Source organism: Ralstonia nicotianae, assembly GCF_018243235.1.
Lineage (GTDB): Bacteria > Pseudomonadota > Gammaproteobacteria > Burkholderiales > Burkholderiaceae > Ralstonia > Ralstonia nicotianae.
This window is the reverse complement of sequence record NZ_CP046674.1, coordinates 2,104,397-2,218,700: the sequence shown is the minus strand read 5'-3', so window position 1 is coordinate 2,218,700 and position 114,304 is coordinate 2,104,397. Positions and strand designations below refer to the sequence as shown.

The following is a 114,304-nucleotide window of genomic DNA, read 5'->3' as shown; positions in this document are numbered from 1 at the left end:
CCGCGCCGCAAGGGTCTGCGCCGCGGCCTGCGCAACCTAGTCGCCGCGCGGCGGCAGCAGCATGAGGGCCGCGCCGAAGGCGAGCCCGCGGGCGAGGGTGCGGCGAGCGCCGGCGAAGGCGCGCAAGCGCCGCGCAAGGCTCGCGCACCGCGCAGCCGCAAGCCGAAAGAGGCGAATGCCGCAGCGGGCGAGGTTGTGGCCATTCCGGAGGCGATGAGTTTGTCGGCGGAAGGGCGGCCGTCCGCGGCGGAGGCCTCGGCCGAGCGTCGGGGAGCGCGTGGCCGCTTCGGCAAGGGCCGCCGCCAGGCTGAGGGCCAGCCGGCCGGCGATCGCGCGGAAGGTCAGGGCGGCAATGCCGGCGGCGGCAACGGCGGCCGGGGTAAGAACGCCCGCCCGACCCGTGGCGCCAAGGGGCAAGGCAAGGCGGCCGGCCAGAGCCGGGGCAAGGGCGGCAAGGGTGCCGAGGACGTCTTCCAGTACGTGATTTCCGGCGCCTATGATGCTGACGCGGATGTGGGCGGCGCGCCGCAGTCGACCAAGGTGCGCGAACTCACTGCCGAGGACGACGCCCCGAAGCTGCACAAGATTCTCGCCGATGCGGGCCTGGGCTCGCGTCGCGACATGGAAGACCTGATCCTGCAGGGCCGCGTCTCCGTGAACGGCTTGCCGGCGCATATTGGCCAGCGCATCCTGCCGACCGATCAGGTGCGCGTCAACGGCAAGCTCATTCAGCGCAAGCTGCCGAGCAAGCCGCCGCGCGTGCTGCTGTATCACAAGCCGGCCGGCGAGATCGTCAGCCAGTCTGATCCCGAGGGCCGTCCGACCGTGTTCGATTCCCTGCCGCGCATGAAGACCGGCAAGTGGGTCGCCGTGGGCCGCCTGGACTTCAACACTGAAGGCTTGCTGATCTTCACCACGTCGGGCGATATCGCCAATCGGTTCATGCATCCGCGCTACGGCGTCGAACGTGAATATGCGGTGCGCACGCTGGGCGAGCTGCCGGAGTCCGACCGCCAGAAACTGTTGCAGGGCATCCGCCTGGATGACGGCGAAGCGAATTTCCTGCGCTGCGCGGATGGCGGTGGCGAGGGCGTCAATCACTGGTACCACGTCGCGCTGACCGAAGGTCGCAACCGCGAGGTCCGCCGCATGTTCGAGGCCGTCAACCTGACGGTGTCGCGCCTGATCCGCACGCGCTATGGCAGTTTCGTGCTGCCGCGCGGCCTCAAGCGCGGCCGCTGGCAGGAGGTGTCGGCCGAGGATGTCCGGGGGCTGATGGGGTTGCTGGGCTTGAAAGTGCCTTCGGCAAGTGCCAGCGGCGGCCAGGGTAGTCAGGGTGGCCGACAGGGTAACCGTCGCCGCGAGGCGCAGCCGGTGCTGATGGGGCCGATGTCGTCGGGCTTCACGGGCGAGGCGACGTTCCAGTCGCGCGGCCAGGGTATCGAAAACGGCAACCGTGCGATGCCGGCTCCGCGTCGCCAGTCCAACCCGCGTCAGCCGGACCCGATGCAGACCTCGATGGGCTACATCAACGTTGGCGGACCGACCACGCTGACCGCGCGGACCCGCATGGGCGGTGGCCGTGGCCTGCCGGGTGCCGGCAACAGCAATAGCGGTGGTAGCGGCAATGGCAACCGTGCGCCGGGCAACAAGCGTCCGGCCAAGGGTGGTGGCGGCTTGCCGAACGGCAACAAGGCGCGTGGCGGCAGCAAGCGCGGCAAGCGCTGACGGCGGCGGCGTTGCGTGCGTTATACGCCGCTGCGCCACAATCCGGCGGGCGTCTTGGGGCACATTTTGCGTTTTGCCCCGAGACGCATTACAATACGAGTCTAATCAAAAGTCATCCTGCAGAAGATGGGCGAATGATATGGGCATTGCGCCCATTTTTTTTTGCTTCGGCAGGTTGGCAGCACCGGGAAATTCTTCAGGAAAAACGTGCATCTGACTGATCTGATTGAAAAAACCCTCACCGCTATGGGTTATGAGCTGGTGGAAGTGGAACGTGCGCCGGCCGGGTTGCTGCGCGTGTACATCGATCAGGCGGAAACCGGCATCGTCATTGAGGATTGCGAAAAAGTGAGCCACCAGCTCACGCGCGTATTCGAAGTCGAAAACGTGAACTACGAGCGGCTGGAAGTCTCGTCGCCGGGGCTGGACCGGCCGTTGCGCACGCTGGTGGACTTTGCGCGGTTCGCGGGGCTGGAGGCCAAGGTGACGTTGCGCCTGCCGGTCAACGGCCAGAAGAATTTCACAGGCATTGTTCAGGCTCCCGCGGGGGAGCCCGGCCAGGAACGGATCGGCCTCGAATTCGAGGGCAAGGATGGCCCCGCACTGCTGGAATTCACGCTGTCGGAGCTCGATCGCGCCCGGCTGGTGCCTGTGCTGGACTTCAAAGGAAATCGAAACAAAGGGAACAAGCAATGAGCCGCGAAGTTCTGTTGCTCGTCGATGCGCTTGCGCGTGAAAAGAACGTCGACAAAGATGTAGTGTTCGGGGCGCTGGAGGCCGCGTTGGCTTCGGCGACCAAGAAGCGCTTTGAAGAGGACGTGGAGGTGCGCGTGGCGATCGACCGCGAGTCGGGCGAACACGAAACCTTCCGCCGCTGGCTGGTCGTTCCCGACGATGCCGGTCTGCAGGAGCCGGACAAGCAGATTCTCCTGTTCGAGGCCCGCGAGCAGAATCCCGGCATCAATCTCGACGAGTTCATCGAAGAGCAGATCGAGTCGGTCGAATTCGGCCGGATCGGTGCGCAGGCGGCCAAGCAGGTGATCCTGCAGCGCATCCGTGATGCCGAGCGCGAGCAGATCCTGAACGATTATCTCGAGCGCGGCGAAAAGATCATGACCGGCACGATCAAGCGTGCCGACAAGAAGGGCCTGATCGTCGAATCCGGCCGTGTCGAGGCACTGCTTGCGCGCGACCAGATGATTCCGAAGGAGAACCTGCGCACGGGCGACCGCGTGCGTGCGTACATCCTGAACGTCGACCGCACCGCACGTGGCCCGCAGATCGAGCTGTCGCGCACCTGCCCCGAGTTCCTGATCAAGCTCTTCGAGAACGAAGTGCCCGAAATGGAGCAGGGTCTGCTGGAGATCAAGGCAGCCGCGCGCGATCCGGGCGTGCGTGCGAAAATCGCGGTGGTGGCGCACGACAAGCGCATCGACCCGATCGGTACCTGCGTCGGCGTGCGTGGCACGCGCGTGACCGCGGTGCGCAACGAAGTCGGCGGCGAGGCGGTGGACATCGTGCTGTGGTCGGAAGACCCGGCGCAGTTCGTGATCGGCGCGCTGGCGCCGGCACAGGTGCAGTCCATCGTCGTGGATGAAGAAAAGCACAGCATGGATGTGGTGGTCGACGAGGAGAACCTCGCCGTCGCCATCGGTCGCAGCGGGCAGAACGTGCGCCTGGCGTCCGAGCTGACCAGCTGGCAGATCAACATCATGACGCCGGCCGAATCCGCGCAGAAGCAGGCGGAGGAAAGCTCCACGGTGCGCAAGCTGTTTATGGAAAAGCTGGACGTGGACGAGGAAGTCGCCGACATCCTGATCGAAGAGGGTTTCACCTCGCTCGAGGAAGTGGCCTACGTGCCGCTGCAGGAAATGCTGGAGATCGAGGCGTTCGACGAAGACACCGTCAACGAACTGCGCAACCGCGCCCGCGACGTGCTGTTGACGATGGAGCTGGCAAAGGAAGAGAAGGTCGAGAAGGTGTCGCAAGACCTGCGCGACCTCGAGGGGCTGACCCCGGAGCTGATCGGCAAGCTGGCCGAGGGGAACATCCAGACGCGTGACGACTTGGCCGAGCTGGCCGTGGACGAACTGGTCGACATGACCGGCGTCGACGAAGAACAGGCCAAGGCGCTGATCATGAAGGCGCGTGAACACTGGTTTTCGTGAGCCTGCCGAGCGTTGAACGTTCCGCAATCCTCACTGAAACCAAGCATCGAAAGGGTTTGAATGGCAAGCACAACAGTTGCCCAACTCGCTGGCGAACTGAACCGTAGCGCAGCCGCGCTGCTGGAGCAGTTGCAGGCCGCGGGCGTGCAAAAGGCGACGCCCGAAGACGTCATCACCGAATCGGACAAGACGCGTCTGCTCGACTATCTGAAGCGGGCTCACGGCAGCGCCGAGGATGGCGCGCGCAAGAAGATCACGCTCACCAAGCGCGAGACCAGCGAAATCCGCCAGGCGGACGCCACCGGCAAGACTCGCACCGTGCAGGTCGAGGTGCGCAAAAAGCGCGTGCTGATGAAGCGCGATGAGGCGGGTGCCGCGCCGGCCGAGGCGGAAGCCCCGGCGCCGGTCGCTGCTCCGGTGGTCGACGTCGAGGAAGTCGCGCGCCGCGAGGAAGAACAGCGTCGTCAGGCCGAACTGCTGGCGCGCCAGGAGGCCGAGCTGAAGGCCCGCCAGGAGGCGATGGAGCGCGAGGAAGCCGAGCGCCGCGCCCGCCAGGAGGCGGCCGAAGCCGAGCAGCGTCGCCAGGCCGAACTCGCCGCCAAGAAGGCGGAAGAGGAGGCCGCAGCTGCCCGCGCTGCAGCGGAAGCGTCGGACGAAGCCCCGCGCCGCAAGGCGGAAGAGGATGCCGCGCGTCTGGCCAGCGAGCGTGAAGCTGCGCAGAAGGCCGCCGAAGAGGCACGCGCCGCAGCCGACAAGATCAAGGCTGAGGAAGACGGTGCACGCAAGCGCCGCGAGGCGGCCGAGGCCGAGGCCCGCGCCATCCGCGAAATGATGAATGCGCCGGCGCGCGTGCTGAAGACGCCAGCCGAGCGCAAGGCCGAAGAGAAGAAGGCGGAGCAGTCGGGCACGCTGCACAAGCCGGTCAAGGCGGCCGGCGAAGCGCGTCCCGCGCCCGCAGCCAAGAAGGCGGCGGCTCCGGCTGCGGCCCCGGCGGCAACGCCGGCCGGCGACAAGAAGGGCGGCCGTGGCGGCAAGCCCGGCGGCTGGCAGGACGATGCGCGCGGCAACAAGCGCGGCGGCCTGAAGACTCGTGGCGACACGGGCGGCGGCGTCGACGGCTGGCGTGGCTCCAAGGGCGGCCGCAACCGCCATGGCGACGACAACCGCAACGCCTTCCAGGCGCCGACCGAGCCGGTCGTGCGTGAAGTGCACGTGCCGGAAACCATCTCCGTGGCCGAACTGGCGCACAAGATGGCGGTCAAGGCGGCCGAGGTCATCAAGCAGATGATGAAGCTCGGCCAGATGGTCACGATCAACCAGGTGCTGGACCAGGAGACCGCGATGATCGTGGTCGAGGAAATGGGCCACCAGGCGGTCGCGGCCAAGCTGGACGATCCGGAAGCGCTGCTGGTCGAAGGGGTGCAGGAGCAGCAGAACGTCGAGGCCGAGGCCCGCCCGCCGGTCGTGACCGTGATGGGCCACGTCGACCACGGCAAGACCTCGCTGCTGGACTACATCCGTCGCGCCAAGGTGGCGGCGGGCGAAGCCGGCGGCATCACGCAGCACATCGGCGCTTATCACGTCGAAACGCCGCGCGGTGTCATCACGTTCCTGGACACGCCGGGTCACGAGGCCTTCACGGCCATGCGTGCGCGCGGCGCCAAGGCGACCGACATCGTGATCCTGGTGGTGGCCGCCGACGACGGCGTCATGCCGCAGACGAAGGAAGCCATCGCCCATGCGAAGGCGGCCGGTGTGCCCATCGTGGTGGCGATCAACAAGATCGACAAGCCCGAGGCCAACCCGGATCGCGTCAAGCAGGAGCTGGTCAGCGAGAGCGTGATTCCGGAAGAGTACGGCGGCGATTCGCCGTTCGTGCCGGTGTCGGCCAAGACCGGCCAGGGCATCGAGAACCTGCTGGAAAACGTGCTGCTGCAGGCTGAAGTGCTGGAACTGAAGGCGCCCATCAACGCGGCGGCCAAGGGCCTGGTGGTGGAAGCCCAGCTGGACAAGGGCAAGGGTCCGATCGCCACGGTGCTGGTGCAGAGCGGTACGCTCAAGCGCGGCGACGTGGTGCTCGCGGGCACGGCCTATGGCCGCGTGCGCGCCATGCTGGACGAGAACGGCAAGCCGGCCAAGGAAGCCGGTCCGTCGATTCCGGTGGAAATCCAGGGCCTGTCGGAAGTGCCGGGCGCCGGCGAGGAAGTCATCGTGCTGCCGGACGAGCGCAAGGCGCGCGAAATCGCGCTGTTCCGCCAGGGCAAGTTCCGCGACGTCAAGCTGGCTCGCCAGCAGGCCGCCAAGCTCGAGACCATGCTGGAGCAGATGAGCGAAGGCGAGGTCAAGACGCTGCCGCTGATCATCAAGGCCGACGTGCAGGGCTCGCAGGAAGCGCTGGTGCATGCGCTCAACAAGCTGTCGACCGGCGAAGTGCGCGTGCAGGTCGTGCACGGTGCGGTGGGTGGCATCAGCGAATCCGACGTCAACCTGGCGACCGCGTCGAAGGCCGTCATCATCGGCTTCAACACGCGGGCCGATGCCGGGGCGCGCAAGCTGGCCGAGCATCAGGGCATCGACATCCGCTACTACAACATCATCTACGACGCCGTGGATGAGGTGAAGGCGGCGATGTCGGGCATGCTGTCGCCGGAGAGGAAGGAAGAGACCACCGGCCTCGTCGAGGTGCGCCAGGTCTTCCACGTGCCGAAGGTGGGCGCGGTGGCCGGCTGTATGGTGCTGGACGGTGTCGTCAAGCGTTCGTCGCTGGTCCGTGTGCTGCGCGAGAACGTGGTCATCTTCTCGGGCGAGCTGGAGTCGCTCAAGCGCTTCAAGGACGACGTGAAGGAAGTGAAGCAAGGCTTCGAGTGCGGCCTGTCGATCAAGAACTTCAACGACGTCAAGGAAGGCGACCAGCTGGAGATCTACGAGATCACCGAGGTGGCGCGTACGCTGTAACGCTGTGGCCGGACGCTTCGGCGTCCGGCGTGGTTTTGCGACGGTGGCCCGGGCGCGTCCCGCGCCACCGTTTTGTCTTTTGGGCGCAGGCTGCCGCCGGGCGTCCACCGTGTCGAGGAACACACTATGCCGAAGAAATCGGGATCGGCCTCGGGCCGCAACCTGCGCATCGCCGACCAGATCCAGCGCGATCTGGCCGAGCTGATCCAGCGCGAAATCAAGAACCCGGCGATGGGCCTGGTGACGCTGCAATCGGTGTCGCTCACGCCGGACTACGCGCACGCAAAGATCTATTTCACCGTGCTGGGCGCCGAACCGGATGCCGCCGCCGCCATCCTGAACGAGAAGGCCGGCTATCTGCACTCGCTGCTGTTCAAGCGCCTGCACATCCATACCGTGCCCACGCTGCATTTCCACTACGACGGTTCGGTCGAGCGCGGCATCGAGATGTCGCGGCTGATCGATCAGGCCAACGCCTCGCGCGCCAAAGACGACTGACGATGACCGAGCAACGCCCGCCCCAACAGGCGAAACAGCCGCGCCGCGACGTGCACGGCGTGCTGCTGCTGGACAAGCCGATCGGCTGGTCGAGCAACGATGCGCTGATCCGCGCCAAGCGCCTGCTGTGGGCCAAGAAGGCCGGGCATACCGGGACGCTCGATCCGCTGGCGACCGGCCTGCTGCCGTTGTGCTTCGGCGAGGCGACCAAGTTCTCGCAAGACCTGCTCGAGGCCGACAAGACGTACGAGGCCGTGGTGCGCCTGGGCATCCGGACCAGCACGGCGGATGCCGAGGGCGAGGTGCTGAGCGAGCGGCCCGTGGCGGTGACGCCCGAGCAGTTGCGCACCGCCATCGGCCGCTTCGTCGGCGAGATCGACCAGGTGCCGCCGATGCATTCGGCGCTGAAGAAGGACGGCAAGCCGCTGTACGAATATGCGCGCGCCGGCCAGACGGTCGAGCGCGCGGCGCGCCGGGTGACCATCCGCGCCATCGACGTATTGGCCACCGATCTCGATGCCGCCGCGCCGACGGTGACCTTGCGCGTGTGCTGCAGCAAGGGCACCTACATCCGCACGCTCGGCGAGGATCTCGGCGAGGGGCTGGGCTGTGGCGCCCACCTCGTCGCGTTGCGCCGCACGCAGGTCGGCAGCCTCACGCTGGACGGCGCAGTGACGCTGGAAGCGCTGGAGGCGGCGTCCGAGGACCAGCGTGCCGCGCTGCTGGCGCCGGTCGATGCGTTGCTGCAGACCTTGCCGCGCGTCGAGCTCGGCGCCGAGGACAGCCGCCGCTTCCTGCACGGGCAGCGCTTGCCGCTGCAGCTGTCGCTGCCCAGTGCGGAGCAGGTGCGGGTCTATGGCGCGCGTGGCGAGGCCGGTGCCTCGCTGCTGGGCGTGGCGGCGTGGCAGGGCGGCGTGCTGCGGCCTGAACGCCTCGTGCATCTCTGAGCAACGCGGTGCCGGAATCAAAAAAGCGCCACGCGGCAATGTGTGGCGCTTTTTTCTTGGGCCGGGATGCGCGGCCGTGTCAGTGCGCGCCCGCCGCCGCTTCCGCGCCGCCCGCCGACTTCGCGGGTCGCGTCAGCCAGATCAGGGCGATCAGCACGATGAACAGCACCGCCGAAATCCAGAAGATGTCATTGGCGCCCATCATTGCGGCCTGCTGCGAGATGATCCGCTCGATCGCGCCGTTGGCCTGCAGGCTGGGCATGCCCATCTGCGTGTAGTCGCCGAGCGACGAGGCGTAGGCCGGGTTGTACGGGTTGGCGCGCTCGACCAGTTGCGCGTGATGCAGGGCGGAGCGGTTGTCCCACACCGTGGTCGAGATCGACGCGCCGATGCCGCCGAACATGATCCGCACGAAGTTCGACAGGCCCGATGCGGCCGGAATCCGCTCGGGCCGCAGGCCCGACAGGATGATCGACGTGAGCGGGATGAAGAACATCGCCATGGCCGCGCCCTGGATCAGCGTCGGCACCATCAGCGTCCAGGTGTCGACCTGGATCGTGAAGCGCGAGCGCATCCAGAACACCAGCGCGAAGGTGATGAAGGCCGTGGTCGCGACCCAACGCGCGTCCATCTTCGGCAGGTTCTTGCCGATCACCGGCGAGAGCAGGATGGCGAAGATGCCCACCGGCGCCATCACCAGCCCGGCATCGGTGGCCGTGTAGCCGACGATGGTCTGCAGCCACAGCGGCAGGATGACGAGGTTGCCGAAGAACAGCCCGTACGCTACCGAGATGGCGACCACGCCGGCGCTGAAGTTGCGGCCCTTGAACAGCGTCAGGTCCACCACCGGGTGGTCTTCGGTCAGCTCCCACACGAGGAAGAAGGCGAAGCCCACCACGGCCACCACGGTCAGCGTGACGATCTCGGCCGAGTTGAACCAGTCGAGCTCCTTGCCGCGATCGAGCATCAGCTGCAGCGAGCCGACCCAGATCACCAGCAGCGCCAGGCCGATGCGGTCGATCGGCAGCGCGCGCGTGGGCGATTCGCGGTCCTTATAGATGACCCAGGTCGCATAGGCGGCCAGGATGCCGACCGGGATGTTGATATAGAAGATCCACGGCCAGGTCATGTTGTCCGAGATCCAGCCGCCGAAGATCGGCCCCATGATCGGCGCGACCAGCGTGGTCATGCCCCATAGCGCCAGCGCCATCGAGCTCTTGGCCGGCGGATACGTGGACAGCAGCAGCGATTGCGACAGCGGGATCATCGGGCCGGCCACCGCGCCCTGGAGGATCCGCGCGGCGATCAGCGTGCCCATGTTGGGCGCCAGCCCGCACGCCCACGACGACAGCACGAACAGGAGGATCGACGTGACAAACAGGCGCACCTGCCCGAAGCGCTGCGTCAGCCACCCGGTGAGCGGCACCGAGATGGCGTTGGCCACGGCGAACGAGGTGATGACCCACGTGCCCTGGTTCGGCGCGACGCCGAGGTCGCCCGAGATGGCCGGGATCGACACGTTGGCGATGGACGAATCCAGCACGTTCATGAAGGTGGCCAGCGACAGCGCCACCGTACCGATCGCCAGCTTGGCGCCGGTCAGGGGCTGGAGCGGCCGGGGCGTGGCGGTTGTCATGGGTCAGACCTTGGGGGCGGGTTGTGCCGCGCGCGACGACGAAGCGGGGGCGATCGCACCGGCGCCGGCCGGTGCGCTGGCGGCCCCGCGGCCGGCGTTGGTGGCGATGATGCTGGCGATGACCTGATCGGCTTCCTGGCCGGCCTGGTCGTACACCGAGGTTTGCAGCGGCGGGGTGGCCGGCGTCGAGGCCAGGCTCTGGCCGCCCTCATCGTGGATGTCGACGCGGGCTTCCATCGAGAGGCCCACGCGCAGCGGATGGTCCTTGAGTTCCTTCGGATCGAGCGAGACGCGCACCGGCAGGCGCTGCACCACCTTGATCCAGTTGCCGGTGGCGTTCTGCGCCGGCAGCAGCGAGAACGCCGAACCGGTGCCGGCCGAGAAGCCGACCACCTTGCCATGGTAGGTCACACTGCTGCCGTAGACGTCGGCCACCAGTTCGACCGGCTGGCCGACCCGCATGTGGCGCACCTGCACTTCCTTGAAGTTGGCGTCGACCCACAGCTGGTCGAGCGGCACGATCGCCATCAGCGGCGTGCCCGGGGCCACGCGCTGGCCGACCTGCACCGAACGCTTGGCGACATAGCCCGTGACCGAGGCGGGCAGGCTGGTCCGCGCATAGGCAAGGTAGGCCTCGCGTACCTTGGCGGCGGCCTGCAGGACGTTCGGGTGGCGCTCCAGCGTGGTCTGCTCGGTCAGCACGCGATTGGCCTGCAGTTGCTCCCGGGCGGTCTCGACGGCGGCCTCGGCGGCCTGCAGCGAGGTCTGCGCGTGGGCGATCTCTTCCTGCGATACCGCGCCCGTGCCGGCGATCTGCTTGCGGCGGGCCAGGTCTTCCTTGGCCTTGGCGAGGTCGGATTCGCGCATGGCGAGCGTCGAGGTGTAGGCGCCGGTGTTCGAATACAGCGTGCGCACCTGACGCACCGCCTGCGCCAGCGCGGCCTCGGCCTGTTCCAGGGCGACGCGGGCATCGGCGCGATCCAGCTCGATCAGCGGCTGGCCCGCGGTGACGAGCTGCGTGTCGTCGGCGCGGATGGCGACCACGGTGCCCGCGACCTGCGGCGTCACCTGCACCACGTTGCCCTGCACGTACGCATCGTCGGTCGACTCGAACCAGCGGCCATACAGGCCCCAGTACAGACCGTAGCCGATGCCGGCCACCACCAGGGCAGCGGCCAGGGTGGTCAGCATGCGCTTGCGCTTGCCGTTGCCGCTGCCGTTCGGGATGGCCGCGGGGGCTGCCGGCGCGGGGGCAGCGGAGGGGGCGGCTTGGGGCGTGTTGTCACTCATGATGTGGGCTCGAAAGAAGGCGTTGGAACGCTCGGTTCGGTTCAGCTGTGCGACGGCGCGATCTGGGCGGCGTCGCCGGTCGTGCGGGTGTCGGGCGTGGCGCCGGGCAGGGCTTCGGCGGTGTAGCCGCCGCCGAGCGCCTTGATCAGGGCCATCTGGGCATCCAGGCGGCGCGCCTGCAGCAGGGCGGCCAGCCTGCGCTGCTGCAGCACGGTGCTCTCGGCATTCAGGACTGTCAGCTGGGTGCCGAGGCCGGCGCCGTAACGTGTGCGGGCCAGGCTGTAGGCGCGCTCGGCTTCGGCCAGCGCGGTCCGCTGGATGTCGATCTGGGTGTCGATGCTGTGCAGCGAGGTGATCTGGTCGGCGGTGTCGTGCAGGGCTTCGGTCAGCGTCTGGTTGTAGCTGGCCACGGCGGCGTCGTAGCCGGCGTACTTGCCACGCAGGTTGGCGCGCAGCTTGCCGCCCTCGAAGATCGGCAGGCGCAGCGCCGGGCCGATGCCCAGCTGGCGCGCGTTGCCCAGCAGCAGGTTCTCGGGCGCGATGGAGGCCAGGCCCAGGAACGCGGTCAGGCTGATGTCGGGCAGGAACTGGGCCTTGGCCACGTTGATGTCCTTGGCGGTGGCCTCGACGCGCCAGCGCGCGGCCACCAGGTCCGGGCGGCGGCCGATCAGGTCGATGCTCAGGTGGTCCGGCAGCTTGGGCGTGGGCTGTGCCAGCAGGGTCGGCCGGGCGATGGCGAGGCCGCGGTCCGGACCCTTGCCCAGCAGCGCGGCGAGCTGGTTGCGGGCCAGGGCGATCTGCTCGTCCACCTGCTCCAGTTCGGTCTGCGCGGCGGCGATGTTGGCGCGCGCCTGCGTGGTCTCGACCTGCGTATCCAGCCCGGCGCGCAGGCGCTGGCCCGACAGCGACACCAGCTCGCGGCGCTGCGCGATGGTCCGCTCGGCCACGTCGCGCTGGGCGTAGAGCGCGGCCAGCTTGACATAGGTGCGTGCCACCGAGGTCGACAGCATCAGCCGGGAGGCCTGGCTCTCGGCCTCCATGGCCTTGTCGTCCGACAGCGCGGATTCCAGCGCGGCGCGGTTCTTGCCCCAGAAGTCGAGGTCGTAGCTCACGCCGAGCTGGATCTTCGACTCGGTGACCCAGTTGCCGCCCAGCGGCGTGCCTTCGAACAGGTCATACGAAGAGAAGCGCTGGCGCGTCATCTCCGCATCCAGTCCGACGCTCGGATACAGGTCGCCGCGCGCCGCGTCGGCCATGGCGCGGGAGGCCCGCACGCGGGCGAAGGCGACCTGCAGGTTCGGGCTGTCGTGGATGGCCTCGTCGACGAGCGCTCGCAGTTGCGGGTCGTTGAATTGGTCCACCCAGTTCTGCGACGGCCACTGGCCGCCCTGCGACGGCAGCGTCCTGTCGCTGGCCAGTTGCCCGGGCGCGGTGAGCGTCTGCGTGCTGTGCGCGTTGCCGAAGTCGGCGCAGCCGGCCAGCGCGGCCAGGGCGATGGCGCTCAGCGCCACGGCCAGGCGCGCCGGCCAGTGCGCGGCGCGTGCCCGCGGGGTGGATGTGGGGGCGTTCATGTTGGTATGCGGAGCCATGTCGGGTAGCGGAAAGTCGGGGGCAACGCGATGTCAGGCACCGGAGGGGCGCATCCGCGCGCCGTCGGTGCCGTTGTCGAGCGCGCGCCGCAGGAGGCCGCGCAGGGTCTTCACCTCGGCCTGCGTGAAGCCGGCAAAGAAGCGGTTGAGCACCTGCGTATAGATGGCCGGCATGCGCTCGGCCAGCGTGCGGCCGGCGTCGGTCAGCGCCAGGTGGACGACGCGCCGGTCGGATTCGCTGCGCATGCGCTCGATCAGGCCGCGCTTCTCCATGCGGCTCAGCATGCGGGTGAGCGAGCCGATGTCGGTGTTCAGTTCCCGGCCGAGGTCCGTGGCGGTCTGGCAGCGGCCGTTGGCGAGCAGCATCAGGCAACTGGCCTGGGAGTGCGTCACGTCCATCAGCGTGACTTCCTGTTCGATCGCCATGGACAGCGCCGTCTTGGCGCGCCCGAGGAGGTAGCCCACGCTTTCGCACATGCGGTAGTCCTCCACCCGGAACAGGGCGCCGGGAGCGGTTTCGGTGGCGGGTCTTGATTGTCCGGACATCTTATGTATGCGCAATCATTGTCCGGACAAATATACGAACCAGCGCACTAAAGGGCAAGGTACTGAATAGGTGATTGCGGATACAGAAATAATTGGCGATTCATGGATCACCATTTGAGAATCGTTCTCGGCTTTCGTGTTGACATGTCATCTGTTGCGCATTGCAGCATGCTAGAATATTGGGTTATTCCGCGAGCCGCCTTTTCGCCCCCCATTTTTGGCTCGTGTCACGTCGTTTCCGAGTTCATATCCATGCGCGCGCTTCGCAACATCGCCATCATTGCCCACGTTGACCACGGCAAGACCACGCTGGTCGACCAGCTCCTCCGCCAAGCCGGCACGTTCCGCGAGAACGAGCAGATCGCCGAGCGCGTGATGGACTCGAACGACATCGAAAAAGAGCGCGGCATCACGATCCTGGCCAAGAACTGCGCGGTCGAGTACAACGGCACGCACATCAACATCGTCGACACCCCGGGCCACGCCGACTTCGGCGGCGAAGTGGAGCGCGTGCTGTCGATGGTCGACGGCGTGCTGCTGCTGGTGGACGCGGTGGAAGGTCCGATGCCGCAGACGCGCTTCGTGACGCGCAAGGCACTGGCGCTGGGCCTGAAGCCCATCGTCGTGATCAACAAGGTGGACCGTCCGGGCGCCCGTCCGGAGTGGGTGATCAACCAGACCTTCGACCTGTTCGACAAGCTGGGCGCCAATGATGATCAGCTCGATTTCCCGGTGGTGTACGCCTCGGGCCTGAACGGCTATGCCGGCCTGACCGACGACGTGCGCAGCGGCGACATGAAGCCGCTGTTCGAGACCATCCTCGACAAGGTGCCGCAGCGTAACGACGACCCGAACGGCTCGTTCCAGCTGCAGATCATCTCGCTCGATTACTCGAGCTACGTCGGCAAGATCGGCGTGGGCCGCATCACGCGCGGCCGCGTGCGTCCGCTGCAAGACGTGGTGGTCAAGTTCGGCCCGGAAGGTGCCCCGATCAAGGGCCGCGTCAACCAGGTGCTGAAGTTCCGTGGCCTGGAGCGCGAGCTGGTGCAGGAAGCGGAAGCCGGCGACATCGTGCTGATCAACGGCATTGATGAGCTGGGCATCGGCTGCACCGTGTGCGCGCCGGACGCGCAAGACGCCCTGCCGATGCTGAAGGTGGACGAGCCGACGCTGACCATGAACTTCTGCGTCAACACCTCGCCGCTGGCGGGCCGCGAAGGCAAGTTCGTCACCAGCCGCCAGTTGCGCGACCGCCTGGACCGCGAGCTGAAGTCCAACGTGGCGCTGCGCGTGAAGGACACCGGCGACGACACGATCTTCGAAGTGTCGGGCCGTGGCGAACTGCACCTGACCATCCTGGTGGAAAACATGCGCCGCGAGGGCTACGAGCTGGCCGTGTCGCGTCCGCGCGTGGTGTTCAAGGAAATCGACGGCGTGAAGCACGAGCCGTTCGAGCGCCTGACCGTGGACGTGGAAGACGGCCACCAGGGCGGCGTGATGGAAGAGCTCGGCCGCCGCAAGGGCGAGCTGCTCGACATGGCGTCGGACGGCAAGGGCCGGACCCGCCTGGAATACCGCATTCCGGCGCGCGGCCTGATTGGCTTCCAGGGTGAGTTCCTGACGCTGACGCGCGGCACCGGCCTGATCAGCCACATCTTCGACGACTACTCGCCGGTCAAGGAAGGCGACCTGGGTGAGCGCCACAACGGTGTGCTGATCTCGCAGGACGACGGCGCTGCCGTGGCCTACGCGCTGTGGAAGCTGCAGGATCGCGGCCGCATGTTCGTGTCGCCCGGCGATGCGCTGTACGAAGGCATGATCATCGGCATCCACAGCCGTGACAATGACCTCGTCGTCAACCCGATCAAGGGCAAGCAGCTGACCAACGTGCGTGCTTCGGGCACCGATGAGGCCGTGCGCCTGGTGCCGCCGATCCAGATGTCGCTGGAATACGCGGTGGAATTCATCGCCGACGACGAACTGGTCGAGGTCACGCCCAAGAGCATCCGTCTGCGCAAGCGTCACCTGAAGGAACACGAGCGCAAGCGCGCCTCGCGTGAAGAAGCGGTCTGATCGCGCGCCGATCTGCCGATAAAAACGCCCCGATCCGTCGGGGCGTTTTTTTCTTGCCTGCTCTCAGGGTGGGGATTCGAACCCGGGCGCCACCGCAATCACCCAGTCCGGCGTGAAGCCGATCCATGCCAGCGGAAGCCAGAACAGCCACATCCCCGAGATGGGGTAGGTCAGGCTCTGGCGGAACTCGGTCGAGAAGTGCATCCCTTCCGACGCGTGATGCGTCACGTGCGACGCCCACATCCAGCGCACGCGATGGCGGCGCGATGGAAACCGCAATAGAGACCATCCTGCAGCAGCAGGAGCAGGGCGAACGACCACCCCGTCTAGGGCATCGCGCGCAGGCCGTGCGCATACACCCACGCATACGCGGTCTTGATCATCAGCCACAGGAAGAAGGCATCGGATGCCTGGTGCATCCGTGCGAGGCAGGCGTTTGAAACGGTGTCCTTGCGGCGGTAGACGGTGGGGTCGCGGTGCCGCCGCCAGTACCACGCTTCTGCGGCGATGGTCAGCAGGAACACCGGCGCGAAGGCCAGCAAGATCAGCCCCGGGTCGAAATGGGGCGCGCCGGCGGCGCCGTTGGCGGTGGGCATCGGGATGGTTGTGATGATGGCGCGTCTCCAGCCGGCAGCTATACGCCCAACGCGTGCGTCCGCAAAGAGGGCCGGCTAGAGCCCTTCCTCGCAAACCTGCCGGCTCGTGTACAGTGCGAGCCGTCATTCCCGTAACGACAGGCACAGACGCGAGACATGGAATCCACCGCATCGACCGCTTCCTCGACTGTTTCCGCCGCCACGCAGACCGACACCCAGGCCCACGTGATCGCCGAGGTGCACGGCGGCATCGGCTGGCTGACGCTGAACCGGCCGCAGGCGCTCAATGCGCTGTCGCTGGAGATGATTCGCGCGCTGTCGCATGCGCTGATGGCGTGGCAGCACGATCCGGCGGTGCGCGCCGTGATCCTGCGCGGCGAGGGCGGCAAGGCGCTGTGCGCCGGGGGCGACATCCGTTTTTTCCACCGCGCCGCCACCGCGCGCGATCCGCAACTGATCACCTTCTTCGCCGAGGAATACCGCCTCAACCACCTGATCTTCCGCTACGCCAAGCCCTATATCGCGCTGATGGACGGCGTGGTGATGGGCGGCGGCATGGGCATCTCGCAGGGCGCTTCGCTGCGCGTGGTGACCGGGCGCACGCGCATGGCCATGCCTGAGACCAACATCGGCCTGTTTCCCGATGTCGGGGGTGGCTGGTTCCTGGCGCGCCTGCCGGGGCACGTGGGCGAATACCTGGGGGTGACCGGGCAGGTGATCGACGCGGCGGACGCGTTGTCGGTCGGCCTGGCCGATTGCCATGTGCCGGCGGACACTCTGGCCGCCGTGGTCCGCCGCCTGCGCGACGGCACCTGGCAGCGCGCCGAGCAGATCGCCGCCTGCTTCGCCGAGGCCGCGACCGATCCCGACGCGACCCGGGCCGTGATCGCGCCGCACCGTGCCGCCATCGACGCGTGCTTTAGCCAGGCCACGGTGCCCGCCATCCTCGCCGACCTGGCCGGCAGCCCCGATGCCGGCTGGGCTGCGCAGACCGGGCAGCAGATGGCCCGGCGCTCACCGCTGATGATGGCGGTCACGCTCGAGCAGATCCGCCGCGGCCGCCACACCACGCTCGCCGACGAACTGCGCCGCGAACTGGACATGATGGCGCGCGTGTTCGACGCTGGCGACGGCATCGAAGGCATCCGCGCGCTGGCCGTCGACAAGGACCATGCGCCCCGGTGGCAGCACGCCAGCGTCGACGCCGTGCGCGAAGACGAGGTGGCCGCGTTCTTCGCATCGCCGTGGCGGCGCGAGCAGCATCCGCTGCTGGGGCTGTCGGACTAGAACCGGTAAACTTGCGCGCCTGAACCGAATTACCGAATTGCCGTGTCTGCTGAACGCTCTACGCCGAATCCGCGTCGCCTGTCCGTTGCCCCGATGATGGACTGGACCGATCGCCACTGTCGCTACTTCCATCGCCAGATCTCCCGCCACACCTGGCTCTACACGGAAATGGTGACCACCGGCGCGCTCCTGCACGGCGACGTGCCGCGCCATCTCGACTTCGACGAGGCGGAGCACCCGGTTGCGCTGCAGCTCGGCGGCAGCGAACCCGACGACCTGGCGCAGTCCGCCCGCTTGGGGGAGCGCTGGGGCTATCGCGAGATCAACCTGAACTGCGGCTGTCCGTCCGAGCGCGTGCAGCGCGGTGCGTTCGGCGCGTGCCTGATGGCCGAGCCGAAGCTGGTGGCCGATGGCGTCAAGGCGATGCGCGATGCGGTGTCGATCCCGGTCACGGTCAAGCACCGTATCGGCATCGACGCGATCGAGACCTACGACTTCGTGCGCGATTTCGTCGGCGCCATCGCCGAGGCCGGTTGCGAGACCTTCATCGTGCACGCCCGCAACGCCATCCTGAAGGGGTTGAGCCCGAAGGAGAACCGCGAGATCCCGCCTCTGCGCTACGAGGTGGTCTACCAGCTCAAGCGTGATTTCCCGCGGCTGGAGATCCTGCTGAACGGCGGCGTGCAGACGCTGGAGCAGATCGACACGCATCTTGCCCACGTCGACGGCGTGATGATCGGCCGCGAGGCCTATCACCACCCGCACCTGATGGCGGGCTTCGATGCGCGCTACTACGGTGCCGACGCGGTCGCGCCCACGCGCGCCGAGGTCGAAGACGCAATGATCGATTACATCGGCCGCTGGGTGGCGCGGGGCGGATATGCCGGCGCGGCGGTGCGCCACATGCTGGGGCTGTATCGCGGCGTGGCCGGCGCCCGGGGCTGGCGGCGCGTGCTGTCGGACGCCAAGGCGCTTGGCCGCGTCAAGACGCCGGACGACGCGCGAGCCCTGTTCGAGACGGCGCGCGCGCACCTGCGCCGCGGCGCGGAGGCGGATGAAGAGGCGGTCGCCCCATAAATATTGCGCAGCCCTCTAGTCACGTCAGAAGAATGTTTGTATAATTTTGTTTTTCGCCGAGCAGCGGTTCGCTGCTCGAACGACGGTGGCTGTAGCTCAGTTGGTAGAGTCCCAGATTGTGATTCTGGTCGTCGTGGGTTCGAGTCCCATCAGCCACCCCAAGGTTTCTTAAAAAAACAGCGCCTGCGACAGGCGCTGTTTTCGTTTCTGGGCCCCTCAACTATCCGGTCAACGGGGCCAACGCTACGTTCCTGGTTGGCCCTCCTGTATCATGGCCGCCTCGTAGGAGCAGCCATGGTCAACCCTTTCATCGTCTACATCCTTGCCTTCGGCGGTACGCTGCTGGCCTACGGCTTCGACTGGTCGACCCTCTATCCCCGGCTGTCCGGCGACGTGGTGTCGTTCTTCATCTGGACGTTCCTGGCCGCGCTTCCGCTGGCTGCGGTGGTGTGGCCGCGTCTTGCATGCGTGCGTCGCCGGAAATCCGCTCTTCCCGGTTGGATGACCAAAGCGATGGTGGTCGGCATGATTGCCGACATCGCATATGCAGGCGGCATTCCGCTTTTCATGGTCGCGGCCGGCAGTGACTTCGATTACAGCCAGTTCGGCATCCCGACCTTCCATGTGATTCTGGTGACGTTCTCGTCGGCCTATGCCGCCGTCAGGTTTTCCGATTTCCTGATCAGTCGGCGCACGCGGTACCTGGTTGATGCGTTGATTCCGCTGGCATTCTCGGTCCTCACCTTCACGCGCGGAACGGCCATGATGTCGCTGATCGCTTTCGGCTTCATCTGGCTGTCGCACCATGGCATGCCTCGTTTGCGCTCAATGATCGTGGGCGTCGTCTTGGGGATCGGCGCGCTGTATGCCTTTGGCGTGCTTGGGGATATCCGCTCGCCAGGCGCGATTGAGGAAGTGGGGCAGCCGTCCAGCGCGTTCAAAAAGTCGATTGTGCCAACGCCCTATTTGTGGACGTACATTTACGTCACGTCGCCGCTGGCAAACCTGCAGAACACGGTGGATGCCGGTGAGCGCCCCAATGGGAGCGCCGTGCAATTCGCGGCCGCCGAGCTGGTGCCCGACTTCATCGGCAAGCGGATCCTGGAAGCGATGGACGTTCCGCGCGAGGATGTGGCCCGGGTCGCGCCGACGCTGAATGCAGCCAGCATCTACGCGCGGGCGTTCTCGTACATGGGTTGGGTTGGGGCCGCCATCATGTTCTTCGCGCTGGCGGGCGTTGTCGGAGTGTTCACCTGGCTTCTGGGCGGTTCATCCTATGCCGTGCCGGCGATTGCCACGCTGAATACGCTGGTGCTGCTTTGCATCTTCGAAAACATGCTGAGTTTTACCGGCATGGTGATGCAGCTGTTCTGGCTGCTGGTATTCGCTCAGTTCTTTCCGCGCTCACGGGTAGGGGAAGCTGGACAGGATCGCCATGACGATGCCGGCGAGCAGGGCCACTCCGCTCGCCAGCAGCATGGCGCAGACCAGCAGGGTTCCGGCGTCACGGGCGATTTGCGCGGCTCGCTGTAGGTGGGGCTGTGCATCCATGCGGATCGGTCCGTTTGGGTCAGGGAATGGCGGATTTTCCATAGAGCCGCCTTCCCATGAGGTTTGGGGATGACACGTATATTCGACCAGAATATTTCCATCATCCACCCGCGGTACCTTCTAGAGAGGCGTGCCTGGCGGTTCAGATGGAGATTCCGGTCGTCGTGGGGTCGAGTCCCATCAGCCATCCCAGGATTCCGTCAACACAGTCCGCATCAGCGGGCTTTTTGCTTTTTCCGGTCGCATTTCGCTACACAGCTACCACCGTTCCCTGGTGGTAGACGATCTTCCAGCCTTCGGCGGTGCGCCGCCAGATCGTTGCGCGCCGCGTTGTCCGGGTCGATTGGACCAGCGTATAGGTCAGCAGATAGTTGTCGGGTGCGATGGCCTGGCAGCGCAGGTCGCTCGTTTGCCAGAATGCGTCGCCGATATGGCCGTGCCGGGCATCGAGCACGCCGAGCACGTAGCTGCGGCTGTAGCGTTGGCCCGATGCGCCGACTTCCCAGAAATCGTCTTCGGTCATCCGCTCGAAATCCTCGCGGCGGGTGCCGTGTTCCGGGCGGTGGAAGATGGGTTCCAGCCGCCGCAGTTCCTCGAGCACGTCGAGCAGGGCGGGATCGGTATCCAGGTGTGGTTCCATGCGGCGGCCTCCTGCGAAAGTCTCAAGCATAGCCTGCCGTCCCGCATTGCCGCTCCGAGGATGCGCGGGCTGGGCATCCCGCCTATGATGCTGCCTTCGCTCGCTTTCAGGGAACCGTTTCGATGCAACGTACCACCTGCTCCGGTCTGTGCGCCTTGGTGTTGGGGCTGTCGCTGGCCATGGCCGCCGGTGCCGCCACGCTCAAGAAGCCCGAGCTGGATGCGCTGGCCCTGTCAGAGCAGTCGAGCGCCGCATCGTCCGACCTGCCGGATTTTCTAGAGGCCGCTGCCAAGGCCGATCCCGTGGTCGCCGGCAGTGTTGCCGCCTACCGGCGGCAGTCGCCGCTCACCGGCGATGATCTGGTCAACATCGGCCGGCTGCTGGGCCTGTACAACCGCCTGCACAACCAGCAGGCGGCGATCGCCTCGATCGAGAAGATGGTCGCGCTGCCTACGGTGCGCGACGACAGGATTCCGCAGTACGAAAGCCCCGCCATCGTTGCATTCGGCAAGCTGGTTGAAGGCATGGCACGCGATTTCGGCCTGCGCTACCGCAATGTCGATCACCGGGTCTTCGAAATCACGCTGCCCGGCACCGGTCAGGACGAATTCGGCATTCTGACGCACGCCGATGTGGTGCCCGCGCGTGCCGAGGAGTGGGTGCTGGACGACGGTACGCGGCTCGATCCGTTCAAGGTGACGCGTGTTGGCAACCTGCTGTATGGGCGCGGCACCATCGACGACAAGGGGTCGGTTGCCGCCGCGCTGTATGCGATGAAGACCGTTAAGGACAGCGGTGTGCCGCTCGCGCGGACGATCCGGCTCATGATCGACACCACTGAGGAAACCGGTGGCGACGGCATGAAGTACTACCGCGAGCGCACCCGGCTGCCCGCGTACAACATCGTGCTCGACAGCAAGTATCCCGCCGTGGTGGCCGAGAAGGGCCCGGGTGCGCTGAAAGTGGCGTTCCCCGCGTTGCCGGTGGACATGAGCCGTCTCGCTATCGTGGCGATGACGGGCGCCGCTTCGGCCAACGCCGTGCCCCAGACCGCCACCGTAACGCTCAAGGGCGGTGACCTGGGCGCAGCGGCTGCCGCATTGGAGGCGAAGCGCGATGCCTTCGTCCGCGGCCTCGCCGCGCAAGGCGCGTTCTCCATTGATGTCACGCGCAGCGCAGACAGTGTCATCGTCAAGGTGACCGGTGCGTCCGCGCACGGCTCGCGGCCGGAGGAGGGCGTCAACCCGCTGCCGCGCCTGGCGCTGTTCCTGCGCGCGGCCGGCCTCGACCTGGCCGACAACGCTTATGCCCATGCCGTGCGCTACCTGACCGATCTGTACGGGACGGACTACCTTGGCAATCCGATGGGTGTCGCCTACAAGGACGATTTCATGGGGCCGCTGACGATGTCGCCCAATGCGATCGGCGACAGGAACGGCCGCGTCGAAGTGGCCGTCAACGTGCGCATGCCACGCGGCAAGACGCCCGATGCCCTGCGCGGTGAGATTGCCGGCAGGATCAACGCCTGGGCCGGCGCCAGCCGCATCGCTGTGGAGATCAGCCACGATCAGGGCAACTGGATGGCGCGCGACCCGAAGGGCGCATGGCTTGCAACGCTGCTGAACATCTATGGCGAGACCACCGGCCTGGATGCCAGGCCGGTGCCGACGGCTGGCAGCACCGCGGCCAAGCTGATGCCCAATGCCATCAACTTCGGGCCGGCCATGCCGGGTAAGAAGTACACGGCGCACAACGCCAAGGAGTACAAGGAAGTGCCGGATCTCAACCTGGACATGCAGATGTTCACCGAGATGCTGGTCCGTATCGGCAGCCTGCCGGCGATGCAATAAGTGTCGGCCCGGCGCCACGAGGTCATCTGTGCAAGTCGTTCACTGCTGAGCGCGCAGGCACCGGGCAAGCCACACCATAGGTACGTGGGTGGCAGGGGCGGCGCTATTGGTGCGGCTCGACATGACTGTCGGCATGCAGAACCGGGTGGCCGGCAAATGCGGGAGCGCGGCGATGGCGGCTGGCGACGTCTTCGGCTGCGAACGTGCGGCATGCCTGTGGCGCGGTGAGGCGCGCATCTTAGGGGGGCAAACGGCGCCCAGTGTGGTCGGGGCAAAAAAAAGCCCGCAATCCTGCGGGCTTCGAATTCAGCGATCTCAATTGCCCCTGAGGGACAGTGGCAATACTACTGTTCCCCGCGCCAAACAAAATCCGGGTAAACGTTCGGTTTACCGACGGATGATGTCGAATGTGGCTCTGCAACAACATGCGGCTACAAAAAACAGCCCGCACAAGCGGCGGGCCGAAAATCAGTTGAAGAAAGCCCTGTCCTCAGGGCAAGGCCAGTTTATGAAATCGATTGTGGCGACAGCATTGGGGTATGCCCTGATCGCCTGTGCCCGTGCTGGTCTTCAGCAGCCTTCTGCGCTCGCAGCCCGTGGCGCCGCCGGGATCGCATCATCCAGCATGCGGCAGATCGCAGCCATGCTGCCGACCATCGTGCGCCGCTGCTCCCCTTGATAGATGCGCACGCCTTGGGTTTGGCGGAAAGGCACCGGTTTCACCGGATGGCGGCGGGAGGGCATCGATCCGAGTCGCATGGCAGACCTCTTGGTTCGGTGGAGGCGCGGACGGCAACAGTCCGCCGCGGCGAGCCATAGGCTCACCTCCGGGTTGGGCAAAACTGCGAGGGAAGCGGCGCGCTGCGCCGAGTGGTTATGGAGCGGCTGGCCGGATCAGGCCGACCGCCAGTCCTTCCAACTGGAACTCGTCGCGGTCGAGATCGACGTGGATGGGTTCGAAATCAGGGTTCTCGGCAATCAGCTCGACCTGCCGGCCCTTGCGCTGAAAGCGCTTAACCGTGACATCATCGCCCAGCCGCGCAACGACGATCTTGCCGTTGGCGGCCTCGGCGGCGCGCTGTACCGCGAGCAGGTCGCCGTCGAGGATGCCGGCATCGCGCATGCTCATGCCGCGCACTTTCAACAGGAAATCCGGCCGACTGGAAAACAGGGAAGGGTCGACCTGGTATTGCCGGTCGATGTGCTCGGCTGCCAGGATCGGGCTACCCGCCGCAACGCGGCCCACCAGCGGCAGCGTCAGCTGCATCAGCCCCATCGACGGCAGCGAGAACTGGTGCGGCGATGCGCCGCCCTCCGCGCGCAGCCGGATACCGCGCGATGCGCCGGGCGTCAGCTCGATCACGCCCTTGCGGGCGAGTGCCCGCAGGTGCTCCTCGGCCGCATTCGGCGACGAGAAGCCGAACTCCGCGGCGATCTCGGCGCGCGTCGGCGGGAAGCCGGTGCGCTGGATCGTTTGGCGGATCAGGTCGTAGATCTGCTGCTGGCGAGTGGTGAGGGTAGCCATCGGTGCACTGTATATTTGAACAGGTGCTGTGATTTTATACAGTGAGAAGCAGAGCGCAAGTGATTTTATTGTGACTTGTTGTTGAGCGGACGCATCGACCATCCGCCGGCGCCTGACCTGCGTCAAAACCCATGCGGCTGGTTAGAAGCTTATGTGCAATCCATGCAGGCGCGGTAAGAGGGAATCGCATAAAATCAAGGCCTTGACCGCATTTTGCACTGCCGCAAGGCTGTACCCGAACGTCACCATGTCCGCTTTCAATCAAGAGACCGTTCTGAGCGTCCATCACTGGAACGAATCGCTGTTCAGCTTCCGTACCACGCGCGACAAAGCCTTGCGCTTCCATAACGGCCACTTTGTCATGCTGGGCCTGGAAGTCGAGGGCAAGCCGCTGATGCGTGCCTACAGCATCGCCAGCCCCAACTACGAAGAACACCTGGAGTTCTTCAGCATCAAGGTGCAGAACGGCCCGCTGACGTCGCGCCTGCAGCACCTGAAGGTCGGTGACACCGTGCTGGTCAGCCGCAAGCCGGTCGGCACGCTGGTGCTGGACGACCTGCTGCCCGGCAAGAACCTCTACCTGTTCGGCACCGGCACCGGCCTGGCGCCGTTCATGAGCATCATCCAGGATCCCGAAACCTACGAGCGCTTCGAGAAGGTTGTGCTGCTGCACGGCGTGCGCCAGGTCAGCGAACTGGCCTATGCCGATTTCATCACCAGCGAGCTGCCGAACAACGAATTCTTCGGCGACCAGGTTCGCGAGAAGCTGATCTACTACCCGACCGTCACTCGCGAGCCCTTCCGCAACATGGGCCGCCTGACGGATCTGGCCGATAGCGGCAAGCTGTTCGACGACATTGGCCTTGCGCCGCTGGACCCGGCGGTGGATCGCGCCATGATCTGCGGCAGCCCCGCCATGCTGGAAGACACCTGCAAGCTGCTGGATGCGCGCGGCTTCAAGATTTCGTCGCGCATGGGCGAGGCAGGCGACTATGTGATCGAGCGCGCCTTCGTCGAGAAGTAACGCGGGTTTGCTTGCCAACAGGACGCCGGCCCTTGCGCCGGCGTTTTTCATTTGGCGCGAAAGCGCGGCGGGCGGATACAATGCGCCGCGTCACAATTTCCTGCTTGTCGCGCCGATGTCCTCGTTGCCCACTATCGCCATTCTCGCCACCGGCGGCACCATTGCCGGCTCGGCGGACGATTCCGCTTCCGCGGCCCGCTATCGTGCCGGTGCCGTGCCCATCGACCAGTTGCTGGCAGCCAGCAAGCTGGGCCTGGAACGCATCGCCAACGTGCGCGCCGAGCAGGTCGCGCAGATCGACAGCAAGGACCTGACCTTCGACGTGTGGGAGCGTCTGGTGGCGCGGATCCGTCACTGGATCGATGTGGAGCGTGTGGACGGCGTGGTCATCACGCACGGCACCGACACGCTCGAGGAAACCGCGATGCTGCTGCACCTGGTGTTGCAGACTGACATGCCCATCGTCATGACCGCGGCGATGCGGCCGTCGACGTCGTTGTCGGCGGATGGTCCGCTGAACCTGCTCAATGCCGTGCGCGCAGCCGCCAGCCCTGCCTCGCGCGGGCGTGGCGTGCTGGTGGCCCTGAATCAGCGCGTCCATGCGGCGCGCGACGTGCAGAAGGGGCACACCTACGCTGTCGAGGCGTTTGTGTCGCCGGACGTCGGTCCGCTTGGCTTCGTGCTGGACGCCGCAGTGCAATACCAGCGCGCCGCCCAGCTGCCGGCCGCGGCTGACGGGCTGCCGATGCCGGCTGTCGGGCAATGGCCGTGGGTCGAGGTGCTGTCGAGCTACGCTCAGCCCGATGCGCGCCTGGTCGACGCGCTGGTGGCGGCCGGTGTGCGCGGGCTGGTCATTGCAGCGACAGGGGCGGGGTCCATCCACGCCAATCTGGAAGCTGCGCTGCAGCAGGCGGTCAAGCGGGGCGTGATTGTGCTGCGTTCGACCCGGACTGGGGCCGGCGTGGTGCCGGCGCATCCCGACGGGCAGGGCTGGGCATCGTCCGGGACGCTCAACCCGTACAAGGCGCGCGTGCTCCTGATGCTGCTGATTGCCGCCGGCCGTGCCCAGGCAGAAACGGCCTCCCTGCAGCAAGTCATTGATCGATATTGAAAAAATCGCCAAGGTCTGCGTATAATGGCAGGCTATCCAACCTTGCTGCACCGGAGTGTGACGCCCGGGCGGCTTTATCCAGAAGGAGCGTCAATGCGTCATTACGAAATCGTCTTCATCGTCCATCCGGACCAGAGTGAGCAAGTGCCTGCGATGATCGAGCGCTACAAGAGCACGGTCACGTCGCAAGGCGGCCAAGTGCATCGCGTCGAGGACTGGGGCCGTCGTCAACTGGCCTACATGATCCAGAAGCTGGCCAAGGCTCACTATGTGTGCGTGAACATCGAATGCGGCAAGGAAACCCTGGCCGAACTCGAGCACGCATTCAAGTTCAATGACGCCGTGCTGCGTCACCTCATCGTTCAGACCAAGAAGGCTGAAACGGCACCGTCGCCGATGATGAAGGAAGTGCAGCGCGAAGAAGCCAAGAAGGCTGCAGCGCAAAGCGAACAGGCCGCCTGATGTCGCGCGGTGCGGCGCGCAAGCCGGCCGGGCGGAGCCCAGCCGCGTAATTGTGTACCGCAGCCATGGACGGAACCCCGGGGCACAACGCCATCAACCGACTGCAGCTCGTTGCCACGCTGGCCGAGCGCGAGGTGATGCGTTACACGCCGGCCGGCGTGCCTATCGTGAATTGCCTGCTGAGCTACAGCGGGCAGGCGATGGAAGCGCAGGCAGCGCGACAGGTCGAGTTTTCGATCGAAGCGCTGGGCGCCGGCAAGATGGCCTCGGTTCTGGACCGCATCGCTCCTGGCACCGTCCTGGAGTGCGTCGGATTCCTGGCTCGCAAGCATCGCAGCAGTAAGGCACTGGTCTTTCACATCTCCGGATGTAACGTATTCGTAAAGGATTGAATCATGGCATTCATGAACAAGAAGCAGCGCGACGCAAAGAACAAGAAGCGCTTCCAGCAGCAAAACCCGTTGTTCAAGCGCAAGAAGTTCTGCCGCTTCACCGTGGCGGGCGTCGAGCAGATCGACTACAAGGATCTGGACACCCTCAAGGACTTCATCGGCGAGAACGGCAAGATCACTCCGGCCCGCCTGACGGGTACGCGTTCGCACTACCAGCGCCAGCTCGATACGGCCATCAAGCGTGCGCGCTTCCTCGCGCTGATGCCGTACACCGATCAGCACAAGCACTAATCGACGCGGATAAGGAGAACACACAATGCAAATTATTCTGCTCGAGAAGGTCGTCAACCTGGGCAACCTGGGCGACGTGGTGCGCGTCAAGGACGGTTATGCACGTAACTTCCTGATCCCGAACAAGCAAGCCCGCCGTGCTACGGCTTCGGCAATCCAGGAATTCGAAGCTCGCCGTGCCGAGCTGGAAAAGCTGGCCGCCGAAAGGCTGGCTGCCGCGCAAGCCGAAGGCGAAAAGCTGAACGGCCTGACGCTGCAACTGTCGCAAAAGGCTGGCGTGGACGGCCGCCTGTTCGGCTCGGTCACCAACCACGACATCGCTGCGGCGCTGACGGCTCAAGGCTTCAAGGTCGAGAAGGCGCAAGTGCGCATGCCGAACGGCCCGCTGAAGACCGTCGGCGACCATCCGGTCGCCGTGTCGCTGCACACCGATGTGTCGGTCGACGTGACCGTGTCGGTGCTGGGCGAGACCGTCTAAGCACGTACGCAGGACCCTCGCGTCGCCCGGGCGATCGGCCGGCGCGAGTCAAGAAGGCAGGGACGAAAGTCTCTGCCTTTTTTGTTGCCGTCTGTCTGTTGTTTGCCGCAGGGCCCCCGATTGATGAATGCGCCTCGCCGCTATAATCCCGCCATGAACGCGCCCACCGATCCCCAGCTCGAATCCCTCAAGGTTCCGCCGCATTCCATCGAGGCCGAACAGTCGGTGCTCGGCGGCCTGCTGTTGGACAACGCCGCGTGGGACCGCATCGCCGACTTCATCAACGAGCACGATTTCTATCGCTACGACCACCGGCTGATCTTCCACAACATCGGCAAGCTGATTTCGCAGGCCAAGCCGGCCGACGTGATCACGGTGTACGAGCAGCTGCAGGCAGCGGGCAAGGCGGAAGAGGTGGGTGGCCTGGCCTACCTGAACGCATTGGCGCAGAACACGCCGAGCGCGGCCAACATCCGCCGCTATGCCGAGATCGTCCGTGATCGTGGTGTGCTGCGCCAGTTGGTGACGATTGCCGACGAGATCTCTGCGGGCGCTTTCAACCCGCAGGGTCGAGACGTGCGCCAGTTGCTGGACGAAGCTGAATCCAAGGTGTTCGCGATTGCCGAAGAGGGCGCGCGCGGGCAGAAGGGCTTCCTGGAGATCCAGCCGCTGCTGACGCAGGTGGTCGAGCGCATCGACGAGCTGTACCACCGTGATAATCAGAGCGATATCACCGGTGTGCCGACGGGTTTCGTTGACCTGGACCGCATGACCAGCGGTATGCAGGGCGGTGACCTGATCATCGTGGCCGGTCGCCCGTCGATGGGTAAGACGGCTTTCTCGCTGAACATCGGTGAGCACGTGGCCGTGGAGCAGGGCTTGCCGGTGGCGGTGTTCTCGATGGAAATGGCGGGCACGCAGCTCGCCATGCGGATGCTCGGTTCGGTCGGCCGGCTGGACCAGCACCGCCTGCGCACGGGCCGCCTGCTCGACGAGGACTGGCCGCGCCTGACGCATGCCATCCAGAAGATGAACGACGCGCAGCTGTTCATCGACGAAACACCGGCGCTGAACCCGATGGAGCTGCGCGCGCGTTCGCGCCGGCTGGCCCGGCAGTGCGGGCAGCTTGGCCTGATCATCATCGATTATCTGCAGCTGATGTCGGGCTCGGGTGGCGGCGGCGAGAACCGCGCGACCGAGATCTCGGAAATCTCCCGTTCGCTCAAGGGGCTGGCCAAGGAGCTCAACTGTCCGGTGATCGCGCTGTCGCAGCTGAACCGGAGCCTGGAGCAGCGTCCGAACAAGCGTCCCGTGATGTCGGACTTGCGCGAATCCGGCGCCATCGAACAGGATGCCGACGTGATCCTGTTTATCTACCGCGACCAGGTCTACAATCCTGACTCCCCGGACAAGGGTACCGCCGAAATCATTATCGGCAAGCAGCGTAACGGTCCGATTGGTACCGTTCGGCTGACGTTCCTGGGTGAATACACGAAGTTCGACAACTTCACCGGCGGCAACGCCTTCTTCGATAACGACACCTGACGCAAGCCAAACACCATGTCAGGCCGCCACAACGTCGCGTCACTGGCACGGCGGCGGCTCCGGTAAAATATTGCGTCTTTATGACAACGCCGGCCGAATGTGCCGGCGTTGTTTTACCCCCATTTCAGCGTTCTCCCTTTTCCAAGGAACATCATGTTCGGTCGCTTCATGCCCACCGAAGGCAAGTTTTTCGAATACTTCAATCAGCACGCCGAGTGCGCCGTGACGGCGGCCCACGCATTGAAGGACCTCGTCAACGACTTGCCCAATGCCGAGATGCATGCACGCAACGTGCAGAACATCGAGAAGAAGGCCGACCGCATCACCCACGACACGGTGGAGCTGCTGCACAAGACGTTCATCACGCCGCTGGATCGCGATGAGATCCACAAGCTGATCACGACCATGGACGACATCATCGATCTGATGGAGGACGTGTCGCTGACCATCTCGCTGTACGACGTGACCAACGTGACGGACGAGGCCCGCCAGCTGGCCGCGTTCAGCGTGTCGTGCTGCGAGGAGGTGCGCAAGGCCGTAGCGCTGCTCGATGACATGAACAATGGCCGGCAGATCCTGACCATCGCGCAGGAAATCGATCGCCTCGAATCCGAAGCCGACCGCGTCATGCGTGCCGCCATGGCCAAGCTGTTCCGCACCGAGAGCGACATCAAGCTGCTGATCAAGCTCAAGGCGATCTACGAGCAACTGGAGAGCATCACCGATCGTTGCGAGGATGTCGCCAACATCATCGAAGGCATCGTGCTCGAGAACGCCTGACGAGACGACGCCTCATGCACACACTCCAGATCAGTCTTTGGGTGGTTGTCCTGCTGGTGGCGCTGGCCATCCTGTTCGATTTCATGAACGGCTTCCACGATGCGGCCAACTCCATTGCCACGGTGGTGTCGACCGGCGTGCTCAAGCCGCAGCAGGCGGTGGCGATGGCCGCGGCCTGCAACGTGATCGCCATTTTCATCTTTCACCTCAAGGTCGCGACGACGGTGGGGCGCGACACCATCGACCCGAGCATCGTCGATCACTACGTCATTTTCGGTGCCCTGGTGGGGGCGATCGCCTGGAACATCGTCACCTGGTATTACGGCATTCCGTCGAGCTCGTCGCATGCGTTGATCGGCGGGCTGGTGGGGGCGGCCGTGGCCAAGTCGGGCACGGGCTCGCTGGTGGCCAGCGGTCTGCTGAAGACGGTGGCGTTCATCCTGATTTCGCCGCTGCTGGGGTTCATCCTCGGCTCCTGCCTGATGATCGCGGTGTCCTGGCTGTTCTTCCGCACGCCGCCTTCCAAGGTGGACCGCTGGTTCCGGCGGCTGCAGTTGCTGTCGGCGTCGCTGTACAGCTTGGGCCACGGCGGCAACGATGCGCAGAAGACCATCGGCATCATCTGGATGCTGCTGATCGCCGGGGGGTATGCCTCGGCCACGGCAAGCACGCCGCCGATCTGGGTGATCGTGTGCTGCTACGTAGCGATCGGCATGGGCACGCTGCTGGGCGGCTGGCGCATCGTCCGGACCATGGGGCAGAAGATCACCAAGCTCAAGCCGGTGGGCGGTTTTTGCGCTGAAACCGGTGGCGCGCTGACGCTGTTCTTTGCTTCGGCGCTGGGCGTGCCGGTTTCGACCACGCATACCATCACCGGCGCCATTGTCGGCGTGGGCGCGGCACAGAAGGCTTCGGCCGTGCGCTGGGGCGTCGCGGGCAATATCGTCTGGGCGTGGGTCCTGACGATCCCGGCGTCGGCCTTCATGGCGGCGATCGCCTGGTGGATCGGACGGCAGTTGCTCTGAACCTGCCGCAGCCGTTCAAACAGAAACGCCCACCATCCGGTGGGCGTTTTGTTTGGTGCAGCAGGCGCTTATTGCGTGGCGAAGCGTGCGATCGGGTCGTCGTCCGCGGGCGGTACGACAACCGGCGCAGCGTTGCGCGTCGACATCAGGGGCGAGGATTCCGTGCCGCGGGCGCGCGCCAGTGTGCCAAGCGGGTCGTCGTCGTTCGCGTGGGCTGGCGCGGTGGCGGGCGCGGCCGCACCGGCGGCGATGCTCTGCGTGGCGGCAGCGGGGGACGCGGGCAAGTCGGGCAGGTTGCTGACCGCGACCACGCGGCGCGCGCCCATGTAACGGCTCGCCCAGTAGCGCTTGCTCATGTCTTCCAGCCGGACGGTGCCGCCGGTGGCCGGCGCATGCACGAAGCGGTTCTGGCCCACATAGATGCCGACGTGGGAATTCGGCCGGCCGGTCGTGTTGAAGAAGACCAGGTCGCCTGATGCGACGTCGCGGCGCTCGAGCGCGAAGCCGCGCGTGCCCATTTCCGCCGCCGTGCGCGGCAGGTTGACCGAGGCGGCGCGCTGCACGACGTAGCGCACCAGTCCGCTGCAGTCGAAGCCGCTGTCGGGCGTGTTGCCGCCGTAGCGGTATGGCGTGCCGACCAGCGCCATCGCTTCGATGGAGATTTCTTCCAGCCCGGCACTCGGATCGTTGATCGCCGCACCGTGCGTGCGCTGCACCGACGCGTCACGCGAGGTGAGGGAGCGGGTGGGCGTGGAGGAGCAGGCGGACAGCAGGCAGGCCAGCGCGATGATCGCGAGGCCCGCCCACTGCGTGCTGCTGCGCGGAGAACCGTGCCGGTTCGGCATGGGCGATCGATGAAGTCCGGATAGCTCGCATGCTATGCGCCCCGCGTGGGAAAGCCAAACCGCGTGTTGGCAGGGCGCAACGCCAGACGCGGTGCGGGTCCGTCCAGCCGGACCCAGTTACGGCGCGGCTTACCAGCGCAACTGGACGTTGCGCGTGCTGCCGGTCTGCACCGTGGCGCGCTTGGTCGCGCCCTCGTAGGTGGCGATGATGTTGTAGCTGGCCGGCGGTGCCTTGATCAGGCAGCGCGGTCCGTCAGCGCGGAAGCTGGCGACTTCCTTGCCGTGCCGCGTGAGCTGGACGTCGACATCGGCGAGGTATTCACCGCGCGGCCCTTGCGTGAAGAGCAGGGACAGGTTGTAGTTGCGCGCCTCGGCGTTCAGGGCCTCCTGTTCATCTTGCGCGACACCGCCGCAGACGTAGCTGATCTGGCCGGCGGTCTTTGGTACGAGGTTGTCGGCAAGCGCAACGGACGCGCCGGCGGACAACAACATCGCCAGTGCGACCGACGGCAGTGTCGAGCGCGTACGGAACTGCGGATTTCGCTGCACATGCATGGTCGGGCCTCCATTGAAACAAGGGAGTACCCAGTGAGCAGCAAAAAAAAGGCCGCGCAAACGCGCGGCCCCATGGCAGCAAGGTCGGCAGCCGGCCGGGCGGCTGCCTTGTGGTGGCTAGAGCACGTCCGACGCGTGATCCGCCAGGCGCGAGCGTTCGCCGCGCGCCAGCGTGATGTGGCCGCCATGGCTCCAGCCCTTGAAGCGGTCCACCACGTAGGTCAGGCCCGATGACCCTTCGGTGAGGTAGGGCGTATCGATCTGCGCGATGTTCCCCAGGCACACGATCTTGGTGCCCGGGCCCGCGCGCGTGACCAGGGTTTTCATCTGCTTGGGCGTCAGGTTCTGGGCTTCGTCGATGATCAGGAACTTGTTGACGAAGGTGCGGCCGCGCATGAAGTTCATGCTCTTGACCTTGATGCGCGAGCGGATCAGCTCCTGGGTCGCCGCGCGGCCCCATTCGCCGGCGTTGTCGTCGGATTTCTGCAGCACCTCGAGGTTGTCGTCGAAGGCGCCCATCCAGGGCTGCATCTTCTCTTCCTCCGTGCCCGGCAGGAAGCCGATGTCTTCGCCCACCGGCACCGTGGCCCGCGTGATGATGATCTCGTTGTAGAGCTTCTGGTCGAGCACCTGCTCGAGCCCGGCGGCGAGCGCGAGCAGCGTCTTGCCGGTGCCGGCCTGGCCCAGCAGCGAGACGAAATCGATCTCGGGATGCATCAGCAGGTTGAGCGCGAAGTTCTGCTCGCGGTTGCGCGCGGTCACGCCCCAGACGTTGTTCTTCTGGTGCGTATAGTCCTTCAGCGTCTGCAGCACGGCGGTCTTGCCGTTGAGCTCCTTGACCTGTGCGTACAGCGGCAGGCTGCCGTCGTTGGGCTCCAGGAAGACGAACTGGTTGACCAGGAACGAGGGCACCAGCGGGCCCGACAGCCGGTAGAACGTCGTGCCGACCTTCGGGTCTTGCCAGCTTTCGATGTTCTTGCCGTGCTTCTGCCAGAAATCGGCGGGCAGGGACATCACGCCGCTGTAGAGCAGGTCGGTGTCTTCCAGCACGCGGTCGTTGAAGTAGTCCTCCGCCGGCAGGCCGAGGGCGCGCGCCTTGATCCGCATGTTGATGTCTTTCGACACCAGCACGACATGGCGGTCGGGGCGCTGCTGCTGCAGCGCGGACACCACGCCCAGGATCTGGTTGTCCGCCTTGCCCTGCGGCAGGCCATCGGGCAGCTTGATGTCGTTCAGACGGGTCTGGAAGAACAGGTGGCCCTGCGCGTCGCGGTTGCCCAGCTTGGCCAGCGGCAGGCCGTCCTCCATCACGCCGTCGGTGCCGGCCACCAGTTGGTCGAGCGTGCGGCTGACCGCGCGGGCGTTGCGCGCGACTTCGCTCATGCCCTTCTTGTGGTTGTCCAGCTCCTCCAGCGTCATCATGGGCAGATAGACGTCGTGCTCCTCGAAGCGGAACAGCGAGGACGGATCGTGCATCAGCACGTTGGTGTCCAGCACGAAGAGCTTGGTCGGCCCATCGTCGCGGCGTGCCCGGCGGCGGGCGGCGGTTTCGGTCGATTTGTCCGTCGCGCCGACCTTGTCGACGGCCTTGGCGATGACGGCGGGGCGTTGGCGCGCGTCGTCCTTGGCCATGGGCGACGCCTCGCCGAGGCGGGCCTGGGCGGGGCTGCGTTTGGGTTGTGCGCGGCCGGTTTCGGACAGTGCTTCGCGCTCGAGGGCGGGCACCGGTTTTCGAGGCTCCTGACCCGCCTTGGGCCTTGCGGCTTTGCCGAAAGGCTTGAATTCAGCCGGGTCGAGCAGCTGGGCTGGCTGGGTGGGCATGGTCGGCAGCGGCATGCTTGGATTACCTCTCTGGAGGGAACGACAACGGAACACCGCACCCGTTGTCGGCGGGGCGGTGCAGATGGAAATGGGGAGAAGCGCCGTGGCGGTGGCGTCCGGATGGCGGCCACAAAAAAGCCGCCGTAGCCTGTGGGAGGCGGGGCGGCCTGTAGGAACGCCACAACAAGCTGCACGATCCGGACGTTCTACCCGGGCGATGTTCCGGGGAGGACGCGGAAGCGGTACCTGACCGACTTGGCCGCCGGTACCGTCGTGGGCAATCGGAATGGCATCCGGATTTCGTACTCATCGGTTCCGACTGTATCGGAAGCCTTTGTGATTTGCAATCGGCCGGATGTGACGGCCGATCTCGCGTTGCGGCCGCGCGAAACCGGTGGGAAAGCCAGCGCCGGCGAGGCTTGGCGGACGCTTCCGTGCGCGATCGGCTACAGCGCGCGGACCGCCCCCAGCACTTCGTCCACGTGGTTGGGCACCTTGACGCCGCGCCATTCCTGGCGCAGTACGCCCTTGCGGTCGATCAGGAAGGTGCTGCGCTCGACACCCCGGACGTCCTTGCCGTACATCTTTTTCATCTTGATGGTGTCGAAGAGCGCGCAGACCGCCTCGTCGGCATCGGAGAGCAGCTCGAAGGGCAGTTCCAGCTTGGCCTTGAAGTTCTCGTGCGACTTCAGGCTGTCGCGGGAGATGCCGAACACCACGGCATCGGCGGCCTCGAATGCGTCGTACTGGTCACGGAAGTTCATGGCCTCGGTGGTGCAGCCGGGCGTGTTGTCCTTCGGGTAGAAATACAGCACCACGACCTTGCCGCGCTGCCCGGCCAGCGAGAACGTGAGGCCGCTGGTGGCTGGCGCGGAGAAGTCGGGGAGAGGCTGGTCGAGCGTGACGGGCATGATGGTGTTCCGGAAGACCGCGGGTAAAGACGTGGTACGGCGAAGTTGAAACGGCAAGGACCTGGACCCTGGAGCCTCCCGGCAAGCCGTCCGTGACGGCGCGGAATTCAGGCCGGTTGCACGATCAGGCTGCCGCTGCGGCCCGGAATTTCGCCCCACGTGACGGGTTGCACGGGGAGCGTGCCGTGGTCCAGCGTCGCGTGGTAGTCGCCCATCGACGCCAGCCGATGGCCCTGGGCACGCCAGCCTCGCAGCAGTTCTTCGAAGATCGGGGCGAGTTTCTGCCCTTCAAGCTCCGCATGCAAGGTAAATACCTGGTCGCGGTCGGATGCCGTCATCTTGAGGAGGTGGCCGGCGACGGTGTCCGTCGTCAGGCCATCCACGCCGATGAGTTCGTCCAGCGTCGGCAGGGTGGTCGGCAACTGCACATGCTTGAGCGGCTGGCCGTCGATGCTCGGGATATACGGATGCGTGCCGCGGCCGTCGGAAGCGTATGCCATGCCCCAGGCGTCGATCTGGCGGAAGGCGTGGTCGTTCATCTGCCAGCCGGCGGCGCCGTGCGTGACCGGCGGCTTGCCGAAGACCTGCACGAAGCGCGCATGGGCGGCACCCATCTGGCGGGCCGTCCAGGCGGCGTCGCGCTGGCGGACGTTGTCCTGCCAGCGGACGTGATCCCAGGTGTGGATGCCGGTCTCGAAGCCTGCCTCGGCAACCGCGCGCATCTCGGCGGCGGCCTTGCGGCCGATGTCGGGGCCGGGCAGGAGCACGCCGTACATCAGCGTGCGCAGGCCGTAGTGCTCGACCACGGAGGTGCGCGAGACCTTCTTCAGGAAGCCGGGGCGGAAGGCCCGGCGCAGGGCCCAGCCGGTGTGGTCGGGTCCCAGGCTGAACAGGAAGGTCGCGCCCGCCTCGTGCGCGCGCAGCATGCGGACGAGGTTGGGCACGCCTTCGCGCGTGCCGCGCAGGGTGTCGACGTCGATCTTGAGGACGATGAGGGCCATGGACCTGCGCGGGGGCTTCGGCTCAGTCGACCAGGCTGCGCGCCTCGGCGGCGTGCTCGCGGTAGGCTTCGAAGATGTTCGCCAGGGTGTCTTCCATGGTGGTGGTCGGCTTCCAGCCGAGTTCTTCCATGGTGTTGGCGATCTTCGGCACGCGGTTCTGCACGTCCTGGTAGCCCTTGCCGTAGTAGGCGCCCGAGGTCGTTTCCACCAGCTTGACCTTCTGGGCGTTTTCCTTGTACTCGGCGATGGTGCCGGCCTTCTTCAGCATCATCTCGGCCAGTTCGCGCACCGAGTAGTTGTTCGACGGGTTGCCGATGTTGTAGATCTTGCCCGAGGCGACGCCGTCCTTGTTGGCGATGATGCGCACCAGCGCGTCGATGCCGTCATCGACATAGGTGAAGGCGCGCTTTTGCTGGCCGCCGTCGACCAGCTGGATGTTCTCGCCGCGCACGATGTGGCCGAGGAACTGCGTGACCACGCGCGACGAGCCTTCCTTCGGGGTGTGGATCGAGTCCAGGCCCGGGCCGATCCAGTTGAACGGGCGGAACAGCGTGAAGTTCAGGCCTTCCATGCCGTAGCCCCAGATCACGCGGTCCATCAGCTGCTTGGAGCAGGCGTAGATCCAGCGCGGCTTGTTGATCGGGCCGTAGACCAGCGGCGAGGCTTCCGGGTCGAATTCGTCGTCGCCGCACATGCCGTAGACCTCGGAGGTCGACGGGAACACCAGATGCTTGCCGTACTTGGCGGCGGAGCGGACGATCGGCAGGTTGGCCTCGAAGTCCAGCTCGAACACGCGCAGCGGCGCCTTGACGTAGGTCGACGGCGTGGCGATGGCCACCAGCGGCAGGATCACGTCGCACTTGCGCACGTGGTATTCCACCCACTCCTTGTTGATGGTGATGTCGCCTTCAAAGAAGTGCATGCGCGGATGGTTGACCAGATCGCCCAGGCGCTCGGTCTGCATGTCCATGCCATAGACCTCCCACTGGGAGATTTCCGGGTCCGTGCTCTCCAGGATGCGCTTGGACAGGTGGTGGCCGATAAAGCCGTTGACGCCGAGGATCAGTACTTTCTTCATGAAGGCAAACTCAAGAACAGGAGAGGGCGAGCCGGTTGGCGAGCTGTTGCGCAGTCACGACCGTGGTCGTGGACGGCGCCTGGGGCTCGACGCGCCAGAGCTCGTGGATGGCGATGGCTCCCCCATCGCCGCACACGCCAAACATCGCATTATCCACGACGTGCAACCCTGGGGGCAAATTCGAGAAGGACTGTCGCGCCAGGCGGGCCCGCGCGACGATGTAGCGTTCACCGCTGGCGTCCGTGAAGGCGCCCGGATAGGGTGGCGCCACGGCGCGCACGAGGTTGTAGACCTGCTGGGCGGGCCGGGACCAGTCGATGCGGCCGTCTTCGGGCTTGCGGCCGCCGAAGTAGCTGCCGTCTTCGAGCCGGTTGGGGCGCTGCGGAATCCGGCCGGCGATCATGTCCGGCAGCACGCGCCAGAGCGTCTGTTCGGCCGCCACGGTCGTCTTTTCGAAGACTTCATGGGCCGTGTCGTCCGGCAGGATCGGCACGATGGTCTGGTCGACGATATAGCCGGCATCCGGCTTTTCGACCATTTCGTGCAGGGTGGCGCCGCTTTCGGTCTCGCCATGCAGGACGGCCCAGTTGGTCGGCACGCGGCCGCGGTACTTCGGCAGCAGCGAGCCGTGCATGTTGAACGCGCCGTGCCTGGCCAGGCCGAGCAGGCGCACCGGGATCATGTGCCGGTAGTAGAACGAGAAAATGAAATCCGGCGCGATGGCGGCGATGCGGGCGAACAGGTCTTCGCCGCGCGCGTCTTCCGGCGTGACGAAGGGGATGCCGAGCTCCTGCGCGGTGGCGCGCACGCTGCCGAACCAGATGTTCTCGGTGGCGCTGTCCTCGTGCGTGACCACCAGCTCGATCTGGATGCCGCGCGCGGCCAGCACGCGCAGGCAGCGCACACCGACGTTGTGGTACGCAAAGACGACCGCGCGCCGCGTCATGCTGCGCCCCGCTGCGCCTTGGACACGTTCAGGTCGGCGGCGCCGGCCTCGTGCAGGTTGGGCGCGTCTTCCAGCACGCCCTGCACCAGGTAGCGCGGACGCTCGCGCACCTGCTGGTAGATCCGGCCGATGTACTCGCCCAGCAGCCCGATGCCGAACAGCAGCACCCCCATCAGGAAGAACGTGATGGCAAACAGCGTGAACACGCCCTGGACTTCCGCGCCAAGGACGAAGCGGCGCACGACCAGCAGGACGAACAGCACCGCCGAGGCGAGCGACAGCAGCATGCCGATCGCCGAGAACCACTGCAGCGGCACCACCGAGAAGCCCGTCACCAGGTCGAAGTTCAGGCGGATCAGCTTGTAGAGCGAGTACTTGGATTCGCCCGCGAAGCGCTCTTCGTGGTCGACTTCGATCTCGGTCGGGTTCTTGGCGAAGGTGTAGCCCAGCGCCGGGATGAAGGTGTTGACTTCGCGGCAGCGGTTGATGGTGTCGACGATGGGGCGGCTGTAGGCGCGCAGCATGCAGCCCTGGTCGGTCATCTTGATGTGCGTGATGCGCTCGCGCAGCGAGTTCATGGCGCGCGACGCGGTGCGGCGGAACCAGGTGTCCTGCCGGTTGCGGCGGATGGTGCCGACGTAGTCGTAGCCTTCGTCGAGCTTGGCGACCAGGCGGCCGATCTCTTCGGGCGGGTTCTGCAGGTCGGCGTCCAGCGTGATGACGCGCTCGCCGCGGGCGTGCTCGAAGCCGGCCAGGATGGCCATGTGCTGGCCGTAGTTGCCGTTGAACAGCACCACGCGGGTGGTGTCGGGCCGCGCGCGGAACTGCTCGGCGAGCATGGCGGCGGAGCGGTCCCGGCTGCCGTCGTTGATGAACACGACCTCGTACGAGATGCCGAGTGCATCGAGGGCGGGATACAGGCGCGCGAACAGGGCGGCGAGCCCCTCTTCCTCGTTGTAGACGGGAATGACGACCGAGAGAGCGGGTGTCTTCATTATTGGTGTTGGATGCAGAGTTGGCGGACCGCATTGACTACGCGGTCCACGTCGGAATCTTCCATGGCGGCGAACATCGGCAGCGTCACGATGGCGCGCCCGATGCGCTCGGCCACCGGGAACATGCCCGGGCCCCAGCCGAGCTCGCGGTACAGCTTGAACAGGTGGATGGGCGGATAGTGCACGCCGGTGCCGATGCCCATGGCCTTCAGCCCGGCCATGAAGCCGGCGCGATCGACCTTGAGGCGATCGAGCGGCAGCACGATCTGGAACATGTGCCAGTTGGTGTGCGCGAAATCTTCGACCGGCAGCTCGATGCCGAACGATTCGATGTCGGCCGCGCGCATGGCGGCGAAGTAGCGGCGGGCCAGCGCGGCGCGGCGCGCGGTGATGGCCTCCAGCTGGGCGAACTGGCCGAGGCCGATGGCGGCGTTGACGTCGGTCAGGTTGAACTTGCCGCCCACCACGTCGACTTCCATGCCGTCGAAGCCGGTGCGGACCACACCCTGCAGGCGGTATTTCTCGGCCAGCACGGCTTCTTCGGGCGTGTTCAGCACGAGCGCGCCGCCCTCGATGGTGGTGATGTTCTTGTTGGCCTGGAAGCTGAAGCTGACCAGGTCGCCGAGCTGGCCGATGCGCTGGTCGCCCCAGCGCGAGCCGATGGCCTGCGCGGCGTCTTCCACCACGCGCAGTTTGTGGCGGCGGGCGATGTCGTACAGGCGGTCCATGTCCACCGGCAGGCCCGACAGGTAGACCGGGATGATCGCGCGCGTGCGCGGCGTGATGGCGGCCTCGATCTTGTCCAGGTCGATGTTGCGGGTGACTGGGTCGATGTCGACGAAGACGGGCCTGGCGCCGACCGTCAGCACCACGTTGGAGGTGGCCACCCACGAGATGGGCGTGGTGATGACCTCGTCGCCGGGGCCGATGCCCGCGACGCGCAGCGCCACTTCCATCGTGGCGGTGCCGTTGGCGAAGGTGCGCACCGGGCGGCCGCCGAAGTATTCCGACAGCGCGGCTTCGAACGCGGCGACCTTGGGGCCCGAGGTGATCCAGCCCGAGCGCAGCACATCGGCCACGGCGGCGATGGTCGCCTCGTCGATGGTGGGGCGCACGAAGGGCAGGAACGGTTGTTCGGCGACGGCGTTGGTTTGGGTCATGGGATGTCGATCAGGAGAGTTGGGCAGGTCAGGAGCGCGCCAGCACGAACACGCCGATCAGGATGATGGTGATGCCGATCAGCCGCTGGAGCGACAGCACCTCTCCAAAGAGATACCACGCCAGGATCGCGTTGACCACGTAGCCCAGTGACAGCATCGGATACGCAATGGTCACATCCACGCGCGACAGACCGAGAATCCAGACCACCACGGAAATCACGTAGCAGGCCAGCCCGCCGATGATGGGCAGCTGGGTCGCAAGCTTGATGCCGATCGGCACGATGTTTTCCACCGAGAAGGCGAAGCGTCCGATGGCGTTGACGCCCGCCTTCAGCAGCAATTGGGCGCAGGCGTTGAGCATCACGCCCGTCAAGATCAGCCCGAAAGTGACGAGATTCATGTGTTGTGTTGTTGTGATTTTACCGACCGCAGCAGTGTTTCCCCCGGCGCCGCGGGCGGCATGTTACGACAAATCCGCTTGCGTGCCCCTTTCAGCACGCCCTCGCGGGACATTCATTGGCGCCGCACGATGACCCGGCGCGCGTCCTGGGCGATGGCCGTCATCGGCACGCCCTGCGCGGCGAGGCGCTGGTACGTGCCCGGGCTCATCATGGCCACGGCCTGGCCGCCGTCGCGCCAGCGGGCGACGAAGGCGTCGGTGGTCGGAATCCACTTGGCCGGCTCGTGCTCGACGCCGAAGGCCAGCTCGTCGGGCTCCTGCACCATGACAGCCGGTGTGTCGAGGTAGAACGGCATTGTATGGTCCAGACGCTCCACCGCATAGAACGGCACGCCCGGCTTCAGCCACGGCTTGACGGCCGGCACGAGATCGATACCCGACATCGAGCGCCCGAACGCTTCGTGGCCGAGCAGCGCGACGGTGAAAGTGAGGAACCAGCCGCACGCGAACGCCGCCAGGCTCTCGAAGCGCCGGGCCGAGCACCGCAGCGCCAGCCACGTCAGCGTTGCGCCGGCCACGAAGGCCACGGCCAGGAACGCCGCGAACCGCGCGAAGACTGCGTTCGGATACATCTCCGACGACATCGTGGCGAGATAGCCACAGGCGGCCAGGCCGACGAGGCTCACGCCCAGGAAGGCCTTGAGCTGCCAGCGCCACATGCGCTCGCTCGTCTGCTCGAGCGCGAGCGCCGCCAGGACCGCCAGCGCCGGCACGGTCGGGAAGATGTAGCCCGGCAGCTTGGAGTTGGACACGCTGAAGAACGCAAAGATCAGCACGGCCCACAGCCCCAGCAGCAGGGTCGGGCGGAAGCCGTTGGCGGCGGTCCGGTCGCGCGCCGTCGTCAGCCGCGCCGCGCCGGGCAGTTGTGCCAGCCACGGCAGGAAGCCGGCCACCAGCAGCGGCACGAAATACCACAGCGGCGCCTGGCGGTGATGCACGGTCGACGTGAAGCGCTGGAAATGCTCGTGTACGAAGAAGAACCAGGCGAACTCGGGGTTGCGCGCCGAGATCAGCACGAACCAGGGCGCGCCGACGGCGAAGAAGACCACCAGCCCGGTCACCAGGTGCAGGCGCTTCCACAGTGCCCAGTCGCGCGCGACGAGCGTGTAGACCACCAGCACGAAGCCCGGCAGCACCACGCCGATCAGGCCCTTGCTCAGCACCGCCAGGGCCATCGCGGCCCAGCAGGCCCACATCCAGTCGCGCCGCCGCGCCGGCGTGGCGTCCGGATGCTGCGCCAGCAGCAGTGCCGCCAGTGCCATCGTCATGCAGCCCGCCACGCCCATGTCGAGCGAATTGAAATGCGCGCCCACGTTCCACATCGGCGCGCTTGCCAGCACCAGCGCGCTGATCACGGCCACGCGCTTGCCCCACCAGCGCGCGGCGGCCAGCATCGTGAAGGCAATGCCGATGACGCCGGACAGCGCCGTGAACAGGCGCGCCTGCCAATCGCCGACGCCGAACAGCGTGTAGGCGAGGGCGGTGCCCCACATCTGCAGCGGCGGCTTTTCGAAGTATTTCAGGTCGTTGTAGCGGATCGTCACCCAGTCGCCCGAGGTGAACATCTCGCGGGCGATCTCGGCGTAGCGGCCTTCGTCGGTGGGGATCAGGTGGCGGTAGCCCAGCGTGCCGAGCCAGACGGCCAGCAGCGCGGCCGCCAGCAGCCACAGGGTGGAGGTGCGCCAGGGCAGGGCCGGCGCGGTGTCGGAGCGGTCGATCGGCATGCGGTCAGTCGCGCTCGATCAGCAGCGCGGCGGCCACTTTGCGGCCTTCGGCCATCAGGATGTTGTAGGTGCGGCAGGCGGCCTGGAGGTCCATGGTCTCCACGCCGATGCGGTGGGCGGCCAGCGCGGCGGTCAGGCGCGGGTGCGGAAAGCGCAGCCGGCTGCCGCTGCCGAACACCACCACTTCGGGCGTCAGTTCCAGCAGGCGGGCGAAATGCTCGGGCGTCAGGTCTTCGAAGCGCGCGACGTCCCATGGCACGACGGCGCCCTCGGGCATCACCAGCAGAGACTGCTCGTGGCGCACCTTGTTGATTTCGATGTAGCCGTCACCGTAGGCGGTGAAGGTGTTGAGCACGTTGGACGGATCGGAAGAGTGGAGCTTCAAGGCGGGAATCCCATCGGGCGCGCCGGCTGCGGCGCTGGGCGGCAGGGCGCGCGGGGTTTCGGGCACCGGCCGGTGCGCGGCGTTGTGTGGCGCTGTTGCGCGGCGGGCCGGTAGACCTCGCTGCGTTGCAAAAATGCGCGCCGAAGTCTGTCATAATGGGCTAAATTATATCTTTTTCTCTCTGTCGCCCGCCGCGACACAAGCTGCGCCGGAGCCGATGGAGCGTGCAGAGCCGCGCCCGCGGGTGCGCCATCGCTGCCGCACCACGATCGCGGCCCCCGCGTCACCCAGATTCCAGCCACGCCCAACACCAAGCCAGCCTCGACGCCGCCCGTGAAAACGATCCAGAAATCCGCCAAGCTCAACAACGTCTGCTATGACATCCGCGGCCCCGTGCTGGAGAAGGCCAAGCAGATGGAGGAAGAGGGCCACCAGATCATCAAGCTGAACATCGGCAACCTAGCCCCGTTCGGCTTCGATGCCCCGGAAGAGATCCAGCAGGACATGATCCGCAACCTGCCCAACTCGGCCGGCTACTCGGATTCCAAGGGCATCTTTGCGGCGCGCAAGGCGGTGATGCACTACACGCAGCAGCAGGGCATCAAGAACGTCACGCTGGACGACATCTACCTGGGCAACGGCGCCTCCGAGCTGATCGCGCTGGCCACCAACGCGCTGCTCGACGCCGGCGACGAACTGCTGCTGCCCGCACCCGATTACCCGCTGTGGACCGCCATGACCAGCCTGTCGGGCGGCACGCCGGTGCATTACCTGTGCGACGAGTCCAACGGCTGGATGCCCGACCTGGACGACATCCGCGCCAAGATCACGCCCAACACCAAGGGCATCGTCGTCATCAACCCGAACAATCCGACCGGCGCGCTGTATTCGGACGCGCTGCTGCACGACATCATCGCCATCGCACGCGAGCACGGGCTGGTGATCTTTGCCGACGAGGTGTACGACAAGGTGCTGTTCGACGACAACCGGCACACCGCCATGGCCTCGCTGTCGGAGGATGTGCTGACCGTCACGTTCAACAGCCTGTCCAAGAGCTACCGCTCGTGCGGCTACCGCGCGGGCTGGATGGTGGTGTCGGGCGACAAGCGTCCGGCCAAGGACTACATCGAAGGCCTGAACATGCTGTCGTCGATGCGCCTGTGCGCCAATGTGCCGGGGCAGTGGGCGATCCAGACGGCGCTGGGCGGCTATCAGAGCATCAACGACCTGGTGGCGCCGGGCGGCCGCATGCGCCGCCAGCGCGACCTGGCCTACGAACTGATCACCGCCATTCCCGGCGTGAGCTGCGTCAAGCCGAAGGCGGCGCTGTACATGTTCCCGCGCCTGGATCCGTCGGTGTACCCGATCGACGACGATCAGACCTTCATTCGCCAACTGCTGGAGGAAGAGCGCGTGCTGCTGGTGCAGGGCACGGGCTTCAACTGGCATTCGCCGGACCACTTCCGCATCGTCTTCCTGCCGCACGAGGACGACCTGCGCGAGGCCATCGGCCGAATTGCGCGCTTCCTGGAGCGGTACCGTCAGCGTCACGGTACTGGCATCCGGGCCGCCTGAACTCGGTCATCCGCCAGATCCGTCGTTGCGGGGCAGACCGAAGTGTCTGCCCTGTCCGTTTTTTGCCTTTCCGCTTTTACAACACGTCTCATGAAACCCATCAAGATCGGCCTGCTCGGGCTCGGTACCGTCGGTGGCGGTACGCTCAAGGTTCTGCAACGGAACCAGGAAGAAATCCGGCGCCGCGCCGGGCGCGGCATCGAGGTCGCCCTGATTGCGGTGCGCAACGTCGAGCGCGCCCGCGCCATCGTGCAGGAAACCGGCGCGAGCGTGCCGGTGGTGGACGACCCGGTTGCGGTGGTGGATTCGCCCGAGATCGACATCGTGGTGGAGCTGATCGGCGGCTATGACCTGACGCGCGAGCTGGTGCTGCGCGCCATCGCCAACGGCAAGCACGTGGTCACGGCCAACAAGGCGTTGCTGGCGGTGCACGGCAACGAGATCTTCAAGGCCGCCCAGGACAAGGGCGTGATGGTGGCGTTCGAGGCTGCGGTGGCCGGCGGCATCCCCATCATCAAGGCGCTGCGCGAGGGGCTGACGGGTAACCGCATCGAGTGGATCGCCGGCATCATCAACGGCACCACCAACTTCATCCTGTCGGAGATGCGCGACAAGGGCCTGGACTTCGGCACGGTGCTCGCGGAGGCCCAGCGCCTGGGCTATGCCGAGGCCGATCCGACCTTCGACATCGAGGGCTTCGATGCCGCCCACAAGCTCACGCTGATGAGCGCCATCGCCTTCGGCGTGCCGGTGCAGTTCGAGCGCGCCTATGTGGAGGGCATCACCAAGCTGGAGGCGGTCGATATCCGCTACGCGGAGGAGCTCGGCTACCGCATCAAGCTGCTCGGCCTGACGCGCCGCGCCGAGGCGGGCATCGAGCTGCGCGTGCACCCGACGCTGGTGCCGGCCACGCGCCTGATCGCCAACGTGGAAGGTGCGATGAACGCCGTGGTGGTGCAGGGCGATGCCGTCGGCCCGACGCTGTACTACGGCAAGGGTGCCGGCGCCGAGCCGACCGCTTCGGCCGTGGTGGCCGATCTGGTGGACGTGACGCGCCTGCACACCGCCGATCCGGAGCACCGCGTGCCGCACCTGGCGTTCCAGCCGGATGCGCTGTCCAACACGCCGCTGCTGCCGATCGAAGAAGTGCGCTCGGCCTACTACCTGCGCATGCGCGTGGCCGACGAGACCGGTGTGCTGGCCGACATCACCCGCATCCTGGCCGAGTCCGGCATCTCGATCGACGCGATGCTGCAGAAGGAATCGCGCGAGGGCGAGCCGCAGACCGACATCATCATGCTGTCGCACGTGGTGGTGGAGAAGCAGGTCAATGCCGCCATCGCCGCCATCGAGGCGCTGCCGACCGTGCTGTCCAAGGTCACGCGCCTGCGCATGGAAGAATTGAACTGACGCGCCCGACGTTTTCGAGATCGCCATGAGCATGCAATACCGTTCCACGCGCGGCCACGCCGAGCCGCAGAGCTTCTCCCGCATCCTGCTGGGCGGCCTGGCGCCGGACGGCGGCCTGTACCTGCCCGAGCAGTACCCGCAAGTCAGCGTCGAAGAGCTGACGCGTTGGCGCGACCTGCCGTATGCGGACCTCGCCTTCGAGATCCTGCGCAAGTTCGCCACCGACATCCCCGAGGATGACCTGCGCGCGCTGACCCGCCGCACCTACACGCCCGAGGTCTACTGCAACGCGCGCAACGGCGACAACACCGCCGACATCACGCCGCTGCACCGCCTGGGCGAGGAGGCCGGCACGTCGCTGTCGCTGCTGTGCCTGTCGAACGGCCCGACGCTGGCCTTCAAGGACATGGCGATGCAGCTGCTGGGCAACCTGTTCGAATACGCGCTCGACCGCGAGCACGCCGAGCTGAACATCCTGGGCGCGACCTCCGGCGACACCGGCAGCGCGGCCGAATACGCCATGCGCGGCAAGCGCGGCGTGCGCGTGTTCATGCTGAGCCCGCACCGCAAGATGAGCGCGTTCCAGACCGCGCAGATGTTCAGCCTGCAGGACAAGAACATCTTCAACATCGCCATCGAAGGCGTGTTCGATGACGCTCAGGACATCGTCAAGGCGGTGTCGAATGATCTGGAATACAAGGCCCGCCAGAAGATCGGCACGGTCAACTCGATCAACTGGGCGCGTGTCGTCGCCCAAGTCGTCTACTACTTCAAGGGCTACCTGCTGGCGGCTCCGAAGATCGGCGACAAGGTGTCGTTCTGCGTGCCGTCGGGCAACTTCGGCAACGTCTGCGCCGGTCACATTGCGCGCATGATGGGCCTGCCGATCGACAAGCTCGTCGTTGCCACCAACGAGAACGACGTGCTCGACGAGTTCTTCCGCACCGGTACTTACCGCGTGCGTTCGGCCGCGCAGACGTACCACACGTCCAGCCCGAGCATGGATATCAGCAAGGCCTCGAACTTCGAGCGCTTCGTGTTCGACCTGCTGGGCCGCGATCCGGCGCGCCTCGCGCAGCTGTTCCGCGACGTGGACGAGAAAGGCGGTTTCTCGATGACGGGCAAGCCGGAGTTCGACCGCATCGCCGAGTTCGGTTTCGTCTCGGGCCGCAGCACGCACGAAGATCGCGTCAACACGATCCGCGATGTGTTCGCCCGCTACGGCACGATGGTCGACACCCACACCGCCGACGGCGTGAAAGTGGCGCGCGAAAACCTGGTGCCCGGTGTGCCGATGGTGGTGCTGGAGACGGCGCTGCCGGCCAAGTTTGGTGACACCATCCGCGAAGCGCTGGACCGCGAGCCGGAGCGTCCGGCCGGTTACGCTGACATCGAATCGCTGCCGCAGCGCTTCGAAGTCATGCCTGCCGATGCCGATCGCATCAAGGGCTACATCGCCCAGCACACCGGTCTGTAAAAGTCATGGCAGTCGTGCCGGATGATGTGGCCGAGGCAGCGTTCGCAAGCTGCCTGCACGACATCCGCGCCTGCCGTCTGTGCGAAGGCGCGCTGCCGCACGAGCCGCGCCCGGTGGTCTTGGCGGACCGCCGCGCCCGCGTGCTGATCGTCGGGCAGGCGCCCGGGCGCATCGTCCACGAGACCGGCATTCCCTGGAACGACCGCTCGGGCGATCGCCTGCGCGAGTGGCTGCGGATCGGCTACGACGCGTTCTACGCCGACCGGCGCATCGCCGTGGTGCCGATGGGCTTCTGCTTTCCCGGTACGGGGCCCAACGGCGATCTGCCGCCGCGGCCGGCGTGCGCGCCGCAATGGCACCGGCCGCTGCTGACGGCGATGCCGGACCTGAAGCTGGCGCTGCTGGTCGGCGGCTACGCGCAGCGCTACTACCTCGACGTGCCGCGCGGCATGCCGCTGACCGAGGTGGTCCGCCGCGGCCCGGTGCGGGACGCCGAGGGGCGCGTGCTGTTTCCGCTGCCGCATCCGAGCCCGCGCAACCTGGCCTGGTTCAAGCACAACCCGTGGTTCGACGCGCAGATCGTGCCGCAGCTGCGCGCGGCGCTGGCTGCCGCATTCGCCTGATCGATCGGACGGCGCCGATGCCTGGCGCTGTAGCAGAACCGATACAATCAGAGTCTCTCTCCTGATTCTGTTTTTCCGCATGTCCGCCAACGATGCTCCCGCCGTCAAACCGTCCCTGCTGACGCTCGAGGCGGCGCTGTCGCAGCTGCTCGCCGCCGCGCGGGGCCTGACCGAGACCGAAACGGTGCCGACGCTGCACGCCAACGGCCGCGTGCTGGCCCAGGCCGTGCGCAGCGGCCTGAACGTGCCGCCGGCCGACAACACGCAGATGGATGGCTACGCCGTGCGCGCGGCCGATATCACCGCGCCGGGCGCGCGCCTGAAGGTGGCGCAGCGCATTCCCGCCGGCCAGGTCGGCCGGCCGCTCCAGGCCGGCGAGGCGGCGCGCATCTTCACCGGCGCGCTGATCCCGCCGGGCGCCGATGCGGTGGTCATGCAGGAGCAGTGCAAGGCCGATCCCGACACCGGCACCGTCGTCATCGACCACGTGCCGGAGGCGGGTGAATGGATTCGCCGCGCCGGCGAGGACATCACCGCTGGCGCCGAGATTCTCCCGCGCGGCACGCGCCTGGGGGCGCAGCAGCTCGGGCTGGCGGCGTCGGTCGGCTGCGCGGGCCTGCAGGTGGTGCGCCGTCCGCGCGTGGCGGTGTTCTTTACCGGCGATGAGCTTGCCATGCCGGGGGAGCCGCTCAAGCCGGGCGCCATCTACAACTCCAACCGCTTCACGCTGCGCGCGCTGCTGGAAAACCTCGGCTGCGAGATCACCGATTTCGGCATCGTGCCCGATACGCTGCAGGCCACGCGCGACACCCTGCGCGAGGCCGCCGAGGCGCACGACCTCATCATCACGTCGGGCGGCGTGTCGGTGGGCGAGGAAGACCACATCAAGCCGGCGGTGGAGGCCGAGGGGCGCCTGAACCTGTGGCAGATCGCCATCAAGCCGGGCAAGCCGCTGGCCTTCGGCGAGGTGCGCAGGCCACAGGGCATGGCGGGCGGGCCGGCGGCCTTCTTCATCGGCCTGCCGGGCAACCCGGTCTCGAGCTTCGTCACCTTCCTGCTGTTCGTGCGGCCGTTCATCCTGCGCTTGCTGGGTGTGGACGACGTGACGCCGAAGCGCATCCCGATGCGGGCCGATTTCGCGCTGCCCAAGGGCGATCGCCGCAACGAGTTCCTGCGCGCCCGCATCAATGCCGGCGGCGGGCTGGACCTGTTCCCGAACCAGAGCTCGGGCGTGCTGACTTCCACCGTCTGGGGCGACGGGCTGATCGACAATCCGCCCAACCAGCCGATCGCGGCGGGCGACACGGTGGCCTTCCTGCCGTTCGCGGGCCTGGTGTAATGAGATGAGTGAGATGGACATGCAGATCGAATTGCGTTTTTTCGCCAGCGTGCGCGAGCAACTGGGCACCTCGCACGAGGCGGCCGCCGTGCCGGACACGGTGCGCACCGTCGGCGAGCTGCGCCGCTGGCTGGCCGCGCGTGGGCCGGCGTGGGGCGAGACCCTGGCCGAGGGCCGCGCGCTGCGCATGGCGCTGGACCACGATGTGGTCACCGCCGATGCGCCGCTGCGCGAGGGCTGCGAGGTCGCGTTCTTTCCGCCGGTGACGGGCGGCTGAGGGGAGGCGCGCATGCCCACGATACGTGTACAGGAAGCGGATTTCGACCTGGGCGCCGAGATCGCCGCGCTGCGCGCGGGCCGGCCGCAGATCGGCGCGGTGGCGAGCTTCATCGGTACGGTGCGCGACATCAACGACGGCAGCGGCGTGTCCGAGATGGAGCTGGAGCACTATCCGGGCATGACGGAGAAGGCGCTGGCCAATATCGTCGACGCGGCGATGCAGCGCTGGGACCTGATCGATGCGCTGGTCATCCACCGGGTCGGCAAGCTCCGGCCCGAAGACCAGATCGTGCTGGTGGCGGTGGCGTCCGGCCATCGCGGCGAGGCCTTTGCCGCCTGCGAATTCATCATGGACTACCTCAAGAGCGAGGCCCCGTTCTGGAAGAAGGAGCAGACGGCGCAGGGTGCCCGCTGGGTCGACGCGCGCGTGACCGATGAACGGGCGCTGGCGCGCTGGGGCATCGTCACGGACAACGCCTCGGCTGCCACCGCCCAGGCAGCCTCCGCCAACGACCAGAACCAGAAGGACCGCGACGCATGAGCGGGATGGGGTTCGTGGCCGTGGGCGTGGGTGCCGCGCTGGGTGCATGGCTGCGCTGGGCATTCGCGGTGCTGTGGAATGCGATCAACCCCGCCTTGCCGTATGGGACGCTGGCGGCCAATCTGCTGGGCGGCTATCTGATCGGCGTGGCGGTCGGCTTCTTCGACACGCACGCGAGCCTGCCGCCGGAATGGCGCCTGCTGGCGGTCACGGGGTTCCTCGGTGGCCTGACCACGTTTTCGACGTTCTCCAGCGAGGTGATGGCCAACATCCTGGCCGGCGACTACGCCATCGGCATGCTGCACGTCGCGGCGCACCTGGGCGGTTCGCTGTTCCTGACCATGCTGGGGCTGTGGACGGTGCGCACGCTCGGCTGAGCGCGGACCGGTTGCGTGGGCGCGATGTGGAATTGCGCTTGAAGGCCAGGCGTTCGATTCACATACTGGTTGTACCTGCGGCGGCGTAGGCCGCTGCATTGCAGGCGGTTGCCGCGGGTAGTGTGTGCCGTTCCCCATCGAACGAGGAGGAGACGCAATGAACACCACCCGAGACGCGAACCGTTTGCGTCAGCGCGCATCGTTGAGCGGGCTGGCGCTGGCCGGCAGCCTTGGCCTCGCGGGCTGCGGCGTGCTGGGCCTGGCCGGCTGCGGCGGCGACAACAACAGCAGCACGTCCGGCAACGTGAAACCGTCGTTCGTCGGCACCGTCACGGTGACCCGCCATGACGGCGCCAACGACGATCTGCTGACCGCCGGGCTGGGCGCGGCCGGGCTGGCTTCCGCTTCGGCGCCGTCGGTCGCCACGCCGACCGCGCCCACCGCGGCCGAGCTGCGCCGCCTGGACATCTACGCCAGCTACCGGGCGCTGGTCGATACCGCGGCCAACGGCGGCTACGGCACGCTGTACGGCCCCAGCGTCGATGTGAACGGCAACGCCACCTCGGGCAGCGGCATGGTGCCGGGCGTGGAGTACATCGCGTATTCCGACGACGGCACCGGCCAGCAGAACGTGGTGTTGCTGGTGCAGATTCCCGACGCGTTCGACCCCGCGAATCCCTGCATCATCACGGCGACTTCGTCGGGCTCGCGCGGCATCTACGGCGCCATCTCCACCGGCGAGTGGGGGCTCAAGCACAAGTGCGCCGTCGCCTATACCGACAAGGGCACCGGGGCCGGCCCGCACGATCTCGCCACCGACACGGTGCCGCTGCAGGACGGCACGCGCACCACGCGCCTGGCCGCCGGCCGCACGGCGCAGTTTGCCGCGCCGCTCACCAACAGCCAGCTGGCCGCGTTCAATGCGGCCACGCCCAACCGGCTGGCATTCAAGCACGCGCATTCGCAGCGCAACCCCGAGAAGGACTGGGGCCTGTTCACGCTGCAGGCCGTGCAGTTCGCCTTCTGGGCCATCAACGACAAGCTGGGCGCTGCCGGCATGCCCGCCGGCAGCCCGTTGCCGGTGCGGCGCGACAACACCATCGTGATCGCGTCGAGCATCTCCAACGGCGGCGGCGCGGCCATCGCGGCGGCGGAGCAGGATACGGCGGGCTGGATCGACGGCGTGGCCGTGGGCGAGCCCGGGCTGAACCTGCCGCCGTCGGCCAACGTGCAGGTGGTGCGCGGCGGCGTGACGCTGCCGGTGAGCGGCAAGCCGCTGTTCGACTACGTGAGCTATGCCAATCTGTTCCGGCTTTGCGCCGCCTCGTCGTCGGGCGTGTCGGCTGCGCCCACGCAAGCGTTCTTTGCCGGCGCGGTCGGCTGGCCGGCCAGTGTCCAGGCCAACCGCTGCGCCGCGCTGCGCGCCAATGGCCTGCTGTCGTCGGCCACGGCAGCCGCGCAAGCCGACGAGGCGCTGCAGAAGCTGCACGCCTTTGGCTGGGAGCCGGAGTCGGATCTGGTGCATGCGTCCATGTCGTATTTCGAGATCGATCCGTCGGTGGCCGTCACCTTCGGCAATGCGCTGGCGCGCGCCAGCGTGCTCGACAACCTGTGCAACTTCAGCTTCGCCGCGGTGGACAGCGCGTTCCATCCGACCGCGGTGAATGCCACCTCGCTGGCGCAGATGGCGGCGCTCGGCAACGGCATTCCGCCGACGTCCGGCGTGCAGCTGATCAACAACCTGGCGCAGGGCGGCCCGACGCAGAGCAAGCAGTCGGTCGACGGGTCGGGCGCGCTGGCGGCCAATCTCGATGGCGCGCTGTGCCTGCGCAACCTGCTGACCGGCGGTGATGCCGCCTCGCTGGCCTTGCAGGCCGGCATCGCGCAGACGCTGCGCACGGGCAACCTGCACGGCAAGCCGGCGCTGATCGTGCAGGGCCGCAACGATGCGCTGCTGCCGGTCAATCACGGTGCGCGGCCCTATCTGGGGCTCAATGCCCAGACGGACGGCAGCAGCCGGCTGTCGTACATCGAAGTGATGAATGCGCAGCATTTCGATGGCTTTATTGATCTGGTGCCGGGCTACGACACGCTGTTCGTGCCGCTGGTGCTCTATGAGCAACGCGCGCTCGATGCGGTGTTCGCCAACCTGAAGAACGGCACGCCGCTGCCGCCGTCGCAGGTGGTGCGCACCACGCCGCGGGGCGGCACGGCGGGGGCCGCGCCGGCCATCACGGCGGCCAACGTGCCGAATTTCACGATGACGCCGGCGGCGGGCGATCGCATCGGTGTGAGCGTGTCGGGCGGCGTGGCGACGGTGTCGGTGCCGAACTGACCGGATCTGAGGCCGGGCCGGGGCGGCGGGTGGGCGCGGATGCCGCCTGCCGCTTGATCCGACACAAAACGCCATCAAAAGCGGCCCGCCCCGGCTTGAAATGCCACCGACGCTCCCTATCTTTCGGAACAGTGAACGATTTTCCGCAAGGGGTTTTTTCATGCGTTTGGACAAACTGACCACCCGCTTCCAGGAAGCGTTGGCCGACGCGCAAAGCCTGGCGTTGGGCAACGACAATCCGTATATCGAACCGCTCCATCTGCTGCTGGCGATGCTGCGCCAGCCCGACGGGGCCACCAAGAACCTGCTGGCGCGCGCGGGCGTCAACGCCAAGGGGCTCGAGATCGCGCTCGACAACGCGATCAAGCGCCTGCCGCAAGTGCAGGGCGGCGAACAGGTGCAGGTCGGCCGGGACCTGGGCAGCCTGCTGCAGGCCACGGAGAAAGAGGGCATCAAGCGCGGTGACCAGTTCATCGCGAGCGAGCTGTTCCTGCTGGCCGTGGCCGACGACAAGGGCGAGGCCGGCCGCGTCGCGCGCGAGCACGGGCTGGCGCGCCGTGCGCTGGAGGCGGCCATCGATGCCGTGCGCGGCGGCCAGACCGTCGGCAGCGCCGAGGCCGAGAGCCAGCGCGAGGCGCTCAAGAAGTACACCATCGACCTGACCGAGCAGGCGCGCATCGGCAAGCTCGACCCGGTCATCGGCCGCGACGACGAGATCCGCCGCGCAATCCAGATCCTGCAGCGCCGCACCAAGAACAACCCGGTGCTGATCGGCGAGCCGGGCGTGGGCAAGACCGCCATCGTCGAGGGCCTGGCGCAGCGCATCATCAACGGCGAGGTGCCCGAGAGCCTGAAGAACAAGCGCGTGCTGGTGCTCGACATGGCGGGCCTGCTGGCCGGCGCCAAGTACCGCGGCGAGTTCGAGGAGCGCCTGAAGGCCGTGCTCAACGATATCGCCAAGGAAGAGGGCCAGACCATCCTCTTCATCGACGAGATCCACACCATGGTGGGCGCGGGCAAGGCCGAGGGCGCGATCGATGCCGGCAACATGCTCAAGCCGGCGCTGGCGCGCGGCGAGCTGCACTGCATCGGCGCGACCACGCTGGATGAGTACCGCAAGTACATCGAAAAGGATGCCGCGCTGGAGCGCCGCTTCCAGAAGGTGCTGGTCGACGAGCCGAGCGTGGAGGCGACCATCGCCATCCTGCGCGGCCTGCAGGAGAAATACGAGCTGCACCACGGCGTGGAGATCACCGACCCGGCGATCGTGGCGGCGGCCGAGCTGAGCCATCGCTACATCACCGACCGCTTCCTGCCCGACAAGGCCATCGACCTGATCGACGAGGCGGCCGCGCGCATCAAGATGGAAATCGACTCGAAACCCGAGGCGATGGACAAGCTCGACCGCCGGCTGATCCAGCTGAAGATCGAGCGCGAGGCGGTGAAGAAGGAAACCGACGAGGCGTCGCAGAAGCGGCTGGAGTTGATCGAGCAGGAAATCGAGCGGCTGCAGAAGGAGTACGCCGACCTCGAAGAGATCTGGAAGGCCGAGAAGGGCGCGGCGCAGGGCGCGGCGGCGGTGAAGGAAGAGATCGACCGGGTCAAGCTGGAGATCGCCCGGCTGCAGCGCGAGGGCAAGCTCGACAAGGTGGCCGAGCTGCAGTACGGCAGGCTGCCCGAGCTGGAAGGCAAGCTGAAGGCCGCCACCGCGGCGGAAGCCAGCGGCCAGAGGCCGCCCAACAAGCTGCTGCGCACGCAGGTGGGCGCCGAAGAGATTGCCGAGGTGGTCAGCCGCGCCACGGGCATCCCCGTGTCGAAGATGATGCAGGGCGAGCGCGACAAGCTGCTGCGCATGGAAGACCGCCTGCACGAGCGCGTGGTCGGCCAGGACGAGGCGGTGCGGCTGGTGTCGGACGCCATCCGGCGCTCGCGCGCGGGCATCGCGGACGAGAACAAGCCTTACGGCTCGTTCCTGTTCCTGGGCCCGACGGGCGTGGGCAAGACCGAGCTGTGCAAAGCGCTGGCCGGCTTCCTGTTCGACTCGGAGGAGCACCTGATCCGCATCGACATGAGCGAGTTCATGGAGAAGCATTCGGTGAGCCGCCTGATCGGCGCGCCGCCGGGCTACGTCGGCTACGAGGAGGGCGGCTACCTGACCGAGGCCGTGCGCCGCAAGCCGTACAGCGTGGTGCTGCTGGACGAGGTCGAGAAGGCGCATCCGGATGTGTTCAACATCTTGCTGCAGGTGCTGGACGACGGCCGTCTGACCGACGGCCAGGGCCGCACGGTGGACTTCAAGAACACGGTGATCGTGATGACGTCCAACCTGGGCTCGCAGCTGATCCAGCAGATGGCGTCCGAGTCGCCCGATGTGATCAAGGGTGCGGTGTGGCAGGAGGTGAAGACGCATTTCCGGCCCGAGTTCCTGAACCGCATCGACGAGGTGGTGGTGTTCCACGCGCTCGACCAGGGCCACATCGAGTCGATCGCGCGCATCCAGCTGCAGCGGCTGGCGGCCCGCCTGGCGCACATGGACCTGACGCTGGAGATCAGCGACCCGGCGGTCGCCAAGCTGGCCTCGGCGGGGTACGACCCGGTGTTCGGCGCGCGGCCGCTCAAGCGCGCGATCCAGCAGCAGATCGAGAACCCGGTCGCGCGGATGATCCTGGAAGGCCGGTTCACGCCGAAGGACGTGGTGCCGGTGGATTACCACGACGGCCACTTCACCTTCGATCGTGTCGTGCACTGAGCCGCGACGCCTCCTTGAACAGCCCGGCAGCCGCCGGGCTTTTTCTTTGCGGCGATGAGCACTACAGCCGTCATGGTTCGTCTATGACATTGCGAACGCCTGGGAAGCTGTTCAAGCGTTCTGAGCCAAGACAGCGGGCGCGGGCTTGCCTGCGATGTCGCACCGCTCCTGTGTACCGTCGAGCCCATATTCGCGCGGAAACGTGCGCAGTGAACTTTCGACGACCGTGACGGCGCCATCGATCAGGGCACAGCGGCCGGAGCCCGGCAGGGTCTCGCACAGGCTCTTGAGCGCGGTGACGTCGCGGCGGCTGGCGGCGCCGGTGTCGATCCGGTGCAGCAGCCGTGCCATCTGGAACGTCCCGCATTTGCATGGCGGGCACTGGCCGCACGATTCGACGGCGAAGAATTCGACATAGCGTGCGACTTCGCGCACGATGCTCGTCCCCTCGCCGATCACGATCATCGCGCCGGTGCCCAGATTCGAGCCGCGCGCGCGGACCGAGGCGAAGTCGAGCGCCACGTCGAGGTCCGCCGCGGTCAGCAGCGTGTTGGACGGCCCTCCGGTGAACACGGCCTTGAATGCCTTGCCGCCCAGCATCCCGCCGCCATGCGCGAACACGAGCTCGCGCAGTGAAGTCCCCATCGGCAGTTCGTAGAGGCCGGGCCGCAGCACGTCGCCGGAGAGCGAGTAGAGCTTCGTCCCGCACGCCTCACCGATGCCGAGTGCACGGTACGCTGCGGGCCCTTCGCGCAGGATATGCGGGACGTGCGCGATGGTCTCGGCGTTGTTGATGAGCGTCGGCGCACCGCCGATGCCGGATTCGGTGGGGTGCGGCGGCTTGCGGTGCGGGAACGGGAAACGTCCTTCGAGCGATGACACGATCGCCGTTGCCTCGCCGCCGATGTAGCGGCCCGAACTGCGTGCGACCGCAAGTGCCACCGGGTGCCCGAGCGTTGCCGCCAGGCGTTCGACGAGCGGGCTCGCGCGCCATTGGCCGATGGCTTCCTCCAGTGCGGCAAGCCCATCCGCGATGCGGGGGTTCACGTAGAACACGACATGCGTCGCGCGGATCGCAAGTGCGGCGATCAGTGCGCCCTCGACCACCTGGTGCGGCGTGCGCGCGAGCAGCAGGCCGTCCTTGAAGGTGCCGGGCTCATCCTCGTTGCCGTTGACGACGACGTATTTCACGCCGGCGGTCTGGGCCGCCGCCGCACGCCATTTGCGGTGTGTCGGAAAGCCCGCGCCGCCCATGCCGGCGAGGCCGGCGGATTCGATCGTGTCGATGATCGACGCCGGATTCGCGAGTGCGATCTCAAGGCCCGCACCGCCGCCGGCGGCGATCCATCGGTCGTAGTCAGCGCCGACGTTGAAGGCGGGATGCAGAAGTCGCTGGTTCAGCCGTTCCATGATGGCATCCTGTGTGTGGTTGGGCGGCGCTCAGCCGGCGGCGCCCGGAGTGGCTGCGGCACGCATGTGCCGGCGCAGCTCGAAATTGCCGTACTCGGGGTAAAGTAGCGGCGCCCGCATCGACGGCGCTCTGTCGGCCCCGGCGAGCGCGCGGCGAAAGCGGCTCAGGTGGCCGAGCCCCGCGCTGCCCGCGCGCTCGCTGTGCCGCACCGCATGCGCGGCCGCGTGCCGGCCGGCGCGTCTGCCGAACGCGATGATGTCGAGGAGCGCGTTGCCCATCAGCCGGTTGCGGCCGTGAATGCCGCCGGTGACTTCGCCGGCAGCGTAGAGGCCCGGCACGCCGGTCAGGCCGTCCGGCGAGATGACGACGCCGCCGTTCTGGTAGTGGAGTGTCGGATAGACGAGGAGCGGCTCCCGTGCCGGATCGATTCCGCACGTCTTCGCGAGATGCGCGAGCGACAACAGATGGGTGCGCAGCAAGTCCGGCTGCCGCGCGAGCAGATCGGGCGTGTCCAGGAACACGCCGATCACGCCGTCGCGGCCAATGCCGCGGCCGTTTTCGCATTCGCGCAGGATCGCGGCCGCGACGACGTCGCGCGGTGCCAGTTCGTCGACGAAACGTTCGCCGAGCCCGTTGACCAGCCGCGCACCGAGCGAGCGGGCGGCTTCGGACACGAGCCCGCCCGCGAGGTGCCGCGGCCACGCGATACCGGTCGGGTGATACTGGAAGCTGTCGACGTCGGTGAGTCGCGCGCCTGCGCGATACGCGATGACAAGCCCGTCCGCCGTCGCGCCGTAGTGGTTCGACGTCGCGAAGCCTTCGAGGTGCAGCCGGCCCGCGCCGCCCGTCGCGAGCACGACGGCACGCGCGAGTACCGGCCGCAGCCGCCCCTGCTCGACCTCGTACAACACCGCCCCCGCGCAAGCGCCGTTGTCGTCGGTCAGCAACTCGACGGCGGGCGCGCGGTTGAGCACGGCAATCCGCCGATCCAGCTCGACCGTCTCGCGCAGCACACGCATGATTTCCAGCCCGGTGAAGTCGCGATGCGACAGGATGCGCGGCGTGCGTGTGCCGCCCGCGCGCTTGCGCGCCAGGCGCGTGCCGCTGTCGTCGAGATCGAACGCGGCGCCGAGCCCGATCAGCCAGCGGATCGCCTCGGGTCCGTCCGAGGTGAGCCGCGCGACGAGGTCGGGGCGGCCCGCGCCATGGCCGGCCCGCAGCGTGTCGTTGTAATGCTGCCCGATGCTGTCGTCGCTGCCGACCGCAGCCTGGATACCACCCTCGGCCATGACGGTGTTGCTGTCGCCGATGCGCAACTTGGCCGCGAGCATCACGTCCGCGCCGGCGGCCGCGGCTTCGATCGCAGCCGCTGCGCCGGCGCCGCCTCCCCCGATCACAAGCACGTCGGTGTGAGTGACCGGCAGGCCCGCGAGATCGACCTCGTCGATCAGCGCATCGGCTTCGAGCAGCCGCGCGAGCGCCGGATGGCAGGGCTCACCCGCGTTCGGGCCGACAGCAAGCGTGGTGCGTGCGCCGGCCCGATGGTCGGGGTGGCACGCGGCGAGCAGGGCTTGGGTATCCTCGCCGTGTTCGCGCAGGGCAACGTCGGCACCCGGGCGCAGCCGGCCGCATGCGGTGTCGTAATCGATCCGATGTTTCATCGTCCTTGCTCCTTCGATGGTGAACCGTCCGGGCTTTCGATTCCGGCAAGCCGCGCGATCAGGTCGACGGGCCGCAGGGAAAGCGCGGTATGGACACGGCGTGCCGCCAGGCCAAGGTGGTTCGGCCAGATGTGCTCGGGACAGGCGAGCGTGCAGAGGTTGCACATCACGCACGGGTCGAAGACGGCCGCCGCGCCGGGCAGGTCGCCCGCGACCGCAAGCGCGACGCCGCGCTGCACCTCGATGCCCTTCGGGCACGCGCGGTCGCAGCCGCCGCAGTGGCGGCAGGCGGCGGCCTGCGGGAACACTTGCATCAGCTCGCGATGCGCGCTCCAGCTGTCTGAGAACTGGCCGATGTCATAGCGGTGCGGCCGCTCCGGCGTGAAGTAGTCAATGAAGCTCACCTGCATCCCCGGCTCGACGCGTGTCTCGCATGCAAGCCGCGTGCGCACCTCGCGCTCGCCGTCGTGTCTCACCAGGCAGCGGCAGGCGCCGCAGACACCTTGCCCCATGCACCCCACGTTCGCGGTCAAGGCGTCGCAGCGCGCGGCGGCCTCGATAATCGAAAGCGTTGGCTCCACGTCGATGGTGCGGCCGTCGATCGTGACGGTGATGCGTTCCTCTTCTGTCATCGCGAATCCCTGTAGAAAAGCGCTTGCCCGAAGGCAGTCACGGGGAAATTGCAAGGGCCGTGCCATCGCACGCGCGCATCGCGCACGGTCGCCGGCCACCGGACGGAAAGCCTTGCCGGATGCGGCGAACACGCCTCCGGCCCCGATGGCCGCGCGATACCGCCGAGCCGTCTGCGTTCGGATTTCCGAATGCAGCCCTCGCCGCCGTGCAGGAAACCGAACACGGGCGCAGGCCTGGCCTGGTCCTTGAACGCACGCAAGAAATGTGGAGGAAAAGCATCGTGACGCGCGGCGTGCGGTTTGCTTGATCTCGAGCAAGTCGGTTGGGCAACCGATGGAGTAACGTCCGCAAGCCTGCTCTACGCGGGTGAAGAACGAGGCGAGATGGCGGCAATGAACGATGAAGACAGCGGCGACGCGCAAGTGGATGCGGGTGCCGTATGCCGCTACCGGGGGCGCTGTGCGGGGCCGTGCCAGCGCCTGGCAACCGACGTTGCCGATCCGGCCGAACTCGCCGATCTCGACTGCATCCGCTCGTTCCGGCAGCGCGACGTCATCGTCTATCTCGCGCTGACAGCCGTCGTCACCGTCCTGTGCTTCGTCGGGGCCTACCGCTATTTCTTCACGAAAGGCATGGGCGCCCTGGACGCAACGGCCGGCCGTGCGTTGTCGCTGTACTCACAGCGGCTCGAACGCGAGATCGACAAGTTCGGCATGCTGCCGCTGGCAATGTCGATGAACCGCGATGTGATCGACTATCTCGGCGGCGACCGCTCGCCCGCACGCGGCCAAGCGCTGACGCGCACGCTGCGCGCGCTCAACGACGGCACGGGTGCCCTGCAGACCTACGTGATCGACTCGACGAACCACGTGATCGCATCATCAAACGGCGGCGAACCTGGCACCTTCATCGGCCGCGATCTGTCGTACCGGCCGTACGTGCAGCAGGCAAAGGCCGGACGCGTCGAGGGCTATTACGCGGTCGGCACCACCGGCAACACGGCCGGCTATTACCTCGCGACCGCGGTCGAGAACAACGGGCGTCGGCTCGGCATCGTCGCGACCAAGATCGGACTCGACAGGCTTGAGCACTACTGGCTCGGCAGCATCGAGCGCCGGGTGGTCGTGCTCGACGAGAACGGCGTCGTCGTGCTGTCGTCGCGCCCCGAATGGAAAGGCCGCGTCACCCGCGCGTTGACCGATGCGCAACGGCAGCACCTGTACGACACGCAGCAGTACAACCGCGCGCCGCTGGCGACCCTCGTATGGCAAAGCATTGCGCCCGCGTTCGGCGAGAAGCGGTTCGTGCGGGTCGGGCTTGGCGACAGCACGCAAGACTACCTGGCGGTGTCGACTGTCGCGCCGGGCCTCGCGATGCAGCTCGTCGTGCTGGTCGATCCGACCGACGCGCGGCGTCTGGCGTTCGCGGAGGCGGGGCTGGTGGCGATCCTTGTCGCGCTCGTCGCGCTAGCGGCGCATATCGTCTACGAAAAACGGCTGACCGCGCAGGAACAACGGCTGTCGCGCGAAGCGCTGCACGTGGCGTACGAGCGGCTGAAGGAGCAGTTCGAGCGACGCAGCGAGCAGTTGCGCATCGCGAACGAATGGCTGCGGCGCGAGGTTGCCGAGCGGGTCGAATCCGAGGGCAAGCTGCGCAGCTATCAGGACGAGTTGATCCGCACCGAGAACCTTGCCGTGATCGGCCAGATGTCCGCGGGGCTCGCGCACGAGATCAACCAGCCGCTCGCGGCCATGGCGACGCTGTCGGAAAACGCCGCGCGCTTCCTGCAACGCGGCGACCACGACACCGCCGCGTTCAACCTTGGCCGCATCGGCGAGCTGGTCACGCGCATGAGTACCCTGACCGGGCGCTTGCGTTCGTTTGCGCGCCGCTCCGATGGCGAGATCGCCGTCGTGCCGCTCGCGGCGTCGATCGATAGCGCGCTCGCGCTGCTGCAGCACCGCTTGAAAAAGGAGGCGGTTGCGCTGCGCGTCGTTGCGCCGTCACGGCCGCTGCGAGCATTCTGCGAGACCGTGCGGCTTGAACAGGTGCTCGTGAACCTGCTGTCGAACGCGGTCGAAGCGACGGAGACGAGCGAGGTGCGCGAGATCGAGATCCGCTGGCGACGAGAGGGCGACAGCGCGGTCGTCGAGATTCTCGATACCGGCGTCGGCTTGTCCGACACCGTGCAGGCGAAGCTCTTCGAGCCGTTCTTCACGACGAAGAAGGCGAGCGGGCTCGGGCTCGGCCTTGCGATCTGCGCCGATATTGCCGTGGGCTTCGGTGGCAGCCTCACCGCGCAGAACCGGCCCGAGGGCGGCGCGCTGTTCCGCCTGACGCTCAGGGCCGAACAGGAAGAAAGAAGATGAACTGGAACGACGACGTCGAAGTGATGGTGATTGAGGACGAAGACGACGTCCGCCTCGGGTGCCTGCAGGCGCTGCAGCTCGAAGGGCTGCGCGCGGCCGGTTATGACAGCGTCGAGCGTGTGCCGCGCACGCTGCCGCGCGATGCACGCTATGTCGTCGTGTCCGACATTCGCTTGCCGGGCATGGATGGGATGGCATTCCTGCGCCAGTTGGTCGAACGCGACGCCGACCTGCCGGTGATCCTGATCACGGGCCATGGCGATGTGCAGACCGCCGTGCAGGCCATGCGCGGCGGTGCGTATGACTTCATCCAGAAGCCGTTTCAGTCGCATGAGCTCGTAGCGGTCGTCAAGCGTGCCCTTGAGAAGCGCACGCTTGCGCTCGAAGTGCGCCAGCTGCGCCACCAAGCCGTCGCGTGCGATGGGCTTGAGAGCCGCATCATCGGCCGGTCGCCGGCGGTCAGCGCGTTGCGCGAACTGGTCGAGGACCTCGCGCCGTTGCCGACCGACGCGCTGATCCACGGTGAGACCGGCACGGGCAAGGAGCTGATCGCGCGTTGCCTGCACGACCTGTCCGGGCGCAAGGGGCCGTTCGTCGCGCTGAACTGCGGCGGTTTGCCCGAGACGCTGTTCGACAGCGAAATCTTCGGTCACGAGGCCGGCTCCTTCTCCGGCGCGACGAAGCAGCGCATCGGCAAGATCGAGTATGCGCAGGGTGGCACGCTCTTTCTCGACGAGATCGAGAGCATGTCGATGCCGATGCAGGTCAAGCTGCTGCGCGTCCTGCAGGAGCGTGTGGTCGAGCGGCTCGGCTCGAACCGGCCGATTCCGGTCGACTTTCGTGTGATCGCCGCGACCAAGTCCGATCTGCTCGCGCTTGCCGACGAGGGCAAGTTCCGCGCGGACCTGCATTTCCGGTTGAACGTCGCGGTGCTCGAATTGCCCCCGTTGCGTGCACGGCAGGAGGATATCCCGCTGCTGTTCGATACATTCGTGAGACAGGCCGCGCAGCGGCTGGCGCGACCCGCGCCGCCCGTGCGCGAAGCGATGGTGCGCGAGCTGCTCGCGCACAAGTGGCCGGGCAACGTCCGCGAACTGCGCAACGAAGCCGAGCGCTATGTGCTCGGCCTGAAGCGCGGCGCGGACGCCGAGACCGGACCGATGCCGCTTGCCGACACGGTCGACGCGTTCGAGCGCTGCCTGATCCTCGAGGAGCTGCGCAGGCACCAGGGCAATCTGTCGCGCGCGGCCGAAGCGATGCTGATCCCGAAGACCACGCTGTTCGGCAAGATCCGTAAGCACGACATCCGCCATCAGGAATATTGAGGCACCCTTCGGCGCCTCGTACACCAGGGAAGACCGATATGAAGAGCGCATTGACCATCGCTGATCTGAAGGAGCAGGCGCGGCGCCGCGTGCCGAAGATGTTCTTCGACTACGCCGACAGCGGCTCATGGACCGAAGGGACGTATCGCGCGAACGAGGCCGATTTCAGCGCGATCAAGCTGCGTCAGCGCGTGCTGGTGGACATGAGCGGCCGCTCGCTCGATACGACGATGGCCGGGCAGGCGGTATCGATGCCGGTCGCGCTCGCGCCGACCGGCCTCACCGGCATGCAGCACGCGGACGGCGAGATTCTCGCCGCGCAGGCCGCCGAAGCGTTCGGTGTGCCGTTCTCGCTGTCGACGATGAGCATCTGCTCGATCGAGGACGTCGCGGCGCACACCACGCGGCCGTTCTGGTTCCAGCTCTATGTGATGCGGGATCGGAGCTTCATCGAGGCGCTGATCGAGCGTGCCAAGGCTGCGCGCTGCTCCGCGCTGATCGTCACGCTCGACCTGCAGATCATCGGCCAGCGCCACAAGGACGTGCGTAACCGACTGTCCGCGCCGCCGAAGATCACGCCGCTTCACCTGTGGCAGATGGCATGCCGCCCGCGCTGGTGCCTGAACATGGCGCGCACGAAGCGCCGCTCGTTCGGCAACATTGTCGGCCATGCCAAGAACGTGTCCGACCTGTCGTCGCTGTCGGTGTGGACGGCCGAGCAGTTCGATCCGCGGCTGTCGTGGAAAGACGTCGAGTGGATCAAGTCACGGTGGGGAGGCAAGCTGATCCTCAAGGGCATTCTCGACGAGGACGATGCGCGCGCGGCGGCGGCGAGCGGCGCCGACGCGCTCGTCGTGTCGAATCACGGCGGACGCCAGCTCGATGGCGCGCCGTCGTCGATCGAGGTCTTGCCGCGTATCGTCGATGCTGTCGGCGATCGTATCGAGCTGCATCTGGATAGCGGCATCCGCTCCGGGCAGGACGTCTTGAAGGCGGTCGCGCTCGGCGCTCGCGGCGTCTACATCGGTCGACCGTTTCTGTACGGGCTCGGCGCGGGCGGCCGGCGCGGCGTGACACGCGCGCTGGAGATCATCCGCAGCGAGCTCGACGTCACGATGGCGTTGACCGGCAAGCGGCTCATTACCGACGTCGATCGCTCGGTGCTCGTCGAGCGCGGCCCTGGCCGCTGACCCGATGTCGATGCGCGGCGCGCCGGGGCGCGCGCCGCGTTGCCGCCGCCGATTCACTGGTGTTCGGTACGGCGGTCTCCATTGACGATGTGCGTTGAGCCCTTGCGGCGACACATCATCCGCATGCCATTCGCGCCGCAGCCGCCACGCTGACTGCAACGCGCGCGTTCTCCACGGCTGCCATCTTCCGGGTTGATCGGACAACCCGAACCACGGTTCCCCCTTTTCAAGCCGCTCGCGCGACGCGTTGCCGCAGCCGCGCGCCGTGGCTCGCACGCGCCTGTGCCCCAGCCCGTTCGATACGCCGCACGGCATTCGGAGCCGATCTTCCGGAAACCGAACGAAGGCCGCGACGACATCCTTCGCATTCCGGGAATAGTGCTTTAAAAACAATGGCTTGGAGAGGCGCATGCAGATGGCATACCCCTTGCAATACAGGGTGCGGGAGCCCAGTGGGGCTTGTGTCGAACCCCTCGTCAAACATCAAGAGGATTTGCAAACATGGTTACCAGCCACGCTATCGAAAACAAGAAGCCTGCCGTTGCCCATCCCATCGCACCGCTGACCGGCGCAGCGCTGCTGCACGACCCGGCGCTCAACAAAGGGTCGGCCTTCACGCGCGAGGAGCGCTGCCGGCTCGGACTGGAAGGGCTGCTGCCGCATGCGGTCGAGCCGCTCGACCGCCAGGTCGAACGCGTGCTGTCGCATCTCGACGCGCTCAGCGACGATCTCGCGCGCTACGTCTACCTGATCGATCTCGAAGCGCGCAACGAGACGGTGTTCTACAGGACGATCATGTCGGACCCGCGGCGTTTCATCCCGATCCTCTACGATCCGACCGTGGCGGACGCATGCCTGGAGTTCGGCAACCTGTATCGCCGCGCGCGCGGGATGTACATTACCCGCGATATGAAAGGCCGGATCGCTGACGTGCTGCGCAACTGGCCGGAGCGCGATGTGCGCTTCATCTGCGTGTCGACCGGCGGCCGGATTCTCGGGCTCGGCGACATCGGCGCCAACGGGATGGGTATCCCGATCGGCAAGCTGCAGCTCTACACCGCATGCGCAGCCGTCCCGCCGTCGTGCCTGCTGCCGGTGCTCTTCGACATCGGTACCACGAACGAGCAGCTGCGCGCCGATCCGTTCTACATGGGCACGCGCGAGCAGCCGCTGCCGGAAGCCGAGCTCGACGCACTGACCGAAGAGTTCATCCAGGCCGTGCAGGAAGTCTTCCCGGACTGCTGCGTGCACTTCGAGGACTGGAAGGGCACCGACGCGATCCGCATGCTCGAGCGCTATCGCGACCGCATCCTCTGCTACAACGACGACATCCAGGGCACCGCGTCGGTCGTGCTCGCCGGGATCGCCGCCGCGATGAACCAGACGGGCGGCCGCCTCGCCGACCAGCGCATCCTGTTCCTCGGCGCGGGCTCGGCCGGCATCGGCATTGCGAAGCTGATCGGGGCGGAACTGCAGACCAAGGGCCTGTCGGCCGAACAGGCACGCGAGCGCATCCGGCTCTTCGACGTGAACGGTCTCATCGAGGCCTCGCGCGCCGACCTTACCGACGCGCAGAAGCCGTGGGCGCACACCGACAGGCCGACCAATCGCCTGCTCGACGTGATCGAGCACTTCAAGCCCACCATCCTGATCGGCGTGTCGACCAAGGGCGGCGCCTTCACACAGGACATCGTCGAGGCGATGGCCCGGCTCAACGAGCGGCCCGTCATCTTCGCGTTGTCGAACCCGACGACGAAGGCCGAATGCACGGCGGAACAGGCCTACACGTGGTCGCAGGGCCGCGCGCTGTTCGCCGCCGGTGTGCAGTTCCCCGAGTTCGAGATGGACGGCCACACGTACCGGCCCGGCCAGGCGAACAACTTCTACATCTACCCCGCGATCGGGCTGGCGACCTACGCATGCCGTCCGACACGGCTCAACGACGAGTGCTTCATCGTCGCCGCGCATGCGACGGCGGACCAGGTCGGCCCGTCGCTGCAGGCCAAGGGGATGCTGTTCCCGAGCCAGGAGCACATCCTGGAGACGGAGATCACGACGGCCAGCCGCATCGCCGAATACATGTTCGATGCCGGCCTTGCACAGGTGCCGCGCCCTCGTGAGATTCGCGCGTGGATCGAGAGCCTGCTCTATCGCCCGGCGTACTGAGTGAACGGTGGTGACGGGCCGCCGCCGCGTGCGCGGCCCCGTCACCCGCCTGCCCGAGGGCTGCCCGCGCATGCCTCGGACGGTCCACAAGAACGCGTCCGCGTCCGCCGTCGTCCGCACGTCGGCAAGGCGCCTGATGGAAGCGAGAACGACACGCCGGTTCAGGCGTGCCGATGTCCGCCATCCGGCATCGACCGCATCCCTTTCGCGCCTGGATGACGGGCTATGCAAGCGAAGCTAAACAAAAAGAGTCTTTCGCCATGGAATACTTTGTCCACACTCTCCGGAAGTATCCGGAGATCGCGCTGTTTCTCACGATCGGCGTTGGTTTCTGGATCGGAAATCTGAGGCTCGGGAAGTTCAATCTCGGCGTCGTCACCTCGACGCTGCTCGCCGGGCTTCTGATCGGCCAGATCGGCATCAAGCTGCCGGCCGCGCTGCAATCGACGTTCTTCGCGATGTTCCTGTTCTCCGTCGGCTATGCCGTCGGCCCGCAGTTCATCCGCGCCCTGCGCAGCGATGGGTTGCCGCAGGTGGTCTTCTCCATCCTCGTCTGCATCGTCGGCGTGGCCACCGCAATCGGGCTCGGCAAGCTGTTCGGCTACAACGCGGCGCTCACCTCCGGCCTGCTGTCGGGCGGTTACACGAACTCGACCGTGCTTGGCGTGGCGACCGACCTGATCCAGCAGTCCGGCCTGCCCGACGCCCAGTTGCAGAGCGCGCTCGCGCTGCTGCCGATCGCGTACGCGGTCACGTACCCGTTCGGCACGATCGGCTCAGCCTATCTGCTCGCGAACATCGCGCCCAAGGTGCTGCGCTTCGACCTCGCGAAGGAATGCGAACGATATGAGCGTGAGCACGGCGGTGGCACCGCGATCGGCCCGACCGCCTACCGCGAATACTCGGCACGCGCATTCCGGTTGTCCAATGTCGAACTGATCGGCAAAACCGTGCTCGAAGTCGAGACGCTCTTCAATCATGAGATCTTCGTCCGGCGCATGCGCGTGACCGAAGGCGAGGCGATCGTCGACTGCACGCGCGACACCGTGCTGACCGAAGGCGCCGTGCTCGCCGTTTCCGGCGGCCTGGCATCGCTGCTTGCGTACGAAGGCAAGTTCGGCCCCGAAGTGAAGGACGTCCCGCTGCTCGACTTCCCGACCGAATTGCTCGACCTGGTTGTGACGAACAAGCGCTACGCCGGCAAACCGCTGGGCGAGATCGTCGATTCGCTGTTCGGTGAACCCGGCCGCGGCGTCTTCCTGACGCAGGTCACGCGCTCCGACGTATCGTTGCCGATGCGGCGTGAGCTCAAGGTCCAGCGCGGCGACGTGCTGAAGATTCTCGGCGCGCGCCAGGACGTCGCGAAGATCGCGAAGGTGCTCGGTTACGCGGACCGCCCCGTCGAAGGTTCCGACATGGCGTTCATGGCGTTCGGCATCGTCGCCGGCAGCCTGGTCGGCGCGCTGACGATCCACCTCGGCGGCATCCCGTTGAGCCTGGGCACCGCCGTCGGCGCGATCGTCGCCGGGATCATCTGCGGCTACCTGCGCTCGACCATGCGCACCTTCGGCCATATCCCCGGGCCGGCGATCTGGGTGTTCAACAACGTCGGCCTGAACGGGTTCATTGCGTGCGTGGGGCTCAACGCTGCGCTCGGGTTCGTCGGCGGCATCCAGCACTACGGCCTGACACTCTTCCTCGCCGGCACGCTGGTGACAGCCGTACCGCTCATCTTCGGCATCGTGCTCGGCCGGTATGTGTTCCGGTTCCATCCCGGCATCCTGCTTGGCGTGTGCGCGGGAGCGCGCTCGACGACGGCCGCGCTCGGTTCGCTGCAGGAAGTGGCGAAATCCAACGTGCCCGTGATCGGGTATGCGACCGGCTATGCGGTGTCGCGGCTCGTGATGGCGCTGTTGACGATCGTCGTCGTCAAGGTGTTCTAGCGGCAACGTTGCAACCGTCGTCGTCCGGTTGACGACGAAGTCTGAGAAAGGCGGCGTGGCCTCGTGAGGCCCGTCGCCGTTCTTGCAAGCAGGATAGGCCACGTTTACGTAACAAGGGTTGCCGGGATCATGCCGTTCGGCGCCTTATGCAAAAACCAATGAACATTCACTGAAACCATTCGTTCCCCGTAGAAGGGGCGCTCGGTAGTCTTGCTGCTATCCGAACAACGTGGCATGGCCACGTACAACAGAGCAACGGGAGCCAGCAAGATGATTCGCAAGTTCGTATTCAACGCTATCGCGGCGGCCATCGTGGCGGGGGGCACCGTGGGCGCGCACGCCGCCACGACGCTGCTGAACGTGTCGTATGACCCGACGCGCGAGCTGTACAAGGAGATCAACGCCGAGTTCGCCAAGAAGTGGAAGGCCGAGACCGGTGAAGAGGTGACCCTGCGCGCCTCGCACGGCGGCTCGGGCAAGCAGGCCCGCTCGGTCATCGACGGCCTGGAGGCCGACGTGGTGACGCTGGCGCTTGGCTACGACGTCGACGCCATCGCCGAGAAGGGGCTGACGGGCAAGGACTGGCAGACGCGGCTGCCGCACAATGCTTCGCCGTACACCTCGACCATCGTGTTCCTGGTGCGCAAGGGCAACCCGAAGGGCATCAAGGACTGGAGCGACCTGGTCAAGCCGGGCATCGCCGTCATCACGCCCAATCCGAAGACCTCGGGCGGCGCCCGCTGGAACTACCTGGCCGCGTGGGCTTATGCGCTCAAGCAGCCGGGCGGCTCGGAAGCGACGGCCAAGGCGTTTGTGCAGAAGCTGTACAAGAACGTGCCGGTGCTGGATTCCGGCGCGCGCGGCGCCACCACGACCTTCACCGAGCGCGGCATCGGCGATGTGCTGATCGCGTGGGAAGACGAGGCGCTGCTGGCCACGCGCGTGGAGGGCAAGGACAAGTTCGATGTGGTGGTGCCGTCCGTCTCCATCCTGGCCGAGCCGCCGGTGGCGGTGGTCGACAAGGTGGCCGACAAGAGGGGCACGCGCAAGGCGGCCGAGGCTTACCTCAAGTTCCTGTATTCGCCGCAGGGGCAGGAGATCGGCGCGAAGCACTTCTACCGGCCGACCGACCCGGCCGTGGCCAGGAGGCACGAGAGCGAATTCCCGAAGGTGAAGCTGGTGACCATCGACGACACCTTCGGCGGCTGGCAGAAGGCGCAGAAGACGCACTTCGCCGATGGCGGCCAGTTCGACCAGCTCTATCAACCCGGCAGCAAGTAAGCTTCAGCCACGTCACCAGGCGGTCCGCATCATGCCCATCCTGACGATCTCCGGCAGCCCTTCGGCGCCATCGCGATCCGCGCGCCTGCTGGGCCATGTTCGCGCCCAGCTGGAACGCGCCGGCGAGTCGGCGGACCACCTGGACCTGCGCGCCTTGCCCGCCGATGCGCTGCTCGGCGCGCAGACCGCCCACCCCGCCATTGCCGAGGCGCTGGCGCGGGTGGCGGCGGCCGGTGTGGTGATCCTCGCCACGCCGGTCTATCAGGCGGCCTACAGCGGGCTGCTGAAGACCTTTCTCGATCTGCTGCCGCAGAGCGGGCTGCGCGACAAGGTCGTGCTGCCGATCGCCACCGGCGGCAGTCTCGCCCATACGCTGGCGATCGACTACGCGCTGCGGCCGGTGCTGTCGTCGCTGGCGGCGCGCGCGATCCTGCCGGGCATCTTTGCCGCCGATGCGCAGATCGGGGCCGCCGACGATGGGTTTGCGGTCGATCCGGCCCTGCAGCAGCGCCTGGACGACGGCATCGAGCGCGTGCATCAGGCGATCGCGCTGGCACGGCATCCGGCCGTGGCGCAGGTGATCGTCGCTAGCCGCAGCGCCGTGCGCTTGGTGTTTCAGGCGCACGCAAACGCGAACGGCCAGACCGCCGACGCGCAGCGAATGCGATGTCCGGCCTGAGGCAGTCCGCGGTGCGCTGAGCGCGCATCCGCTGCCGCGCGGCGTGTTCCGCTTGTCTGCCACGCCGCGCACCCACTGCGCGCGGACGATGCCGTTCGCCGCTGTCCGATTTTTCCCGATTGTGAGAAACGCATCATGACGATCGATATCCAACGCCGGCACTGGCTAGCCGCCACCGCGGCGGGGGCCTCGCTGGCGGCGCTCGGGCCCCTGGCGCGCGGGGCCGATGCGGCCACGTTGCCCAACATCGTGCCGCCCGCGCAGCTGCGCATCGGCTTCCAGAAGAGCGCCGTCAACCTGGTGATCGTCAAGGAAAGCCGCGCGCTGGAGCAGCGCTTTCCCGACACCCGGGTGCACTGGCTGGAGTTTCCCGCCGGGCCGCAGCAACTGGAGGCGCTGTCGGCCGGCAGCCTGGATGTCGCCATCACGGGGGATACGCCGCCGGTGTTCGCGCAGGCCGCCGGCCGCGACCTGCGCTACATCGGCGTCGAGCCGCCCAAGCCGGACAGCTCGGCGATCGTGGTGTCGCGGGGCTCGGCGCTCCAGGCGCTGGCCGACCTGAAGGGCAAGCGCGTGGCGCTGCAGAAAGGCTCGAGCGCGCATTTCCTGATCGTCAGCGGCCTGCGCAAGGGCGGGCTGACCTTTGCCGACATCCAGCCCGTCTACCTGACCCCCGCCGATGCGCGCGCCGCCTTCGAGCGCGGCAGTGTCGACGCCTGGGGCATCTGGGACCCGTACTACGCCGCCACCGAACTGGCGATCGGGCCGCGCGTGCTGGCCACCGGGCGCGGGCTGTCGTCCAACAACACGTTCTATTTCGCGCCGCGCGCCTTTGCCGAGCAGCACGGCGACACCATCGCCGCGCTGTTCGCCGAGCTCGCGCGCGCCGACCGCCTGGTGCAGCAGAACCGCAAGGAGGCCGCCCAGCGCATCGCCGAGTTCTCCGGGCTGTCGCTGGCGACGGTGCACCTGTTCCTGTCGCGCCGGCCGCCGTCGCCGGTGGGGCCGGTCACGCCCGAGGCGATTGCCGAGCAGCAGCGCGTGGCCGATGCCTTCCATGGCCTGGGGCTGATCCCGCGCCCGGTGCGGCCGGCCGACCTCGTCTGGCAGCCGACGCCCGCGCAGCTGGCCATCGCCCGCGCCTGATCCGATCCGATTCGAGGAGTTTCGTCATGCAAGTCTTCTGGTTCCTTCCCACGCACGGCGACAGCCGCTATCTCGGCACGGCCGAGGGCGCGCGCCAGGTCGATCAGGCCTATCTGCAGCAGGTGGCCGTGGCCGCCGATACGCTCGGCTACGAGGGCGTGCTGATCCCGACCGGCCGCTCGTGCGAAGACCCGTGGATCGTCGCCGCCAGCCTGATTCCGGCCACCCGGCGCCTGCGCTTCCTGGTGGCGGTGCGCCCCGGCCTGGTGGCGCCGACGCTGGCCGCGCGCATGGCGGCCACCTTCGACCGGCTCTCGCAGGGGCGGCTGCTGGTCAACCTCGTCACCGGGGGCGACCCGGGCGAGCTGGCCGGCGACGGGCTGTTCCTGGACCACGCGCAGCGCTACGAGGCCTCGGCCGAATTCATCCGCATCTGGCGCGAGACGCTGGCCGCCAGCCACGAGGGCGCGGCGCTGGACTACACCGGCCGGCACCTGAGCGTGAAGGGCGCCAGGGTGTTGTTTCCGCCGGTGCAGCGGCCGCATCCGCCGGTGTATTTCGGCGGCTCTTCCGAAGCGGCGCACGCGCTGGCCGCCGAGCAGGTCGATACCTACCTCACCTGGGGCGAGCCGCCTGCCGCCGTGGCCGAGAAAATCGCCGACGTGCGCAGGCGCGCCGCCCGCCACGGCCGCACGGTGCGCTTCGGCATCCGCCTGCACGTGATCGTGCGCGAGACGGAGGACGCAGCCTGGCAGGCCGCCGACACCCTCATCAGCAAGCTCGACGACGACACCGTCGCCCGCGCCCAGGCGGCCTTCCGCAAGATGGACTCGGCGGGCCAGCAGCGCATGGCCGCGCTGCACGCGAATGGCATCGGGCGCAGCCGCGCTGAACTGGAGATCAGCCCCAACCTGTGGGCCGGCGTGGGCCTGGTGCGCGGCGGGGCGGGCACGGCGCTGGTGGGCGATCCGCACACCGTGGCCGCGCGCATGCGGGAATACGCCGACCTCGGCATCGACACCTTCGTCCTGTCGGGCTATCCGCACCTGGAGGAGGCCTACCGCTTCGCCGAACTGGTGTTCCCGCTGCTGCCGCGCGCGGTGCGCGACACGTTGCCGGGCAACGTGCTGAACGGGCCGTTCGGTGAGGTGATCGCCACGGGCATCGTGCCCCGGGTGGCGGCGAGCTGAGGGGCAGGGCGATGGCATCGAAACCCAAGCATGTTCTGAAGGCCGCTCGCGAGCGCCTGACGCCGTGGCTCGTGCCGCTGGCGCTGCTGGCGGCGTGGCAGGCCGCGGCCCAATGGGGCTGGCTGTCGAACCGCATCCTGCCGGCGCCGCTGGACGTCGCGCGCTCGGCCATCGAGCTGGCGCGCTCGGGCGAGCTGTGGAAGCACGTGGCGGTCAGCACCTGGCGCGCGCTGCTGGGCTTTGCGATCGGCGGCTCGCTGGGGCTGGCGCTGGGGCTGCTGACCGGCACCTTCCGCACGGCCGAGACGCTGCTCGACACCACGCTGCAGATGATCCGCAACATCCCGGTGCTGGCGCTGATTCCGCTGGTGATCCTGTGGTTCGGCATCGATGAATCGGCCAAGCTGTTCCTGGTGTCGCTGGGCGTGTTCTTCCCGATCTACCTGAACACGTACCACGGCATCCGCGCGGTGGACCCGGCGCTGGTGGAGATGGCGCGCAGCTACGGCCTGTCGCGCGCGCGGCTGTACCGCGAGGTGATTCTGCCGGGGGCGCTGCCGCAGATCCTGGTGGGGGTGCGCTTCTCGCTGGGGCTGATGTGGGTGACGCTGATCGTCGCGGAGACCGTTTCCGCGCAGGCCGGCATCGGCTACATGACGATGAATGCGCGCGAGTTCCTGCAGACCGACGTGGTGCTGCTCGGCATCCTGCTTTATGCGCTGCTGGGCAAGCTGGCCGACCTGCTGTCGCGCGCGCTGGAACGGTTCTGGCTGCGCTGGCATCCGGGCTATCAAGCGGCGACCTGAGAGGAGAGTACGCACCATGCAAAGCAACGCCACCGAGCATGCCGCGCTGGAGCGCGTGGCGCCCCGCGGCACTGCGCTGCGCATCGCGCACGCGGTCAAGCGCTACGGCGAGCGCGAAGTGCTGCACGGCATCGACCTGGAGATCGCGCCGGGCGAGTTCGTCGCCATCGTCGGGCGTAGCGGCTGCGGCAAGAGCACGCTGCTGCGGCTGATCGCGGGGCTGGAGGGCATCGACGGCGGCAGCCTGCATCGCGACGGCGCGGCCGGAGGCGGCCTGCACGACGATGCCCGCGTGATGTTCCAGGACGCCCGCCTGCTGCCGTGGAAGCGGGTGCTCGACAACGTCGCGCTGGGCCTGCCCAGGCCGCACCGCGCGCAGGCCGCCGAGGTGCTGGCGCAGGTCGGCCTGGCCGAGCGCGCGGGCGAATGGCCGGCGCGCCTGTCGGGCGGCCAGCGTCAGCGCGTGGCCCTGGCCCGCGCACTGGTGCACCGCCCGCGCCTGCTGCTGCTCGACGAGCCGCTGGGCGCGCTCGATGCGCTCACCCGCATCGACATGCAGAACCTGATCGAAGGCCTGTGGCAGCGCCTGGGCTTCACCGCCGTGCTGGTCACCCACGATGTGGCCGAGGCCGTGGCCCTGGCCGACCGCGTGGTGCTGATCGAGGACGGCCGCATCACGCTCGACGCGCGCATCGACCTGCCACGCCCGCGGCACCGCGGCGCGCCGGCGTTTGCGCGGCTGGAGGACGCCATCCTCAACCGTGTGATGCAGCGCAAGGCCGATCCGGATGAAGTGACCGATGCGCGCGCGCACGTGGCGCGGCCGTCCCCCTGGGAGGTGTCGGCCGCGGCCGTGGGCTGGGCCGTGTAAGCGGCCGAAAGTCTTTCTCCGGAAAACATTCATTGGCGCGTTGCGCCGTTGTCATCTAAGAAGGAACATCATGAGCATTCAAGCGATCAACGTACGCAACCAGTTCCGCGGCCAGATCAAGGAGATCATCCGGGGCGACGTGCTCTCGGAGATCGACGTGGAGACACCTGCCGGCATCGTCACCTCGGTGATCACCACGCGCTCGGTCGACCACCTCGGCCTGAAGGTCGGCAGCGAAGTGGTGGCGCTGGTGAAGGCGACGGAAGTCTCGATCGCCAAGCTATAAGGACGGGGAGGAGACGGCGACTTCAAGGAGCCCAATCCCATGAGTCTCATGCACATCACCGCACTCGCCCGGTTTCTCGGCACCCTGCCTAGCGCTCCCATGCCCGACCGCCAGCTCTGGCGCGACGCCGACGGGCGCGTGCAGGGCCAGTTCTTTCATTGCGCGCTGACCAGCCTGTTCGAGCCGGTCTGGCGCCTGGACGAGGCCGGCGTGCTGATCCCCGACGGCCACGAAGCCCTGATGCGCACCTGGACGCGCCACGGCGAGGGCGGCCTGAACCCGTGGAAGATGTTCTCGCTCGCCTCCGACGACACCACGCTCGTCGAGCTCGACCGCCTGTGCCGACTGGTGCATACGCTCAACTACTTTGTGCGCACCGACGCGCGGCGGCTGGTGGTCAACGTGCACGGCCGCCTGCTGGCGGCGGTGGCGGCCGACCACGGCAAGGCGTTCCACCGCGCGGTGACGGCGCTGGGCCTGGCGCCGGGGCAATTCGTGATCCAGGTGCCCTCGACCGCCAACGACGATCTGGGCCTGCTGCTGTTCGTGGTGGACAACTACCGCCGTAACGGGTTTGCGGTGGCGGTGCAGGCATCCGATCCGGCCGAAGCGGGGGCGCTGATGGTGCATGCGCGGCCGGCCTTCCTCAAGCTCGATGCGCGGCGTGGCTGGCAGGCCCGGCATGTGGCCGGGCTGGCCGATTCGGCGCGCGAGCTGGGTGTCACGCTCGCGCTGCGCCGGTGCGAGCGGCCGGAGGATCTCGACCTGGCCCGTGCCGCCGGCATCCGCTACGTGCAGGGCAGCGTGCTGCCGGGCGCGGAGCCCGCCGAGCCCGCCCCGCTTCCCGGGCCGCTGGCCGCGATGCCCGCGCGCGCCTCTCAGGCCCAGTCCTGCGTGGCGCCGCAGCCGTGGCGTGCCGCCGGCCTTTCCCTTGCCGAATCATGACGTTCAGACAGATCGACCAGGACACACGATGACACGCACCGCAGCGCAAACCGCGATCGCCGCGCACGGCCGGCACTGGCCGGCGGGCGTTGCCATGCTGACCGTGCCGGGGTTGTACGGCAGCGGTCCGGGGCATTGGCAGAGCCGCTGGGAAGGGCACTTTCCCGACTGGCGCCGCGTGGAGCAGGACGACTGGTCCACGCCGGACCTCGCGCGCTGGTCGGCCCGGGTGGGGCAGGCTGTGCGCGCGGCCCAGGCGGAGCGGCCGCGCCATGCCCCGCGCGCCGTGCTGGTGGCGCACAGCTTCGGCTGCCTGGCGTCGCTGCACTGGGCGGTGCAGGCGCGCGACGCGGTGGCGGGCGTGCTGCTGGTCGCGCCGGCCGACCCGGACAAGTTCGGCGTGGCGGACCAGCTGCCGCAGCGCGCGCTGCCGTTTCCCGCCGTGCTGGTCGCCAGCCGCAACGACCCCTGGCTGGGCTACGGCCAGGCCTTGGAGTGGGGCGCGCGCTGGGGCGCGGAGGTGGTCGACGCGGGCCATGCCGGCCACATCAACGCGGATTCCGGCCTGGGGGAGTGGGAGCCCGGTCTTGCGCTGCTCGATCGCCTGGTCAGTCGTGCCTGTGCGCCGGAGGCCGCTCGCGACGGTGCCGACTGGCAGGCCCAGTGGGATGTCCTGCCGAGCGCGCCATATATCTAAAACGATGATTTACATGCGCAAATATTCGTTTTCTTCATAAGAAGTGCTCGCCACAATCGGTTCATCTGCATCCCGGCCGCAGTTTCGCGGCCTTTTTTATCGGTTGCGCTGATGAGCCTGTTCTCTCCGTTCTCTTCCGCCCGCCGGCGCAAGCCTGCCAACGTGCTGCCCGGCTTCGGGCTGGCGCTGGGCTTTTCCCTGCTGTACCTGGCGCTGATCGTGCTGATCCCGCTGTCGGCCACGGTGCTCAAGACCGTCTCCATGACGTGGGACGCCTTCTGGAGCACGGTGACCGCGCCGCGCGTGGTGGCTTCCTACCAGCTGACCTTCGGCGCCTCGCTGCTGGCGGCGGCGCTCAACCTGGTGTTCGGGCTGATCGTGGCCTGGGTGCTGGTGCGCTACCGCTTTCCGGGCAAGCGGCTGGTGGATGCGCTGGTCGACCTGCCGTTCGCGCTGCCCACGGCGGTGGCCGGCATCGCGCTGACCGCGCTGTACGCGCCCAACGGCTGGATCGGGTCGCGGCTGGAGCCGCTGGGGTTGAAAGTCGCGTTCACGCCGCTGGGCATCGTGGTGGCGCTCACCTTCATCGGCCTGCCGTTCGTGGTGCGCACGGTGCAGCCGGTGCTCGAAGACCTGGAGGCCGAACTGGAAGAGGCCGCCGCCAGCCTGGGCGCCACGCGCTGGCAAACGTTCCTCCGCGTGATCCTGCCGACCCTGCTGCCGGCGCTGCTGACCGGCTTCGCGCTGGCCTTCGCGCGTGCCACGGGCGAGTACGGCTCGGTCATCTTCATCGCCGGCAACATGCCGATGATCTCCGAGATCACGCCGCTGATGATCTATTCCAAGCTGGAGCAGTTCGACTACGCGGGCGCCACCGCCATCGCCGTGGTCATGCTGGCGATCTCGTTCGCGCTGCTGCTGGTGATCAACCTGCTGCAGGCCTGGACGCGCCGGCGCGGCAGCCGCAACGACGCCATCGAGCGTCCCGCCCAACCCTTGGCCGCCGTCGGCGCCGCAGGAGCTTGACATGGCCGCGACCGTTTCCCGCCAACCCGGCCAGGCGCCGGCGGCTGCCCGGCGTGGTGCCACCGCCGAAGCCGCGTGGGTGCGCGCGGTGCTGATCCTGGTGTCGTTCGCGTTCCTGGCGCTGTTCCTGTTCGTGCCGCTGGCCAGCGTGTTCTACGAGGCGCTGCGCAAGGGCCTGGATGTGTACTGGGCGGCGCTGGCCGAGCCCGATGCGCTGTCCGCCATCACGCTCACGCTGAGCGTCGCGGCGATCGCCGTGCCGCTCAACGTGGTGTTCGGCGTGGCGGCGGCGTGGGCCATCGCCAAGTTCGAGTTCCGCGGCAAGAACCTGTTGCTGACGCTGATCGATCTGCCGTTCTCGGTGTCGCCGGTCATCGCGGGGCTGGTCTACGTGCTGTTGTTCGGCGCGCAGGGATGGTTCGGGTCCGCGCTGTCTGCACACGATTTCAAGGTCATCTTCGCGGTGCCGGGCATCGTGCTGGCGACCGTGTTCGTGACCTTCCCGTTCGTGGCGCGCGAGCTGATCCCGCTGATGCAGGCGCAGGGCAGCGAAGAGGAGGAGGCGGCCATCGTGCTGGGCGCGTCAGGCTGGCAGACCTTCTTTCGTGTCACTTTGCCCAAGATCAAGTGGGGGCTGCTGTACGGTGTCATCCTGTGCAACGCGCGGGCGATGGGCGAGTTCGGCGCGGTGTCGGTGGTCTCGGGCCATATCCGCGGGCTGACCAATACGATGCCGCTGCACGTCGAGATTCTCTACAACGAATACGATTTCGCGGCCGCGTTTGCCGTGGCCTCGCTGCTGACGCTGCTGGCGCTCGTCACGCTGGCGCTCAAGACGCTGGTCGAATGGCGCAGCCGCAGCGAGCTGGCCGACGCCGATGCCGGCGTGGGCGAGGGGCCGGGCCGGCACGCGGCACCGCAGCCGTTGTCTTCGCATCCGCACGTCCGCGTGCAATCTCCGCTCGAAGGGAGCGCCGCATGAGCATCCAGGTTCAACACGTCACCAAGCGTTTCGGTAACTTTGTCGCCCTCGACGATGTCTCGCTCGCGTTCAGGCAGGGCGAGCTGACCGCGTTGCTGGGGCCGTCGGGCTGCGGCAAGACCACGCTGCTGCGCATCATCGCCGGCCTCGAGCATGCCGATGCGGGCACCATCCTCCTGAACGGCGAGGATGCCTCCGACCGGCACGTGCGCGAGCGCCAGGTCGGCTTCGTGTTCCAGCACTATGCGCTGTTCAAGCACATGACGGTGTTCGAGAACGTGGCCTTCGGCCTGCGCGTCAAGCCGCGCGCGCAGCGGCCGTCGGAGGCGCAGATCCGCGCCAAGGTGAAGGCGCTGCTCGAACTGGTGCAGCTCGACTGGCTGGCCGAGCGCTACCCGCCGCAGCTGTCGGGCGGCCAGCGCCAGCGCATCGCCCTGGCGCGCGCGCTGGCGGTGGAGCCGCGCGTGCTGCTGCTCGACGAGCCGTTCGGCGCGCTCGACGCGAAGGTGCGCAAGGAACTGCGCCGCTGGCTGCGCCGCCTGCACGACGATCTGCACGTCACCAGCCTGTTCGTCACGCACGACCAGGAAGAAGCGCTGGAGGTGGCCGACAGCGTGGTGCTGATGAATCGCGGCCAGGTGGAGCAGGTGGGCAGCCCCGACGCGGTCTACAACACGCCCGCCACGCCGTTCGTCTATGGCTTCCTCGGCAACGTGAACCTGTTCCACGGCCGGCTGGAGGCGGGCGAGGGCGGCAGCGTGCTGCACGTGGGCGAGACCGCGCTCAGCGTGCCGCCGGGCGGCGTGGATGCGTCGCGCGCGGACCAGGCGGTCGCCTTCGTGCGCCCGCACGAGATCGACCTCGAGCGCTATGCCCCGGGCGCCGAGGGCATTCCCGTGACGCTGCGGCGCGCGCTGACGCTGGGCGCCGTCGCGCAGCTGGAGCTGGAGCGCACCGACAGCGACGACATCATCGAAGTCTCCCTGCCCATCGAGCGCTTCCGCGCGCAGGGCCTGCGCGAAGGCGAAACCCTGGTGGTGCGCCCGCGCGCCATCCGCGTGTTCGCGCAGGGGCAGGGCAGTGAGCATGCGGCAGCCGCGCAGGCGGCCTGAGCCCGCGACAACACCACGACGAGAGGACACGAGCATGAACTTCCAGCAACTGCGTTCCATCCGTGAGGCGGTGCGCCGCCAGTTCAACCTGACCGAAGTCGCCAACGCGCTCTATACCTCGCAGCCCGGCGTGTCGCGGCAGATCCGCGAACTGGAGGATGAGCTGGGCGTGGAGATCTTCGAGCGCTACGGCAAGCGCCTGACCGGCCTGACCGAGCCCGGCCGCGAGATCGTGCGCATCGTCGAGCGCCTGCTGCTGGAGGCCGAGAACCTGCGCCAGGCCGGCGAGGAGTTCTCAGGCCGCCAGTCGGGGCGCCTGACCGTGGCGACCACGCACACGCAGGCCCGCTATGCGCTGCCCAAGGTGGTGCAGGCGTTCCGCAAGGCGTATCCGCATGTCACGCTGGCGCTGCAGGAAGCCTCGCCCTCGCACATCGTCGAGCTGCTGCTGACCGGGCAGGCCGATATCGGCGTGGCCACCGAGGCGGTGGCCAGCGAGCCGGGCCTGACTTCGTTCGAGGCCTATCGCTGGCGCCACGTGCTGGTGGTCAGCCCGGACCATCCGCTGACGAAGAACCCGCTGCCCGCGCTGGAAGACGTGGCGCAGTATCCGCTGATCACCTACGACGCCGGCTTCACGGGCCGCCGCAACATCGACGCGGCATTCGCCGGCGCCGGCCTGCAGCCCGAGATCGTGCTGACGGCGATGGATGCCGACGTGATCAAGACCTACGTGGCGCTGGACGTGGGCGTGGGCATCATCGCCTCGATGGCCTATGACGGCCGCAAGGACGACAACCTCGTCTGCATCGGCGCCGACCACCTGTTCGAGCCCAACACCACGCGCGTGGCGGTGCGCCGCGGCGCCTACCTGCGCGGCTATGCGCACGACTTCATCGGCATGTTCGCGCCGCACCTGTCGCGCGAGGCGGTGGCTGAAGCGGTGGCGTCGACGGTGGTGGCGCAGCCGGCGCGGCCGGCGCTGGTGGCGTCGCCGCGCCAGACGCTGGCGGCCTGAAGAAAAGACGCCTGTCGATCACATCTCACGGTGGCAGGCAAGGTGTGATTGCAACCGGTTTCGCAAGGCGGGCGAGGAGTTCGGGCAAGGGGCAGCCGCTTGGCGGAAGGAAGCCGGTACGCTCGCGGCACATTTCCTCGACCGCACCATGCCAACCCGCGTTCCGTCCCCCACCCTCGGCCGCTCCCATCCCGTGACGGGAGCGGCGTCGACCGCTACCTCCACCGCTGCCACCGCGACGCGGTCGGGCCCCGCCACGGCGCCCGCTCCCGGACGATCCCGGGAGGGCCTGCTGGCGGAGTTGCCTACCGGGCGTACGGCCCGCACGCCATCCGTCAGCGCCGCCGGCGCGCACGCGGGGCGGCCGGCGTGGAATGTGCAGGGCGCCATCGAGGCCATGGCCGCGCTTTCGCCGGAACGGGAGAAGCGCCTGTTCAAGAAGTCTGCCTCGCCGCAGTACCGGTACGCCAAGGGCTTGACGGCGGAGCAGCGCGGGCAACTGGAGTCTGCGCTGGAGCAGCGGTTCCGCAATCCCGCGGCTCCCGCCGAGGCCCGGGATTCGGCGCTGGCGATGTGGCTGTCCGTTCAGCAGGCGCGGTTGCGCACGCATACGGCCGGCCATCGCAATCATCACAATCTCGAGCAGTTTCAACTGGCGGCCTTGAGCGTTCCGATCCCGCTGCTGGCGCTGGGCTATCGCAGGCAGCGGCGGCGGTACTACTCCTCGCCGCTGCGGCCGGAATATCGGACGGCGTTCAACAACTTCATGCGCGTCATCGGCGATCCCTCGCTGAGCGAGGCGGTTCGCCAGACGGTCGCGCAGCGGCTCGAATATCACCGGCGCAGCGAAGAAACCATCGCCCGGCACGAAAGGCAACTGCTCGGGGAGCACGGCGTAATGGGGCTTGCCGAAAGCGGGTATCAGATCGGCACGAACTACGATCATGTCAACCTGACCGCGCTGGAGCGGGAGGCGGTGGTCGAGAGCCGGGGAAGCGGGGTTCCACCGGCGCTGCACATCCAGGCCTTGCAAACGGAGCGGTCGCGCGTTGAGAGCGGGGCGCTGCGGCATCAGTGGCTGACCCGCGAACTGCGCGATGCGCAAGCGCGCGCGGGGCAAGGCGGGGCTGTCGCCGGCTCGGCCGGCCCGTCGTCTGTGCGGCAAGTCGACGCGGCGGAGTCCAGTGCCGCCGCGGCCCGCCTGCGCCGGGATACCGCCAACGATATCAGGCGACTGCGGCGGCCGCTTGCGGCGGAGATCAAGCAGTGGCTCAAGCTTGCGCACGCGGAGCCGTTGCCGGACCCCAAGGCTTTCGATAACGAACTGTACGCCAACGCGTTCGCCCGTCTGCTGGAGCGCCGCCGGCCGCTGAGTCTGATCTCCTATTTCGCCCGCTGGGATCCGGTTGTCGTCGATGGGGCGAAGGTCATCCAGGCCATTGCGAAAGACGCCAACCTGCGCAAGGAGGTGTTTGCCGCGGCGGAAACCGCCTTGGGAACCTGCGGCGACAATGTGGCTGATGGGTTTGCCAACATCGTGACGATGGTCGACACGCATCAGCTCGTGGACGACGTGCGCAGCGGCAAGCTGGACCAGCCGGCACTGGAGGCTTGGGGACGCCAGCGGTACCGCCTGGACAGCCTGATCACGGAAGTCAATCAATGGATGGCGAGCCGGCGAGGCCATGAGGGGCTGCCTGTCACCATGACTGAGAGGCGCGTGGCCAGGGAGCCGCTGGAAACGATGCTGCATGCGAAGGTCGCGTTGAAAACGGTACTCGACCTGCCCAAGAACCTTCCCTCCAGCATGCGTCATCGGCTTGCCAGCGCGCTCAAGCCGGATGATCTGAAGCGGTTGGCCGAAACCGTGCAGGCGAAGGAAGCCGATCCGGTCGAGCTGGCCAGGTACCTGCTCAGCAACGACGCGTGGCGTGGCGCCATGAAGGCGCTGCACCCCGCCGCGTTTGCCGCGCTGGGCAAGCGCTTTGCTCCGGAGAAGGACGCCCTCGCCAAAGAGATACCGCCCCAGCCCACGGACCCCGAGGGGCTTGAATTCCTGGACGAGCGGATGGCCTATGCGGAACGCACGGATGCGTTCACGCAAAAATGCCGTGCCGCCGAGGACACACTCCTGCTGTCGCTCGCCGGGCGCTACGCGCTCGTGCCCGCGGTGGTGGGCGCCGGGCCTTCGCAAGGCAGCCGCTAGCGGTCCGGCGGTATCCCGCCGAGGGCTTGCCGCGCTGTGTCGCGGGCGAGGGGCGCGGCGGGGCGAGCGCGCATGGCGGAACGCCGTTGCGTTGCGGCGGCCATTCACGCCCGCCGTCGTACCGTTCGTCGCATTGCCGTGGCGCATCCGGACCCCGTTCCTATACTGCGGACATTCCCGGCCGAGCCCGCACCGCCATGTCCGCCACCACCTTCCCCGCCTCCGATGACGCCGCCTTGCTGCACCGCGCCAGGCGGCGCGCCGGCGCGCGCATGGGCTTGCGCATCCACCTGCTGGCCTTCCTGGCTGTGAACCTCATGCTGGCGGCGATTGCGCTGTCGCGCGGGCAGTCCTGGTTCATCTGGCCGCTGCTGGGCTGGGGCGTGGGGCTGGCCGCACACGGCCTGGGCCTGGCGTGGGCGCTGGGCAGCGGCTACCGGCGCCTGGTGGACCGGGAACTCGCCCGGCTGCGCAATCAGGCAGGCCGCTGATGCGGGATCGCCCACGCTTTGACCCGGCCACCCCGTCGAGTAAGATCGGCCGCATGCTTGCCAACGTGTCGCTGCCTCCGCCTGCCGAGTGCCTGCGCATCGCCATGCGCTGGCTGCGCGCGTTCGCCTGGATCGTCGCCATCAATACCGGCATTGCCGCCGTGCTGGCCTTCGGCATCAAGCCGGACGACACCTTCTGGCACGACCTCGTCTACAGCCAGGCGATCGGGCTGTCGATGTGGCTGCTGATCGATATTCCGCGCCACCTGCTGTGGGGCAACGGTCCGCCCAGCCGGAAGATCCTGCCCTGGATCGTGGTGGCCGCGGTGCTGATCGGTGTGCCGTTCGGGCAGTGGGTGGCGCGGCGGATCCTGTGCACGGGCGACCAGCCCTGGCGCGCCGACAGCCTGCGCATGAGCTTCATCATCGCCATGCTGGCGGCGCTGGGCGCGACGTATTTCTACTGGTCGCGCGGCAAGCTGGCGACGCTGCAGCGGCAGGCCGCGCTGGACGCGCTGGAGCGCGAAGAGGCCGAGAAGCAGGTTGTGCGCGCGCAGCTGATGGCGCTGCAGGCGCAGATCGAACCGCATTTCCTGTTCAACGCGCTGGCCCACGTGGACGTGCTGATCGCGCGTGATCCGGCCGGCGCGCGTCGGCTGCTGCAGCACCTGATCGGCTTCCTGCGCACGTCGCTCGCGCATGCACGCGCCGAGCAGTGCACGCTAGAGCAGGAGTTCGCGCTGCTGCGCGCGTATCTCGACATCCAGGCGCTGCGCTTCGGCGCGCGCCTGCGGTTCTCGCTGGCGCTGGACGACACCATCGCCGGCCTCGTCGTTCCGCCCATGCTGATCCAGCCGCTGGTGGAGAACGCCGTGGTGCACGGCATCGAGCCGTCGCGCGAGGGCGGCACGATCGCGCTATCCGCCCGGCGCGAGGGTGACCGGCTGCGGCTGGAGGTGCGCGATACCGGCATCGGCTTCGGCCGGGACGCGGCCCCCGGCAAGGGCTCGGGCATGGGGCTCACGCATGTGCGCGAACGGCTGGCGCGCCTGTTCGATGCCGATGCGCGCCTGACCATTGCCGAGACCATGCCGCACGGCGTGACCGTCACGGTGGAGCTGCCGCTGGCGCACGACGCCGCTGGCGCGGATGCCTCCGGCGCCGCCGTGCCGCAATGGCGCTGCCGCTTCTCCCGGCCGGCAGTCGCGCCCGCGCTGGCCCCGCGCGCTCCCGCCGGAACCTGACCGATGCCCATCGCTCCCCGCCTGCTGATTGCCGACGATGAACCGGCGCTGGCCGACAGCCTGATCGCCGAGCTTGCCGCGCTGTGGCCCGGGGCCCGCATCGCGCCCGCGGTGCACGACGGGCAGTCCGCGCTGGATGCCATCGACCGGCCGCGCGCGGGCGAGGCGCCCGATGTGGTCTTTCTCGACATCCGCATGCCGGGGCTGTCCGGCATCGAGGTGGCGCGCGAGCTGGCGGGCCGGGCGCAGCGCCCGCTGGTGGTGTTCGTGACCGCCTACGACCAGTTCGCGCTCGACGCGTTCGAGCAGGCGGCCGTGGACTACGTGCTCAAGCCCGTGCAGACCGAACGCCTGGCCGCCACCGTCCGGCGCTTGACGGCGCGCCTGGCCGAGCGGCCGGACGGCGGCGCGGCGGCCGATCCCGCGCAGACCCTGGCGCAACTGGTGGAGCGCCTCGCCGGGCTGCCGGCCGCGGGCGGCGCCAACGGCGCCTATCTGCGGTTCATCAAGGCGCTGGTGGGGCAGGAGATCCGCTTTATCCCCGTGGAAGAGGTGCTGTACCTCGAGGCGACCGACAAATACGTCAACGTGGTGACCCACGCCGGCGCGTCGCTGATCCGCACCAGCCTGCGCGAACTGCTGTCGCAGCTCGACCCGCAGCACTTCTGGCAGGTGCATCGCGGCACGGTGGTGAACGTGGCGCACGTGGCCAGCGCCGTGCACCTGTCGCTCGGCCGACTGGCGCTGAAGATCCGGGGCCGGACCGAGACGCTGCCGGTGGCGCGGCAGTACGCGCACCTGTTCCGGCAGATGTAGCGTCCCCATTCGGGGGTGTGCGCGGGCCGTCCTTCCGCTATGCTCGGTTGTATCGTCAACGAATCGACAGCGAGACGACCCGCCATGGAGACAGCCGTTGCCCGCCCGGTATCCACCGGCCCCACCGATTCCACCGATTCCGGTTCCCGTCCGGTCCCCCGGCACGGCGGACAGATCCTGGTCGATGCCCTGATCGCCCATGGCACGGACCTCGCCTTCGGCGTGCCGGGCGAGAGCTACCTGGCCGTGCTGGAAGGCTTCTACCAGCGGCGCGACCGCGCGCGCTTCATCGTATGCCGGCAGGAGGGCGGGGCCGCCACCATGGCCGACGCCCATGGCAAGCTGACCGGTCGCCCCGGCATCGTGTTCTGCACGCGCGGCCCCGGGGCGACCAACGCCAGCATCGGCGTGCACACCGCGTTCCAGGATTCCACGCCGCTGATCCTTTTCATTGGCCAGGTCGGCCGCGACTGCGTCGACCGCGAAGCCTTCCAGGAGATCGACTACCGCCGCATGTTCGGCCAGATGGCCAAGTGGGTTGCGCAGATCGACAGCGTCGAGCGCATCCCCGAATACATCGCGCGCGCCTTCCAGACCGCGACGGCGGGGCGCCCCGGCCCGGTGGTGCTGGCGCTGCCCGAAGACATGCTCACCCAGGTCGCCACCGTGGCCGACGTGCCGCCGATGCCGCGCGCGATGGCGTGGCCCGCGCCGCACGATCTGGCGCGGCTCAAGGCCCTGCTGGGCCGCGCCGAGCGCCCGCTGCTGCTGCTGGGCGGCGCCGGCTGGACGCCGCAGGCCGCCGCGCGCCTGCAGGCCTTCGCCGAGCGCTGGCGCTTGCCGGTGGGCTGCGTGTTCCGCCGGCAGGATCTGTTCGACAACCGCCACCCGAACTACGCCGGCGATGTCGGCATCGCCATCAACCCGAAGCTGGCGGCGCGCGTGCGCGAGGCGGACGTGGTGCTCGCCATCGGCACGCGCCTGGGCGAGATGGCAACTTCGGGCTACACGCTGTTCGACGTGCCGCGCCCGCGGCAGACGCTGATCCACGTGCACGCCGGCGCCGAAGAGCTGGGCCGCGTCTACCAGGCCGATCTGATGATCCACGCGGCGATGCCCGCCATCGCCGAGGCGCTGGACGGCGTCGCGCCCGATGCGCCGCCGCGCTGGCAGGCCTGGACCGAGGCCGCGCATGCGGACTACCTCGCCAACATCGCGCCGCCGCCGTTCGCCGGGCGGGGCATCGATCTGGCCCGCGCGATGCAATGGCTGCGCGAGCGCCTGCCGCGCAACGCCATCCTGACCAACGGCGCGGGCAACTACGCCACCTGGCTGCATCGCTTCTACCAGTACGGGCCGCTGGCCGCCGGCTCGCGCACCCAGCTCGCGCCGACCAGCGGGGCGATGGGCTATGGCGCCCCGGCGGCCGTGGCGGCCAAGATCGCTTGTCCGCAGACGCCCGTGATCTGCCTCGCCGGCGACGGCTGCTTCCTGATGAACGGCCAGGAGCTGGCGACCGCCATGCAGTATGACGCGCCGGTGATCTTCATCGTGGTCAACAACGGCATGTACGGCACCATCCGCATGCACCAGGAGCGCGCGTATCCGGAACACGTGAGCGGCACCGAGCTGCGCAACCCGGACTTCGCCGCGCTGGCGCGCGCCTACGGCGCCGAGGGCCACACCGTGCGTTCGCTGGAGGGCTTCCAGGCCGCGGTGGAGGCGGCGCTGGCGGCCCCGGTGGCCACCGTCATCGAAGTGCAGACCGATCCGGAGATCATCAGCCCGCGCGCAACCCTGCAATCGCTGCGTGCGCAGGCGCGCGGCTGAACCCGTTCCATCCACGCCGACACCGCCATGACGACGATGATGATTCCCGTGACCGACCTGTGCGACGCGCACGAAGACCAGCTCGCCAGCGGCGCCGTGCGCGTGCTCGCGCCGGTGTTCCGCAGCTTCGGCGCGCGCGCGGCCTTTGCCGGGCCGGCCGCCACGCTCAAGGTGTTCGAGGACAACGGCCTGGTGCGCGCCATGCTGGAGCAGCCGGGCGAGGGGCGCGTGCTGGTCGTCGACGGCGGCGGCTCGCTGCGCTGCGCGCTGGTGGGCGGCAACCTCGCCAAGCTGGCCGAGGACAACGGCTGGGAGGGTGTCCTCGTCAACGGCTGTGTGCGCGATACCCGCGAGCTGGCCGCCTGCAACGTCGGCGTGCATGCCCTGGCTGCGCATCCGCGCAAGAGCTTCAAGAAAAACCAGGGCGAGCGCGACATCGGCGTGCAGATGCCCGGCGCCTACATCCACCCGGGCGAATGGATCTACGGCGACGAAGATGGCGTGCTGGTCTCGCGGGAGCGGCTGCATGACTGAGGCCATCCACGTCTTCGCCTACGGCACGCTGCGCGCGGGCGAGGCCAACGACCTGCGCGTCGCCGCGTCCCGGCGCGGTATCGCCGAGCCGAAGCTGATCGGCCACGCGACGCTGCACGGTCGGCTGTACGACTTCGGCGCGTATCCCGGCCTGGTGCCGGACCCGACCGGCACCGCCGTGCGCGGCGACGTCTACCGCATCGACCCCGGGCTTGTGCCGGTGCTCGACACGATCGAAGCGGTCTACCCTGGCGGCGACGCGCTGTTCCTGCGCGAGACCCACACCGTGATGCTCGGCAGCGAGCCGCTCGACTGCATCGTCTATCCGGTCAGTGCCGGGCAGGTGGCGGGGCGGCACGTCATTACCGGTGGGGATTGGGTGGCGTACCGGCTGGCGCGGGGGTGAGCCGGGGCCGGATGGCATTGGCCGGTCCGGCCGACGCTGGCCCACATCGGCCGTAGGCCAGTGCCGGGGCGTGCCGGCAGGTTCGCCTGTTGCCGTGTTTTTTCGTGGCCTGCGCCGCCGCGCCCGGCCGGATTCCGCCAAGCTCGCGCCCGACATGGATAGGTAACGGAGACGGCGATGGTGTCGCGCATTCCCACCGGCAACCGCGGGCAAGGCAACGGAATCGAGCAATCTGCCTCGTCGCACGCTACCGAGGCTACGCCCTGGCTGGGCGTGAACCTGCCGTATGGGCACTGGCTGCCTTCTTCTGCACGCTCGGTGGTCTCGCGGGCCTCGTCGCTCCTGGGCGGCCTGGCGAACTTCAGGTGGGGCGGGCCGTCGGCAAGCGCCCGGCCCGCGCCGAACATCCGGTCTGCCGCCATCGCGCCCGCCCAGCAGACGCTGCCGCCCGAGCTGTGGCAGCAGATCGCCACCCTTGCCGGAGCGCGGCCCCGGCGTGCCATGCGGGAGGTCAGCCTCGAACTGCGGAATGCCTCGCGGGCGGTCGTGACGCACCTGACCATCAGCGACCCGGCGATGTTCCGCCAACTGAGCCTGTACCCGGCGCTCAAGAGCGTGCGCTTCAAGGGGGCGCTCACGCTTGAGGCGCTGAAAGCCCTGCCGCCGACGCTGGAGCACCTGGAGATCGGCCGCTGCACGGGCAGCGCCATCTCGGCCGAGGGGCTGGCGCATCTCGCCGCGATGCCGCTCAAGTCGCTCAACCTGAACGGCATCGAAATCGGTGTCGAGGGCGCGCGCACGCTCGCGACCAGCAAGTCGCTCGTCTCGCTCAGCCTGATCGGCTGCGGGATCGGCGACCGGGCCGCCCAGGCGCTGGCGGCCAGCCGGTCGATCCGGTCGCTCGACCTGAGCGTGAATATGATCGGACGCGATGGTGCCCAGGCGCTAGCGGACGCGCCGCTGGTCTCGCTCAATCTGTACAGCAACGAGATCGGCGACGACGGCGCACGGGCACTGGCGACCAGCCAGACGTTGACATCGCTCGAGTTGCGCCGCAACGGCATCGGCAACGCCGGAGCGGGGGCCTTCGCAAACAACACCGTGCTGCGCAAGCTCAACCTGGCGAACAACATGATCGACAAGCGCGGTGCCCGAGTGCTGGCGGGCAACACGTCACTCACCGAGCTCGACCTGGGCGGCAACCGCCTGGGTGACAAAGGCGCGCGGGCGCTGGCGGGCAACCGGTCGCTGCTTTCGCTCAAGGTGGACCACAACGAGATCAGCGACGAGGGCGTACAGGCGCTGGCGCAGCATGCCACGCTCAGATCGCTCGATCTGAGCTTCAACTTCGTCGGCCTTCAGGGTGCCGGTGCGCTGGGCGGAAACACCAGGCTCAGCGAGCTCAACCTGAGCCTTTGCGGGATCAATTCGTACAGCGCCAGCGCCCTGGCGCGCAACAAGTCGCTCGCCTCGCTCTATCTGAACGGCAACCGGATCGGCGACGACGGCGCGCGGGCGCTGGCAAAAAACAGCACGTTGACCCTGCTCGACCTGAGCCGAAACAACATCCAGAACGCGGGCGCCGAGGCGCTCGGAGGCAATCAGGCGCTGATCTCGCTCAAGCTGGCCGGCAACGGGATCGACGATGACGGCGCGGCGGCACTGGCGCGCCATCCCCGGCTAACGACGCTGGACCTGAGCCAGAACCGGATCGGGTCCGAGGGGGCGCGGCACCTGGCGCAAAGCGCCACGCTCGCCGAGCTCGACCTGAGCGAGAACCGCATCGGTCCCGAGGGCGCCGAGGCGCTGAGCCTGAGCACGGTGCTGATCACCCTCAAGGTGAACGACAACGCCATCGGCGAGGACGGCGCGCGGTCGTTGGCCGACAGCACGTCGCTGACCTCGCTCGACGCGCGCCGGAACGGGATCGGCGAGGGCGGCGCCAAGGTGCTGGAGGCCAATACCCGGATCACGGGCACGCCGCAGAACCCGAATTTCCTGGCGGAGGATGTGCCGAGGCCGGATGTATTGCAGCGGCTGGACAGGGTGTGATGTGTGCCGGGGAGGTGCGATCGTAGCGGTAGAGACTTGCCCCCGTTCGCCCGCGTGGCGTCTTTGTCGTGTCGGCGCTTGCCTTCGGAGCGCCAAGCCGTTCGTTTGCCGCCGGATTCTTTCGTGGTACTGGCGGTTTCCCCAGCCGGATTCCGCCAAGCTCGCGCCTGTCATGGTCATGCAACGGAGCCGATGATGTTCAAGCCTACTTTCAACAACCCCTACGTTCGTCTTGAGCCATCCGCGCCGCCGCTGCCGGATGGGGGATTCCCGCCCACGCCGGACCAGGCGGACGGGCAGCCGGCTTACTCGCCCAGCCGTTCGTCGGCCGGGGTCTCATCGTCGGCCCTGGGCGGGCTGGCGGCATTGAAGCTGGGCGCTGGATCGGTGGGTACGTCATCCATGCAGCGTCGCCAACTGCCCCCTGCGCCTTTGGTGCCGCGCAAGATGGAGAATATTCAGCAGCTGCCGGATGAGGCGCTGCAGCACATCGCCAGCTTCCTGGATCCCCGCTCCAGGCGGGCGCTGAGCGAGGTCAGCCACATCATGAATGAAGCCGCTCGATCGAGCCAGACGTCCATGCAGGTCTGGAACAAGTCGATGCTCAACCAGCTGCATCACTATCCCAACCTGCAAAGCTTGCGTCTCCTGGGCGACATCACGCTCGATGAGCTGAAGGCGCTTCCCCCGACGCTGCGCCACCTCGACCTGGGCGAGGGCACCGGCGAGGCCAAATCGCCTGCCGCGATTGCCTATCTCGCCACCTTGCCGCTCGAATCGCTCAATGTGAAGGGCGCCCAGATCGGCGACCACGGCGCGCAGTTGCTGGCCGCCAACCCCTCGCTCAAGAAGCTTAACGTGGCGGATGGCGGGATCAGCGAGGTGGGCGCCAGGAAGCTGGCAGACCACCCGTCGCTCAAGTCGCTTGACATGAGCGGCAACCAGATCGATGCGCGAGGCGCGCAGCATCTGGCGAACAGCCAGTCGATCGAGACGCTCCGCCTGTGCTGCTGCGGCGTCACCGATCCGGGCATCCAGGCGCTGGCGGAAAACAACCGGTTGACTTCGCTCGATGTGAGCGGCAATTACATCGGTGACGGTGCGCTCACCACACTGGCCGCCAAGCCCTCGCTGACCTCGCTCGACGTCAGCTGCAACCGGCCGTACACCGCCACAGAGCCGCACCTGGCGCTGGAACAAGGGGCGAGCATGGCATTGGCGCTGGCGCAGGGGCTGATGCAGCGCACGACGCCGCTCACCTCGCTCAAGGCGGATGGAAACTGGTTTGACGATACCGCGGCGATATTGCTGGCGGCCGCCCCGGCAGGGACAATCTCGCTCTCGCTGAAAAAGAACCTGATCGAAGCCGAGGGCGCTCAGGCGCTGGCCAGCAACCCTGTGCTCAAGTCGCTCGACCTGACCCAGAACCCGATCCGCGACGAGGGTGCGATAGCGCTGGCGGACAGTCAGTCGCTCCGGGAGGTGACCGTGAAGAACTGCCTCGTGAAGGATGCCGGGGCAGCGGCGCTGGCGCGCAACCCCAGGCTGACCTCGCTCGACCTGGGCAACCTCCTCACCGAAACGGGAGACGAGGCGGAGCAGGCGGATTACGACAAGACCGCCAACGAGATCAACGAGGAGGGCGCCAAAGAGCTGGCGCAAAGCCGTTCGCTACGTTCGCTCAGCGTGCAGGGCAACCTGTGCGGCGATGGCGGCGTGCAGGCGCTGGCGAGAAACCGCAAGATAACCACGTTGAACGTGGCCTACACAAACATGACCCCGGAAAGTGCGCCGGAGCTGGCCCGCAATCCGGTGCTCACCTCGCTCAGCGTGCGCTGGAACTACAGTCTCGGCACGGAGGGCGCGCTGGAGCTGGCCAAGAGCAAATCGCTCGCTTCGCTCGACGCGCGCAACATCAGCGTCGGCCCGGAAGGGGCCCTGGCGCTGGAGGCCAATCCGCGCATCACGGGCACGCCCGAAAACCCCAATTTCCTGCACGGGTTATTCCCGCCGGAGATCTAAGGCGGCACTGCCCGGTTCGTTCGGTGCACGGCAGCGCACCCGTCCTATCTCCATCGCATGGGGTGCGCGTCTCCCCGGATACGGAAATCCACAGCAGCGGCCTGGCCGGAGTCATCCCGGTCAGGCCGTTTTTTTGCTTGGCTGATCACATTCGCAGGGCCTTTTCGGGGAAGCGGCGTGCCGCAGTGGCGCTCGCGGTCAGGGGATGGGGATCGGTCGCGCTGGTTTTTTCATAATGCGGAAAGATATTTTGGTCCGCAAAAATTGCACACTGCGCGGCACCATGACCCTCTTTCATGATGGGAAAAAACTTTCCGCAATATGGGAATGCGTTTGTATCTATTTGAAAAATAAGGAATAAAAATTCAAGCATGCAATGATGTTCTCCTTGTTGCGCCGCACCCGGCCTCTCTACACTCTTATATAAGACATATGACTTGAGCTGCTCGGATGCCCCCTGCAAGGCGTGGGCGGTTCAAGGCGTAGAGCGCATTACCCCGGTTTTTATTGTTTGATGGATCGATCACACAAGGAGAGAGTCATGTCGCGCGAACTCGAAGTGAAGGCGCTGCAGCAAGAGTGGGACACCAACCCGCGCTGGAAAGGCATCAAGCGCGGCTACACCGCGCAAGACGTGGTGCGCCTGCGCGGCTCGCTGCAGATCGAGCACACCCTGGCCCGCCGCGGTGCCGAAAAGCTGTGGACCCTGATGAACAGTGAGCCGTTCGTCAACGCGCTGGGCGCGCTGACGGGCAACCAGGCCATGCAGCAGGTCAAGGCCGGCCTGAAGGCCATCTACCTGTCGGGCTGGCAGGTGGCGGGCGACGCCAACAGCAACGGCGAGATGTATCCCGACCAGTCGCTGTACTCGGTGGACTCGGTGCCCAAGGTGGTCAAGCGCATCAACAATACGTTCCAGCGCGCCGACCAGATCCAATGGTCGGAAGGCAAGGACGATGTCGACTTCTTCGCCCCGATCGTGGCCGATGCCGAGGCCGGCTTCGGCGGCGTGCTGAATGCGTTCGAGCTGATGAAGGCGATGATCGAGGCGGGCGCCGCCGGCGTGCACTTCGAAGACCAGCTGGCCGCCGTCAAGAAGTGCGGCCACATGGGCGGCAAGGTGCTGGTGCCGACACGCGAGGCGGTGTCCAAGCTGGTGGCCGCGCGCCTGGCCGCCGATGTGATGGGCGTGCCGACCGTGCTGATCGCCCGCACCGACGCCGAGGCCGCCGACCTGCTGACCGCCGACGTGGACGACAACGACCGTCCGTTCTGCACCGGCGAGCGCACCGTGGAAGGCTTCTACCGCACCAAGCCGGGCCTGCAGCAGGCCATCGCGCGCGGCCTGGCTTACGCCGACTACGCCGACCTGGTGTGGTGCGAAACCGGCAAGCCGGACCTGGAGTACGCCAAGAAGTTTGCCGAGGCCATCCACGCCAAGTTCCCCGGCAAGATGCTGGCCTACAACTGCTCGCCGTCGTTCAACTGGAAGAAGAACCTGGACGACGCCACCATCGCCAAGTTCCAGAAGGAGCTGGGCGCGATGGGCTACAAGTTCCAGTTCATCACGCTGGCCGGCTTCCATGCCCTGAACTACTCGATGTTCAACCTGGCCCACGGCTATGCCCGCAACCAGATGAGCGCCTTCGTCGAGCTGCAGGAAGCCGAATTCGCGGCGGCCGAGAAGGGCTTCACCGCGGTCAAGCACCAGCGCGAAGTCGGCACCGGCTACTTCGATGCCGTGACGCAGACTATCGAGCGCGACGCGTCCACCACGGCGCTCAAGGGCTCGACCGAGGACGCGCAGTTTTTCGAAGAAAAGGCGCACGCCAAGAAGGTCGCCTGAGGTGTCGCCGCATCCGGCACCCAGGACACCTGGGCCGGCGCCCTGACCACGCGCCGGCCGCTCAAAACCGCTCCCCCCGGCGCGGTTTTTTTATGCCCGGGCAGGAACCCCGCCGCTGCGAGTCGGCCCGTTCAGCGGTAGACGATCACCGGGATCGCCGTGTGCGTGAGCACCTTCTGCGTCTCGCTGCCCAGCAGCAGCCCGGCCAGCCCCCGCCGGCCGTGCGACGCCATGAAGATGACGTCGCAGCCATGGCGCTCCGCCGCGTCGATGATGCCCATGTAGGGCACGGCAAAGCACGACATGTCGGTGTCGCAGTCGATGCCGGCGGCGCGGGCGGTGTCCTCCACGTCCTTGAGGACCACGCGCGCCTGCGCCTCCACGCGCTCCTTGAAGGCCTGAGGCGTCTCCACCACGATCTCGGAGAAGGGCGTGTACGGATATTCCTCCAGGCAGGTGTACGCCGTCAGGCGCGCGCCGAGCGTCTTGGCAAAGTCGAGCGCGCCCGCCACCGCTTTGCGCGACAGCTCCGAACCATCGGTCGGGATGAGGATGTGCTGGAACATGCGGCCTCCTGTGGGTGAGAACGGACCGGTCTTGATGGTTTGATTGTAGGCGGCGCGCTCGGTACCGCACATCGGACTAATCCGTAAGCAGGGTCGGATCGGCGCGGCGCCAGTAGGCCGGATTGCCGTAGGTGTTCTTCAGGAAATCGATGAGCAGCCGCACCCGCAGCGGCAGGTGCTTGCGCTGCGGAAACACCGCATGGATGCCGATCGGCGGCGCCTCGAAGGCATCGAGCACGGTCACCAGCCGGCCGGTGGCGATGTCGTGGCCGACCTCCCACCACGAGCGCCAGGCCAGGCCGTGTCCTTGCAGGCACCATTCGCGCAGCACCGCGCCGTCGGTGCACTCCATGGTGCCGCCCACCTTGACGGTAACGGTCTTGCCGCCTTGCTGGAACACCCAGCCGCGCTGCACGTTGGCGCTGGCGCCGAAGGCCAGGCAGTTGTGGCCGGCGAGCTGCTCAAGCTGCTCGGGCCGGCCGCGCCGCTCCAGGTAGGCGGGCGCGGCCACCACCACGCGGCGGTTTTCCCACAGGCGGATCGACACCAGGCTCGAATCCGGCAGGTCGCCCAGGCGAATGGCGCAGTCGAAGCCTTCGTTGACCAGATCGACGATGCGGTCGCCCAGGTCGAGCGTGATCGATACGTCCGGATGCGCGGCCAGGAAGTCCGGCACCATCGGCGCGACATGGCGGCGGCCGAAGCCGGCCGGGGCCGTCACGCGCAGGTGGCCGCTGGCCTTGACGCCGCCGGCCGACACGCTGGCTTCGGCGTTGTGCAGGTCGTTGAGGATGCGCTGGCAATCTTCCAGGAAGGCCGAGCCCTCGAAGGTGAGCGTGATGCGCCGCGTGGTGCGCACCAGCAGCTTCACGCCCAGGCGCTCTTCCAGCGCGTCGATGCGGCGGCCGATGATGGCCGGCGCCACGCCCTCGGCGGCGGCCGCGGCGGAGAGGCTGCCGCGCGTGGCCACGGCGACGAAGGTTTCGAGCTGCTTGAAATGGGCCATGTCGATGCGGGCGCCGCGGCGCGTTCAGGCGGGCATGCCCGCCGGGGTTGAGGGCCGGCGCAGCCGCCATGGCGCGACGCCGATTTCCAGGACCGCTGGCCCCAGCCGGAACCGGCCGCGCAGCCAGGCCCACGCGGCGAGGGCACCGGCAGCCACACCGGCCAGCCACGCCGCGCCACCATCGGCGCCGATCTTGCCGGCGGGAACGCGTTGTGCGACGCAGGCGATCTGGGGCCAGAGCGACATGGGGGCCGGCGAGGGAAGGCGGAAAGCGATCAGATTGTGATGAATATAAAGGTTATCACTCCGTATTCGGTGGGTAAAAGTTAAAGATCAAGTGACCGGGAGCGCCTTTGTGCGCCGCGACCGCTTTTCTACAATGGCCCACGTTGCGAAGGTCGGCGAGGCGCTCCACGGCACGGAACGCACGGCCTTCGGGTCCGTGGGAGCCAGGCCATGACTTCGATTCGCGCGGTGGTGTTCGATGCCTACGGCACGCTGTTCGACGTGTATTCGGTGGCCGCGCGCGCCGAGCAGCTGTTTCCCGGCAAGGGCGAGGCGCTGTCGGTGCTGTGGCGCGACCGGCAGATCGACTACACCCGCATCCGTTCGCTGGCGGGACCCTCGGGCGAGCACTACAAACCGTTCTGGGACGTCACCGTCGACGCGCTGCGCTATGCGTGCGCGCGGCTGAACCTGCCGCTCGGCAACCACGCCGAGGCCACGCTGATGCGCGAATACGCGTGCCTGTCGGCGTTTCCGGAGAACGTGCCGGTGCTCCGGCAGTTGCGTGAGATGGGGCTGCCGCTGGGCATCCTGTCCAACGGCAATCCGCAGATGCTGGTGATCGCCGTCAAGAGCGCGGGCATGTCGGGGCTGTTCGACCACGTGCTGTCGGTGGATGCGGTCAGGCTGTACAAGACCGCGCCGGCCGCATACGCGCTGGCGCCGCGGGCGTTCGGCGTGCCGGCCGCGCAGATCCTGTTCGTGTCGTCCAACGGCTGGGATGCCTGCGGCGCGACGTGGCACGGCTTCACGACGTTCTGGATCAACCGCCTGGGGCATCCGCCCGAGGCGCTGGATGTGGCGCCCGCCGCGGCCGGCCACGACATGCGGGACCTGCTGCAGTTCGTGCAGGCCCGGCAATCCATGCGGTAGCAGGACCCCAACCCCGACATCGGCCGACCAGGCCGGGCCCGTTCAACCCTCACCTCATCCTCTGGAGATACCACCATGACGACCATGGAGCTGACGCTGCCCCAAGGCATGGAGATCAAGGCCGAGATCCTGCCGGCCTACGAAGACATCCTGACCCCCGAGGCCCTGGCCCTCGTCGCCAGGCTGCACCGGGCCTTCGAGCCGCGCCGCCAGCAGCTGCTGGCCGAGCGCGCCGAGCGCGTCAAGCGCCTCGATGCCGGCGAGCGCCCGGACTTCCTGCCCGAGACCCGGCACATCCGCGAGGGCGACTGGACCATCGCCCCGATCCCGCCCGCGCTGGAATGCCGCCGCGTGGAGATCACCGGCCCGGTCGAGGCCAAGATGGTCATCAACGCGTTCAATTCGGGCGCGGACAGCTACATGACCGACTTCGAGGATTCGAACGCCCCGAGCTGGCACAACCAGATCCAGGGCCAGGTCAACCTGAAGGCCGCCATCCGCCGCACGCTCACGCTGGAGTCGGGCGGCAAGTCGTACAAGCTCAACGACAAGATCGCCACGCTGCAGGTGCGCCCGCGCGGCTGGCACCTCGACGAGAAGCACGTGACGGTGGACGGCCAGCGCGTCTCGGGCGGCATCTTCGACTTCGCGCTGTTCCTCTTCCACAACGCGCGCGAACAGCTCGCGCGCGGCGCCGGTCCGTTCTTCTACTTGCCGAAGATGGAGAGCCACCTGGAGGCGCGCCTGTGGAACGACGTCTTCATCGCCGCGCAAGACGCGCTCGGCCTGCCGCGGGGCACCATCAAGGCCACCGTGCTGATCGAGACCATCCTCGCCGCGTTCGAGATGGACGAGATCCTGTATGAGCTGCGCGAGCACAGCGCGGGCCTGAACGCCGGCCGCTGGGACTACATCTTCTCGTGCATCAAGAAGTTCAAGGTGGACCAGAACTTCTGCCTGGCCGACCGCGCCCGCGTCACGATGACTTCGCCGTTCATGCGCGCCTACGCGCTGCTGCTGCTCAAGACCTGCCACAAGCGCAACGCACCGGCCATGGGCGGCATGAGCGCGCTGATCCCGATCAAGAACGATCCGGAGAAGAACGCCATCGCCATGCAGGGCATCATCAACGACAAGAAGCGCGACGCCACCGACGGCTACGACGGCGGCTGGGTGGCGCACCCGGGCCTGGTCGAGGCGGCCATGAAGGAATTCGTCGACGTGCTGGGCGATGCCCCCAACCAGATCGGCAAGCAGCGCCCCGACGTGAACGTGGCCGCCGCCGACCTGCTGAACTTCCAGCCCGAGCAGCCCATCACCGAGGCCGGCCTGCGCATGAACATCAACGTCGGCATCCACTACCTGGGCGCCTGGCTGGCCGGCAACGGCTGCGTGCCGATCCACAACCTGATGGAAGACGCGGCCACGGCCGAGATCTCGCGCTCGCAGGTGTGGCAGTGGATCCGCTCGCCCAAGGGCACGCTGGAAGACGGCACCAAGGTCACGGCCGAGCTGGTGCGCAAGCTGATCCCCGAGGAGCTGGCCAAGGTGAAGGCGGACGGCGCGGTGGGCCACTTCGATCGCGCCGCGCAGATCTTCGAGCAGATGTCCACGTCGGAGTCGTTCTCGGAATTCCTGACGCTGCCGCTGTACGAAGAACTCTGAGCGCCGCTTGCCTGGCGCACGGAACGCCGGCCGGGGTGACCCGGACCGGCGTTTTTCATTTGGGCGACCGCCGCGCCATAATGTCGGAAATTTTCCGGAGGCCGCTTTGCGTTTCGAACACCTGGTGGAAGTCAACGACCCACTCAACCCCCTGATGGACGCGCTCACGCTCAACCAGATCTGGCAGGGCCTGGTACTGCGCGTGCTGGAGCCGACCGAATTCGTCGAGGGCCTGGACGAGGGCATCATCACCGCGCGGGGCGAGGGCTGGGTCGAGCGCGAACTGCGTTTCGGCAAGGCGCGCATCCAGGATCGCGTGACGCTGGAGCCCCACCAGCGCGTCACCTACACCACCGCCGCCACCGGCGAGCACGCCGGCGGGTCGCTCACCATGACGATCGAGACCAACGAGGCCAACGCCGCCTTCATCCGCTTCGTCTACGACACCACGCTGCCCAGCGCCGACGAGACCGGCGACACGCGCTACGCCGAGATCGTCAAGTCGGCCTATCGCGAAGCCGACATCGACACCGTGCGCCGCATCCGCGAATTCGCAGCCATCGGCCGCCTCGGCTGATCGGCATCCCGCCCGGCCGGCGCGCGGAGGCCGCGCCGGCCGGGTTGGCGCTTCTGCCGTCTCCATTTTCGTAGCACATCCAATAACAACGAGAGCATGGCGACCTTCACGCCCACGCTGGAAACCCTGCGCGCGCGCCATGGCGAGCGCTTCAAGTGGCTGGTGCTGTTCACGCTGACGGTGGGCACGGTGTCGTCGATCATTTCCGCCACCATCGTCAACGTGGCGATTCCCGATCTGAGCCGGCATTTCGTGCTGGGCCAGGAGCGCGCGCAGTGGGTCTCGGCCAGCTTCATGGTGGCGATGACGCTGGCGATGCTGCTCACGCCGTGGCTGCTGCTGCGCTTCGGGCTGCGGCGCACCTTCATCGGCGCGCTGCTGTTGCTGGGCGTGGGCGGGCTGGTCGGCGGGCTGTCGCCCACCTACGGCGTGATGATCGCCATGCGGGTGGTGGGGGGCGTGGCGGCGGGCATCATGCAGCCGCTGCCCAATATCCTGATCCTGCGCGTGTTTCCGGAGCGCGAGCAGGGCAAGGCGTTCGGGCTGTTCGGCTTCGGCGTGGTGCTGGCGCCGGCGCTCGGGCCCAGCCTTGGCGGCTTCCTGGTGGAGCTGTTCGGCTGGCGCTCGATCTTCTTCGTGGTGGTGCCATTCACGCTGCTGGGCTGGGCGATGGCGCGCCGTTTCATGGCGATCAACTCGTCGATGGCCGGCGAGCCCAAGCCGCTCGACTGGCGCGGCCTGCTGCTGGTGGGCGCGGCGACGGTCGCGCTGCTCAACGGCCTGGTCGAACTGCACGCCGATGCCACGCGCGGCGTCGCGCTGATGGCCGTGTCGGCGGTGTGCCTGGCGATGTTCCTGTTCTGGCAGCGCCGCGTGGAATCGCCGCTGCTCGATCTGCGGCTGTTCAGCTACCGGCAGTTCGCCATGGGCGCCGTGGTGGCGTTCATCTACGGCGCGGGGCTGTATGGCTCGACCTACCTGTTGCCGGTGTACATGCAGGTGGCGCTCGCCTACACGCCGTCGAGCGCCGGGCTGGTGCTGCTGCCGCCCGGGCTGGCGCTGGCCGCGACGATCGTCGTGGCCGGGCGCCTGACCAGCCGGATCGAGCCGTACCGGCTGGTGTCGTTCGGGCTGGCGGCGCTGGCCGTGTCCTTCCTGCTGATGACGACCAACACCCGCGCCACCGGCTATCTGCTGCTGATCGGCATCGCCGCGATCGGGCGGGTCGGGCTGGGCTTCGTGCTGCCGTCGCTGAGCCTGGGCGCCATGCGCGGGGTCGATTTCACGCTGATCCCGCAGGGCTCCAGCGCCGTCAACTTCCTGCGCCAGCTGGGCGGGGCGATCGGCGTGTCGGCCACGGGCATCTTCCTGCAATGGCGGCTGGCCGCGCGCGGCATCGGTGCGGTGGGCGGCGTGGCGGTGGACCCGGAGGCGCGCATCGTGGCGTGCGACGAGACCTTCGTCTTCCTGGGCGTGCTGTGCGCGCTGGCGGTGGCGGCGGCCTGGCGCATGCGCCGGCGCGAGCCGGCCGCCGTGGTGTCGGCCGGCGTGGGGCCATAAAAAAGCCGGGCGCTCGGCCCGGCCATGTGCCATGTGCGCGGCGGTCGGCGATCAGGTCGTCGCGCCGCTCTTCAGTTCTTCGACGAGATCAATGTACTTCTGCCGGGCGTCGTCCTGCAAGAGGCCCTTCAGGCCCGCCCAGGCTTCGTACTTGTAGCGGCCGACGATGTCGGTGAAGCCAGGCTTGTCGCCGTGGACGTCGCCTTCGCTGCCTTGCTTGAAGAGGGCGTACAGGCGCAGCAGCGTCATGTTGCTGGGGCGCTCGGACAGACTCTTGACGTCGGTTTGGGCCTGTTCGAAACGGGTTTGCAGGTCGCTCATGATGGTTCCCGGCTGGAAAACGATGGTGCGCCGATGATAGCCCCGCACCCGCGCCGGCCGGGCCGTTTGAATTCGAGGATGCCCTCGGTTTTCGCGCGCGGTCGTCGCCCGCCGGCGGGGCCAGGCGGGGCACCAGCCGGTACAATGCCGCCATGCCCTGGATCCTTGCCTTCGATACCTCCACCGAATTCTGTTCCGTTGCCCTCGGTGACGGCACGCGCACGCTGTTTCGCCACGAACACACCGGCGCGCGCTCCAGCAGCCGCGTGCTGCCCGCCGCCGGCGAACTGCTGGCCGAAGCCGGCATCGCCCTGGGCGACTGCGCGGCCATCGCGTTCGGCGCCGGGCCCGGTTCGTTCACCGGCCTGCGGACCGCATGCGGCGTGGCGCAGGGCCTGGCCTTCGGCGCCGGCCTGCCGGTGGTGCCGGTCAACTCGCTGATGGCCTGCGCCGAGCAGACGCGCGCCGCGCTGCCGGTCGGCACCGCCGTCACCGTGGCGCTGGATGCCCGCATGGACGAGTGCTACTGGGCCAGCTTCGTGCCCGTGGCCGAAGACGCCTCCGGCTGGCACGCGCTGTCGGCCGTCCAGGTGAGCGCGCCGCAGGCCGTGGCGCCGCCGCAGCAGCCGTACTGGCTGGCGGGCAACGCCGCCGCGGTGTTCGGTGATCGGCTCGCTGCCGCGACCGGCGCGACCGGCGCGGCCGCCGTGCTGCCCGACGTGGCGCCGCACGCGCGCGAGATCGTCACCCTCGGGCTGCGCCTGCTGGCCGCCGGCCACACGGTGCGCCCGGAAGACGCCGCGCCGCTGTACGTGCGCGACAAGGTCGCGCTGACCATCGAAGAGCGCCAGGCCGTGCAGCAGGCCAAGGCCGCCGCGGGTGCGCGGGCATGAGCCAGGTCCAGGTCGACCGGGCCCTCGCCGGCCTCATTGTCCGCGCGCCGCTGCCCGCCGGCTGGCGCGCCGAGCGGATGTCCGCGCTGGACGTGGCCGCCGTGGCGGCAGTCGAGCAGGCGGCATTCGCCTTTCCGTGGTCGCGCGGCAATTTCGAGGATTCGCTCAAGTCGGGCCACCTCGGCATCGTGCTGCGCGACGGCGGCAACCAGGTTGCCGGCTACCTGATCCTGATGCCGGTGGTGGATGAGATGCACCTGCTGAACGTGACCGTGGCGCCCGCCTGGCAGCGGCAGGGGCTGGGCCGCTGGCTACTGCGCGCCGCGCAGGCGCTGACGCTGGCGCACGGCTTCGCCAGCCTGCTGCTGGAAGTGCGGCCGTCCAATGCCGGCGCGATCGCGCTGTATCGCCGCGTCGGGTTTGCCGAGATCGGCCGGCGCAAGCGCTACTACCCGGCCGAGAACAACACGCGGGAAGACGCGCTGGTGATGCGCATCGCCTGCGAAGCCGGCGGCGTGGAGGCGGCATGAGCAGCGGGCGGAAGCTTTGCGCGGCCGGCCCGCGCGCATCGGTGACCCACAACCCTCCGGAGGCGGCCGCATGAACCGTCGAGCCCGCATGCTGGAAGCGCTGGGCGTGTCCAATGAATGGCGCCTGCGTGGCGTTGAGCCGGCCGCAGTGGCCGTTGTCGAGGCCGAGGCGGCCGACATGGTTCCGATTGCCGGGGCGGTCGAGGCAGCCGTGGCCGACGCGCCGGCTCCGCGCATCGAAGCATCCCCCGTCGTTGTGGCTGAAGTCGTGCCGGTGGCCGCGCCTGCTGCTGCTGCCGCCGCGACCGTCGCCGACGTCCCGACCGACTCGACCGTCCCGACCGTCCCGACCGTCCCGACCGTCCCGACCGACTCGACCGTCCCGACCGACTCGACCGACTCGACCGACTCGACCGACTCGACCGACTCGACCGACTCGACCGACTCGACCGACTCGACCGACTCGACCGACCCCGTGGCGCCGCGCACACAGCGCATCGCCGCGTTCGACTGGGCGCAGCTGGAAGCGGCCGTCTCTGGCTGCACCGCGTGCAAGCTGTGCGAGCGCCGCACGCAGACCGTGTTCGGCGTCGGCGACCGCCAGGCCGACTGGATGCTGATCGGCGAGGCCCCCGGCGAGCAGGAGGACCGGCAGGGCGAGCCCTTCGTCGGCCAGGCCGGCAAGCTGCTCGACAGCATGCTGCGCGCGATCGGCCTGTCGCGCGAGACCGGCGTGTTCATCGCCAACGTGCTCAAATGCCGCCCGCCCGGCAACCGCGATCCGGAGCCGGACGAGGTGGCGATGTGCGATCCGTACCTCAAGCGCCAGATCGCGCTGATCAAGCCGCGCGTGATCGTTGTGCTGGGCCGCTTCGCCGCGCAGAGCCTGCTGCAGACCCAGACGCCGGTCGGCAAGCTGCGCGGCAAGGTGCACGAGGTGGATGGCGTGCCGGTGGTGGTCACCTATCACCCGGCCTATCTGCTGCGTACCCTGACCGACAAGGCGCGCGCATGGGAAGACCTGTGCCTGGCGCGCAAGGTCTATGCCGAGCGCGGCGGGGTGTAGCCGCACGCGCAGGAGCGGGTGCCGGACGGCAGCGGTGTTGGGCGGAGGCCGTCCGGCGTTATTGCCGGTCGGCGGGAGGTGAGGGAGGGGGCGCCGCCGCCGAAGCGCGGGCCCGGATGCTCAGTGGTGCTTGTCTTCGCCGATCAGCGCGGCGGTGTGATAGACCCGCTCGTTGCGGCGATGGCGCCGCATCACCAGCGCCATGGTCACGCAGACGAACACGCCGAACGCCACGATCACCACGCCCACCGGCACATCCAGCTTGATCAGCAGGGCGTACAGGCACAGCATCAGCAGCACCGACACGTTCTCATTGAAGTTCTGCACGGCGATCGAGTGGCCCGCCGACAGCAGCACGTGGCCGCGGTGCTGCAGCAGCGCGTTCATCGGCACCACGAAGAAGCCCGACATGGCGCCGACCATCATCAGGAAGAGATAGGCGATCAGCATGTACAGCGGCAGCTTCATGTGGCCGATGTGGAAGGTCACGTCGGGGATGGTGTGCTTGGTGTAGAACGCCATCAGCATGACGAGCGCCCCCATCGCCACGCCGACCGGCAGCACGTCGAGCGAGCGGCGCAGCGGCACCTTCACGGCGGCGGCCATGGCTCCGGCCGCCACGCCCACGGCCACCACGGCCTGCAGGATGGCGCCCTGCGACAGGTTCAGCTCCAGTGACCTTTCCGCCCACTTGAGCACGATGAACTGCAGCGTCGCGCCGGCGCCCCAGAACAGCGTCGTCACCGCCAGCGAGATCTGGCCCAGCTTGTCGCGCCACAGGGCGTTGAAGCAGTCGGCGAACTCGGCGATCAGGCGCACCGGGTTTTTCTCCTGCTGCGGATAGCGCGCGCCGGTGTCGGGAATGCGCAGGTTGAACAGCGCAGCCACCAGGTAGATCACCATGATGACGATCATGGCGGCCTCGGCGGGCGTGTCGATGGCTTCCAGCCCCGGCACGTCGATCGACAGCAGCCAGGTCGAGATGTGCTTGGAGATCAGCGCGCCGCCCAGCACCGTGCCCAGGATGATCGAGCCCACCGTCAGCCCTTCGATCCAGCCGTTGGCCGCGACCAGCTTCTCGGGCGGGAGGAGTTCGGTCAGCAGGCCGTACTTGGCTGGCGAATAGGCCGCCGCGCCGAAGCCGACCACGCCGTACGCCAGCAGCGGGTGCAAGCCGGTCAGCATGACGCCGCAGCCGGCCAGCTTGATGGCGTTGGTGATGAGCATCACGCGGCCCTTGGGCATGGAGTCGGCAAAGGCGCCGACGAAGGCGGCCAGCAGCACGTAGGAGAGCACGAAGAACAGCTTGAGCAGCGGCGTCATCCACTGCGGCGAGTGCATCTCGGTCAGAAGGGCGATGGCCGCGATCAGCAGCGCATTGTCCGCCAGCGACGAGAAAAACTGCGCCGCCATGATGGTGTAAAAGCCCTTCTTCATACCTTCGAGTTCGTCCCCGTAGACCGCGGTGCCATTCCCGTCTTCCCGAACCGCCGGCAGGGCGCCGGTGCGAGGGAGTCCGTCCCCGGGGCAGCCGGCGAGGCGACGCGGCGGTTGGCCGGCCGCGCAGTGCGCATGGGTGCGATGCCGGCACGGCGGCCGGTCGTTGCGCGGGCTCCCCTTGCCCGGGTTCCCTTTGCCGGGGCCGGCAGGCACTGCCGGATCGCCGCGGGAATCTTCACAGACAGGCGGCCGGGCTGCGTGTTCCGTCCGGAGCGTATTTTGTACTCGCCTGCCGTCATGCCGGGAATCCATGTGATCCGGCCGCGCACAAAGAGGTGGACAACGCCCGACTTTCCTTATGCCGCGACTGCATCACGTAGGTGTCCCCTGGCTAAATTGAACGGCTTTATATCACGAAACTCGCGCCTGTCCGGTGACGGCGGCGCACTTTCTTTTCAGCCGCTGCTCAACTTCGCGAACCCGGCGGCGTCCTGTGGTCAAATAGAACGTTGATCGCGTGCCGCGCAGCGCACCATCTCGCACTGCCGGCTTCGCACGCTTATTGCGTCGCAGCATCGATGGCGTGCCATGCGCGCGCCGCCATCCTCACTTTGCAGGTTTGTCGTCATGCCAAGACCCATTCAGGCCGTCATCCACGGCCCCGCACTCGCCAACAATCTCCAGGTGGTTCGCCGCCACGCCGCGGACTCGCGCGTCTGGGCGGTCATCAAGGCCAACGCATACGGCCACGGCATCGAGCGTGCCTATGAGGGGCTGCGCCAGGCCGACGGCTTCGGCCTGCTCGATCTGGACGAGGCCGTCCGGCTGCGCCAGCTGGGCTGGCAGGGGCCGATCCTGCTGCTCGAGGGCTTCTTCAAGCCGGAAGACCTGGCGCTGGTCGAGCAATACCGATTGACCACCACCGTCCATTGCGAGGAGCAGTTGCGCATGCTGGAACTGGCGCGCCTGAAGGGGCCGGTGAGTATCCAGCTGAAGATCAACACGGGCATGAGCCGCCTGGGCTTCGCGCCGGCCGCGTACCGTGCGGCCTGGGAGCATGCCCGCGCCATTTCCGGCATCGGCACCATCGTCCACATGACGCATTTTTCCGATGCCGACGGCCCGCGCGGCATCGATCACCAGTTGGCCGCCTTCGAGCAGGCCACGCAGGGGCTGCCGGGCGAGGCGAGCCTGTCCAACTCCGCCGCCACGCTGTGGCATCCGAGGGCGCACCGGGACTGGGTGCGCCCCGGCGTGATCCTGTACGGTGCTTCGCCGACCGGCGTGGCCGCCGACATCGAAGGCACCGGCCTGATGCCGGCCATGACGCTCAAGAGCGAGCTGATCGCCGTCCAGGACCTGCAGCCGGGCGCGACCGTCGGCTACGGCTCGCGCTTCGAGGCCGAGCAGCCGATGCGCATCGGCATCGTCGCGTGCGGCTATGCCGATGGCTATCCGCGCCATGCCCCCGGCTGGGACGGCAACTACACGCCGGTGCTGGTGGACGGCGTGCGCACGCGCATGGTGGGCCGCGTGTCGATGGACATGATCACCGTGGACCTGGCCGAAGTGCCGGGCGCCCGCGTTGGCGCACCCGTCACGCTGTGGGGGCAGGGCCTGCCGATCGACGAGGTGGCGCATGCCGCCGGCACGGTCGGCTACGAGCTGATGTGCGCGCTGGCGCCGCGCGTGCCGGTGACGGTCGAGCCGGCCGGCGCGGCGGATGCCGGCGAGACGCTCGGCAAGGCGGCCTGAGCGCCGCGTTCCCATCACACTGAAAACAAAGCGATCAAGCGGCCGCCCCTGAATGCGGCGGCCGCGGGCAGGGGGTTGTTTGGCCAAGAGCAAGACGGTCTATACGTGCACCGAGTGCGGCGGCACGTCGCCGAAATGGGCGGGGCAGTGCCCGCATTGCCAGCAGTGGAACACGCTGGTGGAAACCGTGGCGCAGCCGGTGTCCGGCGCCGGCGCGCGCTTCCAGTCGCTGGCGGCGAGCGCCGTGGTGCGCAAGCTGGCGGACATCGACGCCGTGGACGTGCCGCGCTTCTCCAGCGGCATCGACGAATTCGACCGCGTGCTGGGCGGCGGCCTGGTCGGCGGCGGCGTGGTGCTGATCGGCGGCGATCCGGGCATCGGCAAGTCGACGCTGCTGCTGCAGGCGCTGTCCAACCTGGCGGCCAGCCGGCGCGTGCTGTATGTGAGCGGCGAGGAGTCCGGCGCGCAGATCGCGCTGCGGGCGCGGCGCCTGGGCGTCGAAAGCCCGAACCTGGCGCTGCTGGCCGAGATCCAGCTCGAGCGCATCCAGGCCACCATCGAGGCGGAGAAGCCCGAGGTGGTCGTCATCGACTCCATCCAGACGCTGTACTCGGAGGCGCTGACCTCGGCGCCGGGCTCGGTGGCCCAGGTGCGCGAATGCGCGGCGCAGCTCACGCGCATCGCCAAGCGGCTGGACGTGACCACCATCCTGGTCGGCCACGTGACCAAGGAGGGCGCACTGGCGGGCCCGCGCGTGCTGGAGCACATCGTCGATACGGTGCTGTATTTCGAGGGCGACACGCATTCGGCCTACCGGCTGGTGCGCGCGTTCAAGAACCGCTTCGGCGCGGTCAACGAGCTGGGCGTGTTCGCCATGACCGAGCGCGGCCTGCGTGGCGTGGCGAATCCGTCGGCGCTGTTCCTGTCGCAGCACGAGCAGACCGTGCCGGGCTCGTGCGTGCTGGTGACGCAGGAGGGCACGCGCCCGTTGCTGGTGGAGATCCAGGCGCTGGTGGATGCGGCGGGCGTGCCGAACCCGCGGCGGCTGGCGGTGGGCCTGGAGCAGAACCGGCTGGCGATGCTGCTGGCGGTGCTGCACCGGCACGCGGGCATTGCCTGCTTTGACCAGGACGTGTTCCTCAATGCCGTGGGCGGGGTCAAGATCACCGAGCCGGCGGCGGACCTGGCGGTGCTGCTGGCGATCCATTCGTCGATGCGCAACAAGCCGCTGCCGCGCGGGCTGGTGGTTTTCGGCGAGATCGGGCTGGCCGGCGAGATCCGTCCGACGCCGCGCGGGCAGGAGCGCCTGAAGGAAGCGGCCAAGCTGGGCTTCTCGATTGCCGTGATCCCCAAGTCGAACGCGCCCAAGCAGCCGATCGACGGCCTGCAGGTGATCGCCGTCGAGCGCATCGAGCAGGCGATCGACCGGGTGCGCGGGCTGGAGGCTTAAAATTTTTGAAGCGCCGCCGACGATGTTGTTGAAGGTCTCGGCAGCGCTGCGGTGCGATAATCCGCCAACCTTTCTCACCCATCCAACGCCGCCATGCAAGCCAATTCGCGCGCCTTCTTCCTGCTCATTGCCGTGATCGCCTTCGGGCTGGTCGGGTATGCGCTGTACCTGCAGCACGTGGAGGGCCTGCAGCCGTGTCCGCTGTGTGTGCTGCAGCGGTTCGCCTTCGTCGGCATCGGGGTGTTCTCGCTGCTGGCGGCGCTGTCGTCGGCCACGCGGCTGCTGTGGCACGGGCTGGGGATGCTGTCGGGGCTGGGCGGCATCTTCGTGGCGGGGTATCACGTGTCGCTGCTGCTGAACCCGAAGGCGAGCTGCGGCATCGACCCGATCGAGAACTGGGTCAACGCCTTGCCGACCGCCAAATGGCTGCCGCAGGTGTTCGAGTCCGATGGCCTGTGCACGGCGCCGCTGCCGCCGGTGCTGGGCGTGTCGATCCCGCTGTGGTCGCTGATCTGGATGGTGATCCTGGCGCTGACGCTGGTGGTGGCGATGATCCGCCGCGAGCGCCGCTGAGCGGCCGCCATGCCGGTGCATCGCGTCCTGGTCAGCGCCTGCCTGCTGGGGCAGCCGGTGCGCTACGACGGCGGTACGGTGATCGTCGAGGGGGGCATCCTGGCGCGCTGGCAGATGGAAGGGCGCATCGTGCCGATGTGCCCGGAGATGGCCGGCGGCCTGCCGGTGCCGCGCCTGCCGGCGGAAATCCGCGGCGAGGGCGGCGGCGCGGCCGTGCTGCGCGGCACGGCCCGCGTGGTGGAGCACCATGGCCACGATGTGACCGACGCATTCGTGCGGGGCGCGCAACGCGCCCTGGCGGCGGCGCAGGAGGCTGGCGTGCGGGTGGCCGTGCTGACCGAGCGCAGCCCGTCCTGCGGGTCCGCGTTTCTCTATGACGGCTCGTTCTCCGAGCAGTTGCTGCACGGCGAGGGCGTGACCGCGGCGGCGCTGCGCCAGCATGGCATCCGTGTGTTCAGCCAGCACCAGCTCGATGAGGCCGCGCGCCTGCTCGACGCGCTGGATCACGGCGAGTCAATCCCGGAAGCGTAGCGGCAGCGCGAGCTGCACCGGCTCCCCGTCTTCCCGCAGTACGCTGCCGCGTGCGGTGAACAGCGGGTGCCGCATCGCGTCTTCCATGCGCAGCACGGGGGTGACGCAGCAGTCCGCGCCGGCAAAGCGCGCCGCCCATTCGGCCTGCGTGGCGGTGCGAAAGCGCGCGGCGAGTTCGTCGCGCATGGCGCGGGCTTCTTCGCCGCCGATGGGCTGGCCGAGCGACCAGTGCCTGTCTTTCCATTCCGGCTTATCGATCATCTCGCACAGGGCCTGCCAGAACTTCAGCTCGAGCGCGCCCACGGCCATGCAGCGGCCGTCCGCCGTGCGGTAGACGCCATAGCACGGCACGCCGCCGTTGAGCAGGTCGGTGCCGGCGCGGCTGGCCCGGCCGTGCGCGCCGACCGCGAAGAACGCCATCAGGTTGTGCGTGAACACCGCGTCGGTCATCGAGACGTCGATGTGGCGGCCGTGTCCGGTGGCGCGCGCATCGACCAGCGCGGCCAGGATGCCGACCACCGCCGTCAGCGCGCCGCCCAGCAGGTCGCCGATCTGCACGTTGGGCACGATGGGCGTGCCGTCGTCGCCGATGAGCTGGTCCAGCATGCCCGCGTAGCCGACGTAGTTGATGTCGTGGCCGGCGGCCTGGGCCAGCGGGCCGTCCTGGCCGTAGCCGCTGATCGAGCACATCACCAGCGCCGGATTGGCCGCGCGCAGCGTGTCCCAGCCGACGCCCAGGCGCGCCATCACGCCGGGGCGGAAGCTTTCGACCAGGACGTCGGCGCTGCGCGCGTGTTCGATGAGGGACTCGCGGTCTTCGGGCCGTTTCAGGTCGAGCCGCGTTTCGGCCTTGCCGCGGTTGAGCGCGCGGAAGAAGAGGCTGGGGCGGCCGGCGGCGCGGTCGGCGGGCGTGCGCAGCATGTCGCGCGCGTAGTCGCCGGGGCCGGGGTCTTCGATCTTGATGACCTCGGCGCCCAGGTCGGCCAGATGGCGCGTGGCGGCGGGGCCGGGCAGCAGGCGCGTCAGGTCGAGCACGCGCACGCCGGCCAGCGGCCGGTGCGGGGCGGGGTCCGGCGCGGTGGATGTCATCGACAGGTCTCCTTCGCCGGGCGCGCCGGCATCACCCGATCTGTTCGAGCTGTTCCTGCAGGGCGAGCCAGCGCGCTTCGAGCTGGTCCAGCTCGGTGTTGACTTCGGCCTGGCGGCGCAGGCTTTCCATCAGGCGCGCCTTGTTGGCATCTTCGTAGGCGGCGCCGTCGGCGAGGAAGGCTTCGAGCGCGGTCTTTTCCTGCTGCAGCGGCGCCATGCGCTTTTCGACGGTGTCGACATCCTTCTGCAGCGGCTTGCGCCTGGCGGCCAGGCGCTGGCGCTGCTCGGCTTCCTCGCGCTTCTGGTCGCGGCGGTTGACGGCGGGCGCCGCGTCGCCGGTGCCGGCGGCGGCCGGCGTGCTGGCCGCGGCGCGCTTGGCGGCGGCCTGCCTGAGCAGCCAGTCGCGGTAGTCGTCCAGGTCGCCGTCGAACGGGGCGACGGTGCCCTGGCCCACCAGCAGGAACTGGTCGGTGGTCGCGCGCAGCAGGTGGCGGTCGTGCGAGACGAGGATCAGCGTGCCGTCGAACTGGGCCAGCGCCATGGTGAGCGCTTCGCGGGTATCGAGGTCCAGGTGGTTGGTCGGCTCGTCGAGCAGCAGCAGGTTGGGGCGCTGCCAGACGATCAGCGCGAGCGCCAGGCGCGCCTTCTCGCCGCCGGAGAACGGGGCGATGGGCGCGGTGGCCATGTCGCCGCGGAAGTTGAAGCTGCCGAGGAAGTCGCGCAGCTCCTGCTCGCGCACGTCGGGCGCCAGGCGCGCCAGGTGCAGCAGCGGCGAGGCGTGGTCGTCCAGCGTCTCCAGCTGGTGCTGGGCGAAGTAGCCGATCTGCAGGCCCTTGCCGCGCCGGATGCTGCCGTCCAGCGGCGCGAGCGTGTCGGCCAGCGTCTTCACGAGCGTCGACTTGCCCTGGCCGTTGGCGCCCAGCAGGCCGATGCGCTGGCCGGTCTGGATCGAGAACGTCAGGCGCTCGAGGATGGTGATGGGGGTCTCGGCGCCGGGGTAGCCGCAGTCGACGCCTTCGAAGGTGAGCATCGGGTTGGGCGCGGCATCGGGCTCGCGGAATTCGAACGCGAAGCCGGCCGCCGCGTGCACCGGCGCGAGCCGTTCCATGCGCTCGAGCGCCTTGACGCGGCTCTGCGCCTGCTTGGCCTTGCTGGCCTTGGCCTTGAAGCGCGTGATGAACGATTCGAGGTGCGCGATCTGCTTCTGCTGGCGCGCGTAGGCCGATTCCTGCAGGGCCATCTGCTGCAGGCGCTGCGTCTCGAACTGCGTGTAGTTGCCGCCGTAGCGCTTGAGCTTGCAGTGCTCGATGTGCAGCGTGACGTTGCAGACGGCGTCGAGGAATTCGCGGTCGTGCGAAATCATCACCAGCGTGCCGGGGTAGCGCGCGAGCCAGTCTTCCAGCCACACCACGGCGTCGAGGTCCAGGTGGTTGGTCGGCTCGTCGAGCAGCAGCAGGTCGGATGGGCACATCAGCGCCTGCGCCAGGTTCAGCCGCATGCGCCAGCCGCCCGAGAAGCTCGCCACCGGCTGCTGTGTCTGCGCCATGGTGAAGCCGAGGCCGAGCAGCAGCGCCTGGGCGCGCGCCGGGGCGGTGTAGCCGTCGGCGTCGGCGAAGGCGGCGTGGGCTTCGGCCTGGGCGTGGCCGTCGTGGCGTGCTTCGGCATCGGCCAGCCGGCGCTCGATGTCGCGCAGGCGCGTGTCGCCGTCGAGGGTGTAGTCGAGCGCGCTGCGCTCCACCGCGGGCGTCTCCTGCGCCACATGCGCGATCTGCCAGGTCGGCGGGATGGCCACCTCGCCGCCGTCGGCATGCAGCTCGCCCCGCAGCAGCGCGAACAGGGTCGATTTGCCGCTGCCGTTCACACCCACCAGGCCGGCGCGCTCGCCGGGGTTGAGTGTGGCCGAGGCATGGTCGAACAGCACCTTGGTGCCGCGCTGGAGTACGAGGTCGTCGAAGCGGATCACGAAAAACTGCGCCAGTGGAATCAGGACAAGGGTGCGATTGTAGCGCGCGGCCTTGCACGATCCGGTGGCGGACGGCCTGTCCGGCGTGGTGCATCGCACCGCGCGGCGGCATGCGGTGCCCCGGGCCGGTGCGGCGCCCCGGCGGTTAGGGAAAACCATAGGCCGGTGTGAAAGTTTTTTTCTTTACATGGTGCGGTCGTGTAAATACATTTACAGCAACCTTCCACGGCAACAGGATCATGGCGAAGCCTTCCCGCAAGCGTCCGGACGCGCAGCAAGCCGCGTTCGCCGCCGATGCGTCGATCTCCGAGCGCATCGCGGCCGCGCTCGCCACGCTGACGCCGGCGCACCAGCGCATGGCGGAATACGTGCTGGCGAACCCGTTTCGCGCGGCCACCATGCGCATCGACGAATTTGCCGAGGCCGTGGGGATGTCGGTGGCGACGGCCAACCGTTTCGCGCATGCGCTGGGCTTCGACGGCTATCCGCGCTTTCGCGCCGAGCTGGTGCGCGGCTTCGAGGCGACGCTCGCGCCGGTCGAAAAGCTGCGGCATGAGCTGGCGCGTCCGGCCAGCAGCGCCGAGATCTTCGCCGCCTCGCTGAACGAAGACATCGGCAACCTGGAGGCCACCCGCCGCATGCTCGACCCGGCCGCCTGCGAGCGGGCGGTGGAGGCCATCCTGGCCGCCCCGCGCATCTACGTGGTGGGGTTCGGCGCCAGCGGCTACCTGGCCGGGCTGCTGCGGCACGGGCTGGACCTGTACTGCGACACGGTGTTGTCGGTGTCGCAGGCGGGCGGGGCGTCGGACGCGGCGCGGCAGCTGCGCAAGATCGCGCCGGACGACCTGCTGATCGCCATCGCCTTTCCGCGCTACGCCGCCGACACCATCACGCTGGCCAAGCGCGTGCGCGACCACGGCGGCCGCGTGCTGGCGCTGACCGACGGCCCGGCCTCGCCGCTGGCGCCGCTGGCCGATATCGCACTCTATGCGCGCACGGAGCGGCAGTTTTCCGCCTCGTCCGATTCGGCCACGGTGGCGCTGATCGAAGCGCTGTGCGGTGCCGTCGCGCATCGCTCGGCGCGTTCGCTGGAATCGGCCGCGAACCTGACTGCCTTCGTGCTGCCCTGGCTGCATGCGGGCCAGGCGCCGCGCGCCACGCCGGCTGCGCCTGCCGACACGGCCCGCGTGGCCACGGCCACCACCCGGCGCGGCCGCAAGCGCGCGTCGGCCGACTGATCCCGAGATTGCCGAGACCCACCCGTATGCCCACCCCGATCCTCGCCATCCATGGCGGCGCCGGCACCATTACCCGGGCGGCGATGGACGCCGACAAGGAAGCCGCCTACCGGCAGGCGCTCGACGGCATCCTGCTGGCCGGCCAGCGCATTCTGGCCGGCGGCGGCAGCGCGCTCGACGCCGTGACCGAAGCCGTGCGCCTGCTGGAAGCGTGCCCGCTGTTCAATGCCGGCAAGGGGTCCGTGCTCACGCGCGCGGGCACCTACGAGCTGGATGCCTCGATCATGGACGGCACCACGCTGGCCGCCGGCGCGGTGACCTGCGTCAAGCGCCTGCGCCATCCCGTGCTGGCCGCGCGCGCCGTGATGGAGCACAGCGAGCACGTGCTGTTCACCTCCGAGGGTGCCGAGGCGTTCGCCGCGTCGCAGGGGCTGGAGTTCGTCGAGCCGGACTACTACTACACCGAGGCGCGCTACGCCCAGTGGCAGCGCGCCCGCCAGCACGCCGGCATGGCGCTGCTCGACCACGATGCGGCATCCCTGCTGGCGCAGGCGCCCGAGCCGATCGATCCCGACAGCAAGTTCGGCACCGTGGGCGCGGTCGCGTGCGATGCGCAGGGCCGGCTGGCGGCGGCCACGTCCACCGGCGGCGTCACCAACAAGCAGGTCGGCCGGGTGGGCGATACGCCGCTGATCGGCGCCGGCTGCTACGCCAACCGCGCCGCCGCCGTGTCGTGCACCGGCACCGGGGAGATGTTCATCCGCGCCGTGGCCGCCTACGACGTGGCCGCGCAGATGGAATACGCCGGCAAGCCGCTGGCCGAGGCCTGCGACGACGTGGTGATGCGCAAGCTGGTCGCCATCGGGGGGCGCGGCGGGCTGATCGCGGTGGATGCACACGGCAACGTGGCGCTGCCGTTCAACACCGAGGGCATGTACCGGGGCTTCGCGCGCGGGGATGCCGCGCCCGAGGTCTCGATTTACCGATAGCGGACCGCGCCCGACCGCGTGGCCGCAAGCAGGAGCACCACCGTGACAGCAACCCAGCAGACCGAGACCGCCATCGCGATGCCCGAGCAGCGCATCGTGC

102 protein-coding genes, 1 tRNA gene and 1 pseudogene (2 of these 104 cut by a window edge) are annotated in these 114,304 nt (G+C 67.8%); 73 read left to right on the top strand and 31 right to left on the bottom strand.

The window, feature by feature from the left end:
- From GO999_RS09995 to truB, 6 genes are all read left to right on the top strand, one after another.
- A protein-coding gene (locus GO999_RS09995; protein ID WP_071011242.1) for a pseudouridine synthase crosses the window boundary here: on the top strand, positions 1-1,728 show its 3' portion. The gene continues 69 nt to the left of window position 1, outside the view; the window shows 1,728 of its 1,797 coding nt (coding positions 70-1,797); the start codon falls outside the window, past its left edge; its stop codon occupies positions 1,726-1,728.
- A gap of 207 nt (positions 1,729-1,935) precedes the next feature.
- Entirely contained in the window at positions 1,936-2,424 is a 489-nt protein-coding gene (gene rimP, locus GO999_RS09990; protein ID WP_011001236.1) for a ribosome maturation factor RimP, read from the top strand.
- On the top strand, positions 2,421-3,896 hold the full coding sequence (gene nusA, locus GO999_RS09985; RefSeq protein ID WP_118940573.1) for a transcription termination factor NusA: 1,476 nt from the start codon (positions 2,421-2,423) through the stop codon (positions 3,894-3,896). The genes rimP and nusA overlap by 4 nt, the downstream gene beginning before the upstream one ends.
- A gap of 60 nt (positions 3,897-3,956) precedes the next feature.
- The gene (gene infB / locus GO999_RS09980; protein ID WP_029240290.1) at positions 3,957-6,851 is read left to right on the top strand and encodes a translation initiation factor IF-2; all 2,895 of its coding nucleotides are present in this window, start codon (positions 3,957-3,959) and stop codon (positions 6,849-6,851) included.
- Between the two features lie 126 nt (positions 6,852-6,977).
- A complete protein-coding gene (gene rbfA / locus GO999_RS09975) occupies positions 6,978-7,349 on the top strand; it encodes a 30S ribosome-binding factor RbfA (protein WP_011001239.1) in 372 nt (123 codons plus the stop codon).
- 2 nt (positions 7,350-7,351) lie between these two features.
- The gene (gene truB, locus GO999_RS09970) at positions 7,352-8,296 is read left to right on the top strand and encodes a tRNA pseudouridine(55) synthase TruB (protein WP_211906194.1); all 945 of its coding nucleotides are present in this window, start codon (positions 7,352-7,354) and stop codon (positions 8,294-8,296) included.
- A 79-nt stretch (positions 8,297-8,375) separates the two neighbouring features.
- Here the strand turns inward: truB and GO999_RS09965 are convergent, their stop codons facing one another.
- From GO999_RS09965 to GO999_RS09950, 4 genes are read right to left on the bottom strand one after another with little or no spacing between them, the layout of a single operon-like run.
- Positions 8,376-9,932 carry a DHA2 family efflux MFS transporter permease subunit gene (locus GO999_RS09965; RefSeq protein WP_028860491.1) on the bottom strand — a complete coding sequence of 519 codons (1,557 nt, stop codon included), beginning with the start codon at positions 9,930-9,932 and terminating at the stop codon, positions 8,376-8,378.
- 3 nt (positions 9,933-9,935) lie between these two features.
- Positions 9,936-11,222: an HlyD family secretion protein gene (locus tag GO999_RS09960; protein WP_211906193.1), complete on the bottom strand. Its 1,287-nt coding sequence runs from the start codon at positions 11,220-11,222 to the stop codon at positions 9,936-9,938.
- A 41-nt stretch (positions 11,223-11,263) separates the two neighbouring features.
- Positions 11,264-12,793: an AdeC/AdeK/OprM family multidrug efflux complex outer membrane factor gene (locus GO999_RS09955; RefSeq protein ID WP_020831759.1), complete on the bottom strand. Its 1,530-nt coding sequence runs from the start codon at positions 12,791-12,793 to the stop codon at positions 11,264-11,266.
- Positions 12,794-12,844: 51 nt separating this feature from the next.
- Positions 12,845-13,357 (bottom strand): MarR family winged helix-turn-helix transcriptional regulator, encoded by a 513-nt coding sequence (locus tag GO999_RS09950; RefSeq protein WP_016722089.1) that lies wholly within the window; start codon positions 13,355-13,357, stop codon positions 12,845-12,847.
- A gap of 252 nt (positions 13,358-13,609) precedes the next feature.
- Here GO999_RS09950 and typA point away from each other — a divergent pair, with 252 nt between their 5' ends.
- Entirely contained in the window at positions 13,610-15,430 is a 1,821-nt protein-coding gene (gene typA, locus GO999_RS09945) for a translational GTPase TypA (RefSeq protein ID WP_011001245.1), read from the top strand.
- 96 nt (positions 15,431-15,526) lie between these two features.
- On the opposite strand, the pseudogene GO999_RS09940 reads toward typA, so the two are convergent.
- A pseudogene (locus GO999_RS09940) lies at positions 15,527-16,026 on the bottom strand (sterol desaturase family protein); the annotation flags it as partial.
- Between the two features lie 156 nt (positions 16,027-16,182).
- Here GO999_RS09940 and GO999_RS09935 point away from each other — a divergent pair.
- The 4 genes from GO999_RS09935 (at position 16,183) to GO999_RS09920 (ending at position 19,923) form a co-directional block, all read left to right on the top strand.
- Positions 16,183-17,313: an enoyl-CoA hydratase/isomerase family protein gene (locus GO999_RS09935; RefSeq protein WP_011001247.1), complete on the top strand. Its 1,131-nt coding sequence runs from the start codon at positions 16,183-16,185 to the stop codon at positions 17,311-17,313.
- A gap of 93 nt (positions 17,314-17,406) precedes the next feature.
- Positions 17,407-18,390 carry a tRNA dihydrouridine(20/20a) synthase DusA gene (gene dusA / locus GO999_RS09930; RefSeq protein ID WP_019718077.1) on the top strand — a complete coding sequence of 328 codons (984 nt, stop codon included), beginning with the start codon at positions 17,407-17,409 and terminating at the stop codon, positions 18,388-18,390.
- Positions 18,391-18,475: 85 nt separating this feature from the next.
- Positions 18,476-18,551, top strand: a tRNA-His gene (locus tag GO999_RS09925).
- 133 nt (positions 18,552-18,684) lie between these two features.
- Positions 18,685-19,923 (top strand): O-antigen polymerase, encoded by a 1,239-nt coding sequence (locus GO999_RS09920; protein ID WP_011001249.1) that lies wholly within the window; start codon positions 18,685-18,687, stop codon positions 19,921-19,923.
- 268 nt (positions 19,924-20,191) lie between these two features.
- Here the strand turns inward: GO999_RS09920 and GO999_RS09915 are convergent, their stop codons facing one another.
- Complete coding sequence (locus GO999_RS09915; RefSeq protein ID WP_011001250.1) at positions 20,192-20,581, bottom strand: nuclear transport factor 2 family protein; 390 nt, start codon at positions 20,579-20,581, stop codon at positions 20,192-20,194.
- Positions 20,582-20,703: 122 nt separating this feature from the next.
- Between GO999_RS09915 and GO999_RS09910 the strand changes: the two genes are divergently transcribed.
- A complete protein-coding gene (locus GO999_RS09910) occupies positions 20,704-22,431 on the top strand; it encodes a dipeptidase (protein WP_211906192.1) in 1,728 nt (575 codons plus the stop codon).
- A 570-nt stretch (positions 22,432-23,001) separates the two neighbouring features.
- On the opposite strand, the gene GO999_RS24695 is transcribed toward GO999_RS09910, so the two are convergent.
- Both GO999_RS24695 and lexA read right to left on the bottom strand, forming a co-directional pair.
- Positions 23,002-23,190 carry a hypothetical protein gene (locus GO999_RS24695; protein ID WP_011001252.1) on the bottom strand — a complete coding sequence of 63 codons (189 nt, stop codon included), beginning with the start codon at positions 23,188-23,190 and terminating at the stop codon, positions 23,002-23,004.
- Between the two features lie 115 nt (positions 23,191-23,305).
- On the bottom strand, positions 23,306-23,956 hold the full coding sequence (gene lexA / locus GO999_RS09900; protein WP_016722084.1) for a transcriptional repressor LexA: 651 nt from the start codon (positions 23,954-23,956) through the stop codon (positions 23,306-23,308).
- 247 nt (positions 23,957-24,203) lie between these two features.
- Between lexA and GO999_RS09895 the strand changes: the two genes are divergently transcribed.
- The 9 genes from GO999_RS09895 (at position 24,204) to GO999_RS09855 (ending at position 31,064) form a co-directional block, all read left to right on the top strand.
- Positions 24,204-24,980, top strand: coding sequence for a ferredoxin--NADP reductase (locus GO999_RS09895; protein WP_011001254.1), 777 nt, complete (start codon positions 24,204-24,206; stop codon positions 24,978-24,980).
- Between the two features lie 115 nt (positions 24,981-25,095).
- Positions 25,096-26,091, top strand: coding sequence for an asparaginase (locus GO999_RS09890; RefSeq protein WP_211906191.1), 996 nt, complete (start codon positions 25,096-25,098; stop codon positions 26,089-26,091).
- Between the two features lie 93 nt (positions 26,092-26,184).
- Positions 26,185-26,553, top strand: a complete 369-nt coding sequence (gene rpsF, locus GO999_RS09885) for a 30S ribosomal protein S6 (protein WP_011001256.1) — start codon at positions 26,185-26,187, stop codon at positions 26,551-26,553.
- 65 nt (positions 26,554-26,618) lie between these two features.
- Positions 26,619-26,945 carry a primosomal replication protein N gene (gene priB / locus GO999_RS09880; protein WP_011001257.1) on the top strand — a complete coding sequence of 109 codons (327 nt, stop codon included), beginning with the start codon at positions 26,619-26,621 and terminating at the stop codon, positions 26,943-26,945.
- Positions 26,946-26,957: 12 nt separating this feature from the next.
- Positions 26,958-27,236 (top strand): 30S ribosomal protein S18, encoded by a 279-nt coding sequence (gene rpsR, locus GO999_RS09875; RefSeq protein ID WP_011001258.1) that lies wholly within the window; start codon positions 26,958-26,960, stop codon positions 27,234-27,236.
- A gap of 25 nt (positions 27,237-27,261) precedes the next feature.
- Positions 27,262-27,714, top strand: coding sequence for a 50S ribosomal protein L9 (gene rplI, locus GO999_RS09870; RefSeq protein ID WP_011001259.1), 453 nt, complete (start codon positions 27,262-27,264; stop codon positions 27,712-27,714).
- A 153-nt stretch (positions 27,715-27,867) separates the two neighbouring features.
- Positions 27,868-29,259: a replicative DNA helicase gene (locus tag GO999_RS09865; protein WP_023470404.1), complete on the top strand. Its 1,392-nt coding sequence runs from the start codon at positions 27,868-27,870 to the stop codon at positions 29,257-29,259.
- Positions 29,260-29,412: 153 nt separating this feature from the next.
- Positions 29,413-30,039 (top strand): DUF47 domain-containing protein, encoded by a 627-nt coding sequence (locus tag GO999_RS09860; RefSeq protein ID WP_011001261.1) that lies wholly within the window; start codon positions 29,413-29,415, stop codon positions 30,037-30,039.
- A 14-nt stretch (positions 30,040-30,053) separates the two neighbouring features.
- Positions 30,054-31,064: an inorganic phosphate transporter gene (locus GO999_RS09855; protein ID WP_011001262.1), complete on the top strand. Its 1,011-nt coding sequence runs from the start codon at positions 30,054-30,056 to the stop codon at positions 31,062-31,064.
- 68 nt (positions 31,065-31,132) lie between these two features.
- Here GO999_RS09855 and GO999_RS09850 read toward each other — a convergent pair whose 3' ends face one another.
- From GO999_RS09850 to GO999_RS09795, 12 genes are all read right to left on the bottom strand, one after another.
- Positions 31,133-31,909, bottom strand: a complete 777-nt coding sequence (locus GO999_RS09850; RefSeq protein WP_211906190.1) for a C40 family peptidase — start codon at positions 31,907-31,909, stop codon at positions 31,133-31,135.
- Positions 31,910-32,038: 129 nt separating this feature from the next.
- Positions 32,039-32,464 (bottom strand): hypothetical protein, encoded by a 426-nt coding sequence (locus GO999_RS09845; RefSeq protein WP_016722080.1) that lies wholly within the window; start codon positions 32,462-32,464, stop codon positions 32,039-32,041.
- Positions 32,465-32,581: 117 nt separating this feature from the next.
- Positions 32,582-34,300 carry a PhoH family protein gene (locus GO999_RS09840; RefSeq protein ID WP_011001265.1) on the bottom strand — a complete coding sequence of 573 codons (1,719 nt, stop codon included), beginning with the start codon at positions 34,298-34,300 and terminating at the stop codon, positions 32,582-32,584.
- A 431-nt stretch (positions 34,301-34,731) separates the two neighbouring features.
- Positions 34,732-35,196: a peroxiredoxin gene (locus GO999_RS09835; RefSeq protein ID WP_211906189.1), complete on the bottom strand. Its 465-nt coding sequence runs from the start codon at positions 35,194-35,196 to the stop codon at positions 34,732-34,734.
- Positions 35,197-35,303: 107 nt separating this feature from the next.
- Positions 35,304-36,197, bottom strand: coding sequence for a 4-deoxy-4-formamido-L-arabinose-phosphoundecaprenol deformylase (locus tag GO999_RS09830; protein ID WP_011001267.1), 894 nt, complete (start codon positions 36,195-36,197; stop codon positions 35,304-35,306).
- A 22-nt stretch (positions 36,198-36,219) separates the two neighbouring features.
- A complete protein-coding gene (locus GO999_RS09825) occupies positions 36,220-37,275 on the bottom strand; it encodes a bifunctional UDP-4-keto-pentose/UDP-xylose synthase (RefSeq protein ID WP_011001268.1) in 1,056 nt (351 codons plus the stop codon).
- Between the two features lie 10 nt (positions 37,276-37,285).
- On the bottom strand, positions 37,286-38,221 hold the full coding sequence (locus GO999_RS09820; protein ID WP_211906188.1) for a formyltransferase: 936 nt from the start codon (positions 38,219-38,221) through the stop codon (positions 37,286-37,288).
- Positions 38,218-39,216, bottom strand: a complete 999-nt coding sequence (locus GO999_RS09815) for a glycosyltransferase (protein ID WP_011001270.1) — start codon at positions 39,214-39,216, stop codon at positions 38,218-38,220. Before GO999_RS09815 ends, GO999_RS09820 begins: the two co-directional genes overlap by 4 nt.
- Positions 39,216-40,376 carry a DegT/DnrJ/EryC1/StrS family aminotransferase gene (locus GO999_RS09810; RefSeq protein WP_019718082.1) on the bottom strand — a complete coding sequence of 387 codons (1,161 nt, stop codon included), beginning with the start codon at positions 40,374-40,376 and terminating at the stop codon, positions 39,216-39,218. Before GO999_RS09810 ends, GO999_RS09815 begins: the two co-directional genes overlap by 1 nt.
- A gap of 28 nt (positions 40,377-40,404) precedes the next feature.
- Positions 40,405-40,776: an SMR family transporter gene (locus GO999_RS09805; protein ID WP_011001272.1), complete on the bottom strand. Its 372-nt coding sequence runs from the start codon at positions 40,774-40,776 to the stop codon at positions 40,405-40,407.
- A 113-nt stretch (positions 40,777-40,889) separates the two neighbouring features.
- The gene (locus GO999_RS09800; RefSeq protein ID WP_165591427.1) at positions 40,890-42,560 is read right to left on the bottom strand and encodes a glycosyltransferase family 39 protein; all 1,671 of its coding nucleotides are present in this window, start codon (positions 42,558-42,560) and stop codon (positions 40,890-40,892) included.
- 4 nt (positions 42,561-42,564) lie between these two features.
- Positions 42,565-42,945, bottom strand: a complete 381-nt coding sequence (locus GO999_RS09795) for an Mth938-like domain-containing protein (RefSeq protein ID WP_211906187.1) — start codon at positions 42,943-42,945, stop codon at positions 42,565-42,567.
- Positions 42,946-43,278: 333 nt separating this feature from the next.
- On the opposite strand from GO999_RS09795, the gene GO999_RS09790 reads away from it, so the two are divergent.
- The 10 genes from GO999_RS09790 (at position 43,279) to clpB (ending at position 55,650) form a co-directional block, all read left to right on the top strand.
- Positions 43,279-44,520 carry a pyridoxal phosphate-dependent aminotransferase gene (locus tag GO999_RS09790; RefSeq protein WP_011001275.1) on the top strand — a complete coding sequence of 414 codons (1,242 nt, stop codon included), beginning with the start codon at positions 43,279-43,281 and terminating at the stop codon, positions 44,518-44,520.
- Between the two features lie 90 nt (positions 44,521-44,610).
- Positions 44,611-45,930, top strand: coding sequence for a homoserine dehydrogenase (locus GO999_RS09785; protein ID WP_011001276.1), 1,320 nt, complete (start codon positions 44,611-44,613; stop codon positions 45,928-45,930).
- Positions 45,931-45,961: 31 nt separating this feature from the next.
- Complete coding sequence (thrC, locus tag GO999_RS09780) at positions 45,962-47,407, top strand: threonine synthase (protein WP_038962007.1); 1,446 nt, start codon at positions 45,962-45,964, stop codon at positions 47,405-47,407.
- A 5-nt stretch (positions 47,408-47,412) separates the two neighbouring features.
- A complete protein-coding gene (locus GO999_RS09775; protein ID WP_019718086.1) occupies positions 47,413-48,030 on the top strand; it encodes a uracil-DNA glycosylase family protein in 618 nt (205 codons plus the stop codon).
- Positions 48,031-48,109: 79 nt separating this feature from the next.
- On the top strand, positions 48,110-49,369 hold the full coding sequence (locus GO999_RS09770) for a molybdopterin molybdotransferase MoeA (RefSeq protein ID WP_020831803.1): 1,260 nt from the start codon (positions 48,110-48,112) through the stop codon (positions 49,367-49,369).
- A gap of 19 nt (positions 49,370-49,388) precedes the next feature.
- The gene (moaD, locus tag GO999_RS09765; RefSeq protein ID WP_019718088.1) at positions 49,389-49,646 is read left to right on the top strand and encodes a molybdopterin converting factor subunit 1; all 258 of its coding nucleotides are present in this window, start codon (positions 49,389-49,391) and stop codon (positions 49,644-49,646) included.
- Between the two features lie 12 nt (positions 49,647-49,658).
- Positions 49,659-50,189: a molybdenum cofactor biosynthesis protein MoaE gene (locus GO999_RS09760; protein ID WP_011001281.1), complete on the top strand. Its 531-nt coding sequence runs from the start codon at positions 49,659-49,661 to the stop codon at positions 50,187-50,189.
- On the top strand, positions 50,186-50,566 hold the full coding sequence (gene crcB, locus GO999_RS09755; RefSeq protein WP_011001282.1) for a fluoride efflux transporter CrcB: 381 nt from the start codon (positions 50,186-50,188) through the stop codon (positions 50,564-50,566). The genes GO999_RS09760 and crcB overlap by 4 nt, the downstream gene beginning before the upstream one ends.
- Before the next feature lie 157 nt (positions 50,567-50,723).
- Positions 50,724-52,901: a 3-hydroxybutyrate oligomer hydrolase family protein gene (locus GO999_RS09750; protein ID WP_019718090.1), complete on the top strand. Its 2,178-nt coding sequence runs from the start codon at positions 50,724-50,726 to the stop codon at positions 52,899-52,901.
- Between the two features lie 160 nt (positions 52,902-53,061).
- Positions 53,062-55,650, top strand: coding sequence for an ATP-dependent chaperone ClpB (gene clpB, locus GO999_RS09745; RefSeq protein WP_019718091.1), 2,589 nt, complete (start codon positions 53,062-53,064; stop codon positions 55,648-55,650).
- Between the two features lie 111 nt (positions 55,651-55,761).
- On the opposite strand, the gene GO999_RS09740 is transcribed toward clpB, so the two are convergent.
- Genes GO999_RS09740 through GO999_RS09730 form a run of 3 tightly spaced genes read right to left on the bottom strand, consistent with a single transcriptional unit; the run spans position 55,762 to position 59,354 of the window.
- Positions 55,762-57,060, bottom strand: coding sequence for an NADH-ubiquinone oxidoreductase-F iron-sulfur binding region domain-containing protein (locus GO999_RS09740; protein WP_020831813.1), 1,299 nt, complete (start codon positions 57,058-57,060; stop codon positions 55,762-55,764).
- Positions 57,061-57,090: 30 nt separating this feature from the next.
- Positions 57,091-58,722: an FAD-binding protein gene (locus GO999_RS09735; protein ID WP_211906186.1), complete on the bottom strand. Its 1,632-nt coding sequence runs from the start codon at positions 58,720-58,722 to the stop codon at positions 57,091-57,093.
- Entirely contained in the window at positions 58,719-59,354 is a 636-nt protein-coding gene (locus GO999_RS09730) for a 2Fe-2S iron-sulfur cluster-binding protein (RefSeq protein WP_019718094.1), read from the bottom strand. Before GO999_RS09730 ends, GO999_RS09735 begins: the two co-directional genes overlap by 4 nt.
- 300 nt (positions 59,355-59,654) lie before the next feature.
- On the opposite strand from GO999_RS09730, the gene GO999_RS09725 reads away from it, so the two are divergent.
- The 27 genes from GO999_RS09725 to GO999_RS09595 all read left to right on the top strand — a co-directional run bounded on the left by GO999_RS09725 (position 59,655) and on the right by GO999_RS09595 (position 91,988).
- Positions 59,655-61,724 carry a sensor histidine kinase gene (locus GO999_RS09725; protein WP_231105906.1) on the top strand — a complete coding sequence of 690 codons (2,070 nt, stop codon included), beginning with the start codon at positions 59,655-59,657 and terminating at the stop codon, positions 61,722-61,724.
- Positions 61,721-63,049, top strand: coding sequence for a sigma-54-dependent transcriptional regulator (locus tag GO999_RS09720; protein WP_016722062.1), 1,329 nt, complete (start codon positions 61,721-61,723; stop codon positions 63,047-63,049). Before GO999_RS09725 ends, GO999_RS09720 begins: the two co-directional genes overlap by 4 nt.
- 38 nt (positions 63,050-63,087) lie before the next feature.
- Positions 63,088-64,239, top strand: a complete 1,152-nt coding sequence (locus tag GO999_RS09715; protein ID WP_020831823.1) for an alpha-hydroxy acid oxidase — start codon at positions 63,088-63,090, stop codon at positions 64,237-64,239.
- 501 nt (positions 64,240-64,740) lie between these two features.
- Positions 64,741-66,405: an NAD-dependent malic enzyme gene (locus GO999_RS09710; RefSeq protein ID WP_211906185.1), complete on the top strand. Its 1,665-nt coding sequence runs from the start codon at positions 64,741-64,743 to the stop codon at positions 66,403-66,405.
- 173 nt (positions 66,406-66,578) lie between these two features.
- Positions 66,579-68,348 carry an aspartate-alanine antiporter gene (gene aspT, locus GO999_RS09705; protein WP_249215017.1) on the top strand — a complete coding sequence of 590 codons (1,770 nt, stop codon included), beginning with the start codon at positions 66,579-66,581 and terminating at the stop codon, positions 68,346-68,348.
- Between the two features lie 270 nt (positions 68,349-68,618).
- Complete coding sequence (locus GO999_RS09700; protein ID WP_165858478.1) at positions 68,619-69,629, top strand: sulfate ABC transporter substrate-binding protein; 1,011 nt, start codon at positions 68,619-68,621, stop codon at positions 69,627-69,629.
- Positions 69,630-69,660: 31 nt separating this feature from the next.
- Entirely contained in the window at positions 69,661-70,308 is a 648-nt protein-coding gene (ssuE, locus tag GO999_RS09695) for an NADPH-dependent FMN reductase (RefSeq protein WP_020831841.1), read from the top strand.
- Between the two features lie 135 nt (positions 70,309-70,443).
- Positions 70,444-71,454, top strand: coding sequence for an aliphatic sulfonate ABC transporter substrate-binding protein (locus tag GO999_RS09690; protein ID WP_069078961.1), 1,011 nt, complete (start codon positions 70,444-70,446; stop codon positions 71,452-71,454).
- Positions 71,455-71,480: 26 nt separating this feature from the next.
- The gene (ssuD, locus tag GO999_RS09685) at positions 71,481-72,644 is read left to right on the top strand and encodes an FMNH2-dependent alkanesulfonate monooxygenase (RefSeq protein WP_028860509.1); all 1,164 of its coding nucleotides are present in this window, start codon (positions 71,481-71,483) and stop codon (positions 72,642-72,644) included.
- Between the two features lie 11 nt (positions 72,645-72,655).
- Positions 72,656-73,450 (top strand): aliphatic sulfonate ABC transporter permease SsuC, encoded by a 795-nt coding sequence (gene ssuC / locus GO999_RS09680; RefSeq protein WP_028860510.1) that lies wholly within the window; start codon positions 72,656-72,658, stop codon positions 73,448-73,450.
- Between the two features lie 16 nt (positions 73,451-73,466).
- Positions 73,467-74,321, top strand: coding sequence for an ATP-binding cassette domain-containing protein (locus GO999_RS09675; protein ID WP_211906184.1), 855 nt, complete (start codon positions 73,467-73,469; stop codon positions 74,319-74,321).
- Between the two features lie 70 nt (positions 74,322-74,391).
- Positions 74,392-74,607, top strand: coding sequence for a TOBE domain-containing protein (locus tag GO999_RS09670; RefSeq protein ID WP_016722052.1), 216 nt, complete (start codon positions 74,392-74,394; stop codon positions 74,605-74,607).
- 39 nt (positions 74,608-74,646) lie between these two features.
- Positions 74,647-75,552 carry an EAL domain-containing protein gene (locus GO999_RS09665; protein WP_211906183.1) on the top strand — a complete coding sequence of 302 codons (906 nt, stop codon included), beginning with the start codon at positions 74,647-74,649 and terminating at the stop codon, positions 75,550-75,552.
- A 28-nt stretch (positions 75,553-75,580) separates the two neighbouring features.
- Positions 75,581-76,249, top strand: a complete 669-nt coding sequence (locus tag GO999_RS09660) for an RBBP9/YdeN family alpha/beta hydrolase (RefSeq protein ID WP_020831854.1) — start codon at positions 75,581-75,583, stop codon at positions 76,247-76,249.
- 111 nt (positions 76,250-76,360) lie between these two features.
- Positions 76,361-77,275: a sulfate ABC transporter permease subunit CysT gene (gene cysT, locus GO999_RS09655; RefSeq protein WP_016722049.1), complete on the top strand. Its 915-nt coding sequence runs from the start codon at positions 76,361-76,363 to the stop codon at positions 77,273-77,275.
- Between the two features lies 1 nt (position 77,276).
- Entirely contained in the window at positions 77,277-78,257 is a 981-nt protein-coding gene (gene cysW / locus GO999_RS09650) for a sulfate ABC transporter permease subunit CysW (RefSeq protein WP_211906182.1), read from the top strand.
- Positions 78,254-79,369, top strand: a complete 1,116-nt coding sequence (locus GO999_RS09645; RefSeq protein ID WP_020831866.1) for a sulfate/molybdate ABC transporter ATP-binding protein — start codon at positions 78,254-78,256, stop codon at positions 79,367-79,369. The genes cysW and GO999_RS09645 overlap by 4 nt, the downstream gene beginning before the upstream one ends.
- 34 nt (positions 79,370-79,403) lie before the next feature.
- Positions 79,404-80,387 carry a CysB family HTH-type transcriptional regulator gene (locus tag GO999_RS09640; protein ID WP_011001297.1) on the top strand — a complete coding sequence of 328 codons (984 nt, stop codon included), beginning with the start codon at positions 79,404-79,406 and terminating at the stop codon, positions 80,385-80,387.
- Positions 80,388-80,535: 148 nt separating this feature from the next.
- A complete protein-coding gene (locus tag GO999_RS09635; protein ID WP_211906181.1) occupies positions 80,536-82,593 on the top strand; it encodes an NEL domain-containing protein in 2,058 nt (685 codons plus the stop codon).
- Positions 82,594-82,790: 197 nt separating this feature from the next.
- On the top strand, positions 82,791-83,084 hold the full coding sequence (locus tag GO999_RS09630; protein ID WP_011001299.1) for a 2TM domain-containing protein: 294 nt from the start codon (positions 82,791-82,793) through the stop codon (positions 83,082-83,084).
- Positions 83,084-84,328, top strand: coding sequence for a sensor histidine kinase (locus GO999_RS09625; protein ID WP_211906180.1), 1,245 nt, complete (start codon positions 83,084-83,086; stop codon positions 84,326-84,328). Before GO999_RS09630 ends, GO999_RS09625 begins: the two co-directional genes overlap by 1 nt.
- A 3-nt stretch (positions 84,329-84,331) precedes the next feature.
- Complete coding sequence (locus GO999_RS09620) at positions 84,332-85,144, top strand: LytR/AlgR family response regulator transcription factor (protein WP_011001301.1); 813 nt, start codon at positions 84,332-84,334, stop codon at positions 85,142-85,144.
- Positions 85,145-85,318: 174 nt separating this feature from the next.
- Positions 85,319-86,974 (top strand): thiamine pyrophosphate-binding protein, encoded by a 1,656-nt coding sequence (locus GO999_RS09615; protein WP_377270479.1) that lies wholly within the window; start codon positions 85,319-85,321, stop codon positions 86,972-86,974.
- 27 nt (positions 86,975-87,001) lie between these two features.
- On the top strand, positions 87,002-87,508 hold the full coding sequence (rraA, locus tag GO999_RS09610; protein ID WP_011001303.1) for a ribonuclease E activity regulator RraA: 507 nt from the start codon (positions 87,002-87,004) through the stop codon (positions 87,506-87,508).
- Positions 87,501-87,914: a gamma-glutamylcyclotransferase family protein gene (locus GO999_RS09605; protein WP_028852996.1), complete on the top strand. Its 414-nt coding sequence runs from the start codon at positions 87,501-87,503 to the stop codon at positions 87,912-87,914. Before rraA ends, GO999_RS09605 begins: the two co-directional genes overlap by 8 nt.
- A gap of 177 nt (positions 87,915-88,091) precedes the next feature.
- Positions 88,092-89,966 (top strand): GALA protein, encoded by a 1,875-nt coding sequence (locus GO999_RS09600; protein WP_211906179.1) that lies wholly within the window; start codon positions 88,092-88,094, stop codon positions 89,964-89,966.
- A gap of 192 nt (positions 89,967-90,158) precedes the next feature.
- Positions 90,159-91,988: an F-box-like domain-containing protein gene (locus tag GO999_RS09595; RefSeq protein ID WP_211906178.1), complete on the top strand. Its 1,830-nt coding sequence runs from the start codon at positions 90,159-90,161 to the stop codon at positions 91,986-91,988.
- Positions 91,989-92,133: 145 nt separating this feature from the next.
- Here the strand turns inward: GO999_RS09595 and GO999_RS09590 are convergent, their stop codons facing one another.
- The gene (locus tag GO999_RS09590) at positions 92,134-92,361 is read right to left on the bottom strand and encodes a hypothetical protein (protein ID WP_139180358.1); all 228 of its coding nucleotides are present in this window, start codon (positions 92,359-92,361) and stop codon (positions 92,134-92,136) included.
- Between the two features lie 168 nt (positions 92,362-92,529).
- Here GO999_RS09590 and aceA point away from each other — a divergent pair, with 168 nt between their 5' ends.
- Positions 92,530-93,834, top strand: coding sequence for an isocitrate lyase (gene aceA, locus GO999_RS09585; RefSeq protein ID WP_028852999.1), 1,305 nt, complete (start codon positions 92,530-92,532; stop codon positions 93,832-93,834).
- Positions 93,835-93,965: 131 nt separating this feature from the next.
- Here the strand turns inward: aceA and GO999_RS09580 are convergent, their stop codons facing one another.
- From GO999_RS09580 to GO999_RS09570, 3 genes are all read right to left on the bottom strand, one after another.
- Positions 93,966-94,400, bottom strand: a complete 435-nt coding sequence (locus GO999_RS09580; protein ID WP_020371745.1) for a universal stress protein — start codon at positions 94,398-94,400, stop codon at positions 93,966-93,968.
- Between the two features lie 76 nt (positions 94,401-94,476).
- Positions 94,477-95,406, bottom strand: coding sequence for a LysR family transcriptional regulator (locus GO999_RS09575; RefSeq protein WP_011001309.1), 930 nt, complete (start codon positions 95,404-95,406; stop codon positions 94,477-94,479).
- Between the two features lie 24 nt (positions 95,407-95,430).
- Positions 95,431-95,652 carry a hypothetical protein gene (locus GO999_RS09570; protein ID WP_211906177.1) on the bottom strand — a complete coding sequence of 74 codons (222 nt, stop codon included), beginning with the start codon at positions 95,650-95,652 and terminating at the stop codon, positions 95,431-95,433.
- 210 nt (positions 95,653-95,862) lie between these two features.
- Here GO999_RS09570 and GO999_RS09565 point away from each other — a divergent pair, with 210 nt between their 5' ends.
- The 4 genes from GO999_RS09565 (at position 95,863) to GO999_RS09550 (ending at position 100,366) form a co-directional block, all read left to right on the top strand.
- On the top strand, positions 95,863-96,564 hold the full coding sequence (locus GO999_RS09565; RefSeq protein ID WP_211906176.1) for a haloacid dehalogenase type II: 702 nt from the start codon (positions 95,863-95,865) through the stop codon (positions 96,562-96,564).
- An 84-nt stretch (positions 96,565-96,648) separates the two neighbouring features.
- Positions 96,649-98,229 (top strand): malate synthase A, encoded by a 1,581-nt coding sequence (gene aceB, locus GO999_RS09560; protein WP_211906776.1) that lies wholly within the window; start codon positions 96,649-96,651, stop codon positions 98,227-98,229.
- A 106-nt stretch (positions 98,230-98,335) separates the two neighbouring features.
- Positions 98,336-98,806 carry an SRPBCC family protein gene (locus GO999_RS09555; RefSeq protein ID WP_011001313.1) on the top strand — a complete coding sequence of 157 codons (471 nt, stop codon included), beginning with the start codon at positions 98,336-98,338 and terminating at the stop codon, positions 98,804-98,806.
- A gap of 96 nt (positions 98,807-98,902) precedes the next feature.
- Entirely contained in the window at positions 98,903-100,366 is a 1,464-nt protein-coding gene (locus tag GO999_RS09550; RefSeq protein WP_211906175.1) for a DHA2 family efflux MFS transporter permease subunit, read from the top strand.
- Positions 100,367-100,417: 51 nt separating this feature from the next.
- On the opposite strand, the gene GO999_RS09545 is transcribed toward GO999_RS09550, so the two are convergent.
- Positions 100,418-100,687, bottom strand: coding sequence for an acyl-CoA-binding protein (locus GO999_RS09545; protein WP_211906174.1), 270 nt, complete (start codon positions 100,685-100,687; stop codon positions 100,418-100,420).
- A gap of 152 nt (positions 100,688-100,839) precedes the next feature.
- On the opposite strand from GO999_RS09545, the gene tsaB reads away from it, so the two are divergent.
- From tsaB to GO999_RS09530, 3 genes are all read left to right on the top strand, one after another.
- Positions 100,840-101,580, top strand: a complete 741-nt coding sequence (tsaB, locus tag GO999_RS09540) for a tRNA (adenosine(37)-N6)-threonylcarbamoyltransferase complex dimerization subunit type 1 TsaB (RefSeq protein ID WP_211906173.1) — start codon at positions 100,840-100,842, stop codon at positions 101,578-101,580.
- Positions 101,577-102,110, top strand: coding sequence for a ribosomal protein S18-alanine N-acetyltransferase (gene rimI / locus GO999_RS09535; RefSeq protein ID WP_011001317.1), 534 nt, complete (start codon positions 101,577-101,579; stop codon positions 102,108-102,110). Before tsaB ends, rimI begins: the two co-directional genes overlap by 4 nt.
- Before the next feature lie 70 nt (positions 102,111-102,180).
- Positions 102,181-103,176: a uracil-DNA glycosylase gene (locus GO999_RS09530; RefSeq protein ID WP_211906172.1), complete on the top strand. Its 996-nt coding sequence runs from the start codon at positions 102,181-102,183 to the stop codon at positions 103,174-103,176.
- A gap of 120 nt (positions 103,177-103,296) precedes the next feature.
- Here GO999_RS09530 and lplT read toward each other — a convergent pair whose 3' ends face one another.
- The gene (gene lplT, locus GO999_RS09525) at positions 103,297-104,613 is read right to left on the bottom strand and encodes a lysophospholipid transporter LplT (protein ID WP_011001319.1); all 1,317 of its coding nucleotides are present in this window, start codon (positions 104,611-104,613) and stop codon (positions 103,297-103,299) included.
- A 630-nt stretch (positions 104,614-105,243) separates the two neighbouring features.
- Between lplT and alr the strand changes: the two genes are divergently transcribed.
- The 4 genes from alr (at position 105,244) to GO999_RS09505 (ending at position 108,925) form a co-directional block, all read left to right on the top strand.
- Positions 105,244-106,371: an alanine racemase gene (gene alr, locus GO999_RS09520; RefSeq protein WP_020831897.1), complete on the top strand. Its 1,128-nt coding sequence runs from the start codon at positions 105,244-105,246 to the stop codon at positions 106,369-106,371.
- Positions 106,372-106,450: 79 nt separating this feature from the next.
- Positions 106,451-107,821 (top strand): DNA repair protein RadA, encoded by a 1,371-nt coding sequence (gene radA / locus GO999_RS09515; protein WP_016722028.1) that lies wholly within the window; start codon positions 106,451-106,453, stop codon positions 107,819-107,821.
- A 93-nt stretch (positions 107,822-107,914) separates the two neighbouring features.
- Positions 107,915-108,394 (top strand): disulfide bond formation protein B, encoded by a 480-nt coding sequence (locus GO999_RS09510; RefSeq protein WP_011001322.1) that lies wholly within the window; start codon positions 107,915-107,917, stop codon positions 108,392-108,394.
- A gap of 9 nt (positions 108,395-108,403) precedes the next feature.
- Entirely contained in the window at positions 108,404-108,925 is a 522-nt protein-coding gene (locus GO999_RS09505; protein ID WP_011001323.1) for a 2-thiouracil desulfurase family protein, read from the top strand.
- Here GO999_RS09505 and GO999_RS09500 read toward each other — a convergent pair.
- Both GO999_RS09500 and GO999_RS09495 read right to left on the bottom strand, forming a co-directional pair.
- The gene (locus GO999_RS09500; protein ID WP_211906171.1) at positions 108,908-110,014 is read right to left on the bottom strand and encodes a CaiB/BaiF CoA transferase family protein; all 1,107 of its coding nucleotides are present in this window, start codon (positions 110,012-110,014) and stop codon (positions 108,908-108,910) included. The two genes, GO999_RS09505 and GO999_RS09500, sit on opposite strands and share 18 nt — an antisense overlap.
- 31 nt (positions 110,015-110,045) lie before the next feature.
- A complete protein-coding gene (locus GO999_RS09495; RefSeq protein ID WP_118872494.1) occupies positions 110,046-111,977 on the bottom strand; it encodes an ATP-binding cassette domain-containing protein in 1,932 nt (643 codons plus the stop codon).
- Between the two features lie 239 nt (positions 111,978-112,216).
- Between GO999_RS09495 and GO999_RS09490 the strand changes: the two genes are divergently transcribed.
- The 3 genes from GO999_RS09490 to GO999_RS09480 form a co-directional block, all read left to right on the top strand.
- Positions 112,217-113,215 carry a MurR/RpiR family transcriptional regulator gene (locus GO999_RS09490; RefSeq protein ID WP_011001326.1) on the top strand — a complete coding sequence of 333 codons (999 nt, stop codon included), beginning with the start codon at positions 112,217-112,219 and terminating at the stop codon, positions 113,213-113,215.
- Positions 113,216-113,241: 26 nt separating this feature from the next.
- A complete protein-coding gene (locus GO999_RS09485) occupies positions 113,242-114,204 on the top strand; it encodes an isoaspartyl peptidase/L-asparaginase family protein (protein WP_016722026.1) in 963 nt (320 codons plus the stop codon).
- Between the two features lie 78 nt (positions 114,205-114,282).
- Positions 114,283-114,304, top strand: partial view of a dipeptide ABC transporter ATP-binding protein gene (locus tag GO999_RS09480; protein WP_209318853.1) — the start only. It continues 1,826 nt past the right edge of the window; the window shows 22 of its 1,848 coding nt (coding positions 1-22); the start codon lies at positions 114,283-114,285; its stop codon lies off the right edge, out of view.

Coding starts and splice junctions, on each gene's coding strand:
- GO999_RS09950 (WP_016722089.1), bottom strand. CDS start 13,357: ATGTCCGGACAATCAAGACCCGCCACCGAAACCGCTCCCGGCGCCCTG.
- GO999_RS09665 (WP_211906183.1), top strand. CDS start 74,647: ATGAGTCTCATGCACATCACCGCACTCGCCCGGTTTCTCGGCACCCTG.
- GO999_RS09550 (WP_211906175.1), top strand. CDS start 98,903: ATGGCGACCTTCACGCCCACGCTGGAAACCCTGCGCGCGCGCCATGGC.
- GO999_RS09750 (WP_019718090.1), top strand. CDS start 50,724: ATGAACACCACCCGAGACGCGAACCGTTTGCGTCAGCGCGCATCGTTG.
- GO999_RS09690 (WP_069078961.1), top strand. CDS start 70,444: ATGACGATCGATATCCAACGCCGGCACTGGCTAGCCGCCACCGCGGCG.
- crcB (WP_011001282.1), top strand. CDS start 50,186: ATGAGCGGGATGGGGTTCGTGGCCGTGGGCGTGGGTGCCGCGCTGGGT.
- GO999_RS09955 (WP_020831759.1), bottom strand. CDS start 12,793: ATGAACGCCCCCACATCCACCCCGCGGGCACGCGCCGCGCACTGGCCG.
- clpB (WP_019718091.1), top strand. CDS start 53,062: ATGCGTTTGGACAAACTGACCACCCGCTTCCAGGAAGCGTTGGCCGAC.
- typA (WP_011001245.1), top strand. CDS start 13,610: ATGCGCGCGCTTCGCAACATCGCCATCATTGCCCACGTTGACCACGGC.
- GO999_RS09845 (WP_016722080.1), bottom strand. CDS start 32,464: ATGCATGTGCAGCGAAATCCGCAGTTCCGTACGCGCTCGACACTGCCG.
- GO999_RS09895 (WP_011001254.1), top strand. CDS start 24,204: ATGTCCGCTTTCAATCAAGAGACCGTTCTGAGCGTCCATCACTGGAAC.
- GO999_RS09700 (WP_165858478.1), top strand. CDS start 68,619: ATGATTCGCAAGTTCGTATTCAACGCTATCGCGGCGGCCATCGTGGCG.
- GO999_RS09810 (WP_019718082.1), bottom strand. CDS start 40,376: ATGACCCAAACCAACGCCGTCGCCGAACAACCGTTCCTGCCCTTCGTG.
- GO999_RS09565 (WP_211906176.1), top strand. CDS start 95,863: ATGACTTCGATTCGCGCGGTGGTGTTCGATGCCTACGGCACGCTGTTC.
- rpsR (WP_011001258.1), top strand. CDS start 26,958: ATGAACAAGAAGCAGCGCGACGCAAAGAACAAGAAGCGCTTCCAGCAG.
- GO999_RS09595 (WP_211906178.1), top strand. CDS start 90,159: ATGATGTTCAAGCCTACTTTCAACAACCCCTACGTTCGTCTTGAGCCA.
- GO999_RS09715 (WP_020831823.1), top strand. CDS start 63,088: ATGAAGAGCGCATTGACCATCGCTGATCTGAAGGAGCAGGCGCGGCGC.
- GO999_RS09670 (WP_016722052.1), top strand. CDS start 74,392: ATGAGCATTCAAGCGATCAACGTACGCAACCAGTTCCGCGGCCAGATC.
- GO999_RS09570 (WP_211906177.1), bottom strand. CDS start 95,652: ATGTCGCTCTGGCCCCAGATCGCCTGCGTCGCACAACGCGTTCCCGCC.
- GO999_RS09960 (WP_211906193.1), bottom strand. CDS start 11,222: ATGAGTGACAACACGCCCCAAGCCGCCCCCTCCGCTGCCCCCGCGCCG.
- lexA (WP_016722084.1), bottom strand. CDS start 23,956: ATGGCTACCCTCACCACTCGCCAGCAGCAGATCTACGACCTGATCCGC.
- rbfA (WP_011001239.1), top strand. CDS start 6,978: ATGCCGAAGAAATCGGGATCGGCCTCGGGCCGCAACCTGCGCATCGCC.
- aceB (WP_211906776.1), top strand. CDS start 96,649: ATGGAGCTGACGCTGCCCCAAGGCATGGAGATCAAGGCCGAGATCCTG.
- GO999_RS09675 (WP_211906184.1), top strand. CDS start 73,467: ATGCAAAGCAACGCCACCGAGCATGCCGCGCTGGAGCGCGTGGCGCCC.
- GO999_RS09710 (WP_211906185.1), top strand. CDS start 64,741: ATGGTTACCAGCCACGCTATCGAAAACAAGAAGCCTGCCGTTGCCCAT.
- aspT (WP_249215017.1), top strand. CDS start 66,579: ATGTCCGCCATCCGGCATCGACCGCATCCCTTTCGCGCCTGGATGACG.
- alr (WP_020831897.1), top strand. CDS start 105,244: ATGCCAAGACCCATTCAGGCCGTCATCCACGGCCCCGCACTCGCCAAC.
- GO999_RS09575 (WP_011001309.1), bottom strand. CDS start 95,406: ATGGCCCATTTCAAGCAGCTCGAAACCTTCGTCGCCGTGGCCACGCGC.
- GO999_RS09915 (WP_011001250.1), bottom strand. CDS start 20,581: ATGGAACCACACCTGGATACCGATCCCGCCCTGCTCGACGTGCTCGAG.
- GO999_RS09580 (WP_020371745.1), bottom strand. CDS start 94,400: ATGTTCCAGCACATCCTCATCCCGACCGATGGTTCGGAGCTGTCGCGC.
- GO999_RS09630 (WP_011001299.1), top strand. CDS start 82,791: ATGTCCGCCACCACCTTCCCCGCCTCCGATGACGCCGCCTTGCTGCAC.
- GO999_RS09890 (WP_211906191.1), top strand. CDS start 25,096: ATGTCCTCGTTGCCCACTATCGCCATTCTCGCCACCGGCGGCACCATT.
- GO999_RS09720 (WP_016722062.1), top strand. CDS start 61,721: ATGAACTGGAACGACGACGTCGAAGTGATGGTGATTGAGGACGAAGAC.
- GO999_RS09530 (WP_211906172.1), top strand. CDS start 102,181: ATGAACCGTCGAGCCCGCATGCTGGAAGCGCTGGGCGTGTCCAATGAA.
- GO999_RS09645 (WP_020831866.1), top strand. CDS start 78,254: ATGAGCATCCAGGTTCAACACGTCACCAAGCGTTTCGGTAACTTTGTC.
- GO999_RS09485 (WP_016722026.1), top strand. CDS start 113,242: ATGCCCACCCCGATCCTCGCCATCCATGGCGGCGCCGGCACCATTACC.
- rplI (WP_011001259.1), top strand. CDS start 27,262: ATGCAAATTATTCTGCTCGAGAAGGTCGTCAACCTGGGCAACCTGGGC.
- GO999_RS09635 (WP_211906181.1), top strand. CDS start 80,536: ATGCCAACCCGCGTTCCGTCCCCCACCCTCGGCCGCTCCCATCCCGTG.
- cysW (WP_211906182.1), top strand. CDS start 77,277: ATGGCCGCGACCGTTTCCCGCCAACCCGGCCAGGCGCCGGCGGCTGCC.
- GO999_RS09500 (WP_211906171.1), bottom strand. CDS start 110,014: ATGACATCCACCGCGCCGGACCCCGCCCCGCACCGGCCGCTGGCCGGC.
- ssuD (WP_028860509.1), top strand. CDS start 71,481: ATGCAAGTCTTCTGGTTCCTTCCCACGCACGGCGACAGCCGCTATCTC.
- dusA (WP_019718077.1), top strand. CDS start 17,407: ATGATGGACTGGACCGATCGCCACTGTCGCTACTTCCATCGCCAGATC.
- GO999_RS09835 (WP_211906189.1), bottom strand. CDS start 35,196: ATGCCCGTCACGCTCGACCAGCCTCTCCCCGACTTCTCCGCGCCAGCC.
- GO999_RS09805 (WP_011001272.1), bottom strand. CDS start 40,776: ATGAATCTCGTCACTTTCGGGCTGATCTTGACGGGCGTGATGCTCAAC.
- rraA (WP_011001303.1), top strand. CDS start 87,002: ATGACGACGATGATGATTCCCGTGACCGACCTGTGCGACGCGCACGAA.
- GO999_RS09590 (WP_139180358.1), bottom strand. CDS start 92,361: ATGCTTGAATTTTTATTCCTTATTTTTCAAATAGATACAAACGCATTC.
- GO999_RS09510 (WP_011001322.1), top strand. CDS start 107,915: ATGCAAGCCAATTCGCGCGCCTTCTTCCTGCTCATTGCCGTGATCGCC.
- GO999_RS09830 (WP_011001267.1), bottom strand. CDS start 36,197: ATGGCCCTCATCGTCCTCAAGATCGACGTCGACACCCTGCGCGGCACG.
- ssuC (WP_028860510.1), top strand. CDS start 72,656: ATGGCATCGAAACCCAAGCATGTTCTGAAGGCCGCTCGCGAGCGCCTG.
- GO999_RS09820 (WP_211906188.1), bottom strand. CDS start 38,221: ATGACGCGGCGCGCGGTCGTCTTTGCGTACCACAACGTCGGTGTGCGC.
- GO999_RS09935 (WP_011001247.1), top strand. CDS start 16,183: ATGGAATCCACCGCATCGACCGCTTCCTCGACTGTTTCCGCCGCCACG.
- GO999_RS09815 (WP_011001270.1), bottom strand. CDS start 39,216: ATGAAGACACCCGCTCTCTCGGTCGTCATTCCCGTCTACAACGAGGAA.
- GO999_RS09490 (WP_011001326.1), top strand. CDS start 112,217: ATGGCGAAGCCTTCCCGCAAGCGTCCGGACGCGCAGCAAGCCGCGTTC.
- ssuE (WP_020831841.1), top strand. CDS start 69,661: ATGCCCATCCTGACGATCTCCGGCAGCCCTTCGGCGCCATCGCGATCC.
- GO999_RS09770 (WP_020831803.1), top strand. CDS start 48,110: ATGTCCGCCAACGATGCTCCCGCCGTCAAACCGTCCCTGCTGACGCTC.
- GO999_RS09855 (WP_011001262.1), top strand. CDS start 30,054: ATGCACACACTCCAGATCAGTCTTTGGGTGGTTGTCCTGCTGGTGGCG.
- GO999_RS09625 (WP_211906180.1), top strand. CDS start 83,084: ATGCGGGATCGCCCACGCTTTGACCCGGCCACCCCGTCGAGTAAGATC.
- rpsF (WP_011001256.1), top strand. CDS start 26,185: ATGCGTCATTACGAAATCGTCTTCATCGTCCATCCGGACCAGAGTGAG.
- priB (WP_011001257.1), top strand. CDS start 26,619: ATGGACGGAACCCCGGGGCACAACGCCATCAACCGACTGCAGCTCGTT.
- GO999_RS09785 (WP_011001276.1), top strand. CDS start 44,611: ATGAAACCCATCAAGATCGGCCTGCTCGGGCTCGGTACCGTCGGTGGC.
- GO999_RS09620 (WP_011001301.1), top strand. CDS start 84,332: ATGCCCATCGCTCCCCGCCTGCTGATTGCCGACGATGAACCGGCGCTG.
- GO999_RS09850 (WP_211906190.1), bottom strand. CDS start 31,909: ATGCCGAACCGGCACGGTTCTCCGCGCAGCAGCACGCAGTGGGCGGGC.
- GO999_RS09965 (WP_028860491.1), bottom strand. CDS start 9,932: ATGACAACCGCCACGCCCCGGCCGCTCCAGCCCCTGACCGGCGCCAAG.
- GO999_RS24695 (WP_011001252.1), bottom strand. CDS start 23,190: ATGCGACTCGGATCGATGCCCTCCCGCCGCCATCCGGTGAAACCGGTG.
- GO999_RS09505 (WP_011001323.1), top strand. CDS start 108,404: ATGCCGGTGCATCGCGTCCTGGTCAGCGCCTGCCTGCTGGGGCAGCCG.
- GO999_RS09545 (WP_211906174.1), bottom strand. CDS start 100,687: ATGAGCGACCTGCAAACCCGTTTCGAACAGGCCCAAACCGACGTCAAG.
- GO999_RS09840 (WP_011001265.1), bottom strand. CDS start 34,300: ATGCCGCTGCCGACCATGCCCACCCAGCCAGCCCAGCTGCTCGACCCG.
- nusA (WP_118940573.1), top strand. CDS start 2,421: ATGAGCCGCGAAGTTCTGTTGCTCGTCGATGCGCTTGCGCGTGAAAAG.
- infB (WP_029240290.1), top strand. CDS start 3,957: ATGGCAAGCACAACAGTTGCCCAACTCGCTGGCGAACTGAACCGTAGC.
- GO999_RS09740 (WP_020831813.1), bottom strand. CDS start 57,060: ATGGAACGGCTGAACCAGCGACTTCTGCATCCCGCCTTCAACGTCGGC.
- GO999_RS09605 (WP_028852996.1), top strand. CDS start 87,501: ATGACTGAGGCCATCCACGTCTTCGCCTACGGCACGCTGCGCGCGGGC.
- aceA (WP_028852999.1), top strand. CDS start 92,530: ATGTCGCGCGAACTCGAAGTGAAGGCGCTGCAGCAAGAGTGGGACACC.
- rimI (WP_011001317.1), top strand. CDS start 101,577: ATGAGCCAGGTCCAGGTCGACCGGGCCCTCGCCGGCCTCATTGTCCGC.
- moaD (WP_019718088.1), top strand. CDS start 49,389: ATGCAGATCGAATTGCGTTTTTTCGCCAGCGTGCGCGAGCAACTGGGC.
- GO999_RS09600 (WP_211906179.1), top strand. CDS start 88,092: ATGGTGTCGCGCATTCCCACCGGCAACCGCGGGCAAGGCAACGGAATC.
- GO999_RS09640 (WP_011001297.1), top strand. CDS start 79,404: ATGAACTTCCAGCAACTGCGTTCCATCCGTGAGGCGGTGCGCCGCCAG.
- tsaB (WP_211906173.1), top strand. CDS start 100,840: ATGCCCTGGATCCTTGCCTTCGATACCTCCACCGAATTCTGTTCCGTT.
- GO999_RS09825 (WP_011001268.1), bottom strand. CDS start 37,275: ATGAAGAAAGTACTGATCCTCGGCGTCAACGGCTTTATCGGCCACCAC.
- thrC (WP_038962007.1), top strand. CDS start 45,962: ATGCAATACCGTTCCACGCGCGGCCACGCCGAGCCGCAGAGCTTCTCC.
- GO999_RS09860 (WP_011001261.1), top strand. CDS start 29,413: ATGTTCGGTCGCTTCATGCCCACCGAAGGCAAGTTTTTCGAATACTTC.
- GO999_RS09800 (WP_165591427.1), bottom strand. CDS start 42,560: ATGCCGATCGACCGCTCCGACACCGCGCCGGCCCTGCCCTGGCGCACC.
- GO999_RS09660 (WP_020831854.1), top strand. CDS start 75,581: ATGACACGCACCGCAGCGCAAACCGCGATCGCCGCGCACGGCCGGCAC.
- lplT (WP_011001319.1), bottom strand. CDS start 104,613: ATGAAGAAGGGCTTTTACACCATCATGGCGGCGCAGTTTTTCTCGTCG.
- GO999_RS09775 (WP_019718086.1), top strand. CDS start 47,413: ATGGCAGTCGTGCCGGATGATGTGGCCGAGGCAGCGTTCGCAAGCTGC.
- GO999_RS09735 (WP_211906186.1), bottom strand. CDS start 58,722: ATGAAACATCGGATCGATTACGACACCGCATGCGGCCGGCTGCGCCCG.
- truB (WP_211906194.1), top strand. CDS start 7,352: ATGACCGAGCAACGCCCGCCCCAACAGGCGAAACAGCCGCGCCGCGAC.
- GO999_RS09730 (WP_019718094.1), bottom strand. CDS start 59,354: ATGACAGAAGAGGAACGCATCACCGTCACGATCGACGGCCGCACCATC.
- cysT (WP_016722049.1), top strand. CDS start 76,361: ATGAGCCTGTTCTCTCCGTTCTCTTCCGCCCGCCGGCGCAAGCCTGCC.
- GO999_RS09920 (WP_011001249.1), top strand. CDS start 18,685: ATGGTCAACCCTTTCATCGTCTACATCCTTGCCTTCGGCGGTACGCTG.
- GO999_RS09760 (WP_011001281.1), top strand. CDS start 49,659: ATGCCCACGATACGTGTACAGGAAGCGGATTTCGACCTGGGCGCCGAG.
- GO999_RS09865 (WP_023470404.1), top strand. CDS start 27,868: ATGAACGCGCCCACCGATCCCCAGCTCGAATCCCTCAAGGTTCCGCCG.
- GO999_RS09910 (WP_211906192.1), top strand. CDS start 20,704: ATGCAACGTACCACCTGCTCCGGTCTGTGCGCCTTGGTGTTGGGGCTG.